Source organism: Bacillus sp. ABA4_010 (assembly GCF_056159105.1).
In genome coordinates this window covers 115344-230686 of the sequence record NZ_JBSWUN010000003.1, presented here as the reverse complement: position 1 = coordinate 230686, position 115343 = coordinate 115344, and the positions used below count along the sequence as shown (strand labels likewise).

The 115343-nt window shown below is 40.9% G+C and carries 108 protein-coding genes, 1 riboswitch and 3 other annotated features (1 of these 112 only partly in view); of the genes, 10 read left to right on the top strand and 98 right to left on the bottom strand.

Annotation, left to right across the window (positions count from 1 at the left end; translation table 11 throughout):
• The 23 genes from lon to ACXAEO_RS02210 form a co-directional block, all read right to left on the bottom strand.
• Window positions 1-421, bottom strand: the 5' portion of a protein-coding gene (lon, locus tag ACXAEO_RS02320; protein ID WP_474877494.1) for an endopeptidase La. It extends 1904 nt beyond the left edge of the window; only the first 421 of its 2325 coding nucleotides appear in the window; its start codon is at window positions 419-421; its stop codon lies beyond the left edge, outside the window.
• Between the two features lie 440 nt (window positions 422-861).
• On the bottom strand, window positions 862-2529 hold the full coding sequence (lonB, locus tag ACXAEO_RS02315) for an ATP-dependent protease LonB (RefSeq protein WP_474877492.1): 1668 nt from the start codon (window positions 2527-2529) through the stop codon (window positions 862-864).
• 220 nt (window positions 2530-2749) lie between these two features.
• Window positions 2750-4015 (bottom strand): ATP-dependent protease ATP-binding subunit ClpX, encoded by a 1266-nt coding sequence (gene clpX / locus ACXAEO_RS02310; protein WP_474877490.1) that lies wholly within the window; start codon window positions 4013-4015, stop codon window positions 2750-2752.
• Window positions 4016-4444: 429 nt separating this feature from the next.
• Complete coding sequence (gene tig, locus ACXAEO_RS02305) at window positions 4445-5725, bottom strand: trigger factor (RefSeq protein WP_474877487.1); 1281 nt, start codon at window positions 5723-5725, stop codon at window positions 4445-4447.
• Window positions 5726-5986: 261 nt separating this feature from the next.
• The gene (locus ACXAEO_RS02300) at window positions 5987-6976 is read right to left on the bottom strand and encodes a tetratricopeptide repeat protein (protein ID WP_474877484.1); all 990 of its coding nucleotides are present in this window, start codon (window positions 6974-6976) and stop codon (window positions 5987-5989) included.
• Window positions 6977-7163: 187 nt separating this feature from the next.
• The gene (gene leuD, locus ACXAEO_RS02295; protein WP_474877481.1) at window positions 7164-7742 is read right to left on the bottom strand and encodes a 3-isopropylmalate dehydratase small subunit; all 579 of its coding nucleotides are present in this window, start codon (window positions 7740-7742) and stop codon (window positions 7164-7166) included.
• Between the two features lie 14 nt (window positions 7743-7756).
• Window positions 7757-9172, bottom strand: coding sequence for a 3-isopropylmalate dehydratase large subunit (leuC, locus tag ACXAEO_RS02290; RefSeq protein ID WP_474877478.1), 1416 nt, complete (start codon window positions 9170-9172; stop codon window positions 7757-7759).
• 146 nt (window positions 9173-9318) lie between these two features.
• A complete protein-coding gene (gene leuB / locus ACXAEO_RS02285) occupies window positions 9319-10431 on the bottom strand; it encodes a 3-isopropylmalate dehydrogenase (RefSeq protein WP_474877476.1) in 1113 nt (370 codons plus the stop codon).
• A 35-nt stretch (window positions 10432-10466) separates the two neighbouring features.
• Window positions 10467-12002 carry a 2-isopropylmalate synthase gene (locus ACXAEO_RS02280; protein ID WP_474877472.1) on the bottom strand — a complete coding sequence of 512 codons (1536 nt, stop codon included), beginning with the start codon at window positions 12000-12002 and terminating at the stop codon, window positions 10467-10469.
• Window positions 11989-13014, bottom strand: coding sequence for a ketol-acid reductoisomerase (gene ilvC / locus ACXAEO_RS02275; protein WP_474877470.1), 1026 nt, complete (start codon window positions 13012-13014; stop codon window positions 11989-11991). Before ilvC ends, ACXAEO_RS02280 begins: the two co-directional genes overlap by 14 nt.
• Before the next feature lie 68 nt (window positions 13015-13082).
• Complete coding sequence (gene ilvN / locus ACXAEO_RS02270) at window positions 13083-13601, bottom strand: acetolactate synthase small subunit (RefSeq protein ID WP_474877468.1); 519 nt, start codon at window positions 13599-13601, stop codon at window positions 13083-13085.
• Window positions 13598-15316 (bottom strand): acetolactate synthase large subunit, encoded by a 1719-nt coding sequence (ilvB, locus tag ACXAEO_RS02265; RefSeq protein WP_474883917.1) that lies wholly within the window; start codon window positions 15314-15316, stop codon window positions 13598-13600. Before ilvB ends, ilvN begins: the two co-directional genes overlap by 4 nt.
• A gap of 1453 nt (window positions 15317-16769) precedes the next feature.
• Window positions 16770-17285, bottom strand: coding sequence for a metallophosphoesterase family protein (locus tag ACXAEO_RS02260; RefSeq protein ID WP_474877465.1), 516 nt, complete (start codon window positions 17283-17285; stop codon window positions 16770-16772).
• A 97-nt stretch (window positions 17286-17382) separates the two neighbouring features.
• Window positions 17383-17982 (bottom strand): XTP/dITP diphosphatase, encoded by a 600-nt coding sequence (locus tag ACXAEO_RS02255; protein ID WP_474877463.1) that lies wholly within the window; start codon window positions 17980-17982, stop codon window positions 17383-17385.
• Entirely contained in the window at window positions 17975-18733 is a 759-nt protein-coding gene (gene rph / locus ACXAEO_RS02250; RefSeq protein ID WP_474877461.1) for a ribonuclease PH, read from the bottom strand. The genes ACXAEO_RS02255 and rph overlap by 8 nt, the downstream gene beginning before the upstream one ends.
• A gap of 167 nt (window positions 18734-18900) precedes the next feature.
• Complete coding sequence (locus ACXAEO_RS02245; RefSeq protein WP_474877459.1) at window positions 18901-19980, bottom strand: GerMN domain-containing protein; 1080 nt, start codon at window positions 19978-19980, stop codon at window positions 18901-18903.
• Window positions 19981-20138: 158 nt separating this feature from the next.
• On the bottom strand, window positions 20139-20951 hold the full coding sequence (racE, locus tag ACXAEO_RS02240; protein ID WP_474877457.1) for a glutamate racemase: 813 nt from the start codon (window positions 20949-20951) through the stop codon (window positions 20139-20141).
• Window positions 20952-20960: 9 nt separating this feature from the next.
• Entirely contained in the window at window positions 20961-21419 is a 459-nt protein-coding gene (locus tag ACXAEO_RS02235; protein WP_474877455.1) for a MarR family winged helix-turn-helix transcriptional regulator, read from the bottom strand.
• A 338-nt stretch (window positions 21420-21757) separates the two neighbouring features.
• Window positions 21758-21982 carry a spore germination transcription factor GerE gene (gerE, locus tag ACXAEO_RS02230; RefSeq protein ID WP_078545247.1) on the bottom strand — a complete coding sequence of 75 codons (225 nt, stop codon included), beginning with the start codon at window positions 21980-21982 and terminating at the stop codon, window positions 21758-21760.
• A 140-nt stretch (window positions 21983-22122) separates the two neighbouring features.
• Window positions 22123-22572: an acyl-CoA thioesterase gene (locus ACXAEO_RS02225; RefSeq protein ID WP_474877453.1), complete on the bottom strand. Its 450-nt coding sequence runs from the start codon at window positions 22570-22572 to the stop codon at window positions 22123-22125.
• 111 nt (window positions 22573-22683) lie between these two features.
• Window positions 22684-23445, bottom strand: a complete 762-nt coding sequence (gene sdhB / locus ACXAEO_RS02220) for a succinate dehydrogenase iron-sulfur subunit (RefSeq protein WP_474883915.1) — start codon at window positions 23443-23445, stop codon at window positions 22684-22686.
• A gap of 15 nt (window positions 23446-23460) precedes the next feature.
• The gene (gene sdhA, locus ACXAEO_RS02215; protein WP_474877448.1) at window positions 23461-25257 is read right to left on the bottom strand and encodes a succinate dehydrogenase flavoprotein subunit; all 1797 of its coding nucleotides are present in this window, start codon (window positions 25255-25257) and stop codon (window positions 23461-23463) included.
• A gap of 29 nt (window positions 25258-25286) precedes the next feature.
• Window positions 25287-25895, bottom strand: a complete 609-nt coding sequence (locus ACXAEO_RS02210; RefSeq protein WP_474877446.1) for a succinate dehydrogenase cytochrome b558 subunit — start codon at window positions 25893-25895, stop codon at window positions 25287-25289.
• Window positions 25896-26311: 416 nt separating this feature from the next.
• On the opposite strand from ACXAEO_RS02210, the gene ACXAEO_RS02205 reads away from it, so the two are divergent.
• Window positions 26312-26761, top strand: a complete 450-nt coding sequence (locus ACXAEO_RS02205) for a YslB family protein (protein ID WP_474877443.1) — start codon at window positions 26312-26314, stop codon at window positions 26759-26761.
• Window positions 26762-26846: 85 nt separating this feature from the next.
• Here ACXAEO_RS02205 and dapA read toward each other — a convergent pair whose 3' ends face one another.
• The 22 genes from dapA to zapA all read right to left on the bottom strand — a co-directional run bounded on the left by dapA (window position 26847) and on the right by zapA (window position 51844).
• Window positions 26847-27743, bottom strand: a complete 897-nt coding sequence (dapA, locus tag ACXAEO_RS02200; protein ID WP_474877441.1) for a 4-hydroxy-tetrahydrodipicolinate synthase — start codon at window positions 27741-27743, stop codon at window positions 26847-26849.
• A 71-nt stretch (window positions 27744-27814) separates the two neighbouring features.
• Complete coding sequence (locus ACXAEO_RS02195) at window positions 27815-29047, bottom strand: aspartate kinase (protein WP_474877438.1); 1233 nt, start codon at window positions 29045-29047, stop codon at window positions 27815-27817.
• Between the two features lie 197 nt (window positions 29048-29244).
• Window positions 29245-29423, bottom strand: a riboswitch (Lysine riboswitch).
• A gap of 71 nt (window positions 29424-29494) precedes the next feature.
• Complete coding sequence (gene uvrC / locus ACXAEO_RS02190) at window positions 29495-31267, bottom strand: excinuclease ABC subunit UvrC (RefSeq protein ID WP_474883913.1); 1773 nt, start codon at window positions 31265-31267, stop codon at window positions 29495-29497.
• A gap of 29 nt (window positions 31268-31296) precedes the next feature.
• A complete protein-coding gene (locus ACXAEO_RS02185) occupies window positions 31297-32766 on the bottom strand; it encodes a nucleoporin-interacting protein (RefSeq protein WP_474877435.1) in 1470 nt (489 codons plus the stop codon).
• Window positions 32767-32923: 157 nt separating this feature from the next.
• Window positions 32924-33892, bottom strand: a complete 969-nt coding sequence (locus ACXAEO_RS02180; protein ID WP_474877433.1) for an FTR1 family iron permease — start codon at window positions 33890-33892, stop codon at window positions 32924-32926.
• 30 nt (window positions 33893-33922) lie between these two features.
• Window positions 33923-34675: a hypothetical protein gene (locus ACXAEO_RS02175; protein WP_474877431.1), complete on the bottom strand. Its 753-nt coding sequence runs from the start codon at window positions 34673-34675 to the stop codon at window positions 33923-33925.
• Between the two features lie 114 nt (window positions 34676-34789).
• The gene (locus ACXAEO_RS02170) at window positions 34790-35536 is read right to left on the bottom strand and encodes a glycosyltransferase family 2 protein (RefSeq protein WP_474877428.1); all 747 of its coding nucleotides are present in this window, start codon (window positions 35534-35536) and stop codon (window positions 34790-34792) included.
• Window positions 35529-36998: an alkaline phosphatase family protein gene (locus ACXAEO_RS02165; RefSeq protein ID WP_474877426.1), complete on the bottom strand. Its 1470-nt coding sequence runs from the start codon at window positions 36996-36998 to the stop codon at window positions 35529-35531. Before ACXAEO_RS02165 ends, ACXAEO_RS02170 begins: the two co-directional genes overlap by 8 nt.
• The gene (locus ACXAEO_RS02160) at window positions 36995-37885 is read right to left on the bottom strand and encodes a lysylphosphatidylglycerol synthase transmembrane domain-containing protein (RefSeq protein WP_474883911.1); all 891 of its coding nucleotides are present in this window, start codon (window positions 37883-37885) and stop codon (window positions 36995-36997) included. Before ACXAEO_RS02160 ends, ACXAEO_RS02165 begins: the two co-directional genes overlap by 4 nt.
• A 37-nt stretch (window positions 37886-37922) precedes the next feature.
• The gene (locus ACXAEO_RS02155; protein WP_474877424.1) at window positions 37923-38870 is read right to left on the bottom strand and encodes an NAD-dependent epimerase/dehydratase family protein; all 948 of its coding nucleotides are present in this window, start codon (window positions 38868-38870) and stop codon (window positions 37923-37925) included.
• Window positions 38871-39001: 131 nt separating this feature from the next.
• Window positions 39002-40216 carry a hypothetical protein gene (locus tag ACXAEO_RS02150; RefSeq protein ID WP_474877421.1) on the bottom strand — a complete coding sequence of 405 codons (1215 nt, stop codon included), beginning with the start codon at window positions 40214-40216 and terminating at the stop codon, window positions 39002-39004.
• Between the two features lie 138 nt (window positions 40217-40354).
• Window positions 40355-40669, bottom strand: a complete 315-nt coding sequence (trxA, locus tag ACXAEO_RS02145; protein ID WP_474877418.1) for a thioredoxin — start codon at window positions 40667-40669, stop codon at window positions 40355-40357.
• Between the two features lie 208 nt (window positions 40670-40877).
• Window positions 40878-41858, bottom strand: coding sequence for an electron transfer flavoprotein subunit alpha/FixB family protein (locus tag ACXAEO_RS02140; RefSeq protein ID WP_474877415.1), 981 nt, complete (start codon window positions 41856-41858; stop codon window positions 40878-40880).
• 14 nt (window positions 41859-41872) lie between these two features.
• The gene (locus ACXAEO_RS02135) at window positions 41873-42646 is read right to left on the bottom strand and encodes an electron transfer flavoprotein subunit beta/FixA family protein (protein WP_474877413.1); all 774 of its coding nucleotides are present in this window, start codon (window positions 42644-42646) and stop codon (window positions 41873-41875) included.
• Window positions 42647-42708: 62 nt separating this feature from the next.
• On the bottom strand, window positions 42709-43482 hold the full coding sequence (locus ACXAEO_RS02130) for an enoyl-CoA hydratase (RefSeq protein ID WP_474877410.1): 774 nt from the start codon (window positions 43480-43482) through the stop codon (window positions 42709-42711).
• Between the two features lie 41 nt (window positions 43483-43523).
• Window positions 43524-44114, bottom strand: a complete 591-nt coding sequence (locus ACXAEO_RS02125; RefSeq protein ID WP_474877408.1) for a TetR/AcrR family transcriptional regulator — start codon at window positions 44112-44114, stop codon at window positions 43524-43526.
• Window positions 44115-44326: 212 nt separating this feature from the next.
• Window positions 44327-46021, bottom strand: coding sequence for an AMP-binding protein (locus ACXAEO_RS02120; RefSeq protein ID WP_474877405.1), 1695 nt, complete (start codon window positions 46019-46021; stop codon window positions 44327-44329).
• Window positions 46022-46283: 262 nt separating this feature from the next.
• Entirely contained in the window at window positions 46284-46691 is a 408-nt protein-coding gene (locus ACXAEO_RS02115; protein WP_474877402.1) for a DUF350 domain-containing protein, read from the bottom strand.
• A 14-nt stretch (window positions 46692-46705) separates the two neighbouring features.
• Window positions 46706-49066, bottom strand: a complete 2361-nt coding sequence (locus tag ACXAEO_RS02110; RefSeq protein ID WP_474883909.1) for an endonuclease MutS2 — start codon at window positions 49064-49066, stop codon at window positions 46706-46708.
• A gap of 74 nt (window positions 49067-49140) precedes the next feature.
• The gene (polX, locus tag ACXAEO_RS02105) at window positions 49141-50853 is read right to left on the bottom strand and encodes a DNA polymerase/3'-5' exonuclease PolX (protein ID WP_474877398.1); all 1713 of its coding nucleotides are present in this window, start codon (window positions 50851-50853) and stop codon (window positions 49141-49143) included.
• 182 nt (window positions 50854-51035) lie between these two features.
• Window positions 51036-51578 carry a CvpA family protein gene (locus ACXAEO_RS02100; protein ID WP_474877396.1) on the bottom strand — a complete coding sequence of 181 codons (543 nt, stop codon included), beginning with the start codon at window positions 51576-51578 and terminating at the stop codon, window positions 51036-51038.
• A 5-nt stretch (window positions 51579-51583) separates the two neighbouring features.
• Window positions 51584-51844, bottom strand: coding sequence for a cell division protein ZapA (gene zapA / locus ACXAEO_RS02095; protein ID WP_474877393.1), 261 nt, complete (start codon window positions 51842-51844; stop codon window positions 51584-51586).
• A gap of 238 nt (window positions 51845-52082) precedes the next feature.
• On the opposite strand from zapA, the gene rnhC reads away from it, so the two are divergent.
• On the top strand, window positions 52083-53012 hold the full coding sequence (gene rnhC / locus ACXAEO_RS02090) for a ribonuclease HIII (protein ID WP_474877390.1): 930 nt from the start codon (window positions 52083-52085) through the stop codon (window positions 53010-53012).
• A 39-nt stretch (window positions 53013-53051) separates the two neighbouring features.
• On the opposite strand, the gene pheT is transcribed toward rnhC, so the two are convergent.
• The 3 genes from pheT to ACXAEO_RS02075 all read right to left on the bottom strand — a co-directional run bounded on the left by pheT (window position 53052) and on the right by ACXAEO_RS02075 (window position 57672).
• The gene (gene pheT / locus ACXAEO_RS02085) at window positions 53052-55466 is read right to left on the bottom strand and encodes a phenylalanine--tRNA ligase subunit beta (protein ID WP_474877388.1); all 2415 of its coding nucleotides are present in this window, start codon (window positions 55464-55466) and stop codon (window positions 53052-53054) included.
• 17 nt (window positions 55467-55483) lie between these two features.
• Complete coding sequence (gene pheS, locus ACXAEO_RS02080) at window positions 55484-56518, bottom strand: phenylalanine--tRNA ligase subunit alpha (protein ID WP_474877386.1); 1035 nt, start codon at window positions 56516-56518, stop codon at window positions 55484-55486.
• A gap of 59 nt (window positions 56519-56577) precedes the next feature.
• Window positions 56578-56812: a binding site (T-box leader), on the bottom strand.
• Between the two features lie 101 nt (window positions 56813-56913).
• On the bottom strand, window positions 56914-57672 hold the full coding sequence (locus ACXAEO_RS02075) for a TrmH family RNA methyltransferase (protein WP_474877383.1): 759 nt from the start codon (window positions 57670-57672) through the stop codon (window positions 56914-56916).
• 132 nt (window positions 57673-57804) lie between these two features.
• Between ACXAEO_RS02075 and sspI the strand changes: the two genes are divergently transcribed.
• Window positions 57805-58011, top strand: a complete 207-nt coding sequence (sspI, locus tag ACXAEO_RS02070; RefSeq protein WP_474877380.1) for a small acid-soluble spore protein SspI — start codon at window positions 57805-57807, stop codon at window positions 58009-58011.
• Between the two features lie 48 nt (window positions 58012-58059).
• Here the strand turns inward: sspI and ACXAEO_RS02065 are convergent, their stop codons facing one another.
• Window positions 58060-59145: a M42 family metallopeptidase gene (locus ACXAEO_RS02065; protein ID WP_474877378.1), complete on the bottom strand. Its 1086-nt coding sequence runs from the start codon at window positions 59143-59145 to the stop codon at window positions 58060-58062.
• A 70-nt stretch (window positions 59146-59215) separates the two neighbouring features.
• Complete coding sequence (locus tag ACXAEO_RS02060) at window positions 59216-59704, bottom strand: dUTP diphosphatase (protein ID WP_474877376.1); 489 nt, start codon at window positions 59702-59704, stop codon at window positions 59216-59218.
• 164 nt (window positions 59705-59868) lie between these two features.
• Here ACXAEO_RS02060 and ACXAEO_RS02055 point away from each other — a divergent pair, with 164 nt between their 5' ends.
• Window positions 59869-60249, top strand: coding sequence for a sigma-w pathway protein ysdB (locus ACXAEO_RS02055; RefSeq protein WP_474877373.1), 381 nt, complete (start codon window positions 59869-59871; stop codon window positions 60247-60249).
• Between the two features lie 36 nt (window positions 60250-60285).
• Here ACXAEO_RS02055 and ACXAEO_RS02050 read toward each other — a convergent pair whose 3' ends face one another.
• The 24 genes from ACXAEO_RS02050 to ACXAEO_RS01935 form a co-directional block, all read right to left on the bottom strand.
• The gene (locus tag ACXAEO_RS02050) at window positions 60286-60546 is read right to left on the bottom strand and encodes a DUF1294 domain-containing protein (RefSeq protein ID WP_474877370.1); all 261 of its coding nucleotides are present in this window, start codon (window positions 60544-60546) and stop codon (window positions 60286-60288) included.
• A 68-nt stretch (window positions 60547-60614) separates the two neighbouring features.
• Window positions 60615-60971 carry a 50S ribosomal protein L20 gene (rplT, locus tag ACXAEO_RS02045; protein ID WP_078413995.1) on the bottom strand — a complete coding sequence of 119 codons (357 nt, stop codon included), beginning with the start codon at window positions 60969-60971 and terminating at the stop codon, window positions 60615-60617.
• A gap of 38 nt (window positions 60972-61009) precedes the next feature.
• Complete coding sequence (rpmI, locus tag ACXAEO_RS02040; protein WP_474877367.1) at window positions 61010-61210, bottom strand: 50S ribosomal protein L35; 201 nt, start codon at window positions 61208-61210, stop codon at window positions 61010-61012.
• 18 nt (window positions 61211-61228) lie between these two features.
• Entirely contained in the window at window positions 61229-61783 is a 555-nt protein-coding gene (gene infC / locus ACXAEO_RS02035; protein WP_474883907.1) for a translation initiation factor IF-3, read from the bottom strand.
• A gap of 19 nt (window positions 61784-61802) precedes the next feature.
• Window positions 61803-61931: a sequence feature (ribosomal protein L20 leader region), on the bottom strand.
• Between the two features lie 129 nt (window positions 61932-62060).
• Window positions 62061-63992 carry a threonine--tRNA ligase gene (gene thrS, locus ACXAEO_RS02030; protein WP_474877364.1) on the bottom strand — a complete coding sequence of 644 codons (1932 nt, stop codon included), beginning with the start codon at window positions 63990-63992 and terminating at the stop codon, window positions 62061-62063.
• A gap of 61 nt (window positions 63993-64053) precedes the next feature.
• Window positions 64054-64315, bottom strand: a binding site (T-box leader).
• Window positions 64316-64375: 60 nt separating this feature from the next.
• Complete coding sequence (gene ytxC, locus ACXAEO_RS02025; RefSeq protein WP_474883905.1) at window positions 64376-65218, bottom strand: sporulation protein YtxC; 843 nt, start codon at window positions 65216-65218, stop codon at window positions 64376-64378.
• Between the two features lie 99 nt (window positions 65219-65317).
• Window positions 65318-66247 (bottom strand): primosomal protein DnaI, encoded by a 930-nt coding sequence (gene dnaI, locus ACXAEO_RS02020; RefSeq protein WP_474877362.1) that lies wholly within the window; start codon window positions 66245-66247, stop codon window positions 65318-65320.
• A gap of 62 nt (window positions 66248-66309) precedes the next feature.
• A complete protein-coding gene (locus tag ACXAEO_RS02015) occupies window positions 66310-67734 on the bottom strand; it encodes a replication initiation and membrane attachment family protein (RefSeq protein ID WP_474877360.1) in 1425 nt (474 codons plus the stop codon).
• Window positions 67735-67865: 131 nt separating this feature from the next.
• Window positions 67866-68327, bottom strand: coding sequence for a transcriptional regulator NrdR (nrdR, locus tag ACXAEO_RS02010; RefSeq protein WP_474877358.1), 462 nt, complete (start codon window positions 68325-68327; stop codon window positions 67866-67868).
• Between the two features lie 89 nt (window positions 68328-68416).
• Window positions 68417-68815 carry a cytosolic protein gene (locus ACXAEO_RS02005; RefSeq protein ID WP_474877355.1) on the bottom strand — a complete coding sequence of 133 codons (399 nt, stop codon included), beginning with the start codon at window positions 68813-68815 and terminating at the stop codon, window positions 68417-68419.
• A 171-nt stretch (window positions 68816-68986) separates the two neighbouring features.
• Window positions 68987-69367, bottom strand: coding sequence for an adenosylmethionine decarboxylase (gene speD / locus ACXAEO_RS02000; protein WP_474877351.1), 381 nt, complete (start codon window positions 69365-69367; stop codon window positions 68987-68989).
• Between the two features lie 343 nt (window positions 69368-69710).
• Window positions 69711-70742 (bottom strand): glyceraldehyde-3-phosphate dehydrogenase, encoded by a 1032-nt coding sequence (locus tag ACXAEO_RS01995; RefSeq protein ID WP_474877348.1) that lies wholly within the window; start codon window positions 70740-70742, stop codon window positions 69711-69713.
• A gap of 212 nt (window positions 70743-70954) precedes the next feature.
• Window positions 70955-71581 (bottom strand): dephospho-CoA kinase, encoded by a 627-nt coding sequence (gene coaE, locus ACXAEO_RS01990; protein ID WP_474877346.1) that lies wholly within the window; start codon window positions 71579-71581, stop codon window positions 70955-70957.
• Window positions 71582-71606: 25 nt separating this feature from the next.
• Window positions 71607-72245 (bottom strand): sporulation membrane protein YtaF, encoded by a 639-nt coding sequence (gene ytaF, locus ACXAEO_RS01985; protein ID WP_474877343.1) that lies wholly within the window; start codon window positions 72243-72245, stop codon window positions 71607-71609.
• A 108-nt stretch (window positions 72246-72353) separates the two neighbouring features.
• Window positions 72354-73187 (bottom strand): DNA-formamidopyrimidine glycosylase, encoded by an 834-nt coding sequence (gene mutM / locus ACXAEO_RS01980; RefSeq protein ID WP_474877341.1) that lies wholly within the window; start codon window positions 73185-73187, stop codon window positions 72354-72356.
• Window positions 73188-73205: 18 nt separating this feature from the next.
• On the bottom strand, window positions 73206-75836 hold the full coding sequence (gene polA / locus ACXAEO_RS01975; RefSeq protein ID WP_474877339.1) for a DNA polymerase I: 2631 nt from the start codon (window positions 75834-75836) through the stop codon (window positions 73206-73208).
• 186 nt (window positions 75837-76022) lie between these two features.
• Window positions 76023-76958: a protease modulator HflC gene (gene hflC / locus ACXAEO_RS01970; protein ID WP_474877336.1), complete on the bottom strand. Its 936-nt coding sequence runs from the start codon at window positions 76956-76958 to the stop codon at window positions 76023-76025.
• Window positions 76955-77920: an FtsH protease activity modulator HflK gene (gene hflK, locus ACXAEO_RS01965; protein WP_474877333.1), complete on the bottom strand. Its 966-nt coding sequence runs from the start codon at window positions 77918-77920 to the stop codon at window positions 76955-76957. The genes hflC and hflK overlap by 4 nt, the downstream gene beginning before the upstream one ends.
• 339 nt (window positions 77921-78259) lie before the next feature.
• Window positions 78260-80017: a two-component system histidine kinase PnpS gene (gene pnpS / locus ACXAEO_RS01960; protein ID WP_474877330.1), complete on the bottom strand. Its 1758-nt coding sequence runs from the start codon at window positions 80015-80017 to the stop codon at window positions 78260-78262.
• Window positions 80010-80726 (bottom strand): response regulator, encoded by a 717-nt coding sequence (locus tag ACXAEO_RS01955; protein ID WP_474877328.1) that lies wholly within the window; start codon window positions 80724-80726, stop codon window positions 80010-80012. The genes pnpS and ACXAEO_RS01955 overlap by 8 nt, the downstream gene beginning before the upstream one ends.
• A 244-nt stretch (window positions 80727-80970) precedes the next feature.
• Window positions 80971-81909: a malate dehydrogenase gene (mdh, locus tag ACXAEO_RS01950; RefSeq protein WP_474877326.1), complete on the bottom strand. Its 939-nt coding sequence runs from the start codon at window positions 81907-81909 to the stop codon at window positions 80971-80973.
• 118 nt (window positions 81910-82027) lie between these two features.
• On the bottom strand, window positions 82028-83299 hold the full coding sequence (gene icd / locus ACXAEO_RS01945; RefSeq protein WP_474877322.1) for an NADP-dependent isocitrate dehydrogenase: 1272 nt from the start codon (window positions 83297-83299) through the stop codon (window positions 82028-82030).
• A gap of 92 nt (window positions 83300-83391) precedes the next feature.
• Window positions 83392-84510, bottom strand: coding sequence for a citrate synthase (gene citZ, locus ACXAEO_RS01940; RefSeq protein ID WP_474877318.1), 1119 nt, complete (start codon window positions 84508-84510; stop codon window positions 83392-83394).
• Window positions 84511-84871: 361 nt separating this feature from the next.
• Entirely contained in the window at window positions 84872-85342 is a 471-nt protein-coding gene (locus tag ACXAEO_RS01935; protein ID WP_474877316.1) for a DUF441 domain-containing protein, read from the bottom strand.
• A 93-nt stretch (window positions 85343-85435) separates the two neighbouring features.
• On the opposite strand from ACXAEO_RS01935, the gene ytvI reads away from it, so the two are divergent.
• Window positions 85436-86554, top strand: a complete 1119-nt coding sequence (gene ytvI / locus ACXAEO_RS01930; protein WP_474877314.1) for a sporulation integral membrane protein YtvI — start codon at window positions 85436-85438, stop codon at window positions 86552-86554.
• A 193-nt stretch (window positions 86555-86747) separates the two neighbouring features.
• Here ytvI and ACXAEO_RS01925 read toward each other — a convergent pair whose 3' ends face one another.
• The 8 genes from ACXAEO_RS01925 to dnaE all read right to left on the bottom strand — a co-directional run bounded on the left by ACXAEO_RS01925 (window position 86748) and on the right by dnaE (window position 97431).
• The gene (locus ACXAEO_RS01925) at window positions 86748-87140 is read right to left on the bottom strand and encodes an FxsA family protein (protein WP_474877311.1); all 393 of its coding nucleotides are present in this window, start codon (window positions 87138-87140) and stop codon (window positions 86748-86750) included.
• 119 nt (window positions 87141-87259) lie between these two features.
• Window positions 87260-89020, bottom strand: a complete 1761-nt coding sequence (pyk, locus tag ACXAEO_RS01920; protein ID WP_474877309.1) for a pyruvate kinase — start codon at window positions 89018-89020, stop codon at window positions 87260-87262.
• A gap of 35 nt (window positions 89021-89055) precedes the next feature.
• Window positions 89056-90015 (bottom strand): 6-phosphofructokinase, encoded by a 960-nt coding sequence (gene pfkA / locus ACXAEO_RS01915; RefSeq protein WP_474877307.1) that lies wholly within the window; start codon window positions 90013-90015, stop codon window positions 89056-89058.
• Window positions 90016-90142: 127 nt separating this feature from the next.
• The gene (accA, locus tag ACXAEO_RS01910) at window positions 90143-91120 is read right to left on the bottom strand and encodes an acetyl-CoA carboxylase carboxyl transferase subunit alpha (protein ID WP_474877304.1); all 978 of its coding nucleotides are present in this window, start codon (window positions 91118-91120) and stop codon (window positions 90143-90145) included.
• Complete coding sequence (accD, locus tag ACXAEO_RS01905) at window positions 91114-91977, bottom strand: acetyl-CoA carboxylase, carboxyltransferase subunit beta (protein WP_474877300.1); 864 nt, start codon at window positions 91975-91977, stop codon at window positions 91114-91116. The genes accA and accD overlap by 7 nt, the downstream gene beginning before the upstream one ends.
• 79 nt (window positions 91978-92056) lie before the next feature.
• Window positions 92057-92689, bottom strand: coding sequence for a FadR/GntR family transcriptional regulator (locus ACXAEO_RS01900; protein ID WP_474877296.1), 633 nt, complete (start codon window positions 92687-92689; stop codon window positions 92057-92059).
• A gap of 17 nt (window positions 92690-92706) precedes the next feature.
• Entirely contained in the window at window positions 92707-93936 is a 1230-nt protein-coding gene (gene ystJ / locus ACXAEO_RS01895; protein ID WP_474877294.1) for an NADP-dependent malic enzyme, read from the bottom strand.
• A 123-nt stretch (window positions 93937-94059) separates the two neighbouring features.
• Entirely contained in the window at window positions 94060-97431 is a 3372-nt protein-coding gene (gene dnaE, locus ACXAEO_RS01890) for a DNA polymerase III subunit alpha (RefSeq protein WP_474877291.1), read from the bottom strand.
• Between the two features lie 310 nt (window positions 97432-97741).
• On the opposite strand from dnaE, the gene ytrH reads away from it, so the two are divergent.
• Together ytrH and ytrI are read left to right on the top strand one after the other, a co-directional pair.
• The gene (gene ytrH, locus ACXAEO_RS01885; protein ID WP_474877289.1) at window positions 97742-98077 is read left to right on the top strand and encodes a sporulation membrane protein YtrH; all 336 of its coding nucleotides are present in this window, start codon (window positions 97742-97744) and stop codon (window positions 98075-98077) included.
• On the top strand, window positions 98074-98586 hold the full coding sequence (gene ytrI / locus ACXAEO_RS01880; RefSeq protein ID WP_474877286.1) for a sporulation membrane protein YtrI: 513 nt from the start codon (window positions 98074-98076) through the stop codon (window positions 98584-98586). Before ytrH ends, ytrI begins: the two co-directional genes overlap by 4 nt.
• Window positions 98587-98666: 80 nt before the next feature.
• Here the strand turns inward: ytrI and ACXAEO_RS01875 are convergent, their stop codons facing one another.
• Entirely contained in the window at window positions 98667-99602 is a 936-nt protein-coding gene (locus ACXAEO_RS01875) for a DHH family phosphoesterase (RefSeq protein WP_474877283.1), read from the bottom strand.
• Between the two features lie 268 nt (window positions 99603-99870).
• Between ACXAEO_RS01875 and ACXAEO_RS01870 the strand changes: the two genes are divergently transcribed.
• Window positions 99871-100170, top strand: a complete 300-nt coding sequence (locus ACXAEO_RS01870; RefSeq protein ID WP_474877280.1) for a YtpI family protein — start codon at window positions 99871-99873, stop codon at window positions 100168-100170.
• A 188-nt stretch (window positions 100171-100358) separates the two neighbouring features.
• On the opposite strand, the gene ACXAEO_RS01865 is transcribed toward ACXAEO_RS01870, so the two are convergent.
• The 5 genes from ACXAEO_RS01865 to ACXAEO_RS01845 all read right to left on the bottom strand — a co-directional run bounded on the left by ACXAEO_RS01865 (window position 100359) and on the right by ACXAEO_RS01845 (window position 104848).
• Window positions 100359-101675 (bottom strand): DRTGG domain-containing protein, encoded by a 1317-nt coding sequence (locus ACXAEO_RS01865; protein WP_474877276.1) that lies wholly within the window; start codon window positions 101673-101675, stop codon window positions 100359-100361.
• A 163-nt stretch (window positions 101676-101838) separates the two neighbouring features.
• A complete protein-coding gene (locus tag ACXAEO_RS01860; protein WP_474877272.1) occupies window positions 101839-102090 on the bottom strand; it encodes a hypothetical protein in 252 nt (83 codons plus the stop codon).
• A gap of 273 nt (window positions 102091-102363) precedes the next feature.
• On the bottom strand, window positions 102364-103044 hold the full coding sequence (locus ACXAEO_RS01855) for a metal-dependent hydrolase (protein ID WP_474877268.1): 681 nt from the start codon (window positions 103042-103044) through the stop codon (window positions 102364-102366).
• 389 nt (window positions 103045-103433) lie between these two features.
• Window positions 103434-104555: an alanine dehydrogenase gene (gene ald, locus ACXAEO_RS01850; protein ID WP_474877266.1), complete on the bottom strand. Its 1122-nt coding sequence runs from the start codon at window positions 104553-104555 to the stop codon at window positions 103434-103436.
• 128 nt (window positions 104556-104683) lie between these two features.
• Complete coding sequence (locus tag ACXAEO_RS01845) at window positions 104684-104848, bottom strand: hypothetical protein (RefSeq protein WP_474877264.1); 165 nt, start codon at window positions 104846-104848, stop codon at window positions 104684-104686.
• Between the two features lie 104 nt (window positions 104849-104952).
• On the opposite strand from ACXAEO_RS01845, the gene ACXAEO_RS01840 reads away from it, so the two are divergent.
• Window positions 104953-105441 (top strand): universal stress protein, encoded by a 489-nt coding sequence (locus ACXAEO_RS01840; protein WP_474877261.1) that lies wholly within the window; start codon window positions 104953-104955, stop codon window positions 105439-105441.
• A 37-nt stretch (window positions 105442-105478) separates the two neighbouring features.
• Here ACXAEO_RS01840 and argH read toward each other — a convergent pair whose 3' ends face one another.
• Together argH and ACXAEO_RS01830 are read right to left on the bottom strand one after the other, a co-directional pair.
• Window positions 105479-106867 carry an argininosuccinate lyase gene (argH, locus tag ACXAEO_RS01835; protein WP_474877257.1) on the bottom strand — a complete coding sequence of 463 codons (1389 nt, stop codon included), beginning with the start codon at window positions 106865-106867 and terminating at the stop codon, window positions 105479-105481.
• On the bottom strand, window positions 106864-108072 hold the full coding sequence (locus ACXAEO_RS01830; protein WP_474877255.1) for an argininosuccinate synthase: 1209 nt from the start codon (window positions 108070-108072) through the stop codon (window positions 106864-106866). Before ACXAEO_RS01830 ends, argH begins: the two co-directional genes overlap by 4 nt.
• 311 nt (window positions 108073-108383) lie before the next feature.
• On the opposite strand from ACXAEO_RS01830, the gene ACXAEO_RS01825 reads away from it, so the two are divergent.
• Window positions 108384-108698 (top strand): hypothetical protein, encoded by a 315-nt coding sequence (locus ACXAEO_RS01825; RefSeq protein WP_474877252.1) that lies wholly within the window; start codon window positions 108384-108386, stop codon window positions 108696-108698.
• Window positions 108699-108748: 50 nt separating this feature from the next.
• On the opposite strand, the gene ACXAEO_RS01820 is transcribed toward ACXAEO_RS01825, so the two are convergent.
• The 8 genes from ACXAEO_RS01820 to ACXAEO_RS01785 all read right to left on the bottom strand — a co-directional run bounded on the left by ACXAEO_RS01820 (window position 108749) and on the right by ACXAEO_RS01785 (window position 115337).
• Window positions 108749-109255, bottom strand: a complete 507-nt coding sequence (locus ACXAEO_RS01820) for a MogA/MoaB family molybdenum cofactor biosynthesis protein (RefSeq protein WP_474877250.1) — start codon at window positions 109253-109255, stop codon at window positions 108749-108751.
• Window positions 109248-110090: an EcsC family protein gene (locus ACXAEO_RS01815; protein ID WP_474877248.1), complete on the bottom strand. Its 843-nt coding sequence runs from the start codon at window positions 110088-110090 to the stop codon at window positions 109248-109250. Before ACXAEO_RS01815 ends, ACXAEO_RS01820 begins: the two co-directional genes overlap by 8 nt.
• Before the next feature lie 106 nt (window positions 110091-110196).
• Window positions 110197-111387, bottom strand: a complete 1191-nt coding sequence (locus ACXAEO_RS01810) for an acetate kinase (RefSeq protein WP_474877245.1) — start codon at window positions 111385-111387, stop codon at window positions 110197-110199.
• A gap of 178 nt (window positions 111388-111565) precedes the next feature.
• Window positions 111566-112555 (bottom strand): class I SAM-dependent methyltransferase, encoded by a 990-nt coding sequence (locus tag ACXAEO_RS01805; protein WP_474877243.1) that lies wholly within the window; start codon window positions 112553-112555, stop codon window positions 111566-111568.
• Between the two features lie 220 nt (window positions 112556-112775).
• Window positions 112776-113273 carry a thiol peroxidase gene (gene tpx, locus ACXAEO_RS01800; RefSeq protein WP_474877240.1) on the bottom strand — a complete coding sequence of 166 codons (498 nt, stop codon included), beginning with the start codon at window positions 113271-113273 and terminating at the stop codon, window positions 112776-112778.
• Between the two features lie 171 nt (window positions 113274-113444).
• Window positions 113445-113960 carry a GerW family sporulation protein gene (ytfJ, locus tag ACXAEO_RS01795; RefSeq protein ID WP_474877237.1) on the bottom strand — a complete coding sequence of 172 codons (516 nt, stop codon included), beginning with the start codon at window positions 113958-113960 and terminating at the stop codon, window positions 113445-113447.
• 13 nt (window positions 113961-113973) lie between these two features.
• Window positions 113974-114675 (bottom strand): DUF2953 domain-containing protein, encoded by a 702-nt coding sequence (locus tag ACXAEO_RS01790; RefSeq protein WP_474877233.1) that lies wholly within the window; start codon window positions 114673-114675, stop codon window positions 113974-113976.
• A gap of 131 nt (window positions 114676-114806) precedes the next feature.
• A complete protein-coding gene (locus tag ACXAEO_RS01785) occupies window positions 114807-115337 on the bottom strand; it encodes an RDD family protein (RefSeq protein ID WP_474877229.1) in 531 nt (176 codons plus the stop codon).
• Between the last annotated feature and the right edge of the window lie 6 nt (window positions 115338-115343).

Genomic DNA, 115343 nt, shown 5'->3' with positions numbered 1-115343 from the left:
TAATATATTGATCAAAATAATCCAAAAGCGTCCTCATAAAAGCTTTATCTTCTGCATCAGCTTCATAGTTTTCTGAATACGACTCGACATTTACAACATATACTTCATCTTTTTGAGCAAATGAAACAAGCTTTGCACGATTTAGTCCCTCTACTAAGACGCGAATAGTTCCATTTGGAAGTTTTAACATTTGTTTAATTTTCGCCAATGTTCCAACACGGTATAAATCTTCTTCTTTCGGATCATCCACTGCCATATCCTGTTGAGTTACTAGAAAAACATGGTGGTCTTCCACCATTGCTCTTTCCAGTGCTTGGACAGATTTATCTCGGCCAACATCGAGGTGAAGCACCATTGTTGGGTAAACTAACAAGCCTCTTAGCGGCAGGAGGGGAACGATTATCTCTTTAGGATTCGCCATTACACGAACACCTCCAATAAATTAATCAAGTGAATTATCAAATCTTTTTACAATTCTATCTCATTTATATAGTAATGTCTAATACATAGGTCTTTAGAACACTTTCCTTATATTTATCCCTTTATTTCCCTTCACGTCCATAAACAGCTGGAGCGTTTATTTCAAAACAATAGTTGAAAAATCCTTTCTTAGTTTAAACGTTTTCCATCCATTCTAGTGAATGTCTTGGAAATCATTTATTACCAACGTTTAGTTACACAACAAAGGTGCCGGAAAAAGAGTAACATTCTTTCCCGACACCTTGCTTATCATGTATGAACTGCTCAAAGTTTATAACTCGTAACAAGAAGGAAACGCTCATCAGTTAGAACTTCCTGCCAATTAATACAAAATAACCTTTCCGTTCCCAGCAACTGCTTACCTTTATACGTATGTTCCCCTTACAATGACTCGGTTGCGGAAAAAGAAGAAGTGTCCTTCAAATCTAAAATGTTGGATTCATTTAATACCAATGAGGTTGCCAACACTTCATCTAGATGAGTGACAGGAATTAGTTGAATTCCTTCAATTTCTTTCACAAGTGCATTCACATTTTCCTTAGGAACGATGACCATCTGAGCACCAGCTTGTTTAGCTGCCTTCACTTTCGGTACAACACCGCCAATCGGCTTTACATGCCCATGCAGTCCAATTTCTCCTGTCATAGACACAATATTTTTGATAGGAATTTTATAGATAGCTGAATAAATTCCGGTCGCCATGGCAATACCTGCAGATGGTCCGTCAATGGGAACTCCACCCGGAAAATTCACATGAATATCATACTCATGTGCCGGGACTTCCATTGACCGAAGCACGGTCACCACATTCTCGATGGAACTGCGGGCCATACTTTTACGGCGAATTGATTTACTTCTATCGCCAATGCTTTCTTCTTCCACAATCCCGGTAATGGTAATGCTTCCTTTGTCTTTCGCCGGAATCGCCGTTACTTCAATTTCGAGCAGCGCTCCCGTATTTGGTCCATAAACAGCAAGACCATTCACAATTCCTACGGTCGCTTCCTCTTTGATCATCGGTTCATGGCGCGGACTTAACTGACTGGAATGGATAATCCACTCAATTTCCTCATCTTTAATTTCATGGCGGTTCGCTGAGATAGCTAGTCCTGCTGCAATTTGAACCATATTGACCATTTCTCGTCCATTTTTAGCATATCCCGCCAATAGAGATAACCCCTGGTCAGAAATTTTCATTTTGACTTTTTCTGCTGCAATTTTAGCTACAGAAACCATTTCTTCTCGGTCTAGTTCACGAAAAAACACTTCGAGACAGCGAGAACGAATCGCCGGAGGAATTTCATTTGGCGTTCTTGTTGTAGCACCAATTAGCCGAAAGTCAGCTGGTAAGCCATTTTGAAAAATATCATGGATATGAGTCGGAATTTGGTTATTTTCCTCACTATAATAAGCACTTTCTAAAAAGACTTTCCGATCTTCTAATACTTTAAGCATTTTATTCATTTGAATGGGGTGTAATTCCCCAATTTCATCAATAAACAAAATACCTCCATGTGCATCTGTTACTGCCCCTTGCTTTGGTTGAGGAATACCAGCTTGTCCCATCGCTCCTGCCCCTTGATAAATAGGATCGTGAACCGAACCAATAAGCGGGTCCGCAATTCCTCTTTCATCAAAACGAGCAGTTGTCGCATCAAGTTCAATAAAGACAGCAGATGATTTAAACGGCGATTTCGCATTCTTTTTCGCTTCTTCCATAACGAGTCGCGCTGCTGCTGTTTTCCCTACACCAGGGGGGCCATAAATAATTACATGCTGGGGATTCGGTCCACAAAGCGCTGCCTTTAAGGAACGAATTCCATCTTCTTGTCCGACAATGTCATCAAAGCTTTTCGGTCTCACCTTTTCGGCAAGCGGCTCTGTTAGTGTGATGGAGCGTAATTTTCGTAAGTGTTCCATTTCTTTTTTCGATTCACGGTCAATGGATACTTTTTGAGTGCGTTGATTTCGCAACAAATTCCAAAAATATAGACCGATCACAATTCCGAAAAAAAGTTGTATTACAATAACGATGTTAGTCCAACTCATACACATCCTCCTGCATTCTTTGATGTAATTATATGCTAGTATCTCCTTGCATAAGTTGGAATAAACCGTTTTCAACATAAAAAATAAGCCTCTAATAGAAAAAACAGACAATAAAAAAACGGAGCAAACAAATGAATTGTTCACTCCGCACACCTTCCACTTCGGAAATAGGCAACTGCCTAAAGGTGAAGTATCGTTTTGTACAAAAAACGTCTTAACATTACGCAGATGTTTTGCTACCTGCTTCAACTGTCGAACCGTCTTCTAATAAAAGACGCGGCGCTGATTGTTTCGCAACAGTATCACCCGTGATGATACATTTCGCAATATCTGCACGAGATGGTAGTTCAAACATCACATCAAGCATAATTCCTTCAATGATGGAACGAAGACCACGTGCTCCCGTTTTACGTTCAATCGCTTTTTTCGCGATTTCCACGAGCGCTTCCTGCTCAAATTCCAATTCCACTTCATCAAGATCCAGCATTTTTTGATACTGCTTTACGAGGGCATTTTTTGGTTTTGTTAAAATTTCAACCAATGCTTCCTCATCAAGCTGTTCAAGACTTGCAATGACTGGTAAACGGCCGATGAATTCTGGAATCAATCCAAATTTCAGCAAATCTTCAGGCAATACTTTTGTTAAAAGTTCTTTTTGAGATAAATCATCTTGCTTCGCTTCAGAGCCAAAGCCAATGACTTTTTTCCCTAAGCGACGTTTAATGATTTGTTCGATACCGTCAAACGCTCCACCGCAAATGAATAGGATGTTCGTTGTATCAATTTGAATAAATTCTTGATGAGGATGTTTTCTTCCGCCTTGTGGAGGAACACTTGCAACTGTACCTTCCAAGATTTTTAATAAAGCTTGCTGTACACCTTCACCCGATACATCTCTTGTAATCGATGGGTTTTCGGATTTACGCGCCACTTTATCAATTTCATCAATATAAATGATTCCTTTTTCAGCCTTTTCGACATCATAGTCCGCAGCTTGAATCAATTTTAATAAAATATTCTCAACATCTTCTCCAACATATCCTGCTTCAGTTAATGATGTAGCATCAGCAATAGCAAACGGTACATTTAAAATACGCGCAAGAGTTTGAGCTAATAATGTTTTCCCGCTTCCAGTTGGTCCAATCATCGCGATGTTACTTTTGGAAAGCTCAACATCATCAATCTTACTGTTGGAATTAATGCGTTTGTAATGGTTATATACTGCAACGGACAATGCTCTTTTAGCAGCACTTTGCCCAATGACATATTCATCTAAAATTTCACAAATTTCTTTTGGCTTCGGAACGTCCTTAAACTCTACTTCTTCTTCAGAGCCTAATTCTTCCTCAACGATTTCTGTACATAACTCGATACATTCATCGCAAATATAGACACCTGGTCCAGCCACTAATTTACGAACTTGATCTTGTGTTTTACCACAGAACGAACACTTAAGTTGTCCTTTTTCATCATTAAACTTAAACATAATTTCACCCCTTGTAGTTTTTCATTTTTCGGAGTCTTTTCCCATCCATTTTGATTAGAGAAAGCCAATAGAATGAAAGGTCTTTGAAGCTAATAAGCCTTTTGGGCCTGACAGGGTTCTCTCTGTTGTCCCTTTTTGCGCTTTCCATTAATTTGGGTATATAAAATCATGTGTTCTTATTACCCTGCAAATATTTCATGCTTCCCATTCCAATTTGAGTAAGAAAAGTATTGTATTGCATTTTACCATAAGTGAAAAAGAAATGGGTACTAAAACGTTTTTATGTACAAAAATTCTCCACCGACAAGGCTTCGCGCTAAATGATTATGTAATTCGATGCTTCATTCTACAAGGCTTTTTTGTCTAATAATGGATTGTGATGTGTATAAAACAAGGCACGATCAAGTCGCGCCTTGTTCTTACTTATTATTATGCAACAGTTTTGCTGTTTTCTACAAGAAAATCGATTGCTTTACGAATTTTAAGGTCTTCTTTTAATCCGTCAACGCTAACCATACCTTTGATGTTTTCCACAGGAATGTTGTACATTTCAGCCATTTGAGCTAATTCTGCTTCTGCTTCTTCATCAGATACTTCAAGGTTTTCAGCTTTTGCGATTGCTTCAAGCGTTAAGTTGATTTTCACGCGCTTTTCAGCATCTGGACGCATTTGGTCACGAAGAAGTTTTTCATCTTGACCAGAGAATTGGTAGTATAACTCAAGGTTTAAACCTTGCATTTGAAGACGTTGTTCAAACTCTTGCATCATGCGGTCGCTTTCTGTGTTGAACATTGCTTCAGGAATTTCTACTTCTGCGTTGTCAGCCGCTTTTTCTACAACTGCATCACGAACAGCGTTTTCTGACTCGTTTGTTTTCTCTGTTTGTAAACGCTCTTGAATTTTCGCTTTTAACGCATCAAGAGTTTCTACTTCTTCGTCTACATCCTTTGCAAACTCATCGTCTAAAGCTGGAAGTTCTTTAGTTTTAACTTCATGTACTTTTGTTTTGAATACAGCTGGTTTACCTGCTAAATCTTCTGCATGATACTCTTCTGGGAATGTTACTTCCACTTCTTTTTCTGCTCCAGCTTCTAAACCTACTAATTGATCTTCAAACCCTGGAATGAATGTGCCAGAACCGATTTCTAAAGAGTAGTTTTCACCTTTGCCGCCTTCGAATGCTTCACCATCTACGAAACCTTCGAAATCGATGATTGCCATGTCGCCTTGCTCGATTTTGCCTTCTTTTACAACTAACTCTGCATTACGCTCTTGAAGAGATTTTAACTCTGCTTCTACGTCTGCTTCTGTTACAGTTGTATCTAGTTTCTCCACTTCTAAGCCTTTGTAATCACCTAATTTTACTTCAGGTTTTACTGTTACTTTCGCAGTGAATACAACATTTTGACCTTCTTCGATTGTTTCGATATCGATTTCTGGACGATCAACAGGCTCGATGCCAGTTTCTTCAACAGCTTTGCTGTAAGCTTCTGGTAAAATGATATCTAATGCATCTTGGTATAAAGATTCTACACCGAAACGTTTTTCGAACATTGCACGAGGCATTTTTCCTTTACGGAATCCAGGAACGTTCACTTGTTTTACAACTTTTTGGAACGCTTTATCTAATGCTTCGTTAAATTGAGCAGCTTCAACTTCTACTGTTAAAACTCCTTGGTTACCTTCTTGTTTTTCCCATTTTGCAGACATGTATGTTTCCCTCCAAAGCATGGTTTTTAAATTATAGTAGTTTTGAACAGATAATGAATCTACCTTGTCCATCATCTATCTCATTCCCCACCTGTATGTAGGAAAGATGGTAAACTTCGAACGCTTATGAGACGACATGAAAATTAACATGTTGTTCATCTTCGTTTCTGTCAAAGTCTACTTTCTTGCTTACGCAAATATGCATTATGCAACCATTATATTATACCATACAACTCTATCGTTGCAACTAAACGACGGTTTTTAAATGCTAGAAAATTCTTCAATTTCCTTTACTGTTTCAATTGCTTCGATTATTTTTTGCTCATGGACTTCATATAAACTCATTATATATTCTATTGAAGTTTCCAATCCTTGCATTTCCATAGACACATAATGAATAGCGCCAGCCCATAAGGCAGCATCGAGCGGTTCGGGCATAAACGGAAACAGGACAAACAAATGACGGTGCCAAATTTCTTGCGTTAACTTCAGCAACGTCGGGTTTAGTTGTCCGATATGATATTCGAGTGTTTCTTCTACTTCCCGCACGAAAGAGTGATGCGCAACAGAGCGCAAATACGCTGCATCGACTCGCAATGTACGATGAAATTTGACCACTTCTTCCGTTCCATCCATACCTTCCGCCATCAGCCATTGAGCCGTCAACGTTTTAATAATAGGATGAATACTGTCCTCTTTTAAAATCTTTCGGTACAACGAAACATATCTCTTTACATTTGCACCTTTTAATGAGTTAATCGTTTCAATCTGCTCACCAATCGAAGCATCCCAAAAGTTTTCCCATCTCGCCGCTTCAAACTCCCCAGATGTATCGTCAGCGCTGGCTCTTGCTTTAAAAAATTCAAGCAATTTATAAAAATGCTCCGCATGTTCCACAGGCAGCCGCTGCTCCTGAATAATCGCAGAAAGCGTATCATAACCTTCGTTATAATCCCCAGCTTGAATCATGACCATCAAGTACACTTGCAAAATATGATAGTAATCCCCAATTCCTTCACGCAACATGTCTTTGCAATGTTCTTTCGCTTCTTGCAACTCGCCTAGTTCAAATAAGCACATGACGAGCCCAATGAGGAGCTCTGGGTTTTCATTATCCATTTCCACTGCTTGACGAAAAAGAGGAAGAGCTTCGTGGTACCGTTTCTCTTCCATTAAAAATGTCGCCTTTTCAATGACCCGTCTCTTTAAATTCGGGAACACCACTACTTTCCCTGTATTTTTATGGCTCATTTGTTTTCCTCGCTTCACATCCATTTGATTTTCAGTTTAGCAAGGAACAGCACCAAAGACAAGATAAGCGGACACCTTTACAACATCTTCACAAATACTACTATATAAATTGAAGAGAGAATCAGCTGACAAAACAAAAATCACGCGGTCGTCACCGTACGTGATTTTTGTTTTGTTCAAACTCTATTCATTTGTGTTCATATGCTGAAATAGCTGCGTCCAATGACAACGTGTAATCAATTTCATCCCAGCCGTTTAACAGCATGTTTTTCCAGTGACCATTAATGTCAAAGCTTTGTCGGAAGCCTTTAGAATCTGTGACCGTTTGCTCACGCAAATCAATTGTGCATTCATAGTCCACTTCCTTAGCCTGCTCTAATAAATATTCTACATCTTCCATAGGTAATGTAATAGGAAGCACACCATTTTTCAAACAGTTTTGATGAAAAATGTCTGCAAATGACGGAGCAATAACTGCTTTAAAACCATAGTCCATAAGAGCCCAAGGTGCATGCTCGCGAGAAGAACCACAGCCGAAGTTTTGATTCGCGACTAAAATCGTTGCTCCACTGTTTTCCGGATAATTCAGTTCAAACTCTGGATTTGGCGTCCCATCTTGATTATAGCGCCAGTCAAAAAACAAAAACTGACCAAAACCGCTTCGCTCAATCCGCTTTAAAAATTGCTTCGGGATAATTTGATCTGTATCAATATTGGATCTGTTTAAACCTGCTGCTTTTCCTGTATGCGTTGTAAATGGATTCATCGGCCCATCCCTCCTTATAGTACTGCTTCTTTTTCTAATTTCCGCACATCAACAAAATGTCCGTGCAAAGCAGCTGCAGCCGCCATAGAAGGGCTGACTAGATGCGTGCGAGCACCCTTTCCTTGACGCCCCTCAAAATTTCGATTCGATGTAGAAGCACAATGCTCTCCTTCCGGCACTAAATCTGAATTCATCCCAAGGCACATACTGCAGCCGGAATCCCGCCACTCAAAACCTGCTTCAACAAAAATGTCCGCCAATCCTTCTTCTTCTGCCAGGCGCTTAATTTTTTGTGACCCTGGTACAACAATGGCAGTCACACCCGATGCTACCTTTTTGCCTTTTACGACTTCTGCAGCCTCTCTTAAATCAGATAGACGGGAGTTTGTACAGGAGCCAATGAACACATGTTGAATGGCAATCGAGCTAATTGGCATTCCTGGTTCCAGTCCCATGTACTTCATTGCACTTTGACCCATTTTACGGTCTACTTCTGTAGCAAAGCTCTCAAGAGTTGGCACATTGCCTGTTACGTAGCTGCTCATAGCTGGGTTGGTTCCCCATGTGACAACAGGTTCTAATTCAGAAGCATCAATTTCAAGAGTTTGATCATACTCCGCTCCTTCATCCGTCGCCAATGCACGCCATTTCTCCACGGCAGCATCAAACGCTTCTCCCTTCGGTGCGAATGTTCTCCCTTTCAAATAGGCAAACGTTGTTTCATCTGGACTAATTAATCCCGCCTTCGCTCCTGCTTCAATTGACATATTACATATGGTCATCCGTTCTTCCATGGATAAGTCACGGATGCCTTCACCTGTAAATTCAATAATGTAACCTGTTCCAAAGTGAATGCCGTATTTTTGAATAATAGCCAAAATAATATCCTTGGCAGTGACACCTTTTGACTTTTTCCCTTTCACATGAACTTGTAACGTTTTCGGGCGGCTTTGCCATAATGTTTGCGTAGCTAGTACATGTTCAACCTCACTTGTGCCAATACCAAACGCGAGAGCCCCAAAAGCTCCATGTGTTGAGGTATGACTATCTCCGCATACAATCGTTTTCCCTGGCTGCGTTAAGCCAAGCTCAGGGCCAATGACGTGAACAATTCCATTCTCTTCGTTTTCTAAATCTAGCAATTCGACTCCAAACTCTCGGCAGTTTTCTGCTAACGTGTCAATTTGTTTTTTGGCGATAGCATCTTCAATTACAAAGCGATTCACGGTCGGGACATTATGGTCCATCGTCGCAAACGTCAAATCGGGTCTTCTTACTTTTCGTCCGGCTGTACGAAGCCCTTCAAATGCTTGTGGCGATGTCACTTCATGCACAAGATGAAGGTCGATATATAATAAATCCGGTTTTCCCTCTTCTTGGTGAACAACATGCTGTTCCCATACTTTTTCAATAATATTTTTTGGTCTCATCTCTACAACAGCTCCCTTCTTTCAATTTAAAACACACTACCAATCTATTTCTGCAACTTCCACACCCTGTGAAAGGACATCGCCCTCAATCTCACCTGACGGAAAGATAAAGGGCGACATGTTTATCACTATACAATTGGCTATCATCACGTATAACAAGTCATGATTTTTGAAATAGCCGAATCATCCACAATAGCATCAATAACCTCTTCGACCATTTGACTAGTCGAAAGGACACGCTGACCGTCAACCGCTAAATCTGCTGTTCGGTATCCAGCACTTAATACTTGACCGACTGCTTGCTCAATAACTCTCGCCTCTTCCTCCATTTGGAAAGAGTGGCGAAGAAGCATCGCGGCTGAAAGAATGGCTGCAATCGGATTCGCTTTATTTTGACCTTCAATATCAGGAGCTGACCCGTGAATTGGCTCATAGACGGAAGGACCTGTTGTCGACAAGCTAGCTGAAGGAAGCATCCCAAGCGATCCTGTCAACATTGAAGCTTCATCACTTAAAATGTCGCCAAACATATTTTCTGTCACGATAACATCAAAACGCTTCGGATGTCTGATTAAATGCATCGCGGCAGCATCGACAAGCATATGTTCAAGTTCCACATCCGGATATCGCTTTGCCGTTTCTTCTGCGACTTCCCGCCAGAGACGACTTGATTCCAATACATTAGCTTTATCCACAGATGTTACTTTTTTCTTCCGCTTCGACGCAATGTCAAATGCCGATTCCATAATTCGCTCAATTTCGGTACGTTGGTAGACGAGGGTATCGATGGCAATTTCTTCTCCTTGCTCCACTTTTCGCTCTCTTGGCTCCCCGAAATAAATGCCGCCCAATAGTTCACGAACGATAATAAAGTCGACACCTTCGATATATTCCTTTTTCAAAGGAGAAGCATCAAGTAAGCTCGGATAAAACGATACCGGTCGCAAATTTGCATACACATCTAGCGTTTTGCGCATAGCGAGAAGCCCCTTCTCTGGGCGAATCTCAGCAGGAAGCGCATCCCACTTCGGACCTCCTACCGCTCCAAGTAAAACAGCGTCTGCCTGCTGACAGGTTTGAACGGTCGCATTTGGAAATGGATGTCCCGTTTGGTCGATAGCGTCACCACCGATGAGACCATACGTAAACTCAAATTGATGTTCAAAACAGTTCGCAACGGCCTTCAACACATCTACTGCACCTTTTGTCACTTCTTTGCCGACACCGTCACCCGGTAATACTGCGATTGTTTTTTTCATGCTGCCTCTCCTTTCTTCCCAAAAGAAAACGGAAATTAAATAACCTCTTGCTTTTCACGCGATTCGCGAATCAATGTAATTCGATTGATTGCATTCAAATACGCTTTTGCGGATGATTCTAACACATCAAATGCGACACCGCGCCCGCTTGCTTCAATACCATCGCATTCAATTTTCACATATACTTCTGCAAGAGCGTCCGGCCCTTCATTGATCGCTTGGATACGATAGTCTTCTAGTTTCATATCCATATTCAGACATCTGCCAAGCGTATTGTAAATCGCTTCGACACTTCCAGAGCCTGTTGCTGCTTCTTGCAATAGAGTACCGTCATATTTTTTAAGCGTAATAGTCGCTGTCGCAATTTGGTTCATACCATGCTGAACTTGCAATCCTTCCAGCTTATATAACTCATCTCCGCTTACTTGCTTTTGAATAACAAGGGCAAATAAATCGTCATCGGTAATATCTTTTTTCTTATCTGCCAAATCTTTAAACTTTTGAAATAAATTGTTGATTTTTTCATCCGAAAGAGTAAATCCAAGCTCTTCTAAACGATTACGGAATGCATGTCTGCCTGAATGTTTACCAAGCACCATTGTTTTTGGCTTCACCCCGACAAGTTCCGGTGAAATAATTTCATACGTTGTTGGTTCTTTTAACACACCATCTTGGTGAATCCCTGATTCATGTGCAAAAGCATTTCGGCCAATAACTGCCTTATTAGGCGCGATAACCATCCCTGTTAATTTGCTGATTAGATCGCTCGTACGTTTAATTTCATTTAAACGCATATTCACTTCAGCCTGATAGAAATCTTTACGTGTATAAAGCGCAACTGCCACTTCTTCTAACGCGGCATTTCCAGCACGCTCGCCAATGCCATTGATGGTTCCTTCAATTTGCGTCGCTCCCGCCTGTACTGCGGCAAGAGAATTGACGACCGCCATTCCTAAATCATCATGACAATGAGCGGATAAATCTACTTTATGAATGTTTGGCACATGTTCTTTTAAATATTTAAAAACATTTCCATATTCCTCTGGTGTAATGTAACCAACCGTATCTGGAATGTTAATGACTTTTGCTCCGGCATCAATGACAGCCGTCACGATTTTAGCCAAAAATGGTAAATCGCTTCGACACGCATCTTCTGCTGACCATTGTACAATTGGAAAACGTTTCGATGCATACTTCACCATTTCCACCGCTGTTTCAAGCACTTGATCTGGTGTTTTCTGTAATTTATGCACCATATGAATAGGTGATGTGGCGATAAAGACATGCAGTCTCGGCTCAGCACTTTCCTTTAACGCTTCCCATGCTGTATCAATATCAGATGTCACGGAACGGGCTAAGCCCGTTACCGATGAATCTTTAACAATAGAAGCAATTTGTTTAACTGACTCAAAGTCTCCTTTTGAAGCAGCTGGAAAGCCCGCTTCAATAATATCGATATTCAGGCGTTCCAGCTGTTTCGCGATTTCGATTTTCTCTTGTAAATTCAGATTGACTCCTGGAGATTGTTCACCGTCTCGAAGTGTCGTATCAAAGAATTTAATTTTTTGCACTCGCGACCACCGCTTCTTTCTGTTCTTTTTTAACGAATGGCATCATTGCACGAAGTTTTTCGCCCACTTCTTCAATTAAATGCTCGTTTTCTTGACGGTTAATAGCCGTAAATTCTGGACGATTCGCTTGGTTTTCTAAAATCCATCCTTTAGCGAACTTACCTTGTTGGATTTCTTCTAACACTTTCTTCATTTCCGCCTTCGTGTCTTCCGTTACGATACGCGGTCCTGTTACGAAGTCACCCCATTGCGCTGTATCAGAGATCGAGTAGCGCATTCCTTTTAATCCACCTTCATACATAAGGTCAACGATAAGTTTTAACTCATGTAAACACTCAAAATAGGCCATTTCCGGTTGGTAACCCGCTTCTACTAATGTTTCAAAACCAGCTTTTACAAGTGCTGTTAACCCGCCGCAAAGTACCGCTTGCTCACCGAACAAATCTGTTTCCGTTTCTTCTTTGAAAGTTGTTTCGATAACACCTGCTCTTGCTGAACCAATTCCTTTCGCATATGCTAATGCGATATCTTTCGCTTCACCTGTCACATCTTGATAAATAGCGATTAAGCCCGGTACGCCTGCACCTTCTGTATATGTTCTTCTTACAAGATGACCAGGACCTTTTGGCGCTACTAAAAATACGTCAACGAAGGAAGGTGGTACGATTTGGTTAAAGTGAACGCTAAATCCGTGAGCGAATACAAGTGATTTTCCAGGTTTTAAAGCTGGCTCAATTTCTTCTTTGTACACTTGAGGCTGACGCTCATCTGGAAGTAATACCATGATTAAGTCTGCTTGCTCCGCTGCTTCACTAACAGGTAATACTGTGAAACCGTCTTTTTCTGCTTGCTCCCAAGACTTCCCTTGTCTTAATCCAATCACAACGTCTACTCCACTTTCACGCAAGTTTTGTGCGTGTGCATGTCCTTGTGAACCATACCCTACGATTGCTACTTTCTTACCTGCTAATAATTGCTCGTTTGCATCTCCGTTATAATAAACTTTTACCATGATTAATCTCTCCCTTTTTTCTTTTTAATTTGATTATTCTGTATATTTTAGTTGATAATCAGCTAGATTCATAAAATAGAAGATGTTTTTTGTTGAACGGCTTGCTTTTGGGTTCCCCTCGGAAAAGCAATTGTGCCTGTTCGCATTACTTCTTTCAGCCCATATGGCCGCAGAAGGTCAAGCATTGCCTCAATCTTGGATGATTCTCCCGTCACTTGAATAATAACGCTATCTCGGCTTACATCGATGATTGTGGCTCGGAACGGTTCAATGAGCGCATACAGTTCATTTCGTGCAGCCGGGGCTGAAGCTACTTTAATAAGCGCTAGCTCTCTCGCAACCGTTGCTTGATCTGTAATGTCCTGTACCTTCAAAACATCGATTTGCTTATTCAATTGCTTAATAACTTGTTCTGCCGACTTTTCATCTTCAACGTTAGCAACAAAAGTCATGCGTGAAACACCTTCTGTTTCGGTATGCCCTACCGAGATGCTTTCAATATTGTAATCTCGTTTTGTAAATAGGCCGGTAATACGGTTTAAAACCCCTGCCCTGTTATGAACAGTCGCTGTAATGATTCGCTTCACGGTTTCACCCCCACCATTTCATGCAACCCTTTTCCAGGTGCGATCATCGGATACACATTTTCCGTCGGTGCCACATAGAAGTTCATTAACACAGGCTCTCTCGTTGCAAAAGCCTCTTTTAATACTTCATGTGCCTCTTTCTCATTCGCTGCCTGTAATCCTTTAATTCCATAAGCTTCTGCAAGCTTCAACCAATCCGGCTGATTCGGGATTAACGAGTGCGAATAACGCTCTTCATAGAAAATTTCCTGCCATTGACGAACCATTCCTAATGATTGGTTGTTAATGATGGCTACTTTCACCGGTAAATCAAGCTCTTTTAAAACCGAAAGCTCTTGAAGGGTCATTTGAAAGCCTGCATCTCCGACAATGGCGACGACTGTCGCTTCACGATCTGCCAGCTGTGCGCCAATCGCAGCAGGAAAACCAAATCCCATCGTACCTAATCCACCCGATGTAACCCATTTATTCGGCTCTTCAAATTTGTAATACTGAGCTGTCCACATTTGATGCTGTCCAACATCTGTTGTCACAATAGCTTCGCCGTTTGTATATTGATGAAGTAGCTCAATAACTTTTTGCGGTTTTAACAATTCACTGGCACCTTCATACCAAAGTGGGTACTCTTGCTGTCTATCTTTCAGCAGCTTATGCCATTCTTCAAAGTCACCTTGACTGCTTTCCTGAAGAAGCAACTGTGTTAAAACTTCTTTTGCATCCCCTACAATTGGAATTTGCGTCGGTACATTTTTTCCAATTTCAGCTGGATCGATATCAATGTGAGCTACTGTCGCATTTGGTGCAAAATGTTGTAAATTCCCCGTTACCCGATCATCAAAGCGCGCTCCGATACTGATGAGCAAATCGCACTCATACAAAGCCATGTTTGCTGTATAAGTTCCATGCATTCCCGCCATTCCTAAATGAAGAGGGTGGTCAGCTGGAAAGCCTCCTAAACCAAGAAGCGTGCTGGCAACTGGAAGGTTCTCACGTTCTACATACTGTTTAAACACATCAGATGCGCCTGCATGTAGAATACCCGCTCCTGCTAAAATAGCAGGCTTTTTAGCTTTCTTCACAGCGTCTGCTAATTTTTTCACTTGTAGCACATTCGGATTATACGTCGGCTGGTAACCTGGGAGGTCTACTTCTTGATCGTAGTAAAATTCCCCTTCACCTGCTGCCATGTCTTTCGGTACATCAATTAATACCGGACCTGGTCTTCCTGTTGTAGCGATATGAAATGCTTCTTTAATGACTTTCGGTAAATCTTCCACACGGCGTACTTGATAGCTATGCTTTGTAATCGGCATTGTAATTCCTAACACATCTGCTTCCTGAAAAGCATCTGACCCAATTACACTAGAAGCGACTTGACCTGTAAATACGACTAACGGAAGAGAGTCAATCATGGCATCTGCCAAACCTGTTACGATATTCGTTGCTCCCGGCCCGCTTGTCGCAATGACAACGCCAGGCTTTCCGGATACTCTAGCATACCCCTCTGCAGCATGAATGCCTCCTTGCTCATGGCGTGTTAATACATGGAACAATCCTGAATTGTAAAGCTTGTCATAGATGGGAAGAACGGCTCCGCCCGGATAACCGAAGATGACATCTACATTCTCCCTCTTCAATGCCTCAATCATCATTTCTGCCCCAGTCATTTTCACTTTCGCACTTACAGGTTCTTTCGTTTGCATATTGGCTCCCACTTTCCTCATCCTTTCTTTCGCCTTATTTTTTCAAACAAAAAAAGTCTCCCCACCCCCTATAATAGACCTCTCTTGCTTTTGCGTAGGTCGAAGGGGTGAAAAGACTTTGCTCTCCACGGTACCACCCTTGTTCACAGCCATGATGGCTGTCTCGGGAATGCAATCAGTTGATTGCACTCATTTTGATAACGGGTGCGGTTTATCGTTGCACACCCGTCCAGTCTTACTCTGAATAATTTCAGACTGGCACTCCGAGGTGAGTTCGTCCTAAGGAGGTAACACCGGCTTCCAGCAACCCGGCTCTCTGTTGATACCTGCTCCCTTAAGATTACTTAATCCTCTTCTTCGCTTTGTTTTATCTTCATTGACAGAATGAACGGTATAATCGTTTTTCTCTGCCATCACATTCAATCATCAAATGGTTGACTGTAAAAGATTAAATTCATTGTCTTTTACGTCTGTTCCAAATTTTTAGAAAACTTATATTTGAGGACTATCTTACTCTCATTTTCCGACTTCGTCAACACCTTTTCTTAAATTTTTAGACTATTTAGACTAGAACTTATTTTTGTATCCGTTTACAATGTTGCTATAATAATCTTTTCGCTTCTAAAAATTTTTATTACTTCTTTTCAAGTCTTGAAAATGAAATCTCGTATCTTTAAAAAGATTTTTTGTATCGTCTATAGATTCTACGATTGACAAAAAATCATGCACTCGATTGCACAAGTTGCTGCATCCTCATAAAAGACTGCGCCAAAACTGTTCTATATTGGCCTTATCTAAACAAAAAACCTGTTATGATGTTTAAAACATCATAACAGGTTTGTATACTATGTATAAATGGCGTCCCGGGAGGGATTCGAACCCCCGACCGACGGCTTAGCTTACCACTATGACTTTCGGCACCAGCATGGAGATGCTGTTTGTGGTCTGGACTATATCTTCACCATTTCAGGTGCGACACGTGTAGTCTCTACGGAACCTCACGATAATCATCTGCAAATTTAACATTTTGCAACTGATTATTCTTTGGCATTTCTACCCTCAAGTTTATCAACCTGAGCCTTTAAAACACCTAAATCTCCTTTTGATTTTGTGTGATGATATATTATATCACCTCATATATCAGAAGATCGTAAGTTTCCTCGGTATTACCATCAGCATAATCTGTTAAGGCTTCACCGATATAGTGTCGTCCACTCTATAAGTTATTGTTTCCTTATAGAGGCTCCTATTTTGAAGGCCGTTGCTCTATCCTGCTGAGCTACCGGGACATTGATTAACTTAAGAACAATACTTATTGTAAGACACTCTGCATACAAAGTCAACATTTTTTATTATTTTTATCTAACTTTTTTTCCCTAAACAACTAAACAAGCTTTTCCTGTATAAAAATCGATTATCATTTATATTAGATGAACGGGCTGCTAAAAAGCAACCCGCTGCTTTTTTATTCAGAAAAAGTAAAATGAGCGGTCATCTCTTCGATTGGAGAACCATGTACATCGTAAAATTGCACCGTCATTTCTCCACCTTCTATCGACATGATAACATACGTTTTTTCTTTACGCATACGCGGCATTGCAATGCTCCCAGGATTAATCATCAACACACCATCGATTATTTCCGCACCTGCCACATGAGAATGTCCGAAGCACACGATGTTAGCCCCTATTTCCCTTGCTTTATAATGCAAGTTCATAAGCGACATCTTTACATTATGAAGATGTCCGTGGGTGACGTAAAACGTATATCCGCCTATACTTTCCATTCTTTCATTCACATATTCGCGGTCATAATCACAATTTCCTTTTACTGCGTAAAAACTTTGCATTTCCGTACTATCAGCTGGAAGCTCCGAATCACCACAATGAATCATTGCTTCGACTTCATGCTCGTGCCGTGCTTTAATTTCTTTTAGTTCTTGCTTTAACCCGTGACTGTCGCTAACAATTAGCACTTTCATGTCAAAGAACCTCCTTACCTATAACTCAGAATACCCGAATAAACACGGCCATTAGCACCACTTTAAATCGCTACTAGCCGTATCCTGCGGTGACTCTTTATGCATACAGCTTTTCAATAATCGGGCTAAGCTTCTTTAACGCATCCGCTCTATGGCTAATTTTATTTTTTTCTTCCTTTTCCAGCTGCGCCATTGTTTTTTGAAGAGCAGGAACATAAAAAATCGGGTCGTATCCGAAACCCTTGTCCCCTTGTTTTTCTTCGGTAATCATTCCTGTGCATCGACCTTCCACGACGATCGTGTCTTGGCCTGGGATAGCAACGGCAAGCGTACAATGGAAATGGGCCGTTCGCTCAGGCAGCGGCACGCCTTTCATCTTTTCCAATACCTTTGTCATATTAGCTTCATCATCTTTTTCATTTCCTGCATAACGAGCTGAATAGACACCAGGTTCTCCGTTCAAAGCATCAATACACAACCCGGAGTCATCTGCAATGACCATTGTATTAAGCTGGCGGCAAATCTCTTCTGCTTTAAGCTTGGCATTTTCACGAAAAGTCGTGCCCGTCTCTTCTACGTCCGGCGCTTCTGGGAAATCAAGCAATGTTTGGACCTTCACGCCTTTAGCAGAGAAAAGGGCCTCAAACTCTTTTGCCTTGCCTTTATTTTTCGTTGCGATAATGACTTCCTTAAACATGTTGGTCGCCTCCACTGCCAATCCCTTCAGCCGCTTCACCAAGAGCTTCTTTTTGGATTTCCATTAACTCCATAATTCCGCCTTCTCCTAAGTCAAGCATGCGGTTCAGCTGCTGACGAGAAAAAGTCGCTTCTTCTCCCGTTCCTTGAAGCTCAACAAATCGGCCATCACCTGTCATTACGATGTTCATATCTACTTCAGCGGCTGAGTCCTCAATATAGTTTAAATCGAGAATCTCTCCCATGCCTTCTACCATGCCGACAGACGTAGCGGCAAGATAATCGGTAATTGGAAGCTCCGTTAACTTTTTATTAAGTACCATTTTATGAAGAGCTAATGTCATCGCTACAAACGCTCCTGTAATTGAAGCCGTTCTTGTGCCTCCATCTGCCTGAATCACATCACAATCAATCCATACCGTTCGTTCTCCAAGCTTTTCCAAATTAACAACCGATCGCAACGCTCTCCCAATTAAACGCTGAATTTCCATCGTGCGACCTGATACTTTCCCTTTAGCCGCTTCCCGTATATTTCTTTGCTCAGTCGCGCGAGGCAACATGGAATATTCCGCAGCAACCCAACCTTTTCCTTTTCCTCTCATAAAAGGGGGAACGCGTTCTTCAATACTTGCTGTACAAATTACTTTCGTCTCTCCAACCGTAATTAATACAGACCCTTCCGGATGTTTTAAATACCCTGTTTCAATTGATACAGGACGCAGTTCATTGACCGCTCGACCGTCTGCACGCATATTTTCATTCTCCTTTGTCCACATCATTCATTATGTATAATTCTCTCTTTTGTCATAGAAACCTTTCATACAAAAGAGGAAAGAGGCCGCCTAAAAAGCGGACCTCTTAAAAAATTGTCGTTTATAGTATATCAAATATAGAGCCGTTAACAAACTGCCAGCCTTCATCAAAAGCTCTCCGTGTTGACATCCACAGGGCGGATCACTGGCTCTGTGAGCTTTGTGCCGTCTTCTTTCAATAATGTATTTTCTCCATTGACTTGAACGGCTACACTCTCTACACCAGGTTGTTCTGTTAATGATAAAACGAGAGATTCGAGTACATGATCGGATATTTTGCTTCCTTCCATATTTCCATAAATCGACTCGTTAAAGTTTAATGTAAGGGTACCATTTTCATATTTCGGATTATTTAGCAACTCGACATCCGCATTAAAATCACTCACTAAGCCCGATTGAATGCTCGGTCCTTCGATCAATTCATTCACCACTGCTGTAAACGGATCCTTCACATCTGTTGAAATACGTTTCGTGACAGGAACATAGTAGGTATGTTCACCGTTTTGAGCCAAATAATACAGAGTGGCTGATTTTGTTTTTGTCATATCAACAGAGTTTCCGCTGTCTAAGTTGATCCCGTCTGCACGGCTCAATCCATCACTAATCGGAGTGTTGTTGACAGGCATGACGTCTTTGTCATATCCGTTAATGCGAATTTTTACCCGCTCCACGTTTTCAAATTGAGTGAGCGTCCACGTAATAGATTGTAAAATCTTCAATTCATCCTCTGCTTTATAATTCGAAAATTCTGGAGAGAAGTCCGCAATAATGGTACCATCTTCTTCTAGCTTAACGCCAAGTACTTTTGTATCAGCTGGAAGAACGGCTCTAAAACCATTTGGCAACATATTGCTAATAGGCCCTCCTTCTATCAGGTGTTCCAATGCCTGCATCGCCACTCCTTCAGTTTTCGGCAGTTGCATCGTTTGCGGTACGACATACCCTTGTTTATCGATTAAATACAACTCGGTTTTGACCGTTTCGACTACGCCATCTTCCTGTTGGGCTTCTGTATTCTCTTTATCCCCTGCCACCTCTAATTGTTTCTCATCTTCTACATAGGAAACATCTTGAGGCGGATCAATTTCTTCGACCACCTTATCTCCCCCAAATAAACCACACCCTGTTAATAACATGGAAGAAGATAACATCGTAGACAACACGATGGTTTTTGCCTTTTTGGACATATTTTTCCCTCCTAAGACAGTTTGTACTACTATGTATACGAGCCGTTTTAGGAATTAGACCGCACGAGATCATTTTTATCCAAAAAGTTCCGTCCAAAACAACCTCTCTTCATTAAAAAAGCGGACTCTCTTTCAACTGAAAGAAAAGTCCGCTCTGTTTAAGAATTAATTGGAACCGATAACGAAAGATGCTGGACATTACGAATGGGATGCCCGAACCATTTTGATGCAATCGTTTGAAAAAGTTCACTCGAACCCGTTGTGAAAAAACGATGCTCGCCTCCCTCTGCCCCGTTATTCAGCAAGTGACTGTACGAAAGAATGGCACTCACTTCAACCGCTGTTTCTTCTCCTGAACTAATGAGTGTCACTTCGTTTCCTATGACGTCTTGAATAATGGGCTTTAAAAGAGGATAATGCGTACACCCTAAAATAAGCGTATCAATGTCGCTGTCACGAAGCGGCTTTAACGTTTCTTCTACGATACGCTTGGCTTCCTCTCCTTCAAAATTTCCGCTTTCCACTAATGGTACAAAAAGTGGACATGCCAAACTGTCAACCTCTACTTCATTATGAAGCTCTTTTAAAGCAAGCGGATAGGCGTTGCTTTTCACTGTGCCATTCGTACCAATGATGCCAATTCGATGATTACTCGTTGCTTTCAACGCTGCACGTGCACCAGGTTCGATTACACCGAGCACCGGAATATCAACCTGACTTTGAATCTCTTCTAGCACAACCGCTGTCGCCGTATTACATGCGATAACGAGCATCTTAATGTTTTGCTTTAATAAGTGGTTAGTCATCTCCCACGTGAATTGCCGCACTTCTTCACTTGGTCTTGGGCCATAAGGACAACGAGCTGTATCCCCTATGTACATAATGCTTTCTTTCGGCAGCTGACGCATAATTTCTTTAGCAACCGTTAGCCCGCCTACCCCTGAGTCAATAACGCCTATTGGTCTATTCAAAAGATCGCCTCATTCTTCTTTCATCTCTCCATACAGTTGATGTAAGCTTTTTTGCAATTGCTCAACATCGTCCTTTGATAAATGTTGTAATACTCCGCTTAAATATTCTTGTCTCTTCCTAATAACCTCTTCAATGAGTCTTTCGCCCTCTTCCAGCAAATGAATGCGGACAACCCTTCGATCTTTCGGGTCTTTCACACGCATCACCAGTTCATTCTTTTCCATTCGATCAACTAAATCCGTTGTCGTACTGCAAGCTAAAAACATTTTACCGGATAATTCTCCAATGGTCATATCGCCATGTTCAAGCAGCCATTGAAGGGCTACAAACTGTGGCGGGGTGATCGTATAATCACTTAAAATTTCCCTGCCCTTTTGTTTCACAATTGCTGCAATATATCGTAATGATTTTTCTAACTCTGCTACTATTTGTTCACTTGGTATTTGAGAATGTTGGTTTGATGACATGCGCATATCCTCTCTTACATTTTTATCGCTCATTAATCGGAATGAAGACTATCTACAATAATGCCGGACTGATATGAAATCTTGTCGTATCCATTCGAGTCTCTATCTATTTTCTCTACTTTCTGCGAAAATTTCAAGCGGCAAATATATATAAATCAATCTAGAAAATTCGACATGACTGTTCTTTGGTCATGTGGAATTTTCTAGACCAAAGCGGATGTCGCCGTTTTAAAAGTTTACGATTGCAAGACCCACACTCATCCTCGTTCAACTGGATTAGCGTCTTCACAGCAAACAACCGGCTTCCTTAAAGCAACAATAAGGACAGCCGGTCATTATTATAGTTCAAGTTCTCCCATACGCAGAAGCTCTACGACCGCTTGAGAACGCCCCTTCACTCCAAGCTTTTGCATTGCATTTGAGATGTGATTTCGAACTGTTTTTTCACTGATGAATAAATCACTTGCGATTTCTTTTGTTGTCTTGTCTTGAACAAGTAGTTCGAAAACCTCTCGTTCTCTTTTCGTAAGTAACGGCTTTGGTTGAAACTCTTTCTCCTTCAATGTAACCCTCCTTGCCTGATTCAGAGTTGAACTATCGGATGGGTGTAAATTTAGTCACCATATCTTATGTAAAAAAACGTGAAGCGGTTACTGTTGTCGCAAAGTTAGGCTCCATTGAAAGAAAAATTTTTTACGCGTACTCAAATAGCAAAACGTTCTTTTATTTCCTCCGTCCAGCTGACCCCTTTTCCGGTTTTCTTTGATATTTGGACAACTGCTCCCCGTCCTGTCAAACAAAGCTGCCCCTCTCCATTTTGCACCATATAATGCAAATCAATGGATGAATTCCCAATTTTATTCACTTTGACATACACTTTGAGTTCTTCATCAAAATAGATTTGCCGTATGAAATCACATTGCAAATCAGCAACGACTGGGATGACATCTGAAAGTGGATTTGTCCAGTCCTCCATCAATCCTAGCTGTTGGAAAAAACGAATTCTTGCCATTTCAAAATACACGAGCGACACCGTATTATTTAAATGCCCAAACATATCGGTTTCACAAAAACGGACGGCTGTTTCATAAGACGGTTCACCAAAGGATGACACCCATTCTTCCAAATGTTCAATATATGCAATTTTCTTCATTGTGCTCCCCCTTTTCAACTTTTGTTTGCGTTAACATCCTGATATAAAATAAGCCGCCAAGGAAACCATGAATTCATGGACTTCTCATGACGGCACATGTTGTAAATGAATTTACACTTGATCGCTTCCAAAGAAGCTGCGGAATGCTTGAATCGTTGTATCACGGTTTAAAGCGGCGATAGATGTTGTTAATGGAATACCTTTCGGGCAAGACTCTAAGCAGTTTTGCGAGTTACCACAGTTTGCTAACCCGCCGTCTCCCATAATGGTTTCTAGACGCTCGCCTTTATGCATCGCTCCTGTCGGATGGGCATTGAATAAACGAACTTGGGACAATGGAGCTGGACCAATGAACTCAGATTTGCTGTTAACATTCGGGCAAGACTCTAAGCAGACACCACATGTCATACATTTGGACAATTCATATGCCCATTGACGTTTTTTCTCTGGCATACGCGGCCCTGGTCCAAGGTCATACGTTCCATCAATTGGGACCCATGCTTTCACACGCTTTAACGCATCAAACATACGGCTTCTGTCTACTTGCAAATCACGAACAACCGGGAAGGTTTTCATCGGTTGCAGACGAATAGGCTGTTCTAATTTATCAACAAGCGCGGTACAGGACTGGCGCGGCTTGCCATTAATCACCATAGAACAAGCTCCACACACTTCTTCAAGACAGTTCATATCCCATGTAATTGGAGTTGTTTCGTTTCCTTTTGCATCCACCGGGTTACGTCTAATTTCCATGAGCGCCGAAATGACGTTCATATTCGGACGATAAGGAATTTCGAACTCTTGTTCATATACAGCCGTATCTGGTCCATCTTGACGAGTAATAATAAATTTTACCGTTTTTTGTGCACTCATAGTCGTACTCATAGATTAACGAACCCCCTCTTCCTTCTTCTCCGGCGTCGCTTTCTTTTCTGCTTTTTTCTTCGTATAGTCACGTTTACGAGGCTTGATTAGTGAAACATCTACTTCTTCGTAGTGGAAAGCTGGGGCAACTTTTTCTCCAGCGAAGCTTGCCATCGTTGTCTTTAAGAATTCTTCGTCATTGCGATCTGGGAATTCTGGCTTATAGTGAGCTCCGCGGCTCTCGTTTCGGTTATAAGCTCCTAATGTGACGACGCGTGAAAGCTCGAGCATATTTTTCAATTGTCTTGTAAAGGTAGCCCCTTGGTTGCTCCAGCGCGCTGTATCATTAATATTGATATTATCAAAGCGTTCCATCAGCTCTTGAATTTTTTCATCTGTTTGCAATAACTTATCATTGTAACGAACAACCGTTACGTTATCTGTCATCCACTCTCCAAGCTCTTTATGAAGAACGTATGCATTTTCTTTTCCATCTAAGCTCATAATGCTATTCCATTTTTCTTGTTCCTGCTGAATATAGCTGTCAAACAAGCTGGATGGAAGCGCATCTGCACTCTTTTCTAATCCATTAATATATCGAACAGCATTCGGTCCCGCTACCATTCCGCCGTAAATAGCAGATAATAATGAGTTAGCACCTAAACGGTTCGCTCCGTGCTGAGAGTAATCACATTCACCCGCTGCGAAAAGACCTGGAATGTTTGTCATTTGATCATAGTCAACCCATAATCCGCCCATAGAATAGTGAACGGCAGGGAAAATTTTCATTGGCACTTTACGCGGGTCATCACCCATGAACTTTTCATAAATTTCAATAATTCCACCAAGCTTAATATCTAGCTCTTTCGGATCTTTATGAGAAAGATCTAAGTACACCATATTTTCGCCATTGATTCCCAATTTTTGAGAAACACACACATCGAAAATTTCACGTGTTGCGATATCACGCGGAACAAGATTTCCATAAGCTGGGTATTTTTCCTCTAAGAAATACCAAGGCTTCCCGTCTTTATATGTCCAAACGCGGCCGCCTTCTCCACGAGCAGATTCACTCATTAAGCGAAGCTTGTCGTCTCCCGGGATGGCTGTCGGATGGATTTGGATAAACTCTCCATTTGCATAATATACCCCTTGCTGATAGACGATCGATGCTGCTGAACCTGTATTTATAACCGAGTTCGTTGATTTACCGAAAATGATTCCAGGTCCTCCTGTTGCCATAATGACAGCATCAGCAGGGAATGATTGAATTTCCATCGTCTGTAAGTTTTGGGCAACGATTCCGCGGCAAATTCCTTCGTCATCTTTTATAATCCCCAAAAACTCCCAGCCTTCGTATTTTGTCACAAGCCCCGCTACTTCATGGCGACGAACTTGCTCATCTAATGCATACAATAACTGCTGACCCGTTGTCGCTCCTGCGAATGCAGTACGGTGATGCTGTGTACCTCCAAAGCGTCGGAAGTCCAATAGGCCTTCAGGCGTACGGTTGAACATAACACCCATTCGGTCTAATAAATGGATAATTCCAGGTGCCGCTTCACACATCGCTTTTACTGGTGGCTGGTTCGCTAAAAAGTCTCCGCCGTATACCGTATCATCAAAGTGTTCCCAAGGAGAATCCCCTTCCCCTTTTGTATTGACCGCACCGTTAATACCACCTTGTGCACAAACTGAGTGAGATCGTTTTACCGGAACAAGCGAAAATAAATCAGCCTGTTTTCCTGCCTCTGCAATTTTGATAGTCGCCATTAAGCCTGCTAAACCGCCGCCAACAACGATAATTCTCCCTTTACTCATCGTAACCCCACTCCTTTAAGACTGTCAGATTATGCAAACGCTAAAATTGCTCGAACACCGACAAATGCCAATGCTAGGAAGATCCCTAATGTCACATACGTTGAAATTCGTTGAGAACGAGGAGTTACTGTAAGTCCCCAACTTACACCAAACGCCCATAAGCCGTTTGCGAAGTGGAACACAGTGGACACGATTCCCACAATATAGAATGCTAACATGGCAGGATTAGCCACGATGTTAGCCATCATTTCATAATTAACTTCAGCTCCGAAGAACACTTGAATTCTCGTTTCCCACACATGCCAGGCGATGAAAATAAGCGTCACAACCCCTGATACACGCTGAAGCAAGAACATCCAGTTTCGGAAATAACCATAATTGCTTACATTGTTCTTTGCCGTAAATGCAATGTAAAGACCGTAAATTGCATGGAATAATATCGGTAAGAAAATAATGAAAGCTTCTAATGCATAGCGGAAAGGCAAGCTTTCCATAAAGTGTGCGGCTTTGTTAAACGCTTCAGGTCCTTGTGTCGCAAAATGATTCACTACTAAGTGCTGGATAAGGAAGATCCCTACCGGAATGACACCTAACAATGAATGTAGTCTGCGGTTGAAAAACTCCATGTTTGCTGCCATACATTAAACCCCCTTTGATAAATGAACAAATTTAGAAAAATAATAAGACTCCCCATCCATCCTAATAGATTAATAGGTCGATAAAAAATGTAAACCTTTGCATTTTTTATCGAATAAATGTGACAAATTCATTGTACTCCCATCTACTATACCCGTCAAGGAAGCGATGCGTAATTGCTCAACAAAATACAAACAATAAACAATCTTCAAACAACTGTTTTTCTAATATGAATCTTCTATATTTTCCCTTCTGTTATAAGTGAAAAAATAAAATAGACTACTAAACTGACATTGTAAATAACTGGTGTTCTCTTTCTATTTTTCTTCGTGAACGAAACTTCTTCTTCTTTCTAAAAAAAAGGTGAGTCTCTCATTCCCTTCATATATAATAAAGGCTATAGAAAGAGGGGAAGAAATTGAGTAACTTACCAACACAACAGGAAGAAACATTAGAGGAGCAAAATTTTCCTTATTTTGGTTACCATCTAGTTCGAGACGTCTTACTCCCGGATTTGCTTGGCAATGATTTAAATCAAATCTTATATTGGTCCGGCAAGACTTTAGCGCGGAAGTTTCCTTTAGTCCAACACGAAGATATTCTGTCCTTCTTCTTAAAAGCAGGATGGGGCACCCTTTCCATCACAGAAGAAAAGCGCAAAGAGTTAAAGTTCGTTTTATCTGGGGATGTTACGGCACAGAGATTGAAAGAGAATCCGGATGCCTCTTTCCAATTAGAAGCCGGTTTTATTGCCGAACAAATTCAGCTCCAAAAAAATTGCATTGCAGAATCCTATCTTGAACTAAAAAGTAGACAAAATAAAGTTCTCATTACTGTTAAATGGGATAAAAAAGACATCATTGAATAAAGGCTCGCCATTAGCCGGTCTCATGAAAAGGCCCCGTCACTCCTCATTGACGGGGCCTCTCTTATTAGAAAGACAGCTGAACTTGTTATGCTTTTATGCATAATCTCTGTTCATATAACTCAAGTTCCTTCATTAAAGCTGTATGCTCCGCATTAGACAACGGTACTAAAGGAAGACGAACTGATCCCGTGTCTACATTTTTCCATTGTAATGCTGCTTTAACTGGAGTCGGACTTGGCGCAGCGAACAACGCCTTCATTAAAGGAAGAAGTTGCTGATGCATCTTCGCTGCCGCTGCTCCCTGACCGTTTTCGAAGTGATGAATCATTTGCTGCATTTCATTTCCTGCAATATGAGAAGCAACCGAAACAATTCCTCTTCCTCCAATAGCCAGCACCGGAAGCGTTAGCGCATCGTCTCCACTGTACAAAGCAAAGCTTTCATCTGTATTCGCAATAATTTTCGTCATCGCATCAAGGTCACCGCTCGCTTCTTTGACGGCTACAACGTTTGGAAGCTTCGACAGCTTAATGACTGTCTCCGCAGCAAGATTCGTAACAGCACGACCAGGAACGTTATAAAGCATCACTGGCAAGGACGTATTTTCAGCAATTAATTTAAAATGTTGATAAAGCCCTTCTTGGCTTGGTTTATTATAGTAAGGCGTCACTAGCATGATGGCATCCACACCTGTTTTTTCTGCTTCTTTTGTCAGTTCGACGGAAGCAAGTGTGTTGTTGCTGCCTGTACCGGCGATGACTGGAACCCTTCCTGCTGCCACTTCGACCACATGGCGAAATAGCGTTAGCTTTTCTTCTGTTGACAACGTTGGAGATTCACCAGTCGTCCCCCCAACCACTAATGAATCACTGCCATTTTCAATTAAATGATTAACAAGCTCAGTCGTTTGCGCTAAATCCAGCTTTCCCTCTTTGTCAAAAGGTGTGACCATCGCCGTTGACACTTTCCCGAAATTAATCATGCTTCCACTCCTTAATACGTTCATATTTTGAACCCTTCTTTATTTCAAGACTTCACGTTTAAACAAGACGACTAGTTCGCAACCGCCATTTCAGCGTCTAACTGAAAAGCTTGATGAAGAGCCTCTACAGCCTGCACCATTTCCGCTTGACCAACTACCGTAGAAATTTTGATTTCTGATGTGCTCACCATTTTAACTTCAATTTGTTCATTAGCAAGTACTTCAAACATCTCTGCTGCCACACCTGGATTAGATACCATTCCAGAACCAACAATGGACACTTTCGCTAGCCCTTTTTCATGCTCAATTCGATCGTATCCAAGCTTTTCGGCATACTGGGATAGGACATCCAATGCGTTTTGAACGTCTTCTGTTTTAACCGAGAAAGAGATGGACGGCTCTCCTGTCGATACGACACTTTGAATGATAATGTCAACATTGACATGGTGTTTAGCCAAAGTTGAAAATACAGTCGATAACGTATGTAATCGATCATTCATTCCAACTACCGTAATTCGTGATACATTATCTTCAAATGCAATGCCTCTTACAATTAAATTTTGTTCCATGGATGCTTCCTCCTCAACAATGGTACCTCTGTCTAATTCTAAGCTTGAACGAACCTCTAATGAAACGTGATGATTTTTCGCAAACTCAACCGCTCGCGGATGCAATACGCCCGCCCCTAAGTTGGCCAACTCTAGCATTTCATCATACGAAATAGATTCTAGTTTTTTTGCTGTTTTAACACAACGCGGATCGGTCGTAAATACACCCGGTACATCTGTGTAAATATCACATTTATCAGCTTTTAGTGCCGCAGCAAGGGCGACGGCTGTTGTGTCAGAACCTCCACGGCCTAATGTTGTAATCTCCCCGTTCACAGTTTGTCCTTGGAAACCTGCTACCACGACAATCTTTCCGTCTTGAAGCAACTGTGCGATACGATCTGTTTCAATGTTGGTAATGCGTGCATTTCCATAAACAGCTTCTGTCTTAATCCCTGCTTGCCATCCTGTTAACGAAACAGCTTCATGCCCTGTTGCTTGCAATGCTAAACATAATAAGGAAATCGTAATCTGCTCTCCTGTCGTCAGAAGCATATCCATCTCTCTTTTACTTGGCGCAGCTGAAAGTTGATTGGCAAGAGAAACGAGTTCATCTGTTGTTTTTCCCATAGCCGATACGACGACCACGACTTGATTTCCTTGCTCGACCTCAGTAATTACACGGCTTGCTACATGTTGAATACGTTCAATGGAACCGACTGACGTTCCCCCAAATTTTTGGACAATTAATCCCATACTGGACCATCCTTTTCTTTTCATTTTTCATATAAACTATCGTAAAAAGTTTTAGCGAAGGCAAAAAAATTGACTAAAACCAATTTTCAAGGCAGATTTATAGCAATCAAGCACTGCTGGATTCAATAAAAAAAGGCAATGAGATAGAAAACTATCTCATTGCCTCAGATAAATCAATTATGAAATGAAATTCCGCAATGTGAGATAGCCCTCCAAGGTTTCGTTCCCTTGACAGTCTTACATTTATTCAATGCAAAACCAGCAAAAGCTGTAATGAGTCAGCTTCCACTTCGGCGAATTTTCCTTTCCATCATGTTCACTGGAGCTCAATCTCCTCGCATGATTTACTCTTAAAATTCGCACCTCTACCTTCACTTCAACGTTATGAAGTGTTTAAGTAATATGAAATTATTTACATCATATCAAATCTCTTTTAGGACATCAACCTTAATTTTTTAATTTCTCAAAAATAATTTCCGCTACATTTTTCGGAATGCGCGCTTCTTGAATTTCTTCCACTGTCGCTTCTTTTAGACGTTTCATGGAACCGAAATGCTTTAATAGCTCTTTTTTACGTTTTTCCCCGACGCCTGGAATATCATCCAAAACCGAATGAAAAGCAGACTTGGAGCGAACTTGACGGTGAAATGTAATGGCAAAGCGATGAACTTCATCTTGAATTCGCTGTAATAAATAAAACTCCTGGCTGTTTCGCTCTAAAGAAATGATTTCAGGCGGCTGGCCCATTAATAAATTGGAGGTACGATGCTTATCATCTTTCACAAGACCAGCTGTCGGAATAAACAAACCTAATTCATTTTCTAATACATCCTCCACAGCGGCCAAATGTCCTTTTCCGCCATCTACGATAATTAGGTCAGGCAGAGGCAAATTTTCTTTTAGTACACGGCTATATCGTCTGCGGACCACTTCCCGCATCGAGTCATAGTCATCAGGTCCTTCTACCGTTTTAATTTTATATTTTCGATACTCTTTTTTCGCCGGCTTCCCATCGATAAATACAATCATAGCCGAAACAGGATCGGTTCCTTGAATATTGGAATTATCAAATGCCTCAATGCGATGGGGAACAGCAATGTCGAGCTGTTGCCCAAGCTGTTCAACCGCTTTAATGGTCCGTTCTTCGTCACGTTCAATTAAGAAAAACTTTTCTTTGAGTGCTATTTTAGCATTTTTTTCAGCGAGTTCCACAAGCTCTTTCTTCTTTCCTCGCTTCGGATGATGAACATCTACTTCAAGTAGCTGTTCCACAAGTGCCGCATCGATATTGTGCGGCAAGAAAATTTCCTTCGGTTTAAAATGGTTGCTTTGACGATAAAATTGGCCGATAAATGTCAAAAAGTCTTCTTCTGGTTCATTATAAAAAGGAAACATTGAAACATCTCGTTCAATCAATTTTCCTTGACGGATGAAGAACACTTGAATACACATCCAGCCTTTATCATACGAATAACCAAATACATCTCGGTCCACAAAATCCCCGAGCATCATCTTTTGCTTTTCGATCGTCGCCTCAATATAAGCAATTTGATCTCGGTATTCTTTCGCCCGTTCAAAATCCAATTCCTCTGATGCTTTCATCATTTTATCTGTTAGCTCTTCCTTTACTTGCTTATACCCTCCATTTAAAAAGCGGGTAATATCATCGACAATCGCTTTGTTTTGCTCCATCGATACTTCTTTTTCGCATGGAGCGAGGCATTGACCGATATGATAATATAAGCAGGCTCGATCCGGCATAGTCGAACATTTTCGCAACGGATAAATGCGGTCTAGCAACTTTTTCGTTTCATTCGCTGCTTGCGCATTCGGATAAGGTCCAAAATATTTCCCATTATCTTTTTTAACTTTCCGCGTAATAATGAGACGAGGCTGCTTCTCCCCGGTAATCTTAATAAACGGGTAGCTTTTATCATCCTTTAGCATAACATTGTACTTCGGGTCATGCTTTTTAATTAAATTCATCTCTAAAATGAGTGCCTCGATATTAGAAGACGTGACAATATATTCAAAATCAACAATTTCATTAACTAGGCGAAGCGTCTTTCCGTCATGACTTCCTGTGAAATAAGAGCGCACCCGGTTTTTTAACACTTTTGCTTTCCCGACATAAATGACCGTTCCATGCCGGTCTTTCATTAAGTAACATCCCGGCTGGTCGGGCAAAATGGCCAGTTTTTCTTTTAAATGTCCGTGCACCATTTTCACCTCTATTCATATATATCCCTTTATTGTACAATGAATGGTTCGTTCACTGAACGCTTTACTTTATACAACACAATTTCATGATAAACAGGATCAAATAATGGATTGGATGTAAAGGTTGTGATTTCCTCTATGTCATCAGCCATATCAATTCCCTGTGCCTCAAATCCTTTTAAAACATGATTCGTAACAAAAATTGTATCATAGTTGCTATGTCGTATATCTTGTAAAAAATAGTCAAACGTTTGAATGCGCTTATGCTGAAACGGGACGTCCATATATTGCAATACCCTTGTTTCTTCCCACGTATAAACAATAAGCGAACTTCGTTGTTTTTCCAAATAATCCGCCATTTGATAAACAGCATGTTCTTCCCCATGCTGCTCTTGTAGCCACTGGAACGTCGTCACAAGCTGAAACGCGACTATGACCACCATCATGCCATATCCAATGCGTAAACTTCCTGCTTTTTTCAATGAATAAAAGATAAAGATGATAAAAAAAGCAGGCAACGGGAGAATGTGTCTCGGCTTTTCTACATTTTGCGCAAAAAAAGCCCATAATAAATAACAAACTCCAAGCCAAAATAGCTCTTGCTTATAGATGTTTCGTAAAGACGGTCTTTTCACTATAAGCCAAAGAAAGAGGACGAGATAACCAAAACAGACTGCCCATGACTTGCCGCATAATCCAACCCAAAAGAAATTATAAAACAAAAGCAGCATAAACCGTGCGCCAATTGATTGCTGCTCGGTTGAGATCGCGCCTCCCCAATCACCGAAATGCCCTGCTGTAAATGACCATGCCAGCTGAAAAAAAGGAAGAAACCCTCCTTCTGTTGAGGCTAAAGCAGCGACCCAGATGAATTGAAAGGCTGCCGCTGCTCCGATGAATACAGCCAATCTAGCCAACCTGCGATGCTTTCTCCAATCAAAATACCATAAAAGCAAAAGCCCGACTCCAAATAAAAGATAAGATAAACGAATTCCCATTAATAGGCTAAAGAAAAAAGAAGCTAGCAGGTGAAAGAAAAAACGATCCTTCTTTTTTGCCTCTAGCAGCGCCCAAATATACCACCATAAAAAAGCAAAAGCGGCTCCCTCGGACATTGGAATGGACATATTCACAGATAAAAATGGGAGCGCTTGAATGAAAGCAACCATCCAAATACTTTGAAGGGACGTCAAAAATCGCTTTCCAATTAAATAAAGCGGAATCGATGCTAAAAGTCCTGCTGCAACATTAAAAGAAGCGAGTGCTTTCGCAGGCTCTTCTACGCCCAAATGGAATAGCATCCCCCCGAGAATAAAATAAGGATACCCTGGGAAATGGGGTTGCATTGCCAACAAATCAAACTCTGACAATGCAAGTGAAAAGTCGACTTCATCCCATGTTCTTGGCATGTTCACTGCATAAATAAAACGCATGACTGAAATTACGGCAATCACGAGCACAGCTATTGCCGCTGCCCCTTGCCTTAATTTATTTTTCATCTTTTATACCTTTACCCTTTCTCCATCACTATCTTTTATCTTAAGAAAACGAAAAAGAACCTACAACCTTCAGCTATTGTTGCAAAACAGAAGCTACCTGCATAAAAAAGAACTCGCAACTAATGGCGAGTTCTTTTTTTGACAGTGGATATTTCCCTTATGAAGCGCTAATCGATTTTGAAGCATCTTTACTTGTCGTCGCCACTCCATCTTTTTTCTTCTGGAGAAACGAAAAGGTAATTTTTCCTCGTCCGAGCACTTTAATCATGACGAAGATAAAGAGGAAATAAGACCAATAAGCGGCTACTTGTTCAAATGATGGGTTATGGCTGTAACCGAACATCGCTGCCATGAATAAGCCGACCTGCCCGCTCACCAATGTTTCATTCCCTGTATCCCGTTCGTAATGAAGTTCATCTTGGTAATGTTCTGGCATAATATGGACAATGTTGTACATTTCCTGTGGTTTTCCTTCTGCTGTTTCCACAAGTGAGCCCATTTTTCCAAGGTCTTGTAACACACCAATTCCTTGAACAAATAATCCAGCAGCAATAAACATAATTAAAATGCCGGTTACGTTAAAAAATGATTTTAAAGAAAATTTCATCGTTCCTGAGAAGAACAAATAGCCAATGATTAATGCTAATAAGAGACCGCTGATCGCTCCATAGCTTTGAAATACTTCCGTCACATCTCCTCCGCTGATGGCAGCAAAGAAAAAGACGGTTTCAACACCTTCTCGAAGGACAATTAAGTAAGAGTGAATAATCATAGCCGATACGCTTCCTGCTGTGACCGCGGCATTGATTTTATCCTGCATATCGGACTTCACATCTTTTGTTTGGCTTTTCATCCACACCACCATATGACTCAACAAAATGACTGAGGCAAACATGATGGTTACCTTTAGATACACTTCAGACCCGAAACTTGCAAAGCCTGTGAATACAACTTGAAAGATGAGCGCTACTACAAATGCGCTAATAAGAGCCAAACCGACACCAACATACACCCATTTTTTATATTGATTGGCATTTAAACGAGTCAAATAAGATAAAATTAAGCCGACAATCAAAATGGCTTCGAGCGCTTCCCGCAATGTAATCAAAAACGCCTGGAAATCCACTGTCATTCCCCCTCTTTGTAAAAGAAACTATCAGTCTTTCTTTTTCTTCATTTTATTAAAGGCAATAAGTCCAACAAACACAACGAATAGTCCAACTGTAAACATGAGCCACAGTTTGGAATTCCCTTCTTCCCCACTTCCCCCAAGAAACCCTAAGTTTTCCTCTGTTAAGTGGCTTTCATCCTTTTGGTCTTCATTCGGGAGCTGGAAATTATTTTGGAGCTCTGTTAGAATGAATGTTTTTTTCTCGGTAAAAGCATCCAAATCATTCGTTTGACTGCCAATTCCAAACAGTCCCGGATTTCCTAAAGAGGTCAATGCCTCATCAAACGCTTTATAAATCGCTTCCGCTGTCTCTTGGTTCGTTTTTTCTACTAAAAGCGGCTCTAATACACTGAACGTTCCGCGCGCTTTAGCTAACAGCAGTTTTGCTTGCCCATAATCATCAAATTGCTCTTCTGCAAAGTGAAGACGGCGTTCAATATTTAACAATAGTGCATATTGATATGATTGCAACACAAGCTCTTTGTCTTTTTGTTCAAATCCCGCTTCAATCGGAGCCTTTGTTTTTGTAAAATATAAATCGAACTCCTTTTCATATGTATTATAAACAGCACGGGCATTTTCCCAATCATCTTGCTGTAAATAATTATCTAATTCTTTATAAGCTTCCGCTAGCTGTTCTTCTCCTGGATCACCGTAAGAATAAGCATATGCTTGATTCGTTGATAGAGGAGCAAACAACAATACTATTAAAATCCAAAAAAGCAATCCTTTTTTCATTTTACATTCCCCCACATTGATAATGATAATAATTATCAACCGTCTTGTCAATAAATTGTCTGAAAAAAAAGAGGAGGAAATCCTTTGTTTCTCTCCTCTCACATTCAAGTGAACTTAGCTTAATTTTTTAAATAAGTGAGCATCTTTCACAACGGTTTCTTGATTGACAGGTCGAGTCATTTCTTTCCACACAGCTGGCAAAACGGATGTCATATATGCATGAAATTTAATAAAAGATTGACCGGTTTTGCGCACTTGATAACGAATCGGCACTTCTTTCATCCGAAAACCTTTTCGCACTAAATTCAAGGTCAACACTTGCGCATAATTGTAATCATGAATGATCTCTGCCTTTTGCATCGCTTGTCTCGTAAATGCCCTCATCCCTGACTGACCGTCACGAATCCATGTTTTCAGCAAAAGACATTGCAATAACGTAAAACAATAGTTTCCAAGTCGACGGTGGACTTTCATGCCATCAATGGTCCCCATAAAACGGGACCCCATTGTGTAATCTGCTTCTCCTTGGAAAATAGGAGCTAGCAACTCTGGTATTTGCTCGGCAGGATATTCATTATCCGCATCAAGCATGACCCCAATGTCGGCACCTCGCTTCACACATTCCGAAAGCCCTAGTCGAACAGCCGCGCCCAATCCGTGATTTCCTTTATTGGAAACGATAAAATCCGCTCCCGCTTTTTTAGACACTTCTACCGTTGCATCTGTTGAACCGTCATCAATTACAAGTACCTTTACGTCTACTTGTGGATGAAAATGGCGCGGAATGCGGGAAATCACTTCTCCAATGGCCGCCTCTTCGTTATAAGCAGGTAAAAATACAATCACTTGTTGCTTACTCAACGTCCTCTCTCCTTTCGATTGCATCGATTAAGACAGGGCCTCGGCTATGGCTTGGGTACGGTGCACCAAGTAAATACGAGATCGTCGGGGCTACTGACACGAGACTTTGTTTTTCATTGACTACATGGCCCTTCCTAATATTCGGTCCGTGCATAAAGAACGGTACGTAACGTTCCCCTTCATCTAGATGGCCATGTCCTCCGATTCCGTCTGCTTGTCCATGGTCTGCACATACAATTAAGGTCGTATTCTTCATTTTTCCTTCTTGTTCCAGCCACTCAACGTATTCTTGAAGCAAGGCATCTGCTTCTTCAATTTTTTGAATGTATTCATCATACAGCACACCTCGGCTGTGACCAGTTTGGTCTGTACCGATTAGCTGGACAACAAACAAGTCTGGGTCTTGCTCTTTCATAATGTGTTTAGCCCGTTCGATAATGTTTCGGTCTGCTACATCGTTATGCATGACGGCCGTCACCGTTTCAACATCATCTCCCATTGAATCGACTAAATGGGCAATTCCTAGTAATCTACCTTTTTTATTCACTTTACGTAAGGAATCGAAAATGCTTTCTACTTTAATCCCAAGCTTCCAAACCATATTGGACTTAATGCCATGCTCAAACGGATATGTGCCTGTAAACATAGAAGAAAAACAGACGACCGTACGTGCCGGATACACGGTTTCCATTTGTGCGTAGTCCGTTCCATTGCGACGAAGCTTGTCCAAAAATGGAGTATTCGCTTCTTCAAAACGTTCCTTCCGCATTCCATCGACAACTAGCACCACTACTTTATCACTTAACGCTCGCTCAGGCTGAGGGCCTTCCGTATAGGTCGGCACCATTTTCGGCTTCCAATCAAATAAATTTCGATGAAGCACGAATGAAAAGAGCAGGACAAATACATAAAAGCCAAACAACTTCATGCCTTCTCCGCTGTCTAATTGGATGCCTGTGGCAAGAAACTGCTGACAATAATGCATCCAAACCGATAAAACAAGCAAAAATTTCGGCATTTGCTCTTGCGCATTTCCGCTCGTTGAATCGCTATTTTTTAATACAAGTTTCCAAAAGCGGGTAAAGTTCAGCCATGACGTTCCAATCCGAAGATGGTAGTAGAGCGTCCCCCAAAAAAAGACGGTGAAAAAGAAATACAATCCAATCGCAAACAACCATAAAGAGATCGGCGTCTCATTCCATATGACTAAATAAACAATAAAAGGAATCCACAAATAATTACGCAAAAATAACGGAAAATCATAAATAAAATATAAAGCTAACAAAGGGACGACCAGTAAAAAGCTCACTGCAAGGGCTGGGATAAACGAGCTGTTCCCCCATTGGCCAATCGAAAACAGCAGCATTGTTCCCACAACAAAAATTGGGGTGAACGGTTTCCCTTCATTTAGAAGGTTCCAACATCTTGCCGCCACTTTTTCAAAGCTTGATGCTTTTTTCATGATAATTCCTCTCCTTTCTTTTTCATCCATATTCGTAATTGTTTCATTGACACTGGCATAGACAATAACAAAAGTACACCTGCGGCATAAGAGTAGATAAATTTATACACATGACTCGTCAACGCCATCGTATAACTATCTGTTAACGAGAAGTTAAGTAACACTAACGCACCGCTCATGACCGTTTCGTACGTCCCTATCCCTCCCGGCGTCACCTGAAAGACTTGTCCTCCGACTGTCATACTGTTGACCCATACGCTTTCTAGGATGGATAGGGAATGGCCTGCCGCATGAATCGTTCCAAATACGACCGCTCCTTCACAAACCCAGCTCATAATAATGAGAAGCAGCAAAAGCGGAAAACGTTTCGTCACTACCCCATCTTTTAGCAATGTCCACTGCTTCCTCCACATATGAGTAGATGTCTTCATCATATAAGCAAAGACACTACCGACCACCAAGATACCTGTCCATAAAAAAGGGGCAGGGGGAGAAAACGGAAGATAGCCTGCTACCGTATAAATACCGACAGCTGATATGCCAAGGAGGCAAAGGACATCTAGTCCTCTCATCACGACAACAGAATGGATAGCCTCCGCCATGGTTATATTTTTATTTTTATGATGAATGATTCCAATCCGCACCATGTCGCCTCCTTTAACGGGAAGCAAATGGTTTAACAGAAGACTATAAAAAAGAGCTGCGACCGCACTAGAACGTGTAATTTTCCCATTCATATACATTCGCCACGCTACAGCCCTGAGCCAAAATGCTCCTGTATAAAATAAAAGCATGAACAAAAGCCACCCCGGTTGAAGCCATAATCCCGAAAAAGATTCCTTTACGTTCGTCCAATCGAACGCTCGCCAAGAAATATAGCCGAACATGAGCATAAGGATCATACTCACAGTTATGAATAGCTTTTTACTTCGCTTCATACTGTTTAAACCAATCTACTGTTCGTTTAATGCCCTCTTCAATCGTGAATTGAGGCTGATAGCCCAGTAACTGACGGGCTTTCGTAATGTCGGCCCATGTATGCTCAACGTCTCCTGTTCGTTTCTCTTGCTGAATATATTGAAGACGAGGGAAAAATGAAGATAAAATATCGACAAAACGCTCAATCGCAACCGGATGGGAAGAACCTAAATTAAAAATTTCCGATTGATGCTCATGAAAGACAGATGCTTCAATGCCATTGATGATATCGTCAATGTACGTATAATCACGCGTTGTTTCTGTTCCATAAAGGACAATTGGCTCACCTGTCATCGCGGCTTGAATAAATTTAGCCATCGCCATATCCGGCCTTCCCCACGGTCCATACACGGTAAAAAAGCGCAAAATGGTCAATTGAAAGCCATATATATGCTGATAAGCATGACAAAAAGATTCCGCACTATGTTTAGCAGCGGCATAAGGAGAAATGACATGTCCCGTTGCCGCTTCTTCCTTAACAGGACCTGCTTGCTGGTTTCCATAAACGGAAGAAGACGAAGCAAACAACACATGCTGCACGCCCGTCTCGCCTGCTGCTTTCAACACATTAACCGTCGCTTTCACATCGTAATCGACATATTCCAAAGGCTGCTCCAATGAAGGCATCACACCGGGAATAGCCGCCAGATGGATCACACATTCTGGTTTGGTCTCTTCAAAGATTTGCCTTGTTTTCACTTCATCTAATAGATTAAAGGAGAAAAAAGAAAACGAGCCTGCTTCTTCCACAAATTGAAGCTGCTTTTTCTTTCGTTCAACCGAATAATACGGATGCAACATATCAACGACGGTGACTTCATGACCATTTTCGATAAAGCGCCTGCTTAAGTGGGAACCAATAAAGCCTGCGCCCCCTGTAATTAACACCTTCACAACCGACACCTCTTTGCTGTATATAAACTCATAAATTCTATGGTATCTGTTCGTTTCCGTTTATGCAATTTCCAAATCTGACTAACAGGAAAAAAGCCGCATCACAGCGGCTTTTTCTCGTTCAATCTTTATTATTTTACTAACTGGTCCACAACCGTCAAGATTTCTTTGCTAAGAGCATCTGCTTCTTCTTTTTTGTTGTCCGCTACTGCGTTGTACCATTCTTCACCTTTAGTTAAAGCAGCTTTAAATGCCTCTTCACCAATTTTTTCGCTTCCTGTAATTTCAAGAGCTTTCAAGAACATATTCGCTTCAAGCGCTTCTGTTTTCGCTTCTGCTAATTCATTTTTCTCAAGAGCTTCAGGTACTTTGCTGTGGTATCCGCTAATTTTTCCAACAATTGCTTTTGTAAACAAGCTGTTTACTTCGTCTGCTTTCACATCAGCAGCTTTCGTCACGTTCAATGTGAAAATCTCATCTAAACGTTGAGCAGCCGCTTCGTCTCCACCAGATAATGAACCTTTAATCGCTTGAAGGAAGCCCCAGCCTTCTGCTTGCATATTTTGAAGCTCAATCTCATCTTTTCCTTCTTTCGCTGCGTCTTCTACTTTCTTCGCGTAAGAATTAGCTGCTAAATAATAGCTGCGGTAAATCGACTTATCCGTTAATTGTGTATACACACCGTAATCTTCTGCATTTCCTGCATTCAATGCTTCTTCCTGTGTTGCTAAGCCTGCGTTAATGTTTTCAACTAAGCTTGCTTCTCCAGATAATTCATAAAGGCTGTCACGTTTTTCAGCCGTCGGTACGATTACTTGTGCAATCACATGCTTTAGCTCTGCGAAAAGGGCTTTTGCTTGTTCAGCATCTTTCGCTTCTAATGCTGCTGCGATTTCTTTATGTAAAGCTTTTTGCTTTTGATAGAAATAAGCTTGTGTTGTTTTATCCATTAGCTGACGCGCGATATTAGCATCAAGCTCTTGATTTTTTCCTGCTGCAACCGCTGCTTGGATTGCTTGGTCAAATTCGCCATTTAATTCATTCACAGCACCTTGAAGGTTCTCTGTATATAATTGAGATACTTTGTCCCAATCTACTTCTTGCCCTTCTTTTGCTTTTTCAGCTTCAGCTTTCATATCTTGATATGCTTTTACTTGCTTGCCTGCTGTTGTTTCTTCAATGGCTACTTCTTTCGTTTCAGCCGCTTGCTCTGTCGTTTCAGCCGCTGTTTCCTCAGTCTTTGTTTCTTCTGTCGTTGCTTCTTCAGCTGCATTGTTACATCCAGCTAATACTCCCCCTGCAAGTAGCATACTTGCGACTAATGTCATTGATGTTTTCTTTTGCATATGTATCTCTCCCGCCCATATTGATAATGATTTTCATTCACGTTTATTATTATAGAGAGAACGATTATCACTGTCAATCCTCTCTTAATAATTTTTATAATATTACATAAAAAAAAGCTGCCTAAAGGCAGCATCTTTTTATGCGTGTTGAGATAAACGATCAGCTAACGCTTCTTTCGGTTGGAAGCCAACTACTTTATCGACTACTTCTCCATCTTTGAATACAAGTAAAGTTGGGATACTCATGATACCGAATTTAGCAGCCGTTTCTTGGTTCTCATCTACGTCTACTTTCACGATTTTTACTTTATCGCCCATTTCTGTGTCTAATTCTTCTAACACAGGAGCAATCATTTTACAAGGTCCGCACCAAGGAGCCCAAAAGTCCACAAGTACTAAACCTTCTGTTGTTTCATTATTGAATGTTTGATCTGTCGCTTTTACAATTGCCATTGTAATTCCTCCTAACATTAACCATTATTAAAAACTAACCACAGTATAACATCTTATATTATGCAGTGCTATTTATTTGCTTCATGCTGATTATTCCCTTAAAAAATAAAGGAAACATAAGAAAAACGGGTCATTATACTTTGCCCGTTTTTCCTCTTTATTAAACTTTCTCGTTATCCTCACTAGTGCCCCTGATGCCTATGAAGCGTTACGAAGAATGAACCTTCATTTTTTTAAACTCTTCTGTCAGCAATGGAACGACTTCAAATAAATCTCCAACAATTCCATAGTCTGCCACTTTAAAAATATTCGCTTCTGGATCTTTATTAATGGCGACAATCACCTTCGAATTCGACATACCCGCTAAATGCTGGATCGCACCAGAGATGCCGCACGCAATATATAAATCCGGGGTCACAACTTTACCCGTTTGACCAATTTGCAGAGAATAATCACAATATTCCGCATCACAAGCCCCTCGCGATGCTCCAACCGCTCCGCCAAGGACGTCCGCTAACTCTTGCAGCGGCTTAAATCCATCTTCACTCTTAACACCGCGCCCTCCTGCTATGACGACTTTTGCCTCTGATAGATCGACACCGGTCGAAGCTTTTCGTACAATGTCTCTCACAACCGTACGTAAATCTTTAATGTCTACTTGAACAGACGTAACATCCCCGCTGCGGGCATCATCTTTTTGAAGCGGTGCAATATTATTCGGACGAATTGTCACAAACATGAGGCCATCCGTAATAATTTTCTTTTCAAACGCTTTGCCCGAATAAATAGGGCGTGTAAATACGAGGTTGCCGCCTGCTGCTTCTAATGCCGTCACATCAGAAATTAAACCACTGTTTAGTTTCGCCGCCACCTTTGGTGATAAGTCTTTTCCTAGCGCCGTATGGCCCATCACAATAGCTTCTGGTTTTTCCGCATCAACCACTGCTAAAAATGCTTGTGCATAGCCATCAGGCGTATAGTTCGCTAATTGACTGCTTTCAACCGTTACGACACGGTCAGCTCCATATGCTATTAATTCAGCTGCCAAGCCGTTCACACCGTCCCCTGCTAGAACACCGACCACCTCTCCTCCTTCTGCTACCGTCTTACCTGCAGCGATTGCTTCAAACGAAACATTTCGTAGGACAGAATCCCTTACCTCTGCTAATACTAAAACTTTACGTGCCATTCTTCATCCCCCCATTAAATAACTTTTGCTTCAGATCGTAAAAGTTGTGCCAATTCCTTCACTTGCTCCCCCAGTTCTCCCGACAAAATTTTTCCGGCTTCTTTTTTCGCTGGAAGATAAATCTCAATCGTTTTTGTTTTGGCTTCTACATCTTCTTCACCTAAATCCAAATCATCTAGCTCTAATTCTTCAAGCGGCTTTTTCTTGGCTTTCATAATTCCAGGCAAAGATGGATATCTCGGCTCATTTAGCCCTTGTTGTGCCGTCACTAAAAGCGGCAAAGATGCCTCAATTATTTCTGAATCCCCTTCGACATCACGCGTTACGGTCACGTTCTCTCCATCAATTTCAAGCTTCGTAATGGTCGTAATGTAAGGCATGTTTAACAACTCAGCCACGCGCGGTCCCACTTGCCCTGATCCCCCATCAATCGCTACATTGCCTGCCAAAATTAAATCAGGTTCTTTATCTTTTAAAAATTCGGCTAAAATTTTCGCTGTCGTATATTGGTCCCCATATTCCACATCATCTTCTATATTAATTAATGCAGCTTTGTCACAACCCATTGCTAAAGCCGTCCGTAACTCTTTTTCACTTTCTTCACCACCGACTGTGACCACCGTAATGTCACCGCCATGAGCATCTCGTACTTGAATGGCTTCCTCAATCGCATATTCGTCATACGGATTAATAATAAACTCTGCGCCGTCTTCAGCAATTCGGCCGTTATTTAACGTAATTTTTTCTTCTGTATCAAACGTACGCTTCATTAACACATAAATGTTCATCAAGTTTCCCTCCCATAAATACACCTTTTATTATGAATATTCTTACTTTTTTAACTAAAAAATTATTCCCCTTTAAAATGAGGTTCGCGCTTTTCAATAAAAGCTGTCACTCCTTCTTTTGCATCCGCTGAAGAAAAAACGTCTCCAAATCGTTCCGCTTCTTTCTGAACGCCTTTATAGAACGAATCAGTTTTGGCATATTGGAGAAGTTCCAGCACAGCCGAAACGGAACGTGGACTTTTTTTAGCGATGACAGCAGCCGTTTCCATCGTTTTAGCAAACAAATCAGCGTCAGGATAAGCTTCTTCTGCCAACCCTACTTGCACAGCTTCAACGCCTGTAATCGGTCGGCTTGTTAACATCATTTGGCATGCTTTCCCTATTCCAACATAATGAGGCAATCGCTGAGTACCAGCAAAGCCAGGAATGATGCCTAACTGTAATTCAGGCAATCCCATCTTGGCCGTTTCACTGACGAATCGCATATGACAGCTCATCGCCAATTCTAACCCGCCCCCTAAAGCGGCACCGTGAATCGCAGCAATAATTGGTTTTCGGTATGACTCAATATATTGCAGCACCTCTTGTCCACTTTGGGCCAATTGCCGATAATCGTCGCCCTTTGATAGTGTAGTGAATTCTTTAATATCAGCCCCTGCACAAAAGAACCGTCCCTCTCCTTTGAGAACGATTACTCTCGAATCGTCACGGTTTTCCAGTTCCTTTAATGCACTTAAAATTTCTTGAAGCAACTGTTGTGACAAAGCGTTGGCTGGAGGACGATCAATCGTGATGACGCTTACATAATCAGCCGTCTTTACTTGTAAAAAGCTCATGCTCTCCCCCCTTATGTATGTTTGACTAACGGCTCTCTCCTTTACAGTCGAGAACCGTTACATCCTGTTAAAAGAAGCTGGTGAACTTTCGGTGCCAATGAAACGAGATCATACTTATGTTCATTCATGACCCAAGTCGTCACCGTCTCATCAATCGTGCCAAAGATCATTTGTCGTGCGAGACGAATATCCAGGTTGTCCGCAAATTCTCCTGTTTCAATTCCCGTTTGCAAAATGCTGTCTACGACATGCAAATAGCCTTTTAGTACTTCATTAATTTTCAAGCGAAGATCTTTATTGGATTGTCTCAGTTCCAATTGAGTGACCGCTGCCAGTTCATGGTCCTCTCCTAAAAGCATGAAGTGTTTTTCAATTAACATGTATAACTTCTCGCCAGCCCTTGTTTTTCCTGCAATTTCCTCTTCAATTTTTTCGATGAATTGCCCCATTTTTTCTTGGAACAATGAAATAAGGATATCTTCTTTGTTTTTGAAATATAAATAGATGGTACCATCTGCTACACCGGCTTGTTTAGCAATTTTGGATACTTGGGCATTGTGATACCCATGCTCTGCAATTACCACAACCGCTGCATCAATAATTTGTTTATATTTTGGTCGATTTTTTTTCAATGTGCTATCTCCCTTTGTTTGATTCATTCTTCTGGTTGCTTTCTATACCGTCCCTGATTTTACAGGAACATTCTTCACCTGGAAGATGACCATCCTTTTTGCAATCTCTCATTATGAATGAATAATCATTCATAATTTTATAATAAGAAAACTTACCATTTCTGTCAATCCTGATTTTAGCAAAAAAAAGAAACGGTAATGCAAAAGTCGCTCTATGTTGCTTTTCTCTGTTTGTCTTTTTCCTCTTCTACAAGCGCCCTTCTTAAAATTTTCCCGACTGCTGTTTTTGGAAGCTCTGTTCGAAATTCGTATATGCGCGGTACCTTATACGCGGCGAGATGCTGACGTACGAATGCATCAATCTCTTCTTCCGTGCACAACGCTCCTTCTTTCAAAACAATATATGCCTTAACCGTTTCGCCCCTGTAAGGATCGGGTACTCCTGCTACTACTGCTTCCTGTATTTGTTCATGTTCATACAGCACTTCTTCTATCTCTCGGGGATAAATGTTAAAACCGCTGGCTATTATCATATCTTTTTTCCGGTCAACAATATAAAAATAGCCTCTTTCATCGACATAGCCTAAATCACCTGTTAAAAGCCATCCGTCTTTGAGTACCGCTTCTGTTTCTTCTGGTCTGTTCCAATACCCTTTCATAACTTGGGGACCCCGAACAGCAATCTCGCCAATTTCCTTTAAAGCCGCTTGTTCTCCCGTTTCCAAAGAAAGAACCACCGCTTCTGTATTTGGCCACGGAACGCCTATACTGCCCGTCACACGCTCTGCCCATACAAAATTAGCATGAGTCACAGGTGAGCTTTCTGTCATACCATATCCTTCTACAAGCTTTCCGCCTGTTACTTTTTCAAATTTTTCCTGTACTTCTACCGGAAGCGGAGCAGACCCGCTAATACACGAATCGATGGATGATAAATTGTACTTCATGAGATTCGGATGATTTAATAAGGCAATATAAATAGTAGGGGCTCCAGGAAATAAGGTTGGTTTTTGCTTATGAATCGTTTTGAGCACGGTTTCTACATCAAACTTCGGTAAAAGGATCATTTCGTATCCTTGCAACACAGACAAAATGAGAACAGTTGTTAAGCCATATACGTGGAAAAACGGGATTACGCCTAAAATTTTTTCTTTCCCTTTTTCACACCGGTACAACCAATGGGCACACATTGTCGCATTAGCCGTCAAATTACTATGTGTGAGCATCACCCCTTTTGGAAACCCTGTTGTGCCGCCTGTATACTGCAATAACGCTAAATCTTCCGCTGGATCAATGGACACGTGCGTATACGAACCGTCACTGCTTTTTAAAATATGGGACAACAAGTGATTTGTGTCAGACGGCTCTACCTTCACAATAACGCCATGCTGCTTTTTCTGCACAAAAGGATACAAAAGATTTTTCGGAAAAGGCAAGTAGTCTTGGATTTTACTACTAATAATATGCTTTAGTTTTGTTGACGCTTTCACTTTTGAAATCTTCGGATACAATAAATCTAATGAAATAATATAGTTAGCTTCACAATCATTGAGCTGAAAAATTAATTCTCTCTCCGTGTACAGCGGATTCGTTTGGACCACAACCCCTCCCGCAAGCAAAACGCCATAAAAAGCGACCACCGCTTGAGGAGAATTCGGTAACATAATAGAGACTTTCTCTCCTTTTGTAAGGCCAAGCTTTTGCAAGTATGCCGCCAATGCAGACGCCTGCTCATACAACTGATGAAACGAAAGTTTTTTTCCTAAAAAATGAACAGCCGTCTTCTCACCATAAAGCTGGACTGCTTCTTGAAACAAATCCACTAAGCTTTTATCATCTAATGGAATTTCGTGAGGAATTTCCTTCGGATACAAGGTCAGCCACGGTTTGCTTAATTCAGCTTTCATTCATTCACCTCCGAATAATCTCAATTTTATAAATATTCACTTTAATTATAGTATAAGCCAAGCAATCGTGGCAATGTTCTTCATGAAAGGAAACTTAATTCTGTTCATAAAAAAAAAGCATGGAGAAGTCCCCCATGCTTTTTTTATGAATTTAAGACCAACCGACTATTAAGCAAAAAACATCATATAAATGATACCTACAAGTAAAAATCCCCCACATAGTGTCAGCAATACTTTCGCTAAAGTTTCCATGTTCTTCTCCTTATCCGATTCCAGCTCCGATAACATAAGACATCCCTACTGAAATAACCAAGGCTATAAAGCCAACCGCCCGGTTATCCTTTTCAATTTCATCATCAATCCTGAACTTTGGTGTTAAAAATTCGAAAATAAAATAACTAATCAACAGTAGGATAAATCCAAATAATCCCCATCCAATCATTTCAAAAAGCGAATCGTGTTGCTCAATGGAGTACCGAAAAATGTTTGCTAAACCAAAAATTTTTCCTCCTGTAGCCATCGCTACTGCTACATTCCCTTTTTGGATTTCTTCCCAATTGTGATATTTCGTCACGATTTCAAAGATGACAAGGAAAACAATCATACAAAGAACAACAACGCTGTAATATGCAGCGGTTTCCACATAGGGGTTTTCCCAAAAGGATTTCATTATTGTCTTCTCTCCTATCCTTTAAACTCGACAACCGTTACACCGGTTCCTCCCTCTGTGGCTTCCCCAAAACGGATTTTTTTCACAGAACGGTGATTTTTTAAGTATTCTTGCACTCCTTGGCGAAGCGCTCCCGTTCCTTTTCCATGAATGATGGATACACGTGGATAACCGGCTAATAAAGCATCATCGACATACTTTTCCACACGGAGTAACGCGTCTTCATAGCGTTCTCCCCGCAAGTCGAGCTCGAGACTGACATGATAGTCTTTCCCTTTGATTGTCGCAAGTGGCTTTGTTTCAACAGGCTTCGGTGAACCGATATACTCCATGTTACTTTCCTTCACCTTCATTTTCATAATCCCCATTTGCACTTGCCACTCACTGTTACTTACTTTTTCAATAAGTGTCCCTTTTTGACCAAAGCTGATTACCTTCACTTCATCGCCTGGTGTAAACGTTTGGGTCTTCTTTTGGCCCACCTGTTTTTTGCCGCTCTTTTGAAGAGTTGGAACAGCTCCCTCCAAGCGTTTTTTCGCTTCAATGAGCTCATGTTCTTTGACAAGGGCATGTTGATCCCGGCTCATTTTTCTTAGCTGACGAATAATTTCTTCTGCTTCTTCTTTCGCGCTGTCAACCGTTTCCGCCGCTTTTCGTTCCGCTTTTTCATATAACTGGTCACGTTGCTCATTAAATTCCAAAATTTGAGTTTGTAATTCTTTATGCAATTTTTCAGCTGTTTTGCGGAGTTCTTCTGCCTCTTTTAATTCATCTTCTGCTTGACGTCTGCTTTCTTCAAGAGACGCAATCATATTTTCAACCGTATTCGTTTCCGTCCCGATGAATCCTTTTGCCCGATGAATGACGCGTTCCCCAAGACCAAGACGCTTGGATATCTCAAAAGCATTACTTCGACCAGGAACACCAATTAACAATTTATACGTAGGACTCAATGTTTCAATATCAAATTCTACACTCGCATTAATGACTCCTTCTCGATTGTAGCCATATGCCTTTAACTCCGGATAATGTGTTGTCGCAACGACACGCGCTCCTCTTTGGTGGACTTCGTCTAAGATTGAAATCGCCAGAGCCGCTCCTTCTTGCGGGTCTGTTCCTGCCCCAAGCTCATCGAATAAGACAAGGCTCTTATAGTCCACATTTTTTAAGATTTCTACAATGTTGACCATGTGAGATGAAAACGTACTCAAGCTTTGTTCAATCGACTGCTCATCCCCAATATCGGCAAAGACATGGTCAAAAACCGCCATTTCCGAGCCATCAAGGGCGGGAATCTGCAAGCCGGATTGAGCCATTAATGTAAACAGCCCCAGCGTTTTCAACGTAACCGTTTTCCCTCCCGTATTGGGACCGGTAATCACAATCGTTGAATAATCTCCGCCTAATTCAATATCATTGGCCACTACATCCTCTTTTGAAATAAGCGGGTGCTTCGCTTTAAATAGCTTGATGTAACCATGCTCATTCATTTTTGGCTTAGACGCCTTTAAACGATGGCTGTATTTTCCTTTTGTAAACATAAAATCAAGGTCTCCAAGTACCGTCACATTGTGCAAGAGCTCTGGCGCAACCTCGGCTACTTCCTTCGTCAGCTCAACTAAAATGCGCTCAATTTCCTGTTTCTCCTGCACTTTTGCTTCTTGAAGTTCATTGTTGAGTGTCACGATGGCTTGCGGCTCGATAAAGAGCGTCGCTCCGGATGATGACTGGTCATGGACAATTCCGCCATATGCATTGCGGTATTCTTGCTTCACCGGAATAACAAAGCGTTCATTTCGAATGGTCACAATGGCATCTGAAAGCATCTTCTGGGCGGACGAGGAACGAATAAGACTCTCCAGCTTTTCTCTAATTCTTGACTCTGTTGTTCGGAGACGCTGACGGATACTTCTCAGCTTATCACTCGCTCCGTCCAACATCACTCCATTGTCATCAATGCTATTTTTAATCGCTTGTTCTACTTGTGGAAGCGGCGTTAATTGTTCACCTAACTCCTGCAAAATTGGCAAGTGAAACTCTTCTTCCACCAGTTCTTCAATAAATTTCTTCATCTGTCTCGTCCCGTAAATCGTGCTGGCTACGTCTAACAACTCCGTCATACCCAGTGTACTGCCAATAGACGCTCGCTTTGCATAAGGACGAATATCGTAAATGCCTCCGAGCGGGACATTTCCTTTCACTCGTAACACAGTGACTGCTTCATCTGTTGCGTTTTGTCTTGTGACGACTTCTTCATAGTCTGATGACGGTACCAGCTGCATGACCTGTTCACGGCCAAGGGATGAGGCAACATGGGTAAGAAGCTGCTCTTTCACTTTATCGAATTCTAGTACTTTAAAAATGCGCTGTTGCAACATTTTTGCCTCCCTTTATATCTATTAACGTAAAACGTTGTCTTTTTACTTTTCTTTGTTGGTGGTGTTAAGCCTTAGTCATTGCGCTTTAAAAAAGCAAGCAAATCGTCCAGTGCATATGTATTGATCACTTGCTCCGGTCGAATCCACCCTTTAATCGCTGTTGATACGCCAATCTCCATATGCTCCAACATATCCATATTGTGAGCATCCGTATTAATTACGAGCTTCACACCCGCTTCTTGCGCCTTTTTCAAATGCTCCGCCGCCAAATCAAGACGGTGAGGATTCGCATTCAGTTCCAGTGCAGTGTTCGTCGTTTTCGCCAGCTCAATTAATAGATCCATATCTACATCATAACCTTCTCGTCGCCCAATCAATCTTCCCGTAGGATGTGCAATGAAATCAACATGCGCATTCTCCAACGCTGTTTTCAATCGCTCCATAATGACCTCACGAGGCTGAGAAAAACTTGAGTGAATCGAAGCAATAACAAGATCCATTTCACTTAACAGCTCATCATCATAATCGAGCGAACCATCCGGTAAGATGTCCATCTCCACACCTGCTAAAATCGTAAAATCCTCATATTGTTCATTCAAGCGGTTAATTTCTTCACGCTGCTTGCGCAAGCGCTCGGCTGTTAATCCATTCGCTACCTTTAAATATTGTGAATGGTCGGTGATCGCCATATAACGATAGCCTTTTTTACGGCATGCTTCCGCCATTTCCTCAATGGAATACGCACCATCGCTCCACGTTGAATGCATATGCAAGTCGCCTTTTACATCAGTCAAACTAATGACAGAGCGAGCTGCTTGAAAGGCCTCAACCTCACTGCCGTCTTCACGCAGTTCAGGCGGGATGAAATGGAGATCAAAATGTTGGTAAAATGCCTCTTCTGATTCAAATGTAAGGATTTCACCTGTCTCCGTTTTCTCTACTCCATACTCACTAATTTTTTCCCCGCGCTCTTTAGCAAGCTGGCGCATCCGAACATTATGGTCTTTCGATCCGGTAAAATGATGCAGCGTTGTCGCAAACTCCGTTTCTTTTACTAATCGGAAATCGACAGATACGTCATATTCATAACCGAGCACAACCGAGACTTTCGTATCGCCGTTTGCAATAATTTCTTTTACTTTCGGTAACGTGATGAGTTGTTCACGTACTTGCCCGTTATGCTCTGCTGCAATAATAAAATCGAGGTCTTTAATCGTTTCCCGCATACGGCGTAAGCTTCCTGCACGTGAAAACTTAATAATTCCTGCCATGCGTGCTAGTTCTTGTTCAATTTCTTCAGCAATCGGGAGCATGAAGGCAATTGGCAGACGGTCTGGTCGTTTACCAAACTCCTCAATTGCCGCAAGAATTTTTTCTTCTGTTTTTTTACCAAACCCGCTCAGACCTTGTACTTTTTGCTGTAAGCAGGCTTCTTTTAGCGAATCAATATCTTCCACTTGAAGCTCTTTGTACAGCTTGGCAATCTTCTTGCCACCAAGCCCCGGGAGCTTTAATAACGGAATCAAACCTGAAGGAACTTCGGCCTGCAGTTCTTCAAGTACAGATGACTGTCCTGTTTGTATGAATTCATCAATTACCGCTGCTGTACCCTTCCCAATGCCAGATAATTGAGTAAAGTCTTCAATATCTGCTAAACTTCTTTCATCGTTTTCCAAAGCTGCTGCCGCCTTGCGAAAAGCAGAAATTTTAAATGGGTTATCCCCTTTTAATTCCATATATACTGCAATCGTTTCTAACAATTGAATGATTTGTTTTTTATTCATTTTTACACCGCCTGTAGGATAGATCATGATCACACATCATATAATTTATCATGTGCGTATAGATTAGTTCCATTATGAAGAATGACAAGATATTTTGTGATAATAAAATGAACCGCCTCCGAAACCCTTAGCTGTGCTGGATCTCATCGGACGGTTCACTTAGCGGGTCTTCCCGTTTCATTTTAAAGGGTTGTGTAATGTCTCCATAAATCCTGAATAGCAGAAGACAAAATAGGCGTATCGTTTACAATGAACATCGCCATGAAGGATTGCTGAATCGGTTCTTGAATTTCGTTCACAGGTACAATAGCACCGATGTAGAGAAGGACGAAGGACACAAGATAAACTTCCGCAAACCCTAAAATGCCGCCGCCCCATTTATTGAGCTGCTTTAATACCGGAAGCTGCGCCAATGAATGGAGCATCGAACCGACCATTCCGAGCAGCAGCTTTGTTCCAAAAAACAATACAGCAAACCCGATCATTCGGTAAAATGCCTCTTCTATATAAGTTTGTTCAAACAACAAAGACGTGATTCCTTGCATTTGCGTTTCAGGAAAGGAAATAAGGAGCTTAATTCTAGGCGCAAGCTGATCGTTAAAGGTATAGGCTACGAGGAAGGCAGCAGCGAAGCTAATCAAATGGACAAGCTGACGAATAAACCCGCGCTTAATTCCAGCTAGGAACCCTAACAAAAGCAAACCGATCAAAATAATATTAAGCATTGATTTCATTCCTTTGGATCGTGAAATTGTCTCTCTATTTTTTCATAATCATCTTTTAGTTTAAGAAAATCGTGTACGACGTTCACCGCTGTTAACACAGCCAGTTTATTTATATCTAAATGTGGATTTTTTGCACTGATTTCACGCATTTTATCGTCGACAATAGACGCCACAAGTCGAATGTGACTGGTGCTTTCGGTTCCGACGATAGTATACTGTTGTCCGAAAATATCGACTGTCGTACGTGTTTTAGGTTGTTCTGACACAAAAAGTCCTCCGTTCCACCAAATCCTAATCCTTATCATACCATGAAGCCGCGCTCTATGGAAAGCCATGTACTGTTAAATAACGGCATATGAGATTCACCTACAGTTACAAAGAGCCACAAGGTTGCAGCGAAGGCCTGAACGTCTTATTTTCCACATGGTATAATAGGAAAGTTGAAACGTGGGGCAACCCATCAAAAGAGCAGAAAAATTGAGTTAAATGAAAAGGAGCTCATCAATGTCAAATACCGTTTTGAAAATGGATGCAAAGCAATTAGAAAACATGAAACAGCATTATGCAGCAAAGCTTGTGGAAAAAGTTCCACAAGGAGGACTTTTTGTCGCTAAAACAGGGACTTGTACCATTACAGCGTATCGTTCGGGAAAGGTTCTTTTCCAAGGTCAAAGTGCTGAAATAGAAGCGACTAAATGGGGAAGCGCTCCAGTTTCAGTCTCTTCTGCTTCTTCTACACGTAAATCTTCTAGTACACTTCCACCTAACATTGCCAAACAATCTTTCATCGGCTCCGATGAAGTCGGGACAGGCGATTTCTTCGGTCCGATTACAGTAGTAGCGGCCTATGTCGATAAAGAGCAAATCCCGCTTCTCCAAGAACTAGGTGTCAAAGATTCAAAAAGTTTAACCGATGAAAAAATTGTCGCCATTGCGAAACAGCTGATTACCTTCCTTCCATACAGTCTCCTTATTCTGCATAACGACAAATACAATGAATGGCAGCAAAAAGGCATGTCGCAAGGAAAGATGAAGGCGCTTCTTCATAATAAAGCAATCGCAAATGTGTTAAAAAAAATGGCTCCTGTTAAGCCTGAAGGTATTCTCATCGATCAGTTTGCGGAGCGTTCCGTTTACTATAAGCACATCGCTTCCCAACAAGAAATCGTGAAAGAGAACGTGCACTTCAGCACAAAAGGCGAAAGTGTTCATATCGCCGTAGCTGCTGCTTCGATGATTGCCCGTTACGCGTTTTTAAGGGAAATGGAAAAATTGAGTGAAAAAGCGGGCTTCCTTTTACCGAAAGGAGCAGGAGCTCAAGTAGATATCGCTGCCGCCCGTTTGATTAAACAACATGGTAAACAAGCGCTCCCTTCGTTCACTAAATTTCATTTTGCCAACACGCAAAAAGCGATGAACATTGCGAAAAAGTAAAAGCCATGAGCCGGTCGGCTCATGGCTTTTACTTTTTTATTAAGAACGCAATGATGCGTTGAATGCTTCTTCTACTGCTTTTAATACGCGGTCATGTGCTTTCGTCACTTCTTCATCTGTTAATGTACGCTCTGGGTCAAGGTAACGAAGAGAGAAGGCAACAGACTTTTTGCCTGGTTCCATTTTTTCCCCTTCATATAAATCAAATACCGTCACGTCTTTCAACAGCTTGCCACCCGCCTCTGTAATGACACGCTCGATATCGCCAGCTGAAACGTTTTGCTCCACTACAAGCGCAATATCGCGAGAAATCGATGGGAAGCGCGGAATAATTTCATATTGAACTTCTTGAACATCTGCTGTTAACAGCGTTTGTAAATCCAATTCATATACATATGTTTCACGCAAATCAAGCTCTTTTTGTACCGCTGGATGAAGCTGACCAACAAATCCGATGCTTGTGCCATTCATAAATACTTCAGCCGTACGGCCAGGGTGCATGCCCTCTTTGCTTGCAAGCTTGTATTCGATAGACGACGTTGCCCCTACTAAATCAAATAGCCCTTCTAAAATACCTTTAACCACATAGAAGTCCACAGCTTTCTTTTCTCCTTGCCAGCTGTGTGTATGCCATAATCCAGTAATAGCTCCAGCAAGGCGTTCTTTTTCTTGCGGTAACTCTCCTTGTTCGTTTGCTAAGAATACGGAACCAATTTCATATAACGCAACCGAATCCATTTGGCGAGCATTATTATGTTTAACCGCTTCTAACAGATGTGGAATAAGGCTCAAGCGAAGCGTGCTGCGCTCCTCACTCATTGGCATTGCTAAACGGATAGCTTGACTTTGTTCAAGCGCAAATTGAGCTGCCTTTTCTTCACTCGTCAATGAGTACGTAATGGCTTGTAAAAGACCCGCACCTTCTAAGAAGCGGCGAACTTTACGGCGTTTTTCTTGGTAAGGACTTAAGCGCCCAGGCGTTGCTTCTGAAATTGGCAACGTTGTTGGGATGTGGTCATAGCCGTACATACGTGCCACTTCTTCCACTAAATCTTCCTCAATCGTAATGTCGCCTCGTCTTGTTGGAACAGTGACAACAAAGCTTTCTTTCTCTTCTTTCACTTCAAATTGAAGGCGCTCAAAAATATCCTTCACTTGTTCAGCTGTTAACGCTGTACCAAGTACACTATTAATGCGCTGTAAGGAAATAGAGATTACTGCTGGTTCAATTGTCAGCGTATCTGCTTCAACCGTTCCGTCCACTACTTCACCACCAGCATATAAACTCATTAGTTCCGCTGCGCGATCTGCCGCTAAACGTGTGCGGTTTGGATCAATGCCTTTTTCGAAGCGTGCGCTCGCCTCACTTCGTAAGCCATGGTCTTTTGACGCCGTACGAACAGTTTGTCCTTTAAAATATGCCGACTCGATTAATACCGTTGTCGTATCATTTTGAACTTCAGAATTCGCTCCACCCATCACGCCGGCTAAAGCAATAGGCTCTGTTCCATTTGTGATGACAAGGTGCTCAGCTGTTAAAGTCCGTTCTGCCTCATCAAGTGTCACGATGTTCTCACCGTTTTGTGCACGTCTTACTAAAATTTCTTTTGAGCCAATACGGTCATAGTCAAATGCATGAAGGGGCTGGCCATATTCTAATAAAATGTAGTTTGTAATATCCACCACGTTATTGTGCGGGCGAATGCCTGCTGCCATTAAGCGTGTTTGCATCCAAAGCGGAGAGGGCGCAATTTTGACGTTCTTCACAATACGTGCCACGTATAATGGGTTGTCTTCTTTCGCCTCCACCTTAATGGCAATATAATCAGACGCTTTTTCATCGTTTGTTTCTAGGGCGATTTCCGGATACTTAACTTCACGTCCTAAAATAGCGGCTACTTCATGCGCAACTCCTAACATGCTTAATGCATCAGAACGGTTTGGTGTTAAGCCTAGTTCCAATACTTTATCTGTTAAATTCAACAGTTCAAGCGCATTCGCTCCTGGCTCCACATCATTCGGGAAAACGAAAATGCCTTCTTGATATTCTTTTGCCACAAGCTTTCCTTCGACTCCAAGCTCTTGAAGTGAGCAAATCATGCCGTTCGATTCTTCTCCGCGAAGTTTTGCTTTTTTAATTTTGAAATTGCCCGGTAAAACAGCCCCAACTGTCGCTACCGCTACTTTTTGGCCTTGAGCGACATTTGATGCGCCACAAATGATTTGAACAGGCTCATCTTCCCCGATGTCCACTAAGCACTTATTTAATTTATCTGCATTCGGATGTTGCTCACGCTCAACGACATGACCAATGACAACACCGCTAATGCCTTCGCCTACGTCTTCTACGCCTTCCACTTCAATTCCGCTTCTTGTAATCTTTTCAGCTAATTCTTCTGCTGAAATTCCTGTTAAATCCACATACTCCTGTAACCAACGATATGATACAAACATGTGCAAACCCTCCCTTTTTACGCTCGTTTAAATTGTTGTAAGAAACGTACATCATTTGTATAGAAATGACGAATGTCATCGACACCGTACTTTAACATGGCAATACGCTCTGGTCCCATACCGAAAGCGAATCCTTGATATTTCTTCGAATCATAACCGGCCATTTCAAGTACGTTCGGATGAACCATTCCAGCACCTAAAATTTCAATCCAGCCCGTTTTTTTACATACATTACAGCCTTTTCCGCCACACTTATGACAAGATACGTCTACCTCAACAGACGGCTCTGTGAATGGGAAAAAGCTTGGACGAAGACGAATTTCACGCTCTTCACCGAACATTTTTTTCGCAAATACTTCAAGCGTTCCTTTTAAATCGCTCATGCGAATGTTTTCATCGATAACTAGCCCTTCAATTTGTGTAAATTGATGAGAATGGGTCGCGTCATCATTGTCGCGGCGATATACTTTACCAGGGCAAATAATTTTAATCGGACCTTTGCCCTCATTTTTCTCCATCGTACGTGCCTGTACCGGAGAGGTATGCGTACGAAGCAAAATTTCCTCTGTAATATAGAAAGAATCTTGCATATCACGTGCCGGATGACCTTTTGGCAAGTTGAGCGCTTCAAAATTGTAATAATCTTTCTCGACTTCAGGACCTTCCGCAATGGAATAACCCATTCCTAAAAATAAATCTTCAATTTCCTCCACAACTGCTGTTAACGGGTGATGGTTCCCTACTTTAACAGGACGTCCCGGAAGCGTCACATCAATCGTTTCGGATGCAAGCTTTCGTTCTACTTCGGCTTGTTCCAACACCGTTTGTTTTGCTTCAAGATTCGATGCGATCGCTTCGCGCACGTCATTGACAAGTGCTCCCATTACAGGTCGTTCTTCAGCTGATAGTTTCCCCATGCCACGCAATACTTCTGTAATAGGCCCCTTCTTTCCAAGGTAAGCAACACGTACATCATTTAACTCTTTTAAATCATGAGCCGCTTCAATTTTAGCAATCGCTTCTTGTTGCAGCTCTTGTAAACGTTCTTTCATGCGAAAAATCCTCCTTTTTATCTTGCATCTTTTCATGGAAATAAAAAAACCCCTTCCCAAAAAGGGACGAGGTTTGATCGCGGTACCACCCTTATTTACGACAATATCAATATCTGTCGTACAACTTCAGCCACATAACGGTTTAAAACCGGAACACCTTTACATCACGCGGATGGTCCAAGTGTCAGCTCAGGAGGTGAATTCACGTATGTCTACCATAAAAATGCTTTCAGTCACGGCATTTTCTCCCTTAATGGCGCGCGTTACGCTACTCTTCTCCATCTACGCTTTTACATATGTAATTCCATTGATGTTCCATTCTCCATCAGTCAAGGATTTTGTCCTTCCTGAATCGAAGTTTCCTTTATTATATGGAAAATAAAACGATGTTGCAACTACATCCCGCGTAAATAGTACAATAAAATTCCGGCAGCAACGGCCACATTTAGCGACTCACTCTTACCGTAAATCGGGATGTATAAATTTTCATCTGCTTGTTCTAATAACGACGGATTGACGCCACTTCCTTCATTTCCGACTAAAAGGGCGAAAGCTCCCTTTGGCTGTACGTCCATATAAGGTTTTGCATCGTTTAAAGATGTGCCATACACCGAAACGCCGCGCTGCTTTAAAGCGGGAATAACCTCCTGCAAATCTCCTTTTACAACAGGCAAATGGAAAATCGCGCCTTGCGTAGAGCGAATAACTTTACTATTGTATAAATCAACACTGCCGTTGCCTAAAACCACTAAATCTACTCCAGCCGCATCTGCCGTTCGAAGCATCGTACCAAGGTTTCCTGGATCTTGAACAGCATCAATTAATAAAATGTTGCTTACATTCTCTCGTATGTCACTCGTTTGCTGCTGATAACAAACCGCTGCCACGCCTTGCGGGGTTTCGGTATCGGTAATGGCCTTCATAATCTCTTTGCCAACGACCGTAATAGAAATATTATCAACATTCCAAGAAGAAGGCATACTTACTTCTTCTGATACGATAAGCTCTTTCACCGTTTGCTTCGTCCGAAGCGCTTCTTCTACTAAATGATAACCTTCCACTAAAAATAGCCCGCTATTGTCTCGTTCCTTTTTTGTATGGAGTTTTTTCCATGTTTTCACTTGTGGATTTTTTACCGAATCAATTCGTTTCACCGTTCTGTCTCCTTCTTCTATTGTAAGTCCATTTTATACTGCCACCATTATATCTCAATTCTTCGTACATAGAAAATGCTCATAAGACTCACAATAACAATGTACTTTCACACTAAATTCGAGGTGATGAAAATGAATTTAAATTTACGAAATGCCATTATATCAAATGTTTCAGGGAATTCACAGCAGCAGTTGGAATCAACCATTATGGATGCCATCCAAAGCGGCGAAGACAAAATGCTGCCAGGCTTAGGTGTTTTATTCGAAGTAATCTGGAAAAATTCCAACGAACAAGACAAAAACGAGATGCTGTCAACTCTCGAAAAAGGGTTACAATAAGAAAAGACGGTTGGGTACCCAACCGTCTTTTCTTATGATATAAACCAATTAATTAAAGGTAATATTCTTGACCGTCTCTGCATCTAGACGTTTAATGACTTCTACAATAAGCTTGACGGCATTTTCATAATCATCGCGGTGTAACATCGCCGCATGTGAATGAATGTAGCGCGTCGCAATTGTAATAGATAAAGCAGGGACACCGTTTGCTGAAACGTGAATCGCACCTGAGTCCGTTCCTCCACCTGCCATCGAATCAAACTGATATGGGATATTCAATTCATCCGCTGTATCTGTCACAAGATCGCGCAAGCCTTTATGGGAGACCATTGATGCATCATATAAAATGATTTGTGGTCCTTTCCCCATTTTGCCCATTGCTTCTTTCTCTGACACCCCTGGCGTATCACCAGCAATGCCCACATCTACACCAAACGCAATGTCCGGCTGAATGAAGTTCGCTGACGTTTTCGCCCCGCGCAGTCCAACTTCTTCTTGAACCGTTCCAACACCGTACACGACGTTCGGGTGCGCTGTATCTTTCAGTTGCTTTAGCACGTCAATAGCAATGGCGCAACCAATGCGGTTATCCCACGCTTTAGCAAGTAGCATTTTTTCATTGTTTAACACTGTAAATTCAAAATATGGGACCACTTGATCTCCTGGTTTGACGCCCCATTCCATCGCTTCCTCTTTGCTGGATGCACCAATGTCGATAAACATATCTTTAATTTCAACCGGCTTTTTGCGAGCTTCCGGTGATAAAATATGAGGCGGCTTTGAACCGATAACCCCTGTTACATCCCCTTTTCTCGTTACAATCGTCACACGCTGGGCGAGCATCACTTGCGACCACCAGCCTCCTACCGTTTGAAAACGAAGAAACCCTTTATCATCGATTTGCGTAATCATAAAACCAACTTCATCCAAATGGCCCGCAACCATTATTTTGGGTCCATTTTCTTTTCCAGTTTTCTTGGCAATTAAGCTGCCTAACCCATCTGTTGTTACCTCATCTGCATAAGGCTCAATGTACTTTTTCATCACATCGCGCGGTTCACGCTCATTTCCAGGAATGCCTTTTGCATCCGTTAACTCTTTCAGCATCGTTAATGTTTCATCCAATTTAGCCATGCTGTTAGTCAGCCTCCTTCAATATGTATCATAATTCATTAGTATACAGAACATTTGCTCAAAACACGAATTAGTACCCTTGCTCCTGGCGCTGAAAATTCACTTCATTTTTCGCTTTATATGCGCGCTTTACATCCTCTGAGGAAAAACCGAGCATTTCGCCTAATATTAAGTATTGCGAAAACAACTGAATGTATGTATCTTGTGCCATATTTCTACGGAACTGTGAGAGATTTTCATAGACATTTAAAAATTGAGCGGTTAACTCCTCTTCTCTTTTTGCTTGCGGGACCGATACATCTGCCGGAATGCCAAGTTCTAAACCGAGTGAAAGTAAAAAGTGAACCCCATCTACATACTCTTCTAAAATAGTTTCTGCATCTGCTGACGGTTTCACGCTCCAAAACTTGAAGCAGCGCGTTTCATTCGCAAGCTCTCCTACCTCCACCATAAAAGCGAGAATTTTTCTTTCGATTAGAGATTCGCCTTTTAATCCATGCTTCTCTTCGATATGGGTATCTAACTGTCGCTGCATATCAAATAACTGTTCAAAATTCATTCTTTATTCTCCTTTCTACTTATATTCTGCTTCATAAGCATAGCAAACACCTATGCAAACATCATATTTGTTCCTCAATAAATTATAACAAAGTGAAAAGAAGATGAAACCTTTTCCCGATTGACACGTAAAGTAATGGAATAGAGTATAAGGAGGGACTTGGAATGATTGTCGTTCTATTACGTTTACTCATTATTGCCGCTTTTTTCTACCTTATTTTAAAGGCGGTGCGCTATTTTACAGATCCGATGCGCAAATTGGAACATGCACATGAGAAAAAAGAATTTCACCTCCTTGATGAGAAAGGAAATGTCCGCAAAAACTTTTTGCTCACATATAAAGGAGTCTTATTTGAAGGAGAAAAATATTTAGGAACGACTAATGACTCCTTTGAAGTTATCTCCATCATCGTTTCCATTCGCGATACTGAAAAGCTAGAAGGTCTTTCACGCCTTGACTTCTCTCGAATTGAGCAAGAAATTCAATTTTTATATCCGTACGCCAAAATTGAATGGAAAAGCCCGATTAAAGAATTTCTTCAATAAAAAGAGCCAAGCCGTAGAAATTAATGGCTTGGCTTTTTAAATAAATCGAAACAAAAAAACAGCATGAATCACCGCTAACAAAGGAAGACCTGCTTTAAACTGTTTATGCTTTGTTTTATGGTAAAACACATACATCCCTAAAGCCGCACCTGCTGCTCCGCCAACAATAGACCAAAACCAGATTGTTGCCTCTTTAATTCGCCACTTGCGCTCTCTTGCTCTTTGTTTATCCACTGCCATTAAAGTCATCGCCGCAATATTTACACATACATAATACATCAACAAAAGTTCATTCATTCTTTCGACTCCTTTTCGTCATTGTCACTAAAATAATAAAAAGCCTCCTTAAAAAGGAGGCTTTCGAATTATTTCAAGTTGCTTTTTGCAACTGTTGCTAATTCAGCGAATGCTTTTTCATCGCTAACAGCAAGCTCAGCTAACATTTTACGGTTAACTTCGATACCAGCTACTTTTAAACCGTGCATTAAACGGCTGTAAGAAAGACCGTTCATACGAGCAGCAGCGTTGATACGAGTGATCCATAATTTACGGAAGTCGCGCTTTTTCTGGCGACGGTCACGGTAAGCATACATTAAAGATTTCATTACTTGCTGGTTAGCAACTTTGTATAATGTATGTTTAGAACCGAAATAACCTTTTGCTAATTTTAAAACTTTTTTACGACGTTTGCGTGTTACTGTACCGCCTTTTACACGTGGCATAGTTGTTTCCCTCCTGTATTGTCTATCCTAAACCGAAATTATTTCATGTTAATTAATAAGAAACGGATGCGTTTGTAATCGCCTGTGCTTACTACAGCACCTTTGCGAAGTTTACGCTTTTGCTTTGTAGACTTGTTAGCAAATAAATGGCTTGTGTAAGCATGAGAACGTTTAAGCTTACCAGATCCAGTTTTCTTGAAACGCTTTGCAGCGCCGCGGTGAGTTTTCATTTTTGGCATTGAGTGTTCCTCCTCATTTTATTGCTTTTCATTTTTAGGTGCTAAAACTAAGAACATGCTGCGTCCGTCCATCTTAGGAGCAGCCTCTATTGATCCTACATCCGCACAAGCTTCTGAGAAACGATCTAATACACGTTGACCGATTTCCTTATGCGTAATTGCACGACCCTTAAAGCGAATGCTCGCTTTTACTTTATCGCCTTTTTCAAGGAACTTGCGTGCATTGCGAAGTTTCGTATCAAAGTCATGTTGATCAATTGTCGGACTTAAACGAACTTCTTTTAAGCTGATGATCTTCTGGTTTTTGCGAGCTTCCTTTTCCTTCTTCTGTTGCTCAAATCGGAATTTACCATAATCCATAATACGGCATACTGGCGGTTTCGCATTTGGAGCAACCATAACAAGATCTTGGTTCACTCGCGCAGCAATTTCTAATGCTTCCTGCTTCGTTTTAATTCCTAATTGTTCCCCGTTTTGGTCGATTAAACGAACTTCGCGGGCACGGATGCCCTCGTTCACCATCATATCCTTGCTAATAAGTAGCCACCTCCAAGGTTTTATGGTCGAATACATCGTTTGAGCAGATGTCTGCCCCACAAAAAAAGTGTGAGCACATACTGCACCCACACTTTACCTTTACACATACGTAAATAGTTAAATTCATACCTGCCAACTGCTTGAGCGTCGACCAGGTGAGAAGCGGGTGCTTCTGCTTTTACACAAACAAGTATTCAATTACCTTTACAATTGTAACATGTCCATCAGACTATGTCAACGTTGTAGGCTACTTTTATCACAACAAAAATTATTCTATCAAAGTTACTTTATAAATGCAATCATTTTTTTCTGTTTATCGTGCTACTTCTTGTTTTAACGCTGCAACGAATTGTTCGAAGTCAATCGTCTCTGATTTTTGCTCACCATATTTGCGGACATTAACAGCATTTTCTTCCACTTCTTTATCGCCGACAACAAGCATGTACGGTGTTTTTTGCATTTGCGCTTCGCGGATTTTGTAGCCAATCTTCTCATCGCGCTCATCAAGCTCTACACGAAACCCTTCAAGCTGCAATTTTTCTTGAACTTGCTTTGCATACTCTAAGTGAACTCCAGGTGATACAGGGATAACCTGTACTTGAACCGGTGCCAACCACGTTGGGAACGCACCTTTATACTCTTCGATTAAGAAGGCTACAAATCGTTCCATTGTTGATACAACGCCGCGGTGAATAACGACTGGACGATGCGGTTTGCCGTCTTCTCCAACATATGTTAAGTCAAAGCGCTCTGGCAATAAGAAATCAAGCTGTACTGTTGATAAGGTTTCATCTTTTCCAAGAGCTGTACGTACTTGAACATCCAATTTCGGACCGTAGAACGCCGCTTCGCCTTCTGCTTCATAATAATCAAGACCAAGCTCGTCCATCGCTTCTTTCAACATGCTTTGCGCTTTTTCCCACATTGCATCATCATCGTAATACTTTTCTGTATCTTGTGGGTCACGGTAAGATAAGCGGAATGAGTAATCTTCTAAACCGAAATCTTTATATACCGCCAACACTAAGTTTACGACACGCTTAAATTCATCTTTAATTTGATCAGGACGCACGAAAATATGAGCATCGTTCAACGTCATCCCGCGTACACGCTGTAACCCGGATAGTGCACCTGACATTTCATAACGGTGCATCGTGCCAAGCTCCGCAATACGGATTGGCAATTGACGGTAACTGTGAATTTCATTTTTATAAATCATCATATGGTGCGGGCAGTTCATCGGACGAAGCACAAGTTGCTCGTTATCCATCTCCATCGCCGGGAACATGCCGTCTTGATAATGATCCCAGTGGCCAGACGTTTTATAAAGCTCCACACTTCCTAATACCGGTGTATACACATGTTGATAACCTAAACGCTCTTCTTTATCCACAATGTAACGTTCGATCACGCGGCGAATAGCAGCACCTTTTGGAAGCCATAATGGAAGACCTTGTCCAACTTTTTGAGAGTTCGTGAATAAGTTCAGCTCTTTTCCTAGCTTACGGTGGTCACGTTCTTTCGCCTCTTCCAATAAGCGTAGATGCTCTGCCAACTCTTCTTTTTTGAAGAACGCTGTACCGTAAATACGTTGCAGCATTTTATTTTTACTGTCACCGCGCCAGTACGCACCCGCAATGCTTAACAGCTTAAATTCTTTAATTTTTCCTGTCGAAGGAACATGGACACCGCGACAAAGATCGAAAAATTCACCTTGCTCATAGATTGACAATGTTTGTCCCTCTGGGATTGATTCTATAAGTTCAAGCTTCAAGTGATCTCCAAGCTCTTCGTATAGCTTGATTGCATCTTCACGGGATACTTCTTTGCGAACGATTTCTAAGTTTTCATTGACAATCTTCTTCATTTCTTTTTCAATCGCCACAAGGTCTTCTGGTGTAATAGACTCTTCCATATCAATGTCATAGTAGAATCCATTTTCAATAACAGGACCGATACCAAGTTTCACGTCTTTATACAAACGCTTAATCGCTTGAGCCATAAGGTGGGCTGTACTATGGCGCATGATTTCTAATGCATCTTGTGTATCTTGCGTCACAATGGCAATGGTTCCGTCCTCTTGAATTGGCGTGCGTAAATCGATCAGCTCACCGTTAAATTTCCCAGCAATGGATTTTTTCTTTAATCCCGGGCTAATTGAGCCAGCAATGTCTTCTGTCGTTGTGCCTTTCGGGAACTCCTTCACAGCACCATCGGGAAATGAAATGTTAATCATATCAGACATGTTGTTACACTCCTTTAAAATGTGATCAGTTTTAAAGCAAATAAAAAAACCCGTCCCTAAAGTAAGGGACGAGGTATCTCGTGATTCCACCCTTGTTCCTGTTTTGGAGATTATTAGCGACTAATGAATAGAAGCCGACATATGCCAAAACAGCTCAAGAATTGATAACGGCAAATACCGTCAGTAATTACTGAAATACACCATTCGTTCACTACTGAAGTTTAGAGGTGGTAAGTCCATTTTTCGTGTTAGGAAGCTTGCAGCCATGGCCTCCCTCTCTGTAAACCGTAAAAACATACTCATGTCCTCATCATAACTTTATATCCATATAAAAGTATGTGTTCATTATAATTTTTTTATTTCTAGAAATCAACCTCTTGTCTTTACTTGTTCTCACAAGTTAAATGAAAGTAATGTTTCGGATAGATGGTGACCTTTTCTTGGAAAATGTTTCGAATCGTTACATAAAGAGAACGCAATGGGCTGTCTGTATAAATATAAATACGTGTCGGAGCCATCGCTAAAAGCGGCTGAATGACATGCTCATCTATGTACGATGCTTCATTGCACAGCATCAGTTCTTCCTTGTAACGCTTTCTTTTTTCTTCTTTAATTTCTAAAAGGTGTTCATCATAAAAATAAAATTGTTCTTCTTCCACCACATGAATGCTACTTACTTTTGACTGTTGAGTAGCCGCTGCTTGCCGAAGTTGCTCTAACACAATTTGATAATCTTGCTCTAACTTATATTCATCAATGCCCAGTTCAATGTAATACATAAGCCGCTTTACATATTCCTTTAAACGAAATTGCATAAATGATTCAAAGCTGAATGTTAAATTGCCTGTTATAAAACGTTGCAGCGAATCTGTTATGAGCTCATCTTTTGAAGGTGAAAAGATTTTTTGAGGGATGCTTTCTCGCTCTCCTTCCATAATGGAATACATCATGGACATAATTTGAGTGCGTTCCTCCTCGTCCTCATAAAAAAACACTTGGCGTAAAAGATTCATAATGATTTCTTCTTCTTTGTACATGAGTACATATTCCTTTAACACGGGAATTACGATTTTCTCGACGACTATTCCATTGTTGGCAGACAAATCTATGATTAAGAGCTTCTGTTCAACTAACTGAAAGCATGTATCGAAATATAATAAAGCGCTTTGACGCGCACATAACCATTCATAAATAATTCGTGCGTCTTTTTCACATCGAAAAAACACTTTAATCAATCATATCCCCCCTTTAGGACACGTTTATTAGTACTATGTATATGGGGGTTTTCATAAAAAATGAGCAAGTAAAGCCTACTTGCTCATTTTTTAATCTCTTTTATTTCGTCCAACTGCTTCTACCGGAATGGATAATGCTTTAATTCTTTCCATAATCCGCGCTGCTTTGACTTTTTCCTCTTCTCCACGCTGTGTATACGTGAGATGATGCTCTAGTTCATTTAAGTTCAAATTGGAAGTGAAAAAAGTCGGCAAGTTTTCCAACATCCGAAATTGCAAAATAGCTCCTAACACATCGTCTCTCATCCAGCTTGTCACTGATTCAGCCCCGATATCATCAAGCATAAGAACAGGTGCTTTTTTGACAAATTCAATTTTTTCATTGAAGGTTTGATCTTGAAAAGACCCTCTCAACTCACGTAAAAACTCCGGAAGATAGACAATGAGCGAACGTATTTTTTTCTCAGCCAGCTGATTGGCAATTGCTCCAAGTAAATACGTTTTTCCGACACCAAACGGCCCGTACACATAAAGGCCCTTCATTTTTTTCTCCGTATTGTAATTCCGAACAAATTCATGAGCAAGTTTAATCGCTTCAATACGCCCTTGCTCAATTTCCACCTCTGCTAAAGATGCCCGCAAAATATCTTTCGGTACGTACAGACTTTGGATAAACGCTTCTTGTTCTTTCCGTTCATCTTCACGAACTTTGCTTGGACAGCGCTCATATTGTAAATCAATCGCTTTTCCTTGAATCACTAAGCGAGGCTGATACCCTTGAATCATATTGATACAGTGGCCGAGCGATTCACAGCGCTCACACTGTTTGCTTTGTGTTGTATATTCGTATAGTTTAATTAAACTGCGTTCGATCATCTTGGTATCGACCACATCTTTATGCTCTTTTATAAACGCGAGCACACCAGGGTCTTTCATCACTTGGTTCTTCAATGACTGAAATCGTTCACTAAAGTCTTCTTTTTTAATAAGGTCTTGAAACGCATTATTGATTCGCTGCACGTTTTATCACCGCTTTCTTGCTTATAGATCCAATTTTTTAAACTGATGTTGAACAATAGGCGTTACGGCTGCTTAGGCTGACGGTACTGTTTCAACTCTTCTTCCAACCTACGTTTTTCCTCTTCGAAGTCTAAACCAGTCGTTCCCTCTTCTTTGATTGATTCTTTTTTAGTGTCTTGTTTATTTTGAAGCCAATCCGGAACTTTTTCTTTCCGTACTGTTTTTTTCGTACTAGAGCGTTTTGTTTGTTTCGACTCCGTCCACTTTTGATACTGTTGATGCTCACGCTTAGCAAGGTCCATCGCTTCTTTCACCGTTCGAATATTTTTCCTTGCCCAATGGCTCGCAATTTTTTCTACATATGCCCTTGACAATTTCATGTCTGAACGGAGCATCACATAGTAAATTAGCACATTGGCGACACCTGGAGTTAATTTTTGCTGAAATAATACATCTTCGATAATTTGCAAATCGGCTTTGGCCGGTTCCGCTCCGCCTGACAATTCCATAAGAAGTTGTTTTGGAGAAATACGTTCAAGCTGGCGAATAAGCTGTTCCTCCTGCGTTTTCGGCTCTTTCTCCGTTTCTGTCCGCAAAGCAGGCGGCTGAACCCGTTCCGCTAAATGTGGCAATTGATCCCCTTGCTCAAATTGATAAAAATCACGCGCCGCCTTTCGCATTAGTTCGATATCAATTTGGTCATTCTCATCTAATGACTGGAGGATGACGTTTTTCATTTGCAATGGATCAATTCCGTATAGGAAAGCTAGTTTTTTAATTGCGTTTTTCACCCTTGGTGTAATGGATTTTTTCGGTATGAGCGATTCACTTAAACCAGCATAAAACAGGTCAAAGTTAAATACATCATCAGCCACATCAATTTCTGCTTTAGAAGAAGCGGACAGATATTCAGAAGTTGGAGAAAGCTGCAAATCTCGTTGTGCTTCTTCTCCCGCATTGCTAATCATCTCACTTGTATGAAGCGAACGGAACACCTCATTAAAGGAACGGGTAACAGGCTGAAAATCACCATACTCTAACAATCGATCGGAAAAATAAGCTTTTACCTTTTGAAACACGGTTTTTCCAAGCCGGTTGTACAAGTAAATATTTAATACCCCGTCATTAAAAAATTGTTCTGGCGTTAACGGCGGGATCAACTCGTACACAAATAAACGGCTCTCCTCATCTCGTTTCATATACGTTTTTAACAAGCCGATTCCTTCCAGCTTCATTCGTTGTTCATAGATGCTTTTTAAGTTCATTTGCATCATCGCCATCAATGAGTGATGAGTCGTCTCTTTTCCCCATATACGATCTTGCTCTAACTCACTCCATAAGGTCATGTAGAGACTGAAACATAAAGATCCGACTAGCGGCTGATAAAGCATCGTCAATATTTTACGATCATAGTCTTGAAGAATTCCGTTCGAACGTACAATATAACGGTCGACAGGAATTAACTCTTTCCAATGCTGTTCTGTCATATCATTCGAACCTTTCTTTCCACCATCTAGAGGTGAACTGTACTAAGTGTAAATTGAAACTGGCATATGTAAAATAGAAGTAACGAATTTGAAGCTAAAAAAGAGCTTTAAGGAATCCCTATGAGCTCTTTTTACGCACGTTCTTTTTTTATTAATTCTTTTAGCTCTTCAATAAAGACATTGATATCGTTGAATTGGCGATACACAGAAACAAAGCGAACATAGGCGACTTCATCAATTGTTGCCAAACGCTCCATAATCATTTCACCGACTACTTCGGATTGCACTTCCGCTACACCTTGGCTGCGCAGCTCCTTTTCAACATCAAAAATCGTATCTTCTAATTGTTTTAACGTAACAGGGCGTTTTTCACACGCCTTAATAAGTCCGCGCAACAATTTTTCTTTACTGAATTCTTCTCTCGCTCCGTCTTTTTTGACGACAATAAGAGGCGTTTCTTCCACCCTCTCAAACGTAGTAAAGCGATAGTGGCATTGCTCACATTCGCGTCTTCTCCGAATTGACCGTCCTTCCTCAATAGGACGAGAGTCTAACACTCTTGTTCCATTAAACTGACAAGAAGGGCACTTCATTTCCTCAGCTCCAATAATTTCTTTTACTTTCATCTTATAGAAAATGACGTGCGAATACAAGTTTATCCTTAGGAATTCGAGTGATTCCGTTAATTCGTCTTCGTTGGTCTAATCAATACCAATTGCTCATTCGTTAATTCGTACATCTTTTTAACTAGTGCTTTACTGTAGCCAAAGTCAACAGGAAGTAACGTCGTCTCTGTTGTAACGGAAAAATCGACAGCGGTTTCAAATGGTCTCACTGATATCACACTGATCACCATAAATGCTTTTTTTCCTTTTTTAACATTGACGCTCAATTCCCCGTGTTCTTCAGACACCGATAGCAAACTAAAACCGTCCAGTCCTTCGATCAAACTTTTTATTTGCGTCAAGGCATGGGCACTGGTCGTTTTATAGTAGTGTGTTCGTAATGACAAATCGTCATGCTTGTCAGATGTTTCACAATGATTAGAGAATACTTGCTTGATAGATTGCAACAGTCCCATTATTTTCGCTCCTTTTTCTCTCATTGTTCCAACATATCGCGCAACTTTGCGTCTTAAAAGATGTTGCACGATTGTTTTCCATATAGGTTAAAAACGACAAGTTCGCTAAAACCTGACAATATAATAAAAAGAGGTGCATCATATACACCTCTAATCCGTTTTACGATTTCATTAAAGAGCTTTTACTTGCCCTTGTTTCACTTGTACAGGACCCATTCCGCGTGGCAACTCAATTGTTTCACGAGTTTGAGCTCCTAATGCTTCTGCAATGTAATCAGCCGCAATTGTAGGATCTAAATGCCCGCATGTATATACATCAATACTTGCATAACCATGTTCAGGAAAGCTGTGAATAGTTAAGTGTGATTCAGAAATAATAACAACACCACTTACACCTTGTGGAGCAAATTTGTGAAATGCTACCTCACGAACCTCTGCACCTGATTTTAATGCTGCATCAACGAAAGTTTTTTCGATATACTCCATATTATTTAACTTGTCAAAATCGCAACCCCATAATTCTGAGATAACGTGGCGACCCATTGTTTCCATACTAAACTTCCCCCTTTAACAAATTTTGATCGTCTAATGATTGAAACTGAAATCCTTTGCTATATGGAATGCTGGCTACCACGGGGGAAAGTTAGTCCAGAGAGGTCCTAACCCTTTAAGTAGAAGCATCACCAAAGCGCCTTAAGAAGTTCACGAAAAATAGTATACTTTGTTTAAACTAATTTTGCAACAGATGATTTTATATTTTTGGTGAACGCTTTTTTTCATTTTTTAAATTGTTAAAGGGTGATTCCGGTCACTCTGTATTACTGTTCCCTATTATGACAACGATACGCATGCATAAAAAAACGGGCTTAGCTGTCATTTCGCTAAGCCCGTTTTTTTAACTGACCTTTACGACCGAGGGCTGGGCCATTTTAGCTGCGATATGCTTAACTAAATCCACCACCCTTGTTGAATAACCCCATTCATTATCATACCAAGCCAGTACTTTTATTTTTCGACCATCCATGACCATCGTAGAAAGACCGTCTATGATGGCAGAATGAGAATTAGTATTAAAATCGATGGATACGAGCGGCTCTACTGTAAAATCTAAGATCCCTTTTAAAGAATTACCCGCCGCTTCAGTAAATACTTCGTTGACTTGATCAACGGTTACGTCTTTGTTCACATCGACAACTAAATCCACCAATGATACGTTTGGTGTTGGTACACGTAACGCCATTCCATGTAACTTTCCTTTTAAATGAGGCAATACGAGCGATAATGCTTTAGCTGCCCCTGTTGTAGTTGGAATAATGGATTGAGCGCATGATCGAGCACGACGCAAATCTTTATGCGGATTATCAATATTTTTTTGATCATTTGTATAAGCATGAACAGTCGTCATTAAACCGTTTTCAATTCCAAATGCATCGTCCAGCACTTTCACGACCGGCGCTAAACAATTCGTTGTACAAGAAGCATTAGAGATAATAAAGTGGCGATCTACGTCAAACTTATCTTCATTCACTCCCATTACCACCGTGATATCTTCATCTTTTCCAGGAGCGGTTAACACAACCTTCTTCGCTCCAGCATCTAGATGAAGCTTGGCTTTATCCCGTGAGTTAAACTTCCCCGTCGCTTCAATCACGAGATCAATCTTCAAGTCCTTCCATGGTAAATATAAAGGATCGCGGGAATTTAACAGACGAACGGTTTTTCCATTTACAATTAAACAATCCTCCGTCGGAACGATTTCCCCTTCGAACTTGCCGTGTACAGAATCATATTTCAACAAATGAGCCAATGTAGATGCCGGATAACTCGCATTAATCGCCACTACCTCTACATTTTCCTCATTTATAATATTGCGAAATACCATTCTCCCTATTCTCCCGAAACCATTGATAGCAACTCTTGCTTTCATGGCGAAGCCCCTCTCTATATATGTTATACTTTTTAACGTTTATCACAAATAAAGTATAACACATTTAACCTGAAAGCGGTTGATTAAAATGTCTATTTTCACAAATTAAAAATATTCAAAAAATAATATAAGTCGAAGAGACTAGGACACGTTTTGTACCAGTCTCCCCGACTTATATTCAACATTTTAGCAGATTAATTACTGATCATTATTTAGCTGTTTATGCCATCATCATGCGGAACTGTGACATTCCATTCCGATAAAATAGCTAACAGCTGCTTTTTCGTTTCAACAACCGTTCCATTATTGTTAATAAGTGCATCCGCAAGAGTTGCTTTTTCACTTAAAAGCATTTGCGCTTGAATTCGCGATTTGGCTTCTTCTTCTGTAAAGCCATTCCTTGCCATTAGTCGCTCTAGTTGGACATGGTCGTCTACAAAGACAAGTAGCACCTTGTCGACAAAAGATGTTAATTTACTTTCAAACAGCAAAGGGATATCCATGACAATGGTTTCATGTCCCTCTCGAATGAAAGCTTCTTTTTGAGCCAGCATTTCGCTTCGGACAGCGGGATGAACAATTTGATTTAATTGCTGTCTCTTTTCTTCACTATTAAAAACAATGGCACCAAGCTTCAAACGATTTAACTGTAAATCTTCGCCTAATATGTCCTCGCCGAAAACATCCACAATCTCCTTGTAAGCGGGTCGCCCTTTTTGGACCACTTCTTTGGCAATCACATCCGCATCAACAACCGGAATTCCTAAATCCGCCAACATATTAGAGACCGTACTTTTTCCGCTGGCAATGCCTCCTGTTAAGCCTATAATTAGCCCCATCTTCTCTCCTTCTTTCTTCGTGCGACTAGAGTCTCCAAATTCCAATCATAATGAGAACAATACCAGGAATAAAAGAAAAAGCCTTCATCCACTTCACCCTAGAAAGGGCTTTTCCACATCGAATTCCCAATAATAAAAAGCATGAACTCATTAAGACAACAATGAACGCCAGTTGTACAGGTGAATAACCGAGTAAAGCAGCACCGATACCAGCACCAAAAGCATCTAGTGACAGAGCCAGCCCTAGCATTACTGCTTCCACTCCCGTAATGGAACCGGATTGGTCAAAATCGGCCGCCGTCGGTTTCTTTAAAATATGAATGACGACTCCGAATGATTGAATTTCTAGCTTCCATAACATTTTTTCATCCTTCTGCTGGGAGGCGGATTCATCTTCTTGACGAAAGAATTGATACAGCACCCATGCCCCGAGAAGAACTAAAATAAGTCCGCCCAGTCTTTCTGTCCACTCTGGTGAGAAAAAGTGAGACAGCCCTTTCCCAAGCATCATCGAGCAAATTAAAGAGGCAGCAGAACAAACAGAAATGACGATAATGGACTTTAACGGAATAAACATGTTGCGCAGACCATATGTCAACCCAACGCTAAAACTATCGAGACTGACAGCGAAAGCTAATAAAAATAAGGAAAGTGTCACAACCATCGTTAGGCTCCTTCCATTCCATTTTCTATGGTCAGTATATGGAAAGAGCCTATCCATTGTTTATCGTGTTATTGATGGTTGGCGAAATTAGAGTCATCCTTATGTTAATTAGTTGTCTGTTTTTTGGCATTTCGGACAAAAATGGGTGCCTCTTCCCCCTACTACTATTTTTTCAATTGCGGTGCCGCAACGCGTGCATGGTTCCCCTTTTTTTCCATAGACAAATAACTGAAGTTGAAACGAGCCAATTTGTCCTTGCGTATTTACATATGTTCGAATAGTACTTCCGCCTTTTTCAACCGCTTCTTGTAATGTATCAACAATCTCTCGATGAAGAAGCGTCACTTCTTTTTTTGTCAGTGCATTGGCTGAGCGTTCAGGATGGATACTTGCGCGAAATAATGCCTCATCTACATAAATATTTCCAAGTCCCACGACCGCTTTTTGATCCAGTAATACTGCTTTTATTTTTCGGTTGGTTTTTTGTAATTGCCCATACAGCATGTCTGGTGTGAACTCTGACGCAAACGGCTCAGGTCCAAGATGCGCAAGAGGAAGCTCACAGTCTTCTTCTCCTTTAGCAAACAAATGCATCGTCCCAAACTTTCGGACATCTCGATACCGAAGCTCTGTGCCGTCCGTAAACTGAAAAAAAACGTGCGTATGCTTGTCATAAGGCTCCTCGGCTTGATGAAGAGCATATTTGCCTTCCATTCTTAAATGTGAAACAAGCACATAATCATCCAAAAAGATTTTTAAGAATTTTCCACGCCTTCCAATATCGCTAATGGTCTGTCCAACGAGCGCATCTTGAAATTGCTGCACCTCAGCAGGACGCTTAATGATATTTGGCCATAGTATTCGAACATGCTTAATTGTTTTTCCAACAACCAATTCGAGCAACGTCCGTCTTACGGTTTCAACTTCTGGTAGTTCAGGCACCTTACCTACTCCCTTCCCTTATTTTGCATCAAACCATGTTGGTCCATATGAATAGTCCACCTTTAATGGCACTTTCAATTCAATTGCTTGCTCCATAACTTCTGGCACAAGCTTTTCTAATTTCTTAATTTCATCCGCAGGGGCTTCAAAAATTAATTCATCGTGAACTTGCAGCAGCAGCCTTGCCTGCATATTTTCTTCTTGCAAGCGGGCAGCCATATGAATCATCGCCAGTTTGATAATATCGGCGGCACTGCCTTGAATCGGCGTATTCATAGCCGTTCGTTCCGCAAAGCTGCGCAAATTAAAGTTCCGGCTCGTAATCTCCGGGATATAGCGGCGACGATGCAATAATGTTGTTACATACCCCGCTGCTTTTGCTTCCCGCACGCTCTCTTCCATATATTCTTTTACGCCCGGGAAGCTCTCTAAATAACGATCAATAAATTTCCCAGCCTCTTTTCGCGTAATTCCAAGACTTTGGGATAAGCCATAATCGCTAATTCCGTAAACAATGCCAAAATTCACAGCCTTTGCTTGACGTCGCATATTTGCCGTTACCTCATCTGCTTCCACATGAAAAACATCCATTGCCGTTTTTGTATGAATGTCCATATCATGCTTAAAGGCGTTGATCAATTTTTCGTCACCGGCAATGTGCGCTAGTACCCGTAGTTCAATTTGAGAATAGTCAGCCGCAAAAATAGTCCATCCTTCTTCAGACGGAATGAATGCTTGTCTAATTTTTCGCCCTTCTTCCAAACGAATCGGGATGTTTTGCAAATTAGGGTCGGTTGAACTTAATCGGCCTGTTTGAGTTAACGTTTGATTAAAACGTGTATGAACTTTATTCGTTTCGGCATGAATCACTTTTTTCAGCCCTTCAATATAAGTGGACTGCAATTTACCGAGCTGACGATAATGTAAAATTTGCGGAATGATTTCATGAGCCTCCGCCAATTGCTCCAATACATCCGCCGATGTAGAATACCCTGTCTTTGTTTTTTTAATAACCGGCAAATTCAAGTTTTCAAATAAGATCACACCTAGCTGTTTCGGCGAATTAATATTAAATTCCGTTCCGGCAAGTTCGTAGATCTTCCGTTCAAACTCCGCTAGTCTCTCTCCAATTTCTGAACCCATCCGGTTTAAACGATCCGCATCCACTTTTACGCCTTGATATTCCATTTCTGCCAAAATGAATGAAAGCGGCATTTCTAATTCAGTAAATAGTTTGTCCTGTTCGTTTTCTTCCAAGCCTTTAAGCATGTCCCCTCTGAGTTCATAGAGTGCGGCTGCTTTTCTTACGATGTGCTCAGCAATAACTTCTTCTTCTGGCACATGCCGTTTCGCTCCCTTTCCATATACCGCTTCATCTCTTTGGATCTGCGTATATCCTTTTTCGTTTGCAATAGAAGCCATATCTTCTGTCGAATCGGACGGATTTAAAATATAGGATGCAATCAATAAATCAAAAGCAATTCCTTTTAACTCGATTCCTCTCCATTTTAAAGCGACAATCGCTTTTTTACCGTCAAACACATATTTCTTTTTGCTTTCATCACGAAGCCACGCTTGAAAAACAGGTGATTGAAGCGCCAACTCGGCTGGAATAAAGAACTTCCCTTCCTCGTAAACAAGCCCGAAACCGATAATATCTGCATGATGATAATTTTCATCAATGGTTTCAATAATAAGAGCCGCTTCGTCTGGCAGTCCCGCTTCCTCAATCGCCGTGAGCTTTTCAAAAGAAATTTCCTCCAACTCTTGCTCCACTTGCGTGGTAGGGGCTCCCATTTTTTCTAACAGTGAATTAAAGCCTAATTCTTTAAATAACGAAACGACCTTTTCTTCATCATATCCTTCATATGTAAGGTTATTGACTTGCACTTCCACAGGCGCCTCACGATAAATCGTGGCAAGCTGTTTGCTCATCAACGCCTGATCGCGGTTTTCTTCCAGCTTTTCTTTTAACTTTTTCCCACTTACACTCTCAATCGACTGTAGCAGTGTTTCCACTGTCCCGTGCTCTTTCAGCAACTTTAACGCGGTTTTCTCTCCTACTCCCGGCACACCTGGAATATTATCAGAACTGTCTCCCATAAGGCCTTTCATATCAATAATTTGAATAGGAGTGATCCCGTATTTTTCCGCAATGGCATCAGGTGTATACGAATCCACATCTGTAATGCCTTTACGTGTAATATCTACTGTTACATGGGGTGACACGAGCTGAAGCAAATCTTTATCACCTGAGATAACCTTGACGTCAAACCCTTCTTGTTCCGCTTGTGCAGATAGCGTTCCAATAATATCGTCCGCTTCATAATTCGCCAGCTCGTAACGCTGCACTTTATACGCATCAAGCAGCTCTCGAATGAAAGGAAATTGCTCTGACAGCTCTGGCGGCGTTTTTTGCCTGCCACCCTTATATTCTTTAAACGTCTCATGTCTGAAGGTTGTTTTCCCTGCATCAAATGCGACAAGCATATGTGTCGGTTTCTCTTCTTCCAATATGCGCATGAGCATCATGGTAAATCCATAAACGGCGTTCGTGTGAATGCCTTTATCATTGTTTAATAAAGGAAGAGCAAAAAACGCCCGATATGCAATACTGTTCCCATCTACTAATACTAACTTTTTCGACATGCGTCATCCTCCATTTGATTACTTGGCATGCGAAGGCAAAGGTAGGGACCGTCGCCACGCCCATTGGCCAGCAATTGATAATCTTATTCTAGCAGAATACTCGAGAGAAAGAAAAACTAAGGAATTCCATAAAAAAACGAGGTCGCCGCTAAACAGCAAACCTCGTTCACACTAAACGGTCGTTCTTTAATTTGAATACCCCATTAAAATTCGCGCATATGGAGAATCCGCAGGGAGAACAATGACCGTTTCATCATCGATTGTTTTCAAATAAGAATTCAACGTACGGTAAAGCTCGTAAAAATCAGGGTCTTTTGAGTAGGAGCTATTATAAATTTGGCCCGCTTCTGTCTCCCCTTGACCACGAATGACCTCCGCCTCAGCATTCGCTTTTGCTAATAGCTCTTTTACTTCTTGATCTGTTTTAGCGATAATCCGGTTTTTTTGGGCATCACCCATTGATAAATATTCTTGCGCTTTCGTTTCCCGCTCAGAAATCATTCGCGTGTAAACGGATTGCTCATTTTCAGGAGGCAAGTCGGTTCGCTTCATGCGTACATCAATGACTTTAATTCCATAATTCCCTTTATCGACGAGTTTATTGACTTGCTCGGTCACGCGGTCATTCAAACTGCCTCGCTGGGCTTTCTCATCATTAATGATTTCATCATAGTCTAGCTGCCCTAATTCAGAACGAACGACAGAGAACACAAATTCGCCCATTTTCGCTTCCGCATTCACAACAGAACGTGCGTTAGCAATCATTTTTTTAGGATTTTCAATTTTCCATACTGCATAGTTATCAACAAGCATTCGCTTCTTATCTTTTGTGTTGATTTCCGCTTCTTGTACATCATACACCATTTGATATTTCGGAAGAGATGTGACAGATTGAATAAACGGAATTTTAAAGCTTAACCCTGGTTTCGAATCAATTCGGACGACTTCACCAAATTGACGAATTACTTTATATTCGTTTTCTTTTACAATAAAGACGTTGCTCAATAGAAAGCCAAGAACAATAATGATTAAAAAAGCGATAAAGCCGCCTCTCGTATATTTTTTCCAGTCACCTGACCGTCCCTTTTTCTCATTCATATCTACAATGTTTCCGTTACTCAATTTTGTCCCCCTCCTTCCTCAGTTTGCTGCGGCACCGCTTTCTTGTCCATCGGTTGAAGCGGTAAATATTTCATCGTATTTCCATCATCCTTCATAATATAAATTTGGGTATTAGGAAGAACACGGTCAATCGTTTCTAAAATAAGTCGTTTCTCTGTAATCTCAGGTGCGCTTTTGTATTCATTATAGATAGCGTCAAAAACAGCTACATCTCCACGAGCGGCTTCAATCCGGGCTGCTTTATCCCCTTCTGCATTCGAGATAATCGCATCCTTTTCCCCATCCGCTTCTTTCGTTCGCTTATTGCGGTATTTATTTGCTTCGTTAATTTTCGTGTTCATCATTTCCCGTGCATCCGTTACATTCGTAAATGCTTTTCGAACTTCTTCATTTGGAAGTTCAACATCTTGGAGTTTCACACTTAAAATGGAGATCCCAATGTCATAGCGGTCTATTAATGTGGACAAAAGCTCTCTCACTTGACCTTCAATTTCAGCTTTCCCTGATGTTAACGCATCATCAATTTTCGAGCTGCCGATAATGCTTCTTAACGAAGCGCTTGTCGCATTGTACAAAATAGCTTGAGGATCTTCTGCATTATATAAATACTTTTCCGGGCTTGTAATTTTCCATTGCACAACCATGTCAGCTAATACAATGTTTTCATCTCCGGTAATCATCTTCGTATCCTTCGGAGCTTCTGTCACTTTTCCATCTTCTTCATCATAACCAAACTGTAAACTGAACGTTTCTTTTGATAGTTTTTCTACTTTCTGAATCGGCCATGGCAACTTGAAATGAAGCCCTGGTTCTGCCACTCCCTCATCGACCGCACCAAATGTAGCAATAACCGCTTGTTCCGATTCATCTACTGTATACCAAGTAGTAAAAGCGACAACTCCTAATAAAAGAATTCCAATTACAATTCCGACATATTTACTAATTTGCCGTGCACTTGTCATTTACAGCACCTCTCTCTCCTCGTTACAATACGTTATACGAACTATTATAGGAAAGGTTTCAAGAAATAAGCAATTTTATACAGGATTTTCAAAAAAACAACATAAAAAAACTGAATTTTCTGTTATTGTTAAATAAAAAAGAAGAGGCGGAAACAGTATAGCTGTCTCCGCCTTTCCACATTGGCTCCTTGGATGAAGGGGTTTCCAAAAACAAGTTTACCAACCTTTTATTAAGATAAATTAAACAAACTGTAAAGTTCACGTAAAGTTTTGTAAAGAAAGGGAATTTTTTCTTTACTTTTCATACGGTCTCCAAATCATTTCTTACAGAGTAGGCGGTTACTTAAAAAAAGTGACCGTAAAGGTCGTGCCTTCTCCTATTTGACTTGTCACCTCGATTTTCCCGCGGTGTGCTTCTACTAAATGTTTAACAATGGCCAAGCCAAGACCGGTTCCACCGGAATTCCGACTTCTCGCTCTATCAACTCGATAAAACCGCTCAAAAATTCGAGGAATTTCCTCTTCACTAATGCCAATACCGGTATCTTGTACGCTCACTTTGACACGATCACTTTCTTCTACAGCCCACACCCGAATAAAACGTCCGGATGGGGTATATGTAATGCCGTTGCTGATTAAATTAATAAAAATTTGCTTTAAGCGTAAGGGGTCAGCTTCGATGTATAAAGGTTCATCTGGAAGCTGGAGCTGTAAATCAATGTCTTTATCCGCCGCTTTTCCTGATAGCATCAAGAAAATTTCTTCTAATGTCTCCTGCAGATGAACAGATTGAATTGAAAGCGTAAAGCCTTGCTGTTCAATTTTCGATAAATCAAGCAAATCTTGAATCAGTCCTTGCATTCGATGACTTTCCTTTAAAATGATTTGCAGAAATTGTTCACGAAGCTGGGCATCTTCTCCCGCCCCTTCAAGTAAGGTTTCAGCAAACCCCTTAATGGAAGTAATCGGTGTTTTTAGCTCATGAGAAACATTAGCGACAAAGTCTTTACGTACCTGCTCTAGTTTCTTCAATTCTGTAATATCATGAAAAACGAGGACAATCCCTTTCCATTCATCATTTAATCCGATAATGGGGGCACCATACACATCAAAATGCTTTCGCTCAATTTTGATGGGAAGAACGAGCTGTTTACGGGATTTCACTTCCGTCATAAACACTTCTTCAACAAGGGCACTAACTTCTTTATGCTGGAAGGCCTCATAATACAAGCGATATAAATAATCAGAAGGATCGATTTGGAATTGCTCTTTATACGCCTTGTTCACAAGGTTGATGTATCCTCTGCTATCAATTAAGATAAGGCCGCTTCCCATGTTTTCAATTAATGTTCGGAGTCGATCCTGCTGCATTTCTTGTGTACTTATTAAATCTTGAAGATTACGTGCCAGCATGTTAATAGCTTGACTGAGCATGCCTGTCTCATCTACATAATCCTCGTATGTCCTTGCTTTGTAATTTCCTTTGGCCAGTTCCATTGCTACTTGTGTGGCTGCCTCAATCGGTTTCGTATATTGCGTCATAATTCGAACACCGAGGAGAAGAATGACAATCAATGCCATTCCAAGACTGCCAATTAACAGCCCCCATATTTGTTGATTAACTTTATCAAACGAATTAACCGATGTACTTAATATGACAAACCCCAAATGCTTCTCATTATCAATCAACGGGACTCCGTAATAATAAAGATTATCCTGTTCTTCGACTTGATAAAATCCGTCCTTATCTTTTAATTTTCCTTTAACAATGTCTTGAATAATCGTTAAATTATCTTGTTCGATATTCTCATCCATTTGATTGGAATCAAATACAACTTTTCCGCTTTGCTTAATAATCGTCGTTCGGACATTGAGTGTCGCGCTCACTAAATCAAGCTTTTCTTGTAAGTAAGGGCTCGACAATCCCTCTTCTTGCACAAGCAGCTCAACCACTTTCGCTTCCTTTTCCATTCGATGATGAAAATTTTGCAAATAAAACCCTTTAAAAAGCTGTCCTAAAAGCAGGGCCAGCCCAATTAAAACGACGATGATGAGAGTGAGAAGAGCAAAAAGCAAGCGAGAGCGGAACTTATTCATCCAACTTAGGCTCCTCTAGCTTATAGCCAAGTCCGCGAATCGTTTTTATGTATAACGGTTTGCGCGAGTTTTTCTCAATTTTCTCACGTAAATGGCTAATATGAACATCGACAATGCGCGTATCACCGGCAAAGTCATAATTCCACACAGCACTCAATAACTGATCACGAGTCAGCACGCGCCCTTTATGTTTGGCAAGATACAACAGTAATTCAAATTCCTTAGGGGTAAGCTCTAATCGGTCTGTCAAAAAATAAGCTTCATATTGCTCTGGTAAAATTTTTAAATCACCAATGAAAATGCGCTCTCCCTCTTCTTCCACCGAAACTTCAGGTGCGTGTAGCTGCGCGCGACGCAAAATCGCTTTTACCCTCGCGACCACTTCTCTAGGGCTAAACGGCTTTGTCATGTAATCATCTGCCCCAAGCTCAAGTCCCAGTACTTTATCGAATTCATCATCTTTCGCCGTCAGCATTAAGATTGGAATCATCACTTTTTGCTGTCGAAGTTTTTTGCATACTTCAATGCCATCCATTTTAGGAAGCATTAAGTCCAATACAATTAAATCCGGTGTCTGTTCCATCGCCATATAATAGCCTTCTTCTCCATCTTTGGCAGTTATCACATCAAAACCTGCTTGCTGTAAATTATATTGCAGCAACATCGCAATTGATTGCTCATCGTCAACAACTAATAACTTCTTACCCATAAACGCCTCCATCTGTACGAATTGAAACCTAGCTTTTAATACCATCATACAATGATTTCAGAAAGTGTACAATGAAGCATGGCAAATGTGTTTAAGTTCTCCTCAAGAACTTTCAATAGATTTTCTCCCCCAAACTCATAATAGGTGAACAAAAGCAACCCAACGTCGAACAAAGCTATCCGTGTCATTCCTAAAAAACCTAACAAAAAAATTCGAGGCGTCCCCCGAATTTTTTTGTTAGGTTTTATGCTAATACGTCCATAACATTTTTTACAGATTCTACTGATTTATCCAATGCCGCCTTCTCTTCTGCTGTTAATTCTAATTCGATGATTTTTTCGATTCCATTTGCTCCTAAAATGGTTGGCACCCCTAAATAAATGCCGTCAAAATTATACTCCCCTTCTAAGAACGCGATAGCTGGAAGGACACGGCGCTGATCTTTTAAAATCGCCTCCGCCATTTCTACTAGCGATGCCGCCGGAGCATAATAAGCACTGCCATTTCCTAGTAAATTGACAATCTCTCCGCCACCTTTACGTGTACGTTCTACAATTGCCTCTAACCGCTCTTTCGAAATAAGAGTTTCAAGCGGGATACCGCCGGCATAAGAATAGCGGACAAGTGGCACCATGTCATCGCCATGGCCACCTAAAACGAAACCTGTAATATCTTTAACAGATAAATTTAACTCTTGTGCAATAAATGTGCGGAAGCGTGCTGTATCAAGCACACCTGATTGACCAATAACACGGTTTTTCGGTAACCCTGCTTCTTTAAAGACCGTATATGTCATTGCATCTACCGGATTTGTCAACACAATGATAGTCGTGTCAGGCGAATGTTTCACAATTTCTTTTGTGATGGATTTCATAATTTTTGCATTTGTGGAAACAAGATCATCACGGCTCATGCCAGGTTTACGTGCGATGCCGGCAGTAATAATTACAAGGTCAGAATCAGCTGTATCCTCATAATTCGACGTACCGATAATATTAGCATCAAACCCTTGAACAGGACTTGCTTCAAGCATATCAAGCGCTTTCCCTTTTGTTGGATTTTCCAACTGCGGAATGTCCACAATAACAACATCCCCTAGTTCCTTTTGAGCAAGTAAAAATGCCGTCGTTGCTCCTGTAAAACCTGCACCAATTACTGAGATTTTTTTACGTTTCATTGTCATAAAAAAGACCTCCCTTATTGTCTTAAGACAGTTATGTATTACCGTTCACTCGCTTCACGCCTTATGCGAATGGCATTGACAAGCATCCTTCGAATGAAGGATGCTGCCAACTTCTATTTTAATCCATATTTTTAATTAATTCATCACCAAATGCAGAACATTTCACTTCTGTTGCTCCGTCCATTAAACGAGCAAAGTCATACGTGACCACTTTAGACGCAATGGTTTTTTCCATTGAAGAAGTAACAAGTTTAGCAGCCTCATGCCAGCCAAGGTGTTCAAGCATTAACACACCAGAAAGGATAACAGAAGATGGATTCACTTTATCCAATCCTGCATATTTAGGTGCTGTACCATGAGTTGCTTCAAAAATTGCATGTCCTGTTTCATAGTTAATGTTCGCACCTGGTGCAATACCGATACCGCCAACTTGTGCAGCTAACGCATCAGAAATATAGTCACCATTTAAGTTCATCGTCGCCACAACATCAAATTCACGAGGACGAGTTAAAATTTGTTGTAAGAAGATGTCAGCAATCGAATCTTTCACGATAATCTTCCCTGCTGCTTCCGCTTCTGCCTGTGCTTTGTTCGCTGCTTCTTTCCCGTCAGCTTCCACAATTCGATCGTATTCAGCCCATGTAAATACTTTATCACCAAACTCTTGCTCTGCTACTTCATAACCCCAGTTTTTGAAGGCACCTTCTGTAAACTTCATAATATTTCCTTTATGAACAAGCGTTACTGATTTTCGACCTTCGTTAATAGCGTAATTAATAGCGGCACGAACAAGGCGTTTTGTTCCTTCTGCTGAAATCGGCTTAATTCCAATGCCAGATGTTTCTGGGAAGCGGATTTTATTAACACCCATTTCTTCTTGTAAGAAGCGGATGACTTTTTCCACTGCTTCAGATCCATTTGCATACTCGATACCAGCATAAATGTCTTCTGTATTTTCACGGAAGATGACCATATCTGTATCTTCTGGACGTTTCACTGGAGAAGGTACTCCGTCAAAATATCGAACAGGACGAAGGCATACAAATAAATCTAACTCTTGGCGCAACGCTACGTTTAATGAGCGAATACCACCGCCAACAGGAGTCGTAAGCGGCCCCTTAATCCCGATTATGTATTCACGGATGACATCCAATGTTTCTGCAGGAAGCCATTCCCCTGTTTGGTTAAATGCTTTCTCTCCTGCTAATACTTCTTTCCATACGATTTTCTTTTCGCCATTATAAGCTTTTTCCACTGCTGCTTCTAATACACGTGAAGCTGACGCCCAAATATCTGGACCTGTGCCGTCTCCTTCAATAAAAGGGATGATTGGATAGTTTGGTACATTTAACACACCGTTTGTTACTGTAATTTTTTCTCCTTGGACCACGAAAATTACCTCCTAATAGCTTGTCTCAATCAAGTAGATTAGCAGAGGTGTCTAACAACCTTAAAGACTGCCAGACACCAAAATATAGTGTCTTACAAACGTTGTTCAATTGGTACGTAAACTTGTTTGTCTGGACCTGTATAATCAGCGCGAGGGCGGATTAAACGGTTGTTGGAGTACTGCTCAAGTATATGAGCAATCCATCCTGACACACGACTCACCGCAAAAATTGGTGTAAATAAGTCATGGTCAATCTTCAGACAGTGATATACAGAAGCAGAGTAAAAATCGACATTTGGTGGTAATGATTTTTCAGATGTGACAATCTCTTCGATTTTCACAGACATATCATACCATTTTGTTTCACCCGTCAACTGCGTCAGCTTTTCAGACATTTTCTTCAAATGCTTCGCACGCGGATCTCCTTGTCTATATACTCTGTGTCCAAAGCCCATAATTTTTTCTTTATTGTTTAATTTCGTACGGACATAAGACTCTGCATTTGCCACTTCTTCCACTTCTGACAACATTCTCATTACCGCTTCATTTGCTCCTCCGTGAAGAGGACCTTTTAAAGCACCAATAGCAGCGGTCACCCCAGAATAAACATCTGACAACGTTGCAACGCAAACGCGTGCAGTAAAAGTGGATGCATTCAATTCATGATCCGCATGAAGCACAAGAGCTTTATTAAACGCTTCAACAGCGATTTGACTTGGCTCTTCGCCTGTTAAAGTGTATAAAAAGTTCTCAGCAATGCTGTACTCCGTCTTTGGTGCAATCGGTTCTAACCCCTTACGAATACGAGAAAAAGCAGTCACAAGAACTGGCAGTTTCGCTTGAAGGCGCACAGCCTTGCGATAATTCGCTTCTTCATCCATGACATCAGCTTCATCATCATATAACCCTAATAATGAAACGGCAGTGCGAATTGCTGCCATTGGATGAACTTGTTTGATTGGATATGTTTTGAAGTGTTGAATCACTTCTTCAGGCAAGCTCGCATTTTCAGCCAGCTCTTTTGTGAAGGCGGTTAACTCTTGTTGATTTGGAAGTTTTCCATGCCACAACAAATACACAACTTCCTCAAAAGTGGCATGCTCCGCCAAATCATCGATGTTGTATCCACGATACGTTAGTGTATCATCAATGATTGAACTAACAGACGATGTAGTAGCTACAACCCCTTCAAGACCACGAGTAACTGTCATATTCCTCTCTCCTTTACCGAAAAAATTCCCCATAACCCATTTGCCTAAACCTCAGACAAACGCATAAACAACATTGAGCGTATGCTCAGTGTGAGAATAAACTTTCAAAAAGCACACTCTAATAAAAATCGTGTACTACACTAGTGTAACAGAAAAAGAAAATGCTTACATTTCCATTTGTTTCTAAAAGGGTACATTTACATGTATAAATGTATCTGCAAACATTTTATAAGAATGATACTAACCACTCTAAGGATATGTAAGCGAATGCTACCTCAAGTAATATTATAAACAATTATCAGACTTTTGTGAATCAAAAGAACAAATTATTTTTTTGAAACATTATTATTATAGTAAAACATCAAGAAAACAAATTAACCATTTTCATGAATAAATACGCAATACCGGCACCAATTAATGGCCCGACCGCCACCCCTTTAAATAACGAAACTGCTAAAATGGTTCCGAATACAAGCGCAGCCGTAATATGAGGATCATCTGCCAAAAGCTCCAGTCCATATTTAGCAATAAGGGCGACTGCAATCCCTGAGCCAAGCGCAATCCATGCATAGGAAGATTTCAACGCTTCCCCGAGCTGCTTGAACCCAATTTCACCTGTTGCAATGGGTACAAGAACGGCAATGGTAATAATCGTCACCCCAAGATTAATGCCTTTCGCTTGCAAATAAGGGAATAACTTCCCATCTAAACCAACCAACTTCAACAGAACGAGGAAAGAAGCTGCCACTATTAACGATTGATTTTTGGCTACTAGGCCAATAACAAGTAGAGCAAATAAAAATAAAATAGGTTGTGACACGATGATATTCATCCTTTCATGTAAAAAACAAGGTTTTTCATAATATTTCCTTAAATACGTAAATAAGAGTAAAATAAAAGTATGATTGTTAAAGGAGGGAATGTTTTGAACAAGCTTTACTTAGACCGTTTTATCCGCCTTTTCCTTGTCATTGCCGCTGTTGTACTTGGGGGATTGGCGCTCTATTATGTATCCACTCTTACATATCCGTTCATCATTGCTCTCATCATTGCTTTTTTCATCAATCCTCTTGTGAACGTCTTTCAAAAAGGCTTACGGCTTCCTAGGGCCATGGCGGTTCTCTTATCAATTTTCTTTGTCATAGGGTTAGTAGCTGGATTTGTTACCTTATTAGTCGTTGAAATTATATCAGGCACAGAATATTTGGCCAAAACCGTCCCAAGCCATTTCGAAAATTTGATTGTATTTATTGAAAATTTTATCGCCAGTCAAATCCTTCCGATTTACGAAGATATTCATTTCTTTTTTGACAGTCTTGGAGCCAACCAGCAAGAAACCATTTTAACAAACATCCAAGATATCGGAACAAAAATCACCCAGACAGTGGGAACCTTCATTACAAATCTACTTCAAAGTTTCCCCGCTTTACTCGGGTGGCTTCCAGATACAGCCACTGTCATTATTTTTTCCTTACTGGCTACTTTTTTTATTAGCAAAGATTGGTATCGTCTCGAAGCGGGACTTCAACGTTTCCTTCCTATGAAAGCAAGAAAAAGCGGTCAAACCGTTTTTGCTGATTTACGTAAAGCACTGTTTGGCTTTCTGCAAGCCCAATTAACGCTTATTTCAATTACAACCATCATTGTATTAATTGGCTTGCTAATTTTGCGGGTCGAATATGCGATTACGATTGCGCTTATTATCGGCCTTGTCGACATCCTACCTTATCTCGGAACAGGATTAATTTTTATTCCGTGGATTATCTATGCTTTTTTCAGCAGTGATACCTCTTTTGCCATCGGTTTATCAGTCCTTTATGCTGTCGTGGTTGTTCAGCGACAAGTCATGGAACCGAAGATTCTTTCTTCCAGCATTGGACTGGATCCGCTTGCTACCTTAATTTCGTTGTTTGTTGGATTCAAGTTACTTGGACTGATTGGTTTAATCGCCGGCCCAGTTATTCTCGTTCTTATCAAAACATTACATAGCGCACATGTCTTTGAAGAGCTTTGGAACTTTATTATCGGCAAAAAAACGACATAGCGTTTATAGAGATTCACCTTCATAATTCGCCACCTCTCCACCAAATGGGGAAAAATTCAATCATTGATTAAGACAGCAGTTTCCTTTCAGAAAATTTGTCTAGAACGAAAAGAGCCTGTCATGAACACCCCTTCACTTTCGGGATGTTCATGACAGGTCCCGTTGGAACGGATGTGACAGGCAGACTGTTATATCAGCCTTTTCGAATGGTAATAAAGTGGCCGTTTTTAAAAAGGTTTTGCAGCCATTTCGCCAGAAATGGTTTGACCATTTTTCTCGTTAACGGAAAAAGAAGAAAAAAGCCCATGGCGTCCGTAATAAAACCTGGCGTGAGCAAAACGGCTCCGCCAAATAAAACACAAATTCCATCTAATATCGCTTCTCCTGGGAGCTGACCATAAGACAATTGTTCCCGCGCTTTCATTAACACCGAAACTCCTTGCTTTTTCGCTAAATAGGCACCAAGAACACCTGTTAATATGACGAGCAAGAAAGTAGGCAGTGCTCCAAAGGTTTTACCTGACAACAAAAGCAACCACATTTCTAATGCGGGAATGATAATTAATAAAGGGATAAGAACACGCATAATAAAAGCCTCCTTTTGTAAAAAAGCCCGAACGTTTATAAATAAACTTCGGGCTTTTTCCATATACATCTGAACCAGCATGAACTTATTCATGCTGGATTATTTAAAAGAGGAACAAATTAAAGGACGCTTGCATGCCCTTCATAAATCGCACCTTGTGTCGCATCTACTGTGATTTCCTGACCGTCTTTAAAGATGCTTGTTGCATTTTCTACACCAACGATAACAGGAACACCAAGACTTAATCCAACAACCGCTGCATGGCATGTAAGACCGCCTTCTTCTGTAATAATAGCCGCTACTTTTTCTAGCGCTCCCATCATGTCACGGTCTGTACTATTAGTGATAAGGATTGAACCTTCTGTTACTTTTTCAGTCGCTTCTGCAGCATTTTTAGCTACTACAACTTTACCAAAAGCAGATTTACGGCCAATTCCTTGTCCTTTTGCTAATACATCACCAACAACATGGATCTTCATTAAGTTTGTTGCACCTGCTTCTCCTACAGGAACACCAGCCGTAATGACTACTACATCACCATGTGAAATGATACCTGTTGACAACGCTGACTGAACAGAGTTATCTAACATTTCATCAATAGAAGATGCATTTTGGCCGCTAACAGGGTATACTCCCCAAACAAGAGCTAAGCGGCGAGATGTAACTTCATTTGCTGTTACTGCGATAATTGGTGATTGTGGACGATATTTAGAAATCATTTTCGCTGTATAGCCGCTTTCTGTCGGAGCAAGAATTGCCGCTACTTCTAAATTCAATGCTGTATGAGCAACCGATTGTCCAATCGCATCCGTCACTGTGCAGCCAACTTGTTTATTGCGCTTTGATAAAATTTCACGGTAGTCTAATGCTTGCTCTGCACGAGACGCAATCGAGTGCATGGTTTGTACTGCTTCAACAGGATACGTACCAGCAGCTGTTTCACCAGATAACATGATCGCATCTGTACCGTCAAAAATCGCATTCGCTACGTCACTTGCTTCTGCACGTGTCGGGCGCGGATTACGTTGCATAGAATCAAGCATTTGCGTTGCTGTAATAACCGGCTTACCAAGAGCGTTACACTTTTTAATTAACGCTTTTTGCACAAGTGGTACTTCTTCAGCTGGAATTTCTACGCCTAAATCACCACGCGCCACCATTAAACCGTCTGATACTTCCAAGATTTCATCGATGTTGTCGACACCTTCTTGGTTTTCGATTTTAGGGATAATGTGGATATGAGAAGCATTGTGTTCTTCTAATAATTGGCGAATTTCTAATACATCTGACGCACGTCGTACGAAAGAAGCCGCAATAAAGTCAACACCTTGTTCGATACCGAATACGATGTCTTTTGCGTCTTTTTCTGTCATACCAGGCAAGTTGACGCTTACACCAGGAACGTTCACGCCTTTTTTATTTTTTAAAGTACCTGAGTTCAATACTTTTGTTGTAATTTCTTGTGCTGCTTTATCAATGCTTAATACTTCTAAGCCGATTAAACCATCATCTAATAAAATTCTAGAACCCGCTTCTACATCATCAATTAAACCAGGATAAGAGATGGAGAATTTTTCAGTTGTTCCTGTTACTTCCTTCATGGATACAACAACTTCAGAACCTGCTGTTAACTCAATAGCTCCGTTTTCCATATTATGAGTACGGATTTCTGGTCCTTTTGTGTCTAAAAGGATCGCTACTGTTTTCCCTGCTTGTTTCGCTGCTTCACGAATGTTTTGGATACGAGCGCCATGCTCCTCGAAATCACCATGTGAAAAGTTCAAACGACATACATTTAATCCGGCATTCATTAATTCAACTAATTTTTCAACACTTTCACTCGCAGGACCGATAGTACAAACGATTTTTGTTTTACGCATTCCCTTATATCCTCCTCGAACTTGTTCCATTTGTCTTAAATTGATAATTCTTTTGAAAGCTGGTACATTGAATGGTCGATATCATGTTTATGTTCTAAAATCTCAAGAATATCATGATCGACTAACACGTTATTTTGAATTCCTACACAACGTCCGCCTTTTCCTTCAAGAAGCAACTCTACTGCTTTTGCTCCTAAACGACTTGCAAGTACACGGTCGAATGCAGTTGGGGAACCTCCACGTTGAATATGGCCAAGAACACTTACACGTGTTTCTAATCCAGTTTCTTCTTCGATTCTTTTCCCGAAGTCTACACCGCTTCCTACACCCTCTGCCACAACAATAATGCTGTGCTTCTTGCCGCGGTCTGTTCCGCGTTTCAGGCGAGCTACGATGTCTTCCATGTCATAATCCGCTTCTGGAACTAGAATGGTTTCAGCACCACCTGCTAGTCCTGCCCATAAAGCGATATCACCAGCATGTCTTCCCATTACTTCAATGACATATGTACGATCGTGAGATGTTGCTGTATCACGAATTTTATCAATCGCATCGATTACTGTATTTAAAGCTGTATCAAATCCAATTGTAAAGTCCGTACCTGGAATATCATTATCAATTGTACCAGGAACACCTACACATGGAAATCCGTGTTCTGTTAGCTTTTTAGCTCCCATGTAAGAGCCGTCGCCTCCAATAACAACAAGTCCTTCAATCCCATGTTTCTTTAATTGTTCAATTCCTTTTTGCTGCCCTTCAAGGGTTCTAAATTCCGGGCATCGAGCAGAGTAAAGCTTCGTACCGCCGCGGTGGATAATATCCCCTACGTCTCCTACTTCAAGCTTTTCAATGTTTCCCGCGATTAATCCGGAATACCCATTATATACTCCATATACCTCTAAGTCATGATAGATTGCTTTACGAACAACTGCACGAATAGCGGCATTCATTCCGGGTGAATCTCCGCCACTTGTCAAAACACCAATTCTTTTCATGTCTCTTTTCACCTCATTGCGCTTAACTGTCTATAAAATACCATGAAGAATGTTGGAACACAATAGAGAAGGAAGATTACCCAAAAGGAAAACGCGCATCCCTTATTTTGTCAGGATGCACGCCTCCTTATTTTATCCCTATGATATCGTTTTCAAACGAAAATTGTCCGATTTTTTTGTATTTTAAGTACCGATGCTCGATTAGTTCTTCTGCTGTCAATTTTTTTAACTCCAGCAGTGATTGCTTCAAAACTTCATCGATTTGTTCAGCCTGTCCGCTAACATCGCGATGGGCCCCACCCTTTACTTCCGTTATCACTTCGTCAACGATGTTCATTTCCTTTAAATCAGGTGCAGTAATCTTCATTGTTTCAGCCGCTTTTTTGGCAAGGCTCGCATCCTTCCATAAAAGAGCAGCTGCCCCTTCAGGAGAGATAACAGAATAAGTAGAGTTCTCCAACATATGAAGATGGTTTCCTACACCTAGTGCTAAAGCACCACCGCTTCCACCTTCACCGATTACAATACAAATAACAGGAACGCTCAAACCAGCCATCTCAAACAGATTTTTAGCAATAGCTTCACTCTGTCCCCGTTCTTCTGCCGCTTTTCCAGGGTATGCCCCTTTTGTGTCGATAAAACAAATAATAGGTCTTGAAAATTTTTCTGCCTGCTTCATTAATCTGAGTGCTTTTCGATAGCCTTCAGGGTGCGGCATTCCAAAGTTTCGCTTAATATTTTCCTTCGTGTCTTTACCACGCTGATGTCCAATGACAGTTACAGAAAGACCGCGGTACTTAGCAATTCCACCTACGATGGCCTGGTCATCCCCGTAGTAACGGTCACCATGACACTCAATAAAGTCTGTGAATAAATGCGAGATATAATCAAGTGTTGTCGGTCGTTCTGGATGGCGGGCAATTTGGACGCGATCCCACGGTTTTAGATTTTCATAAATCTCTTTTTCCACTCTTTCTAATCTTGATTCAAGTGTTGTAATTTCACTATTTAAATCAACATCCGTGTTGTTAGCAAACTCTTTTAATTCATGAATTTTATTTTTTAATTCCACGATGGGACGTTCAAATTCTAATTCGCCTACCATTCTAGTTCACCTCCGTTTACGTGAATATCGAGAATCGTGGCCAATCTCTCTTTCATTAGATGACGAGGAATAACATCATCCAATTGGCCATGCTTCAATAAAAACTCTGCTGTTTGAAAATCTTCCGGCAGTTCTTCACGAATTGTTTGTTCAATGATGCGTCGGCCGGCAAATCCAATTAACGCACCAGGCTCAGCAAAATTGTAGTCACCAAGAGACGCAAAGCTCGCAGATACCCCACCAGTGGTCGGATGTGTCATCACAGAGATGATGAGTCCTCCCCTGTCACTAAATCGTTTTAAAGCTGCACTTGTTTTCGCCATCTGCATCAAGCTCAAAACGCCTTCTTGCATTCTCGCACCGCCTGAAGCGGTAAAGATGATAAAGGGAACTTGTAGCTCTCCAGCCCGTTCAATGGCTCTTGCAATTTTTTCACCGACAACTGAGCCCATGCTCCCCATTCGAAAACGAGCGTCCATGATAGCTAATACGACCTTCATATCCTGTATAAGTGCTTCTCCAGTCACAATGGCTTCATTTAAATTTGTTTTCTCTCGATCCTTTTCTAGCTTCTCTTCGTAGTCTGGGAAACTAAGAGGATTTTGAGACATAAGCGCTTCATCTAATTCAACAAACGTTCCTGAATCAACAAGACTGTTAATTCGTTCAGATGCTGTCATTGGATGATGATGACTGCAATTTAAACATACATTCAAATTTTTTGCTAATTCTTTCGTATACATGATCTTCTTACAGTTTTTGCATTTCGTCATGATGCCTTCCGGTACATCTTGTTTAGAATGCTCTGAAGGGACAGATGCATACTTTTTCTTTTTCGCAAATAAATCTCGTAACAAGCTGTAACCTCCTTATTTAAATGTTCTTCGGTAAAATCCCTAAGAGACGTTTATCATTGGAAACAACGGCACCGGATGTCTATCGATCAGTTTCCGTCTTCATCAGTGCTTCATAATACGCTCGATGTATGGTTAAAGCCTGCTGCTCATCCCGGTTCACAATGGCTTTCAATAATTGTTCCAACATGTCTTTTCCGTTTACAGGATAAGTATGTTCCAACGTTTTAAAATATCCTTCTACGACTCTCCAAATTCGCCATAATAACCGATTATCAATATACTGAAATAATTCTTGCAGGACATATTTTTCATACTCGGGCTCTGTTTCCATTTTGTCATTTAACTGCTGAATTTCAGAATCTGTCAGTCTATAAAAGGCAATTTTCAACGTCATTTGCTCAATCCAAAATTTTGTCTCGACCAAATCTTGTTTTGCTTTGCTGTCTTGAAGAAGAAACGTCGCTAACAAATCAATAAGCTGATGTTCACCTATTTCCTTGATAAACGTTCCTTCTCCTCGACGCGTTTCAATAATGCCTAGCAGTTCAATAGCTCGTAACGCTTCTCTTACAGAAGAACGGCCTACATTTAATCGTTCAGACAGTTCTCTTTCAGAAGGAATTTTGTCTCCCGTCTTCAGCCCGTCAATTTCAATCATCTTACGAATTTGGTTTAAAATTTCTACATATACCTTTGATTTCTCGCCAGTCAATGGGATTCTCACTCACTTCATTCAATAATGGCTAAACGGCGTGTTTTCTCCGCTACATCTTCTGGATTCACTCGAATACGTGCCACACCTGTTTCCATTGCAGCATTCGCAACAGCCGCTGCCACAGCAGGAGCAATCCGAGGGTCAAACGGTGCAGGGATTACATAATCGGCATGAAGTTCTTGTTCATCAATTAAATTCGCAATGGCTTCTACCGCCGCCATCTTCATTTTTTCATTAATATGTGTGGCTCGAACATCAAGCGCTCCACGGAAAATACCAGGAAAAGCCAACACATTATTTACTTGGTTTGGAAAATCAGAACGGCCTGTCCCCACTACTTTTGCCCCGGCTGCTTTCGCTTCTTCCGGCATAATTTCCGGAACTGGATTAGCCATCGCAAAAATAATAGGATCTGCATTCATCGTTTCAATCATTTCCTTTGTTAAAGCACCTTCAACCGATACGCCAATAAATACATCGGCTCCGTGAATAATATCTGCTAAAGATCCTTCAATTTTGTCACGATTCGTGTAAGAAGCCACTTCCTCTTTGACATTGTTCATACCGTAAGGACGACCTTCATAAATCGCGCCTTTGGAATCGCACATGGTAATATTGCGAACACCATAGCGGTATAATAATTTAATAATGGCAATTCCCGCAGCCCCTGCTCCGTTAGCCACTACTTTAATTTCAGACATGCTTTTTCCAGTGATTTTTAAGGCATTAATTAGCCCTGCTACCGTGACAATAGCGGTACCATGCTGATCATCGTGGAAAACAGGAATGTTCGTTTCCTTTTTTAACCGCTCTTCTATCACAAAACAATTAGGAGCCGCAATATCTTCCAGATTGACCCCGCCAAATGTCGGTTCTAACATTTTTACAGTCTCTACAATTTTATCCACATCTGTCGTATTTAAACAAATTGGAAAAGCATCCACCCCAGCGAAGCTTTTAAATAAGACTGCTTTGCCTTCCATGACGGGCAAGGCGGCTTCTGGTCCAATATTTCCCAAACCTAATACAGCCGTACCGTCCGACACGACAGCTACCATGTTCCCCTTCATCGTATATTCATATACTTTGTTGACATCATCATAAATAGCTTTACATGGTTCTGCGACTCCTGGTGAATACGCTAAGCTTAAGTCTTGAGCATTTCGAACCGGAATTTTTGATTTTGACTCCAATTTCCCCTGATGAACTCGATGCATATGCAATGCTTCTTCACGTAACGACATACATCCCCACTCCCTCTTGTATAAAACAACCATAATATTATGATTAAATAAAAATACCCCTTTAAAGTGGTCTGACCACTTTGACTCTTCTACAATATAACAAATAAATCGGAAATGTAAAGGTTATAATTTTTTTAACACGACATTTCCTTCCCCCAAAATCGCTTCCAATTTCCGCAAAGATTCAGGTACAGGCTGAACATGATAAGCTTCCGGCAACTTCACAATTTTTTTCTCGTCCTCGTAATACATAATGACCGGAACGTTGCCTCTATAGCTTGCTAAAATATGCTGAATAGACGAAAGTTGCCCTTGATGCTTATGCTTTTCTTCAATCTTTAAATACAATACATTCGCTTCCATTTCCTTCATTTCCTGTGAACTTTCGACTTTTTTCACATCTTTCATAATAAATTGCAGCTGCCCGTCGCGGCTTTCGGTTTTCCCAGACAACAGCAGTACTTCTCCCTGTTTTAAAATAGCTCCGTACTGCTTATACGTGCTAGGAAACGCAACAGCTCTCATTTCTCCTGTTTCATCACCTAATGTAAAAAAAGCCATTTGCTCCCCATTTTTTGTTCGAATTACTTTCTCAGCAGACAAATAAGCTCCAACAATCACATTTCCAACGAGTTGCTCATGTAGCACCTGATAAATCGGCTTCGCACCGGAAGAAAAAAAGGCAGAGCGAAACGGCATTGCCGGGTGACTCGATAAATAAAGACCGAGCGCTTCCTTTTCCCGCTTTAGCTTTTCTTCCAACGCCATTTCGCTCATTTCCGTATATTTCGGCTTTAACGAAAGACCCTCATCCAAAAAGAAATCCGACTGATCGCCAAAACCCATGAATTCTATATGTTCCAAGGCCACATCAATGCTCGCCAACAAAGTGGCACGATTTTCTCCAAATTCATCAAAACATCCCGAAACAATGAGCGACTCTAATGTCCGGCGGTTGACGATTTTCATCGACACACGCGTACAAAAGTCAAAAAGGTCGCTAAACGGCTGTTTCCTTCTTGCTTGAAAAATTTCCTTCAGTACTGCTGCTCCGACATGCTTAATCGCCGCGAGGCTGAAGCGAATCCCTTCGTTTTCAATGGTAAAATCATACATACTTCCATTAATAGACGGAGGCAAAATGGCAATCTTTTTCGCTCTCGCTTCGTGGATGTACTGAGTAATTTTCTCTTCATTTCCAATGACACTCGTTAAAAGGGCCGCAAAAAATGGACCCGGATAATTAGCCTTTAAATACGCGAGCTGATAGGCAATCATACTGTATGCTACTGCATGACTCCGGTTAAATCCGTAATCAGCAAAGCGAACAATTAAATCATAAAGTTCATTCGCCGCTTCGTCATCATAGCCGTTTTCTACACACCCTTTTACAAAGCGATTTCGCTGTTCATCCAGTACCGCTTTTTTCTTTTTGCTGACAGCTCTGCGAAGCAAATCCGCTTCCCCAAGGGTGAACCCCGCCACCGTTGATGCAATTCGCATAATTTGCTCCTGATAAACAATAACGCCATAGGTTTTATGTAAAATGCTTTCCAATGCGGGATGAGAATAAGAAATAGGTGCTTTTCCATGTTTTCGTTTAATATACGTCGGAATATTCTCCATAGGCCCTGGCCGATACAAAGCGTTTACCGCCACAATGTCCTCAAATTCCGTCGGTTTCAACTGTTGCAAAACCTTTCTCATTCCGCCTGATTCCAATTGGAAAATACCAGTCGTATCCCCTTTTGTCAGCAAAGAAAAAGTGAGCGGATCTTGCGGCAGCTTCTCTAAATTAAGGTGGCGTCCGGTTTCTTGATAAATACGATGGACAATCTTATCAAGAATCGATAAGTTCCGCAGGCCGAGAAAGTCCATTTTTAATAAGCCAACTGCTTCTAATCCCCCCATATCCATCTGGGTCAAATACACACCCTCGTGACCTTCTTGAATAGCAATTAAATCGGTTAATGGTCTTTCACTAATCACAACACCGGCCGCATGTGTGGATGTATGCCGCGGCAGCCCTTCAATAGCTTTAGCGGTGTCAAACAACTGTCGGCGTGTTGGAGTACTGTTAATGTAAGCACGCAACTCCTCTGATTGTTCATATGAGGCTGTAAGTGTAACCCCCGCTTTATTGGGGATTAGCTTAGAAATAGCGTCTACTTCTTCTAGGTGAACTCCCAGTACTCTTCCAACGTCTCTCACAGCTGCTTTCGCTGCCAGCGTTCCGAAAGTAATAATTTGTGCTACATGCCATTCACCATATTTCTTTGCCACATAGCGAATCACTTCATCTCGTCGGTGGTCTGGAAAATCAATATCGATATCCGGCATCGAAATACGCTCAGGGTTTAAAAAACGTTCAAATAATAAGTCATATTCAAGCGGGTCAATCTTCGTAATATTTAAGGCATAGGCAACAAGCGACCCCGCTGCCGATCCCCTTCCAGGTCCCGTCACAATGCCATTCTGATGAGCATAGTTCATAAAATCCCAGACGATAAGAAAGTAATCACTGAACTTCATTTGGTTGATGACCGCTAATTCATAGTCCAGTCTCTCCTTATATTTTTCTGAATCGTACCGCCCCTCTCCTTTGTCACGTAACCCTGCTTCACATAACTGCCGTAAATAATCATGCGCCTCTATTCCTTCTGGTACAGGATATTTCGGCAAATACGTATTGCCAAGAGATATATCAACCTGACACCGTTCACTTATCAACATCGTCTCCGTCAATGCCTCTGGCAAATCAGAAAATAGTTGAACCATTTCTTGCGGAGATTTCAAATAATACTCATTCGGCTCCTGTAGCTCTTGTTCGGTCTCTTCTAGTTTTCTGCCTTCTTTAATAGCTAACAAACACTCATAGGCAAAATGCTGTTCTTTCTCTATGTAACGGACATCATTGGCTGCAACTAGTCGAACTCCCCACTCGCGCGCTAGTGGAACAAGCTTCTCATTCAGTTCATTTTCCTTAGTTCCGTGCCTTTGAATCGAAAAAAAGACGTTATCACGTCCAAACGTACCTTGTAAAAAGCGTGTCATTTCTTCTGCTTCTTGAATACGTCCAGTCTCAATATAGTTCTCAATCATCCCTTGTCGGCCCGGAGACAATACAAGGAGTCCTTCACTGTAGCGTGGCAACCATTTCAACTTTAAGCCTTTTGCCGCTTTTGTTTTCATGAGACTGCTCATTTTCAATAAATTATGATAGCCTTTCTTATTTTCCGCTAGGAAGACAAATGGGAAGGCCCCTGCCTCTAATTCATCGTTTTCCAAAATGGATGCCGTAAGACCGATAATGGGTTTAATCCCTTCCCGCTTACATGCTTGATAGAAAGATATCGCGCCATACATCACATTTTCATCTGTTAATGCCAAAGATGAATAATTGAGTTTTTTAGCTTGGCGAACTAAATCGTCTATTTTAACGGCACTGCTTAATAAACTGTAGCCGCTTTGTATTTGTAAATGAACAAAAGGCACTCTCTTCCCCACCTTCAATCTCAATATCTTTTGATCCCTCATTAACGGGCAGTAAGGCCCCTACTTGTGACGTACAGGATGTACAAGCGAAGACGTGGCAACGAGACGTCGTGTTTTTAGTCTTTGTTCCTTGTGTAAATGGGACATAACTGCCCGTAAAAGCCCGATAAGTCAACTAACCATCAGTGGGGGATGAAGGACCCCCTATCGATGGAAGTTTCCTTTATTATAAAATTTGTCACATCGATAGACAAATTACATAACTTTTCACGTTTGTCCATATACATGAAGGGAGAAGGAGGGCCCGTTTATGAAAGATACATTTATGTCTCTATTTATTTTGAGTTACTTTATTGCGTTTGGAGTATTGCTTGGCGGAACATTAATCGGTGCATTTGGAGCCTTTTTGACAGGAAAACCACCTTTGTCGTATATGGTGACGTTAGCTGGTAATTTAAAAATATGGGCGCTTGTCGCAGCCATCGGCGGAACATTTGATACCTTTTACAGTTTAGAGCGAGGGGTATTTCAAGGAGCGACGAAAGATGTGTTTAAACAAATGCTCTATATATTGGCAGCTATGGGAGGAGCTCAAACGGGAACGATGATTATTAGATGGCTCACTCAGGAGCACATTGGCTCATGAGGATTCCTCCTCTCTATAAAGATAGGAATTGGCAGCGATTCCTATCCGGAATGCTGTTAGGGGCTGTCATTAGCTGGTTTGTCTTTTTAATGCTTTTTGGAATCTCACAGGACCGGCAAATTCAAACGATTCATAAACAAAAAAATCAAATTCTCGATTTAGAAAAGAAACTGGACATTTGGCAAGGAGAAGTCGAAGAATTAAACAAATTAAAAGAGCAGAAACTCGTCATTGAAGATATAAAAGTGAAAATCATTAATGAGAAAAAATTCAAATTAGATTCCTACACGATGTTCCTTATCCAAGAAAGTGTAAAGGAAGAGATGGACCACGTCATTTCGAAAAATATGGAAGACGTCTATAAATCCAGTACCTCACTGAAAAAAGCTATCGAAAATAAGGAATATAAAATTGATAAAACGACATATACCGTTGAAGTTCATGAAATCTTTTTCTATACTACTCTCTCTGTACAACTGAAAATTAAAAATGTTAAACAAGCACTTTAATCTGTTTCGTCATTAAATAAGGGGTTACGGTCCAAAAACAAACCGTATCCCCTCTTCAGGAACTTTCCCCGTATTTATTTTTAACGTGAACAAACGTCTTCTAAATCAGCCAATACGTCTTTCATTTCATCCCATGAATAGATGGAAGCGCCAGCCGCCAGCGGGTGACCCCCGCCTTTATATTTTTGAGCAATCGTATTAATAACAGGCCCTTTCGAACGTAAACGAACACGGATTAAGTCATCTTCCTCAATAAAAAACACCCATGCCTGAATACCTTCAATGCTCCCAAGAATCCCTATCAATTGAGAAGCTTCAGAAGGAGTAGCCCCAAAATGCTCTAACTCTTCTTTTGTTAGCTTCATATACGCTACACCAGAAGGTTGGAGCGTAAATTGCTGCATGACATATCCTTGCAATCGTGCCACGTCCAACTTAATGCTGTAGAGCTGATCATATAATTCTTTAAAATCAAATCCATATTGAACTAACTCGCTCGCATACTGAAATGTTCTCGGTTTTGTACTTGGAAATAGAAAACGACCTGTATCCCCTACCATTCCGGCATAAATTAAGCGAGCCGCTTGCGGGGACATTTTCAACCCTTTATCTTTTCCGAATAAGTACAATTCATAAATCATTTCACTAGCAGAGCTCGAATTTGTATCCACCCACAACATGTCACCATATGGATCTTCATTTGGATGGTGATCAATTTTTATAATCATTTTTCCCTGTTTATAACGTTGGTCACACACTCGTTCCTCATTGGCTGTATCACAGACGATGACGAGAGCATCTTCGTACACATCATCTTCAATAAAATCAAGACGGGATAAAAATTTTAACGAAGGTTCTTCCGTGCCAGCTGTATAAATCTTTTTATCAGGAAAAGAGGCTTTTAAAATTTCCGCCAGACCGCATTGAGAACCGTATGCATCTGGATCTGGGCGAACATGACGATGAATAATAATTGTATCGAACTCACGGATTAATTGTAATATTTGCGCTTTCATATATATCTCCTTTTGCATGATGGATGACAGACATTACTTACATTTATTAAATCACAAAACGAAAGTGTTTTGAAAGAACATCTATCTATAAATCGCATACTAGAAATTATTGTCACATGACGTTACAATAATAGAGAACACTTTCATTAGCAAGGGGTTTCTCTCATCCCCTATTAACTTTCTCCGATCACGCCAAATTTTAAAGTGGGAGTCTTACTATCTGTTAATGCACGATAAAAGAATTATCATTGTCAACGGAGGAACAACGATGCCTATTTTGGTCATTTTCATTATTTTTTCACTATCTTTCTACCTTTATTTCAAAACGAAATATTTCAGAACAAAACGCCCGATGGAGAAGCAGTGGACGTCTGCTAAATCAAGCATTGCTCTCGGTGCCTTTGTGCTCTTATTCGGCATTAATCAGTACGTGATTTATCAATCCACGCTCTCCTTAGTAATCGGTCTTCTATTCATCGCAGTTGGAGGCGGAAGCATTTGGGCAGGCATCCGAGCTTACCAGTACTACTATCCGTTAGTCGTGAAAGAAGCAAATGAATACTCTTAATTCCAAACTGTAAATGAAAGAGGCTGTCCAATAATCCCTAATCTTTCAACCTGATTATTTTCCTTTTTATACAAAAGAGACCGCTATCAAAACCCTTTGTGTTACTGGCGTTTCGTAACGGTCCACTTTGTGCAGAGGCGTTTGAAAAGAGATGGTTTCTCTCTTTTCAAACGCCTCTTTGCTTAGTTTTATGTCCGATCTAAAATTTGGGCCATCATGAGCGCCTTGCCCACTACAATCCCTTCATTGTATACCTCAACATCGACTTTTGCGAATTTTCGCCCCAGTTCCAGCACTTTCGGACGAATTTCAATCATGCTTTCAATCTGAACAGGCTTAATAAAGTAAATGGTCACATTTTCAATGACTAAATCGCCTTTTTTATGCGTACGAAGTACACGGTTCGCTGCTTCTGTCACAATCGTTGTAAACACTCCATATGAGATCGTACCCATGTAATTCGTCATTTGAGGTGTGACTTCGCAACGATAAAACGGATCGCCTTTTGCTTCTGCGACATCAATAAACTGATTTGTTACAATGTCATCAATGGTCTCTCCTACTTGAGGCTGGCGCTGAATCATTTGCAATGCTTTTAATACATCCTGCCTGCTAATAATTCCTTCTAAACGATGATAATCATCCACAACCGGAAGTACCTCGATTCCTTCCCATACCATCATATGAGCAGCGGAAGCAACGGACGTTTTTCCATGAACAACCATCGGATTCGGTGTCATTACTTTTTCAATAGGCGTCTGTTTATCAAATCCAATAATATCCTTTGACGTGACCATTCCAAACACTTTTAAATGCTGATTGACAACAGGGAACCGACTATGATGAGTTTGCTCGTTATATTGATACCACTTTTCGATTGTGTCATCCAATTTTAAAATGACCGTATCATCAACAGCAGTTAAAATATCCTCTACAAGCACAATCTCTTTTTTTATAAGCTGATCATAAATTGCACGATTAATCATCGTAGCCACGGTAAATGTGTCATAGCTAGTCGAAATAATCGGCATCTTCAGCTCATCAGCCAGTCTCTTAACATCGTCGTCTGTATCAAATCCACCTGTTATAAGTACAGCGGCTCCTGCTTCCAGTGCTAGTTCATGAGCTTTTGTACGGTTACCGACAATGAGTAAATTGCCCGCACCAGTGTATCTCATCATCGCTTCCAGCTTCATTGCCCCGATGACAAACTTGTTCAACGTTTTATGTAGCCCTTCTCTTCCTCCGAGCACTTGGCCATCCACAATGTTGACAACTTCGGCAAACGTCAGCTTTTCGATATTCTCTTTTTTCTTTCGCTCAATTCGAATGGTCCCGACCCGCTCAATGGTTGATACATACCCTTTATTTTCAGCATCTTTAATCGCACGATAAGCGGTCCCTTCACTTACATTTAAATCTTTTGCAATTTGACGAACCGATATTTTTTCACCAATTGGTAAGGAATCGATATGCTGTAAAATTTGTTCATGCTTAGTAGCCACACTGCTTCACCCTTTTAAAAAACATTTTCGGTCTATGGAAAATCATATTATTATTCTTTATACCATTTAATTCATTATGACATTGTACTGGTAAAATGGGCGCACGTAAAGAGTTTCTCCTAACTTCTATTATAAGGGTGAACATGTTGTGATTCAATGCAGCTTAGCCATGCTGCTTCATCCGCTTCCTTTCCGTTGGCAAAGAGACCGGTTTCGTTAAGTGGCGACGCTGTACAAATGCTTTCGATTGATAAAGGTAACTGGACAAATTTCCTCCCGCTACTAAAAGAGCCAATAGTAGCCATGAAACGGAAAATATCCCTTGAGCACTGCTTACATCCAACACAAGCTTAGGAACGGCATAATACAGCATTAGACCACATAGCAACAGAGATAATGTCGCTTGATTTTTCATCTTCTCCCCCCTATTTCATCAGCTTGATCTTGAACAATCTGATTTCTGCACAACAAATACCTCTTAAACGCTTCTTTCAGGGCCAGCTTATTTCGAAAAAGCACTTTCCTTTATCCTATGCCCGTCCCTTCTAGATAAGAAGTAAAAAAGAGAGGAGGTCTGAAACGAGGAAAACTTCCTCTTTCTAGACACCCTCTCAAAAGAAAACTCAAGAATATGAAACAATCCACTTTGCTCAAAAAGAAAAACCATTATTCCTAAAAGAATTTCAAGTTACAACTCGATAACTTCCCCTATTTTCATAACCTTCCCTTTTGCCGCCTTCAATTGCTGCACAAATCGTTCTGCATCCTGCTCAATAACAGGAAATGTATTATAGTGGATAGGAACCACTACTTTAGGTGCAATCCATTCAGCAGCTAGCAAAGCATCTTCCGGACCCATTGTAAAATTGTCACCGATTGGTAGGAAAGCCACATCAATGTGATAGCGCTCCAATAGTTTCATATCAGAAAAAAGAGCGGTATCACCTGCATGATATACAATCTTTCCATCAATCATAATTAGAAGTCCTGCCGGCATTCCGGTATATGTAATTTGCTTTGTCTCTTCATCTATATAACTGGAACCATGGAAGGCTTGTGTTAATTTGATTGTCCCAAAATCAAATGTATGAGCTCCACCAATGTGCATCGGATGAACATTTACTCCTTGCCATCCTAAAAACGTAGCCAATTCAAACGGAGCGATTACAAGGGCACCCGTACGTTTGGCAATCTCCACCGTATCTCCTACGTGGTCATCATGACCGTGCGTCAGCAAAATGACATCTGCCTCTACTTCTTCTGGCTTTATGTCACATGCTGCGTTTCCACGAAGAAACGGATCAATCAATAAACTTTTGCCGCCAGTTTCAATTTTGACGACTGAATGTCCATGATAAGAAATACGCATATACATCTCTCCTTGTTTTTCTTTCTTTGAATCTACTTCGAGATGGAGTCCGAAAATCCTTTAAACATTCCCTCTTCTTTATGAGACTATTAACCTTTACCCTAACGAACAGAAAAGAAATCCAAGAACTAGAGCCTTTATATATACTAATTCATAACTCGACACCTCTTCATTTGATTCAAGAACTTTTACAATCGCTATTCAGACCACTTGAATGGGTCCTCAAACGTTCACCTATACGGATGGGACCAACTCTGTAAAGGAGGATGACAGTCGCTTAGGTCTAGAAAATTTGGCATGACCGCTCGTTGGTCATGCCAAATTTTCTAGATCGATTTATATAATTCGAGCAACTTCCGGCTTCAGCAAAATAAACCCGCCCTCTTTATCTACATTTGGGATAATAATGTTTTCGCATCTGAATACATCAAACTATGTGCATCTGCAACCGCTCCGTATGTGACAAACCCATTTAATGTATTGATTCCTTTCAGGAGAGCGTCATTTTCTAGACAAGCCTGCTTATAGCCCTTATCTGCAATTTGTACCGCATATGGGACTGTCACATTTGTTAACGCGATAGTCGACGTCCGTGGTACAGCTCCTGGCATATTGGCAACTGCGTAATGCAAGACGCCATGTTTTTCATACGTAGGAGCATCATGAGTTGTAATGCGGTCTGTTGTTTCGAAAATTCCCCCTTGGTCAATCGCAATGTCTACTACGACAGACCCTGCTTCCATCGTTTGAATCATCTGCTCGGTCACAAGTTTTGGAGCTTTCGCACCAGGAATTAACACAGCCCCAATGACTAAATCAGACTCTTGAACAGTTTCAGCAATATTATAAGGATTAGACATCAGCGTCTTAATATCGTTTCCAAAAATATCATCAAGCTGCCGCAGACGGTCAACGTTCAAATCTAAAATGGTGACATCTGCCCCAAGACCAATCGCAATTTTGGCCGCATTCGTTCCAGCTACACCGCCGCCAATAATGGTAACTTTTCCTTTCGGGACGCCGGGTACACCCCCAAGCAAAATTCCTTTTCCACCCTTTGTCTTTTCAAGAAACTGCGCCCCTATTTGAGCAGCCATTCTTCCTGCCACTTCGCTCATCGGGGTTAAAAGGGGCAACGAGCGGTTTGCCAGCTCCACTGTTTCATACGCAATGCCGATGACTTTCCGTTCTGTAAGGGCCTTTGTTAAGGCTGGCTCTGGCGCTAAGTGTAAATATGTAAACAAAATTAGCCCATCGCGAAAATAATCGTATTCAGACGGAAGCGGCTCTTTTACTTTCATAACCATATCCATCGACCATGCCTCTTTGGCACTGGCAACTATTTGGGCTCCTGCTTGAATATAATGATCATCTTCAAAGCCTGACCCGATGCCAGCCCCGGTTTCAACATACACTTCATGCCCTCTATTAATGAGTGTGACGGCTCCTGCTGGTGTCATCGCCACCCGATTTTCATTGTTTTTAATCTCCTTTGGCACTCCGATTCTCATCTATGAATACCCCCTTGTTCATATTTGGTGTAATTCATTGTATGTATCAACGGCTGGAAAGACACAGAAAACAAATGCGAAAAAGAGGTGCCGACCCTCTTGTCCTACGCTGGCACCTCTTCTTTCTGTCAATCCAACTCTTCTGTTTTCCCTGCTATATTTTCATAGTTAGGTGCCGTGAAACCTCCCCCTACCGCTCCGCTTACGTAAGCATCGTTCAATAGCTGCTGGGTTTGCTGCAATCCGGTTTCATCATACTCATAAGCATACTGTGCTTGCTTTTTATCGTTCATCAATTTGACCCTCCATTGTCACAAAATATCCAACACCATGTTATTTTCTGTATATTTTTAAATGTTATACTTAAAATATCTTAAGAGCTAAAGGAGAGATATAGATGAACATGGTCTACGAAAAGATTCTCGTTGCAGTGGATGGGTCAACAGAAGCGGAGTGGGCATTCAAAAAAGCGGTCAACATCGCAAAACGAAACAACGCGAAATTGATTCTATGTCACCTTGTCGATATCAAGCAGCTGACAACATTGGACGTGTACGATCACAAGGCCATTGAACGCGCTGAAACATTCGCTCAAGACCTTTTGACACAATACCGCGAAGAAGCCGTAGCAGCAGGTTTAAATGATATTGCATTCATCATGGAACACGGCTCTCCTAAAACAAGAATTGCAAAAGAAATTGCTCCTGAACATCATGTAGACTTAATTATTTGCGGTGCGACAGGCTTAAATGCCGTGGAACGTTTCTTAATTGGCAGTGTTTCTGAACACATTCTTCGTTATTCTAAATGCGACGTGTTAGTAGTACGGACTCCAAAAGAAGACGAACAAGTGCTTCAAACTGCTACAACCGAATTAGCAGAATAATCTTTCCAAGCAGAAAAAGGCTGCGTTTCGCAGCCTTTTAGCTTTTTACTTGCTGTGCCAAAAGGTCCTTTGCCTTTTTAATGGCCGCTTCTACTTGTACAAAACCTGTTCCGCCTTGACTGTTTCGACGATTAACCGCCGTACGGGGTGCTAATACTTCGTAAATATCTGATTCGAATAAAGAGGAAGCGTTCGTATAATCTTCTAACGGCAAATCCATTAAATAGATGCCTCTTTGAATACAAAGGAGTACAAGCTTTCCGACCACTTCATGCGCATCGCGAAAAGGCATTCCTTTCGCAGCTAAGTAATCTGCTAACTCCGTCGCATTTGAAAAATCTTGTTTCGTCGTTTGCTCCATCTTTTCTTCATTCACCATCATCGTTGCAATCATACCTGCAAAGATAGTCAAACAACCTTCTACAGTCGTGACGGTATCAAACATACCTTCCTTGTCTTCCTGCAAATCTTTGTTATAGGCAAGCGGAAGACCTTTCATCGTGGTTAACAAACCAAATAAATTCCCATACACACGTCCCGTTTTTCCACGAATCAGCTCCGCCATATCCGGATTTTTCTTTTGCGGCATAATGCTGCTTCCTGTCGCATACGTATCATCTATTTCAATGAACTGGAACTCCTGGCTTGACCATAAAATGAGCTCTTCACAAAAACGTGATAAGTGCATCATTAACATCGAGCTGTTGCTTAAAAACTCAAGGATAAAGTCACGATCGCTTACTGCGTCCATGCTGTTTTCATAAATGCTTGAAAACCCAAGAAGCTGTGCACTGTATTCTCGGTCAATTGGAAACGTCGTCCCCGCAAGTGCCCCCGCTCCTAATGGAGACATATCAATACGTTTTACCGACTCTTTAAAACGTTCTGCATCACGCTGAAGCATCCAGAAATACGCCATCAAATGATGCGCGAATGAAACAGGCTGCGCCCGCTGCAAATGTGTATAACCCGGAATCAGAGTCTCCACGTGCTGCTCCGCTTTCTCAATCAATTCTTTCTGTAACCCTTCAATGAGCGAAATAATTGTTAGCACATGCTTTTTCAAATATAAATGCATATCAGTTGCTACTTGGTCATTTCGGCTTCTCCCAGTGTGAAGCTTTCCGCCAACAGAGCCAATTTCATCAATTAAGTGTTTTTCAATATTAAGATGAATATCTTCATACTGCGCAGAAAATGCTAATTCACCCTTTTCAGCCTTTTCAAGTAAAGAGAGAAGACCATTTTGAATGGCCTCCGCATCTTCATGTGGTAAAATGCCGCATTTCGCCAACATTTTAACATGCGCTAAGCTTCCTTGAATATCTTCTTGGACTAATTGCTGGTCGAATGCAATTGATGCCCCAAATTCATCTACCCATTGTTCTGGACGCTTTGTAAAACGTCCTCCCCACAATTTTTTCACACTTCCACCTTCTTCTCACCATGCAACTGGCTGTAAACCTTCGTCGGCAAGCCAAATAATTCGATGAAGCCCACTGCTGCTTGATGGTTGAACTCATCTTCTTTTGTATATGTGGCAAGTTTCTCATCGTATAGCGAGTACGGAGACTTTCTTCCTTCCACAATGGCATGACCTTTGAATAATTTCACGCGTACGATACCTGTTACATTCTTTTGAGTGTCTTTAATAAATGCAAGTAATGCCTTATGCAATGGTGAGAACCATAAACCGTTGTAAATTAACTCTGTTAATTTGTGCGAAATAATTGGTTTAAAATGTGCGACATCTTTCGTCAACGTTAAATCTTCAAGCTCTTTATGCGCTTTAATTAACGTAATAGCTGCTGGGCACTCATATACTTCACGAGATTTAATTCCAACAAGACGGTTTTCTACATGGTCAATACGTCCGACACCATGCTTACCAGCTAATACGTTTAATTCTAAAATTAACTCATGCAGTTCATATGTTTGACCATTCAAGGCGACTGGAACCCCTTGATGAAACTCAATTTCTACGATGTCTGCTTGATCTGGAGTTGCTTCGATTGGTGTTGTCATATCATAAGCACCTTCTGGCGGAGCTGCCCATGGGTCTTCTAATACACCGCACTCACATGCTCTTCCCCAAAGGTTGGCATCGATGGAATATGGGTTATCCAAGTCAATTGGAATTGGAATGTTATGTTGTTTTGCATACTCAATCTCTTCTTCACGTGACCAGCTCCACTCACGTACAGGAGCTAACACCTTTAAGTCTGGATTTAGAGCCATAATGGAAACTTCAAAACGAACTTGGTCGTTTCCTTTTCCTGTACATCCGTGTGCTACGGCCGTCGCCCCAACTTGCTCAGCAATTTCTACAAGCTTTTTCGAAATTAAAGGACGAGATAAAGCCGACACAAGTGGATATTTTTCTTCATATAATCCATGACTTTGTAATACTGGAAGTACGTAATCTTCAGCAAATTCTTTTCTCGCATCAATGGAGTAAGATTCTACAGCCCCTACTTGAAGCGCTTTTTCCTTTACGAACTCAACGTCTTTTCCTTCTCCCACATCTAACCCTACCGCTACAACATCATACCCTTGTTGTTGTAACCATTTAATAGCCACAGATGTGTCTAATCCGCCGGAATAAGCCAATACAATTTTCTCTTTATTCATTACTAGTTCCCCCTATATATTAACGTTCATTACATTCATAAATTATTTAATAGTTTTAATTAATTTTTATTCATTCAACCTGATAATAATGTAACACGATTCCGTTTTTTCATCAATACTTATTCATAAAAAAGTATAAATATAAATAAAATTCTTTGATAACCCTACACTTAATTACCTCATAATGCATATGACATATATTTTACTTCCTTCTTCCCAAACAGTTACAATGCAAAATAAAAGAAAAAGCAACACTAGACTTTAACATCCCCTTTTGTAAAATAAACATATAGCAAAGGGGGATAAAAAACATGCACGCTTACTTCACCTACAACGAACGGCTCGGGATTGAAGTTCCAACATTAATAAATGAATGGGAAGAATATGATAAACAAACCCAACAAAGCATATTGCTCTATTGGGAAAAAATACGTGGAGGAATACCCGATCGAATTGCAGATTTAGAAAGAAGCATTAATGAAAAGCAAGCTTGTTTAGAAGAGGAAATGAATTTTCAAAAGTCTTGCCAACTGAACAGCGACATTGCCAATCTTGCTTCCATTATCAATGATTTATGGATTTGGTACAGAACGACTCAAAATGTTACGACAAAGATGCATCGCTAATAAAAGAAAAGAGCTGTCTGAAAGGAGGGTGCCCCCTTTTTCAGACAGCTCTATTTACGAATTTCACTAATCATATGGCGAAGCTCTGGTAAAATGAGCTTATTCATTCCTAATGTAACCGCTCCGGTCGAACCTGGTAAGGAAAAAATAAGTGTTTGTTCTTTAACACCTGCAAGCGCACGGCTTAACATCGCAGCTGCTCCAATGTCTTCTGTATAACTTAGCATTCGAAAGAGTTCGCCAAACCCCGTAATCTCTTTTTCCACTAATGGCATAATCGCTTCAATCGTCACATCACGCTTGGCAATTCCTGTCCCGCCATTTGTAATCACCACATCAATATCCTCTCGGGATACAACTTGGTTGACCGCGTTCTGTATACTATCTTGATCGTCTTTCACTATTTCATAGAAACGAATATCATGGTGCTTCTCACGTAAAAGAGCGATAATACGCTGGCCACTTTTATCCGTATCTTTCGTTCTTGTATCACTAATCGTAATGACCGCACACCCGATGCAATCCGGGGCATGGGCGACATGCGATTGATCACTCATTTACATCCCTGCCTTTTTCACGTAAATAGCGGTATTGATAGAAACGCTTTGCGTAGTCTGTTGTTTGGCGGGTGAATTGATAATTAAACACGCCTCCTAACGCCATGCTAATGAGTGGATTTTTCTTTGCTACACTTTTTTTCATCCCCATTAGCAAAATCGTTTTGAGCAATTGATTTATATTTTTTTCAAACCACGTTTCATCCAGCACTCGTTCATTTCCTTCATAAAAAAACGATTGCTCATGCGTATCCAATTCTTTCATTAAATACTGCCATCCTTCCCCTTGCCACTGTTTTGGCAGGCTGGCGGCATGAAAGACTTTTAATGATAGCATCAGCTCAAACGGAGAGTTAATTTCGTACCCATAGCTCATCGCCGTTAATTGAACCGTCCGCAAATTTATTAGCAGTAACGCCGGCATATCGACACTGACAAAAAAGGATGCCCCCGTACCCGTCAATCCTCCTTGAAGAAAGCCATAAAGCCGCTGCTTCGCTAACTTTTGTTCGGCTAAATAGTTCAATTGATCGATGGTTAACCTTTTCATATCTTCAATGTGATTAATGTCTCCATAAAAAGCACGTGCAGAAGTTAAGATTTGCTTTTTAGATTTTTGCTGTACGCTGGAGTCTTGAAGCCATGAACTAAAATGGAACAGCCATTCATCTAATTTATTAATATAACTGAGGCGAAGATCATCTGGAATCATTGAAAGAGTTTGTTCAAGCCATTGTGAATATGTAAGCTGCAGTTCATGAGGAGTGTATGTTTCTAACTCTTCTATCCATTCTTCTATCTCGTTTAATACCATCTCGTCCCGTTTGGTTAACAAGGTTGATCACCCTTTCTCACAAACAACTGTTACTCATTATTATATCAAAAATAAGACCACCCACCCAAAATAAAAAAACCCCCATCTTAGATGGAGGTTTCGTTTCTTACATGTTCGCTATGCGCACAACATCACGTGCAATCATCACTTCTTCATTCGTTGGAATGACAAGGACTTTTACAGGTGAATGCGGGTAACTAATAAACGCTTCTTTCCCACGAACATTATTTAAAGCTGGATCCCAATAAACACCCATGAATTCTAAGCCTTGAAGAACACGGGAGCGAATTTCCGTACTGTTTTCCCCGATACCAGCTGTGAAAATAATAGCATCTAATCCAGACATACGTGCTGCATAAGAACCGATGTATTTATGAATACGACTAGCAAATACTTGAAGGGCAAGCTCTGCACGCTCGTTTCCTTCTTCAGAACCTTGCTCGATATCACGAAGGTCACTGGAGAAACCTGAAATTCCCAGCATTCCGCTCTCTTTATTCAATACATTAATCACTTCATCTGCTGTTTTCCCTGTTTTTTCCATGATATATGGAATTAAGGCAGGGTCGATATTCCCTGAACGAGTTCCCATTGCTACACCCGCAAGTGGTGTGAAGCCCATAGACGTATCAATAGATTTACCACCTTCAATGGCTGCAATACTTGCTCCATTTCCAAGGTGACAAGAAATAAGACGAAGCTGCTCAACTGGGCGCCCTAGCAATTCTGCTGCACGCTCTGATACATACTTATGAGAAGTACCATGGAAGCCATATTTACGGATACCATATTTTTCATAATACTCATAAGGTAAGCTATATAAATAAGACTGATCTGGCATTGTTTGGTGGAAAGCTGTATCAAATACCGCTACCGCCGGCACATTTGGTAAAATCTCTTTAAACGCTTTAATTCCTACTACATTGGCAGGGTTATGAAGCGGTGCTAAATCAGATAATTTTTCAATTTCTTCGATTGTTTCTTCTGTTAATAATACCGAATCGTTAAAGCGCTCTCCGCCGTGAACGACACGATGGCCAACACCTGTAATTTCATCATATGATTTAATGATTCCTGTAGAAAGTAGCTTTTCAACTAAAATTTTAACAGCAACCGCATGATCCGGAATGTCCGTAACTTCTGTTTGCTTTTCACCGTCTACTGTAATAGTGAACACTGCTTCATTCAGACCAATACGTTCAACAAGGCCCTTTGTTAACACATTTTCACTTGGCATTTCAAACAATTGAAACTTCAATGACGAACTGCCGGCATTAATGGCCATAATTTTTGACATAACTAAAAACAGCTCCTTTTGTACGTACATGTTGAATTTCATCTCTACAATATTCTATGCAATTCGACACGATCTCTATCCCTCATTCATTTAATCACTGCAAGCTATTTATTTCAAGAGGTATTGCCTATTTTTCGCAAGCTCATGATAAATTCGTACTATTCAGAAACATCTTTTATCATCGTTTTGTTTGAAACCATTTATCAATTTCTGTCATAATACGACTCATTGCCTCTTTGTTGCTGAATTTCGGCAGATCGACAAGCAACGCTTCTTTCGGTGGAACAACGCCCTCACCCTTTTTTTGCAGCACAAAAATGCTCTTCGCTAAATTTTCTTGTTTGAATAACGATAGTGGCAACTGAATGAGTCCTTGAATAATGGCCTCTTCTTTTAAATACGCATGTAGCTGTTTGGCTTGTTCCGTTTCAAATAAATTATTTGGAATAAGCAGTACCGCATAGCCGCCAGGCTTTAACTGGTTTAAGCATTGCTCGATAAACAAATGATGTGCATACGAATGCCCTTCCTCTGCTTTTAATTTATAAACAGAAGCTCCTACATCATTGGGATAATAACCGACAGGCAAATCAGCAATAGCCAAATCGACCGGATCGATAAAGAGTGGCTGTAAGCTGTCTTGGTTAAACAACTGCACAGGATGTTCCTGCAAATTAGCATTCACATAAGCCAGTTTCACAAGTAAATCATCCACGTCAATTCCAGAAGCGTGTTTTACCTTTTCTCCTTCGTAATTGAGCACAGTCATTAATAAGTTCCCTGTTCCAACGGCAGGATCAAGCAAAGAGTAAGACTGTTTATCTGCCATTAATTTACGAACTAAATAGCTGAGAAAAAGCCCTACTGCATCCGGCGTCATTTGATGATTAGGCTGCGTTGCTTCCTTCATACCTTTAAGTACCGCCAATTGATACGCTTTACGGATGGTCTCTTTTTCATACTTCCCTAATTGAAGTTTATCGTACTCTTTTTTCAGTCTTTTTTTCGTTACTTCATCCAGTTCTTCTTGTAAAATCGTATCATGAAACAAGTTCTCACCCGTTTCCGTTACTGCTTCTAAATACGAACATTGTAATTCCTTTCGAAGAATTAAAGCCGTTTGATCAATGACTCTAAATAATTCCTCCATCTTTGTTAAATCACTCATTTTATAGCCTCCTTACTTTTTCAAACATCGTCCTGTCAGGCAGGATATTACCGCTTCTTTTATGTCAATAAAATAATTGTATGAAGTAGAACAACCCATTTTATCATAAACTGATTCTCCAATACAAAAATAACCGTCCTGTTCATTTCTGAAACAAGGGCGGTCATTAAAAAAGACGGCAAATTCATCACTTGCCGTCTTTTCCCATACTAAGGACTATTTAGTTAGCTGCTTTTGCTGCTTCAATCGCGGCGTCGTAGTTAGGATGATCTGTCACTTCACTCACATACTCTGCATAGGTTACTTCGTCGTTGGAATCAATGACAAAAACAGAGCGAGCTAATAAACGAAGTTCTTTAATAGCAACACCGTAAGCTTCTCCGAAAGATAAGTCGCGGTGATCGGAAAGTGTCTGTACATTGTCAATGCCATGAGCCCCGCACCAGCGCTTTTGAGCGAATGGTAAATCTACGCTGACTGTTAAAACTTTCACATTATCCAGCTTCGCTGCTTCTTCATTAAAGCGGCGTGTTTGTGCATCACATACCCCAGTATCAATAGAAGGAACTACACTGATTAAACGAACGGAACCTTTTGTAGCGTCAAGCGTTACTTCAGATAAGTCGTTTGCCAATACAGTAAAGTTAGGTGCTTTATCGCCCGCCTTTACTTGACTCCCCATTAATGTTACTGCATTCCCTTTAAACGTTACAGCCATGAAAATGTCCTCCCTTTACTTCGAAAAATATGTACACTGTACATCTTATCGCCAATCTTTAAAGAATGCAATTATTTCAACTTTTCCTTCTTTTCTAAGGCTTCTAAAATATAAAATGAGGCTGTCAGAAACAAGGAATGAATCCTTTTCCAAACAGCCTCTATTTTGTAATTACATTCCCATGGACGGCCCTTGTTGCGGATTTTGTTGCTGATTTTGAGCATAGTAGCCTTGTTGATTGTAGTTTTGATTGTTCTGTCCGTTGCTGTTATTGTTATTTTTATTAAACATCTGCTGAATTTTCTCCACTGCTTGTGGAGCATTGTCTAAAATCTTTTCCACTAAATGTGTGCCTTCGTTTAAATGGAGCATTTTAATACCGGAAGGACTAACAATTAAAAAAGCAATTGGCGTAATTGATACTCCGCCCCCGCTTCCTCCTCCAAATGGCAGTTTCGGTTCTTGCTCCTGCCCTTGAGATTGTCCCCCTTGACCTGATTTTTTTTGCCCGTCGACCGAAAATTCACTTCCGCCCGCCGCAAATCCAAAACCAACCTTTGAAACCGTTAAAATGACACTTCCATCTGGTGTCTCGACGGGATCGCCAATGATTGTATTTACATCAATCATTTCTTTCAAATTTTCCATCGCGGTGGACATTAAGCTTTTAATAGGATGTTCTGACATAATGGTAGCCTCCTCACATTTTTGCCGAATGAACCTTCTCGGATTGAATATTGCGCAAGCGTTCAGTTCGCTTAGAGCTGAATTTTTTCCAATGTTTGAGAATCCGTAAACTCGTTAAAATAGCATGCCCGATTCGAAATGAAATCATACATTGGAAGCGTGTTTCCGAGATAGCATACTGAAACGAAGGGTGTACTTCCATTAAAGGTTGGTCCTTCATACGCATATACCGACTAATAATGCCCATCGTACTCCCTTTCAGAGACCAGATGGCGCCAACTACCATCCCTGTATACATAGCATCACCTATACCGATTGCGGTGCTCCATCGAATACGTTCAATCGACACATGACGCAAAAAGCGTTTTAAAATTTGGTGAAAACCTTTCACATGCTCAAGAAACTGTTTAGTCTCCTCTAAAAAGTGCGTGAAATCCCGTACCGAGTAATCTTTCCATTCCTCTTGCTGTTCTTCTTGCGCGGATGAATTCCCTTGATCTGTTTCTTCGTTCACAACGACCGTAGAAGACTCTTTGTCGACTTTGACAACGGGAATTTTATAAGTGTAGCGAATTAACCCAAACCATAAAGAACATTTCACTTGATAAAAATCGTTATCTCGTACGTGATTTAAATTAACTTTAATCTTCAACTTACTAACAGAAATAAGTAAAATGAGTCCAAAACATGCTCCTAAAAGCCACAGCCATAACACGAATCTTCACTCCTTCTCAACCTTCCATTATCTCCATCCGTGAAAGAAATCAAACCTTCTTCTTTCCCTACCATGAAAAAAACGGTCTAGAGAGACCCTATTTGTCTCTCTAGACCGTTTAAACGTTTCTATCATTCTGTGGAAGCTTGCTGCACGGCAACTTGTTTCATTAAATATGCAGGGCGTTTTTCATAAATAACAGTTGTGTCTGCGAAGTAGTCATGAATCCCTTTCTTCTGATTCGTGAAGGCTACAGCCGCATATCCAAGAAATAATGCTGTTTTGGAAATGTATCTTCCAATCAACTCTCGAAAAATAACCGTTGACCATGTTAACGGTTCTTCTTTTAAACTGACAACTCTCAACCCTATAATCATTTTGCCAAGCGTCTGTCCGAACCTTTTTGTCATCAAAATAAAATATAAATAAAAAATTGCTGCCATAGCGATACCAACGGGAGAAAACCACTCTTTCCCAGACTCATGAATCCATGAGGTAATAAGCAAACGCTGTAAACTCATGATAACCACTAAATCGATTAAATAAGCCCATACTCGCACCCAAAAACCTGCATACCATACATATACCTTTTCTTGCTCCTGTTCTTCGGTTGTGTGAATTGGAACTTCCGGTTGTTCGCTGTACGGTTCATGTTCCGTCATTTCTTC

Coding starts and splice junctions, on each gene's coding strand:
- lonB (WP_474877492.1), bottom strand. CDS start 2,529: ATGAGTTGGACTAACATCGTTATTGTAATACAACTTTTTTTCGGAATT.
- clpX (WP_474877490.1), bottom strand. CDS start 4,015: ATGTTTAAGTTTAATGATGAAAAAGGACAACTTAAGTGTTCGTTCTGT.
- tig (WP_474877487.1), bottom strand. CDS start 5,725: ATGTCTGCAAAATGGGAAAAACAAGAAGGTAACCAAGGAGTTTTAACA.
- ACXAEO_RS02300 (WP_474877484.1), bottom strand. CDS start 6,976: ATGAGCCATAAAAATACAGGGAAAGTAGTGGTGTTCCCGAATTTAAAG.
- leuD (WP_474877481.1), bottom strand. CDS start 7,742: ATGAATCCATTTACAACGCATACAGGAAAAGCAGCAGGTTTAAACAGA.
- leuC (WP_474877478.1), bottom strand. CDS start 9,172: ATGAGACCAAAAAATATTATTGAAAAAGTATGGGAACAGCATGTTGTT.
- leuB (WP_474877476.1), bottom strand. CDS start 10,431: ATGAAAAAAACAATCGCAGTATTACCGGGTGACGGTGTCGGCAAAGAA.
- ilvC (WP_474877470.1), bottom strand. CDS start 13,014: ATGGTAAAAGTTTATTATAACGGAGATGCAAACGAGCAATTATTAGCA.
- ACXAEO_RS02260 (WP_474877465.1), bottom strand. CDS start 17,285: ATGAAAGTGCTAATTGTTAGCGACAGTCACGGGTTAAAGCAAGAACTA.
- ACXAEO_RS02255 (WP_474877463.1), bottom strand. CDS start 17,982: ATGTTTAAGGAAGTCATTATCGCAACGAAAAATAAAGGCAAGGCAAAA.
- rph (WP_474877461.1), bottom strand. CDS start 18,733: ATGCGTGCAGACGGTCGAGCGGTCAATGAACTGCGTCCTGTATCAATT.
- ACXAEO_RS02245 (WP_474877459.1), bottom strand. CDS start 19,980: ATGTCCAAAAAGGCAAAAACCATCGTGTTGTCTACGATGTTATCTTCT.
- ACXAEO_RS02235 (WP_474877455.1), bottom strand. CDS start 21,419: ATGTCATCAAACCAACATTCTCAAATACCAAGTGAACAAATAGTAGCA.
- ACXAEO_RS02225 (WP_474877453.1), bottom strand. CDS start 22,572: ATGAAGAAAATTGCATATATTGAACATTTGGAAGAATGGGTGTCATCC.
- sdhB (WP_474883915.1), bottom strand. CDS start 23,445: ATGAGTGCACAAAAAACGGTAAAATTTATTATTACTCGTCAAGATGGA.
- sdhA (WP_474877448.1), bottom strand. CDS start 25,257: ATGAGTAAAGGGAGAATTATCGTTGTTGGCGGCGGTTTAGCAGGCTTA.
- ACXAEO_RS02210 (WP_474877446.1), bottom strand. CDS start 25,895: ATGGCAGCAAACATGGAGTTTTTCAACCGCAGACTACATTCATTGTTA.
- dapA (WP_474877441.1), bottom strand. CDS start 27,743: ATGATTAATTTCGGGAAAGTGTCAACGGCGATGGTCACACCTTTTGAC.
- ACXAEO_RS02195 (WP_474877438.1), bottom strand. CDS start 29,047: ATGGGATTAATTGTCCAAAAATTTGGGGGAACGTCAGTCGGTTCCATT.
- ACXAEO_RS02185 (WP_474877435.1), bottom strand. CDS start 32,766: ATGAAAAATAAATTAAGGCAAGGGGCAGCGGCAATAGCTGTGCTCGTG.
- ACXAEO_RS02175 (WP_474877431.1), bottom strand. CDS start 34,675: ATGAAAAAAGGATTGCTTTTTTGGATTTTAATAGTATTGTTGTTTGCT.
- ACXAEO_RS02165 (WP_474877426.1), bottom strand. CDS start 36,998: ATGAAAAAAGCATCAAGCTTTGAAAAAGTGGCGGCAAGATGTTGGAAC.
- ACXAEO_RS02160 (WP_474883911.1), bottom strand. CDS start 37,885: ATGTTCGGCTATATTTCTTGGCGAGCGTTCGATTGGACGAACGTAAAG.
- ACXAEO_RS02150 (WP_474877421.1), bottom strand. CDS start 40,216: ATGCAAAAGAAAACATCAATGACATTAGTCGCAAGTATGCTACTTGCA.
- trxA (WP_474877418.1), bottom strand. CDS start 40,669: ATGGCAATTGTAAAAGCGACAGATCAAACATTCAATAATGAAACAACA.
- ACXAEO_RS02140 (WP_474877415.1), bottom strand. CDS start 41,858: ATGGCACGTAAAGTTTTAGTATTAGCAGAGGTAAGGGATTCTGTCCTA.
- ACXAEO_RS02135 (WP_474877413.1), bottom strand. CDS start 42,646: ATGAACATTTATGTGTTAATGAAGCGTACGTTTGATACAGAAGAAAAA.
- ACXAEO_RS02130 (WP_474877410.1), bottom strand. CDS start 43,482: ATGAGCTTTTTACAAGTAAAGACGGCTGATTATGTAAGCGTCATCACG.
- ACXAEO_RS02120 (WP_474877405.1), bottom strand. CDS start 46,021: ATGAAAGCTGAATTAAGCAAACCGTGGCTGACCTTGTATCCGAAGGAA.
- ACXAEO_RS02115 (WP_474877402.1), bottom strand. CDS start 46,691: ATGAAATCCTTTTGGGAAAACCCCTATGTGGAAACCGCTGCATATTAC.
- polX (WP_474877398.1), bottom strand. CDS start 50,853: ATGAATAAAAAACAAATCATTCAATTGTTAGAAACGATTGCAGTATAT.
- ACXAEO_RS02100 (WP_474877396.1), bottom strand. CDS start 51,578: ATGCTTAATATTATTTTGATCGGTTTGCTTTTGTTAGGGTTCCTAGCT.
- rnhC (WP_474877390.1), top strand. CDS start 52,083: ATGTCAAATACCGTTTTGAAAATGGATGCAAAGCAATTAGAAAACATG.
- pheT (WP_474877388.1), bottom strand. CDS start 55,466: ATGTTTGTATCATATCGTTGGTTACAGGAGTATGTGGATTTAACAGGA.
- pheS (WP_474877386.1), bottom strand. CDS start 56,518: ATGAAAGAACGTTTACAAGAGCTGCAACAAGAAGCGATTGCTAAAATT.
- sspI (WP_474877380.1), top strand. CDS start 57,805: ATGAATTTAAATTTACGAAATGCCATTATATCAAATGTTTCAGGGAAT.
- ACXAEO_RS02065 (WP_474877378.1), bottom strand. CDS start 59,145: ATGGCTAAATTGGATGAAACATTAACGATGCTGAAAGAGTTAACGGAT.
- ACXAEO_RS02060 (WP_474877376.1), bottom strand. CDS start 59,704: ATGAATTTTGAACAGTTATTTGATATGCAGCGACAGTTAGATACCCAT.
- ACXAEO_RS02055 (WP_474877373.1), top strand. CDS start 59,869: ATGATTGTCGTTCTATTACGTTTACTCATTATTGCCGCTTTTTTCTAC.
- ACXAEO_RS02050 (WP_474877370.1), bottom strand. CDS start 60,546: ATGAATGAACTTTTGTTGATGTATTATGTATGTGTAAATATTGCGGCG.
- rplT (WP_078413995.1), bottom strand. CDS start 60,971: ATGCCACGTGTAAAAGGCGGTACAGTAACACGCAAACGTCGTAAAAAA.
- rpmI (WP_474877367.1), bottom strand. CDS start 61,210: ATGCCAAAAATGAAAACTCACCGCGGCGCTGCAAAGCGTTTCAAGAAA.
- infC (WP_474883907.1), bottom strand. CDS start 61,783: ATGTATTCGACCATAAAACCTTGGAGGTGGCTACTTATTAGCAAGGAT.
- thrS (WP_474877364.1), bottom strand. CDS start 63,992: ATGTCTGATATGATTAACATTTCATTTCCCGATGGTGCTGTGAAGGAG.
- ACXAEO_RS02015 (WP_474877360.1), bottom strand. CDS start 67,734: ATGACAGAACAGCATTGGAAAGAGTTAATTCCTGTCGACCGTTATATT.
- nrdR (WP_474877358.1), bottom strand. CDS start 68,327: ATGAAGTGCCCTTCTTGTCAGTTTAATGGAACAAGAGTGTTAGACTCT.
- ACXAEO_RS02005 (WP_474877355.1), bottom strand. CDS start 68,815: ATGGGACTGTTGCAATCTATCAAGCAAGTATTCTCTAATCATTGTGAA.
- speD (WP_474877351.1), bottom strand. CDS start 69,367: ATGGAAACAATGGGTCGCCACGTTATCTCAGAATTATGGGGTTGCGAT.
- ACXAEO_RS01995 (WP_474877348.1), bottom strand. CDS start 70,742: ATGAAAGCAAGAGTTGCTATCAATGGTTTCGGGAGAATAGGGAGAATG.
- coaE (WP_474877346.1), bottom strand. CDS start 71,581: ATGGGGCTAATTATAGGCTTAACAGGAGGCATTGCCAGCGGAAAAAGT.
- ytaF (WP_474877343.1), bottom strand. CDS start 72,245: ATGGTTGTGACACTTTCCTTATTTTTATTAGCTTTCGCTGTCAGTCTC.
- polA (WP_474877339.1), bottom strand. CDS start 75,836: ATGTCGAAAAAGTTAGTATTAGTAGATGGGAACAGTATTGCATATCGG.
- hflK (WP_474877333.1), bottom strand. CDS start 77,920: ATGACAAGTGCACGGCAAATTAGTAAATATGTCGGAATTGTAATTGGA.
- pnpS (WP_474877330.1), bottom strand. CDS start 80,017: ATGAATAAGTTCCGCTCTCGCTTGCTTTTTGCTCTTCTCACTCTCATC.
- ACXAEO_RS01955 (WP_474877328.1), bottom strand. CDS start 80,726: ATGGGTAAGAAGTTATTAGTTGTTGACGATGAGCAATCAATTGCGATG.
- mdh (WP_474877326.1), bottom strand. CDS start 81,909: ATGACAATGAAACGTAAAAAAATCTCAGTAATTGGTGCAGGTTTTACA.
- citZ (WP_474877318.1), bottom strand. CDS start 84,510: ATGACAGTTACTCGTGGTCTTGAAGGGGTTGTAGCTACTACATCGTCT.
- ACXAEO_RS01935 (WP_474877316.1), bottom strand. CDS start 85,342: ATGAATATCATCGTGTCACAACCTATTTTATTTTTATTTGCTCTACTT.
- ACXAEO_RS01925 (WP_474877311.1), bottom strand. CDS start 87,140: ATGCGTGTTCTTATCCCTTTATTAATTATCATTCCCGCATTAGAAATG.
- pyk (WP_474877309.1), bottom strand. CDS start 89,020: ATGCGTAAAACAAAAATCGTTTGTACTATCGGTCCTGCGAGTGAAAGT.
- pfkA (WP_474877307.1), bottom strand. CDS start 90,015: ATGAAAAGAATTGGTGTTTTGACAAGTGGCGGAGATTCACCCGGAATG.
- accA (WP_474877304.1), bottom strand. CDS start 91,120: ATGGTAGGCGAATTAGAATTTGAACGTCCCATCGTGGAATTAAAAAAT.
- ystJ (WP_474877294.1), bottom strand. CDS start 93,936: ATGTCGTTACGTGAAGAAGCATTGCATATGCATCGAGTTCATCAGGGG.
- ytrH (WP_474877289.1), top strand. CDS start 97,742: ATGAAAGATACATTTATGTCTCTATTTATTTTGAGTTACTTTATTGCG.
- ytrI (WP_474877286.1), top strand. CDS start 98,074: ATGAGGATTCCTCCTCTCTATAAAGATAGGAATTGGCAGCGATTCCTA.
- ACXAEO_RS01875 (WP_474877283.1), bottom strand. CDS start 99,602: ATGAAAGCGCAAATATTACAATTAATCCGTGAGTTCGATACAATTATT.
- ACXAEO_RS01870 (WP_474877280.1), top strand. CDS start 99,871: ATGCCTATTTTGGTCATTTTCATTATTTTTTCACTATCTTTCTACCTT.
- ACXAEO_RS01860 (WP_474877272.1), bottom strand. CDS start 102,090: ATGAAAAATCAAGCGACATTATCTCTGTTGCTATGTGGTCTAATGCTG.
- ACXAEO_RS01855 (WP_474877268.1), bottom strand. CDS start 103,044: ATGCGTATTTCTTATCATGGACATTCAGTCGTCAAAATTGAAACTGGC.
- ald (WP_474877266.1), bottom strand. CDS start 104,555: ATGAGAATCGGAGTGCCAAAGGAGATTAAAAACAATGAAAATCGGGTG.
- ACXAEO_RS01845 (WP_474877264.1), bottom strand. CDS start 104,848: ATGAACGATAAAAAGCAAGCACAGTATGCTTATGAGTATGATGAAACC.
- ACXAEO_RS01840 (WP_474877261.1), top strand. CDS start 104,953: ATGAACATGGTCTACGAAAAGATTCTCGTTGCAGTGGATGGGTCAACA.
- ACXAEO_RS01830 (WP_474877255.1), bottom strand. CDS start 108,072: ATGAATAAAGAGAAAATTGTATTGGCTTATTCCGGCGGATTAGACACA.
- ACXAEO_RS01825 (WP_474877252.1), top strand. CDS start 108,384: ATGCACGCTTACTTCACCTACAACGAACGGCTCGGGATTGAAGTTCCA.
- ACXAEO_RS01820 (WP_474877250.1), bottom strand. CDS start 109,255: ATGAGTGATCAATCGCATGTCGCCCATGCCCCGGATTGCATCGGGTGT.
- ACXAEO_RS01810 (WP_474877245.1), bottom strand. CDS start 111,387: ATGTCAAAAATTATGGCCATTAATGCCGGCAGTTCGTCATTGAAGTTT.
- ACXAEO_RS01805 (WP_474877243.1), bottom strand. CDS start 112,555: ATGAGTGATTTAACAAAGATGGAGGAATTATTTAGAGTCATTGATCAA.
- tpx (WP_474877240.1), bottom strand. CDS start 113,273: ATGGCTGTAACGTTTAAAGGGAATGCAGTAACATTAATGGGGAGTCAA.
- ytfJ (WP_474877237.1), bottom strand. CDS start 113,960: ATGTCAGAACATCCTATTAAAAGCTTAATGTCCACCGCGATGGAAAAT.
- ACXAEO_RS01785 (WP_474877229.1), bottom strand. CDS start 115,337: ATGACGGAACATGAACCGTACAGCGAACAACCGGAAGTTCCAATTCAC.